The organism is Clostridiales bacterium (assembly GCA_015243575.1).
Lineage (GTDB): Bacteria > Bacillota > Clostridia > Peptostreptococcales > Anaerovoracaceae > Anoxybacterium > Anoxybacterium hadale.
In genome coordinates, this window is record CP042469.1 from 3,459,874 (window position 1) to 3,575,216 (window position 115,343).

Below are 115,343 nucleotides of genomic sequence, written 5' to 3' on the forward strand. Positions count from 1 at the left end.
AAAAGAAAGGGCTGTACCTGCAAGAATCCCTGGCCAGGCCATAGGAACCGCTATCTTCCAAAAGACCTTCCATTCTGTCACGCCCAGCGTCCTTGCAGCGTTGAGGATATTGGTATCAATCTGCTCGAAGGATGCCCTTGAAGTCTGGTACATCAACGGAAAGGCGACTACCGTTGCGGCAATCACAGCCGCATACCAGGAAAAGATGATATTGACGCCGAAAAGGCTTAGAAACTTTCCAATGGGGCCTCGCACCCCGATCAGCAGCAGAATTCCGAAGCCCGCCACCGTTGGAGGTAAAACAAGAGGCAGCGTAAGGATGCCGTCAAGCAAGCCCTGCCATCTGCCTCTGTAGTTTGTCATCCACCAAGCGGTAGTGATCCCGAGAATAAAGATGATACTCGTTGAAATCACGCTGATCTTTATCGAAATAAGTGCCGGTGAAAGATCAAAATTCATTGTTGATTCTCCCTGAGAATTACCACAGGATACAGGAATGAAATCCGTATCTAAACGGAATTACATTACACTGAACCCGTATTTTACAAAGATGGCCTTCGCGGTATCGGTTGTAAGGAAGTTCAGGAAATCCTGTGCAGCGACAGCATGCTTTGATGCTTTGATGACTGCTGCGGGATACATGATGGGATCATGGGAGCCTTCTGCTGCTGTTGCAACGATCTTGATCTTATCTCCGCCAACTTTGGCGTCTGTGGAATAGACCAGACCGGCATCTGCGTTGCCGCTTTCAACCCATGTAAGTACTTCTCTGACGTCTTTCGCATAAACGATCTTTTCCTTCAGGCTGTCGATGAGGTTGTAATATGTATAAACCTGGGTCGCATACTTGCCCGCTGGAACCGTGGTTGGTTCACCTAAAGCAAGCTTCTTGACGTCGGCTTTGGTTACGTCCGTAATGCTGGTGAGATTTGCCTTGGAATCAGCAGGAACGATCAGTACCAGCTTATTCTGCAGCATGTTTTTGATGGTGCTGTCCGCCAGAAGACCTTTTTCCTTTAATGCATTCATATTGCTCTGAGCTGCTGAAATAAACAAATCTACAGGAGCGCCCTGTTCAATCTGCTGCTGCAATGCACCGGAACCACCATAGCTGATGGTCAGCGTAGCATTTGGTTTTTCCGCATTGTACAGAGCTTTGGCTTCGTCAAGAGCCTCTTTCAAGCTCGCCGCTGCAGATATAGTAAGATCCACTTTTTTAATCACATTGGCGGTGATTGCACCGTTTTCGTTCTTTCCTTCGATATCATATCCAAGGGCGTTTGCAACGTATCTGATCGGAACATAGATTCTGCCGTCTTTGTTCACCGCAGTCGTGTCCATTGTAATCGTTCCGTACGCTGTGCTGATCTGAGAGGAGCCTACTGTGACCTTGATGCTTCCGTTGATGGTCGCGGTCTGTGTTGCCTGATCCCATGCGATCTGTGCACCCAGGCCTTCTGATACAGCTCTGATGGGTGCTTGTGTTCTATTGGCTGCATCGATGAACGGTGCTCCCAAATCGGCAGCAATGGTCAAAGGGGTGCCGTCAATGGTAAGTGTGGGTTTTGTCTCTGCCGAAGCTGTTATTGCGGACAGTCCGAAGATCATCGCCGCAACAGTGCTCAGCACCAGTGCTTTTTTGAACAGTTTCATAATTCCCTCCATGTTTTCGACTCGTGTTTTAGTTTGTTTTTGTTTGGTTTAATCGTTAATTATTTAATATAACTAAGTTCATTATAATTGTGTTTGTTTTATTAGGCAACTAAAATCACTACCTCCTAAGCGATACTTTTTGTCCTGTAGAATAAATCTTTCCGTTTTCTGCACCCCGAACCATCCTCATCGCCCGATCAGCATCCTTGACCACGTAGCCCGACAGATCATGAACGCCATATTCAAATAATACAGGAGCTAGGGTGGTAGAGGGACCCACCAGCGTTACCTTTACTGCATTGCACGATAATTCGAGAAGCCTTGGAAGGGTTTTTTCGAGAAAACAAGAACTGCCGATGTAAACATATTCACTGTCCGGCAGCAGGTATTCTGCTGCAGAGAAGGGATAGTCTCCTTCAACAGGAACCTCGCCTGCAATTACTCTCATATCACAGATTGGCTGAAATAGTGTCTCAATAAATGGGAAGTGCCCGATTACAGTTACTTTCCTTCCCCGAATCTCATTTTGCGACATGATAAACGGGTCATAAATCCGATCCTCCACATGCCGTGATTCCCCAAGGGGAACACCGGAGCTTCGGGCGATTTCCGGGCAGTTGTAGTAGGCGTTGATTGCAGCAAGCCCCACGGAGGCTTCATAAAAATTCCAGGACTTGATACACTGAGCCACCTCCCGAAGCGGCAACCCTTCCAGATTTTTTGTGTAAAGCGGCATTCTCATATCGTAATTCACCAGGCCGCCCAGGCCTACCCCGCCCTGGCTTTTCACGTAAGAAAAGGCACTCCCTCTCGCAATGGACTCTGCTGTCCACGACTCCGGTATTCCTTCAATCAACTTGTCATAGATCTCCCACATCCTTCTTCCTCCTTTTGATTCTCTGATCAATATAGAAATTGCCGGGCTCTCTCGTTCTATAGGCTCTCTCGTTCTATAGGCTCTCTCATTTCCCAGCCTTCCTCCGCTACTTCACCAAGAGCTCTCTTTTGAGTTCTCCTCCTCGTCTGAGGCACTCCCGCATTCCGTATAATACCCCATCCAGTTTTTCCACCTCTTCCAGGCAAAGTTTTTCCTCCAAGGAAGTGTCAATCATCCGGCTAACACCTCCATTTTTGATTACAATCCTCTTATCTGCCCGTAAAGCCAGAAGTGGATCATGGGTTGAAATCAAAACAATTTTCTCTTTGCGAGCCAAAATATCTATGGCTTTCCTCCTATCAATTCCAGCGTTTTCGATTTCATCAATGAGTACGATAGGCGATGCACTCATATATGCAGTATCTGCGATCATCAGGGCTCTTGACTGTCCGCCGCTGAGCTGGGTTACCTTTACATCCCAGCCGAATTTTTCCCCTGCCAGCTCGTTGGCCTGCTCATAACAGCGCTGAACGGTATGCTCCATGTTTTTCGACATGCGGCTTCTTGCGTGCATCTCTAGAAATTCCCGAACGGTGAGATCCATGACGAAATTCATATTCTGGGAAAGCTGGGCAACAAGCCTGCCCTCCATATCAAATCGCTCCTCATCTGACAGCGCTCTTCCGTCAATGAGGATCTTTCTTCCAGTGGGAGTATCCTCGTTTGCCAAACACTCGATGTCTGCCAGCAATCTGCTCTTCCCCGAACCGGTGGGTCCCACCACACTGATGATCTCACCAACGGACACCGACCACTCCGTTACCTCCGAAGCACCGGCTTTGTCGGTGCCGCCCAGAATCGTGACTTTCTTGACTCTGACACCTTCCTCTGCCCCCCGACCGAAGACTGTCAAAAACTCACAAAACTCCCGAAGGACATCATGTTTTTCCACACCGAATTCCTGGAACAGTTCAGAGTCAACATGGGACAGCGCATCCTCCAGTGTGAGCTCTGTATGGAGTTCTCCGATTCTGAGATTCTGAAAAAAGTCGTGGCAAACAGGATGCTGAGCGATAATTTGATTCAGCGGCGTCGTCAAGACCCAGGCCATATACGTTTCAAAACTCATACCTGATCTCCCTCAAACTCCATTTTTTTCATAGTTCCCATCTGGTACTCCTCCCCGATTCGTGTTTCTCCGGTACAATAGGAACAGACAGCTGCCGGTGTGGTAAACCGGAGCCTGCTGTCTCTAAGGCTGGTGATTTCCTCAGCGTTTTGTACTTGTTTTGCTAGGATGGTTGCCCCCTGTCCTGTTATACCATTGATAAAGATGATTTTTGCAGAGGGATTTACCTGCCTGATATTAAAGGCAAAGACTTCCCGCTCTGCCTGAGATACAATATCTCCCTTGGTGACCGTTACGATATCGGCCATCTTCATCATAGGCCCAATCTTGCGGGGGGTGTTAATGCCGGAAAGATTGTCGATAACACATATGGACAAAACCCCTCTGATATAGGGCGAGCAGCGATTGCAAAGCCCGGCACTTTCTGTAATCAACAGTTGAAACCCAGAGCGCAGACCCCAGTTCACCGAACCTTCAATGTTACTCACAAAGAAATGATCAGGACACAGCTTTCCCGAGAATCCTGTTTTTACAGGAATACCCTTTTCCTCATAGCGAAAATGATCAAAGGAGGTCAGGCAGTCGAATTTCACGACCCCCATTTTGCCGTTCTCAAAGTCCAGCGCCTCAGCAAGCTTCAAAATCACCGACGTCTTTCCTGCGGATGGCGGTCCTGCCACTGTGATCAGTCTCATACATGTTCTCCTTTCCTTCCAGTCATTCTCACCATTCTCCTTTATCTTTATTAAGCTTCCAATGATCTTCCTGCTTATTCTCCCAGAAGTTCTGCCGCTTTCGCTCCATCAACATCCACATGGTAGAACAACTTGTAGAACTCTTGCATTTCCAAGGAAATATCAACTCCGTACTGATCCGGATACAGGATGTCTCCCAGCCAGAGGATACCAAAAATCCGATTGACAGAAGGAGGGTTTGCCATTGCACTATAGGGAGAGGCAGGAATTTTATATACCCGTCCATTTTTTACTGCATCCAGTACAGACCAGGCTTTATCGCTAAGGATCATCTGATAGACTTCCTCCGACTCTGCTAGGATCACATCTGGATTCCAGCCGATGACCTGTTCCATGGAGACTTCGCTTCCCGCTCCGCTGGATACCACTTCCAGATCAGCCGCATTAATGCCTCCTGCGGTTTCAATAACCTCTGCATGAAAAGACCCTCTGGCGTTGGTGTTCAGCCCCGCGTCTCCCAGCGCTTCATAAACGCGCAGCCTGTCTTCTTCCGCCACTGAGGCGCTGACTTTGGCCGCCTTCTCAGATACTTCTTTACAATACTGAGCGAGCTGATCCGTCTCCCCAGTATCACCAATCAATTCTCCAATCTTTTCATAAGCCTCATCCATGGTATCCAGCGTCGCTTCTATGAAGACAACCGGCATGTTGAGCTGCTGCTGAAGCCCGTCCATATCCTGTGCAATCGTATCCTTCGCTTCTCCGATATCTACGATTACGTCAGGCGCGGCTGCAATTAGCGCCTCCATATTGAGGCTGGCATTCTTGCCATAAAACTGACCGAACTGGGTCATTCCCCAATATTTTTCATCAATCAGCGCCTTCGCTTGGTCGGAAAAAGCAACCGCGATACCTGCCAGCTTGTCGGGGCAGGCGGTATAAAGTACAATTTGCGCCAATGGACCGGAGGGAGCAATGGCATCAATTTCCGCTGGGAGCTCAACCTCTCGTCCCGCAGAATCCACAAAGATTCTCGTATCCGGAGCGGTTTCATCCGCTGACCGTTCTGAGGCACCGCAGGCTGCTGCTGAGAATGCCAGAGCAAGAATCAGGATAACAGCCAAAAATTTCTTCAGTTTCATGTTATTTTTCCTTTTCATATTAATCCTCCTCTTTATTCATAAGAGAGCCTGTTTTAGAAACCTGCTCTGCTATTTCTTGCTGTCCGCTTTTCCGGATCATACGAACTCGTTCTCCGCACTGAAAAAAGGCTTTATGACCTGCAATGGCTACCGAATCAATCAGCGCCTGGCTGCTTCCTACCATAAATCCACTGATTTCTTCCACACCATAGGAAAATAAGATTGGTGTCATAGGCGAACTTGGCCCCACCAAAATAACCTTCGCATTTTTTGAAAGCTCCAAAAGCCTTGGAAGCGTTTTATTCACAAGAGTTGCTCCTGTTATAAATACAAAGTCTTGCTGCGGCAAAAGATACTCGCAGGCGCTGTCAGGGTAATCATCTCCAGAGGGCCTCCGCTCCAAAACACTAACTTCTCTCGCTCCTGTCAGGTACTTTTCAAGCTGATGGAAATGACCGATCACCGCTACTCTCTTCCCCAGTACTGTTTGCCCATATGCATCAAAAGCATTTTCCGAGCTGGCAATCTTCCATGGTGTTTGTCCCGAAGCAGCGGTACTCTTCCACGTATCCTTATTATTGAAATAAGCATTGACTGCTGCTACGCCAATCGATGCCTCCATGAAATTCCACGATTTAGACAGGGCTGCCAGATACCTGAGGGGCTGTCCTCTTCTACTCCCCAGGCTTTCCAAATCCAGTCCCTGCTGTTCTCGAACCGTCATAGCCGCGCCGGAGTATTTCCCTGCGGTAACTGCAGTCCAGCTAAGACCTACCGTAATGTTGTCCACCGTGATATCACTTGGAATTTCTTCAATCAGTTCATCATAAAGCTTCCACATAACTTACCTCTCTTTGATCAGGAATACAAAATTTAAGATGTCTTTCTTTTATCTCATGCAAATTCACATGGATTCCGTAGATTTCCCTTAGCAGCTCCGCAGAAAGGATCTCATCCGCTGGCCCCATAGCCTCTATGATTCCATCCAGAATTACCATCACCTCATCGGCAAATAAAAAAACATGTTCTGGATTATGGGTGGACTGAATCATCAGATATCCCTGCTTTGCAAGGTCTTTCACCGCCTTCATGACCTTGATCTGATTTCCGTAGTCCAGGTTGGAGCAAGGTTCATCCATGATAATGACTCTGGTCCGCTGGGCCAGCGCTCTTGCAATGAGAACAAGCTGCTGCTCACCCCCGCTGATCCCTTGAAAATTTCGATCTCTCAGATGCTGGATATTTACCATATCAAGAGCTTCTTCTGCAATCTTTCGCTCCCGTTTCCCCGGATTTTCAAATCGTTTCAACCGGGCAGTTGTCCCCATGAGAACCATATCAAGAACGGAATAGGAAAACGCTGTGGAGTGGTTTTGGGGAATATAAGAAATCTTTTCAGCCAGCTGGATCGGAGAAAGAGTTCCTGCGTCCGCTCCGTCAATTATTATTTCTCCCCGCCAGCCCTTTAGAAGCCCCAGAATGCAGCGAAACAAGGTGCTCTTTCCCGCACCATTTCTGCCCAAAACACATAGGAGCGATCCCTCAGCTGCCTGAAAAGAGATTCCCTTTAACACATCGTTGCTTTTATAGGAAAAAGATAAATCGTTTACGTGTAATGCCATATCATTTCAGGCAGTCCGTTCCGTTTCTATTAAGCGGAAGTACCGTTGACTTTTCCGTATCAGCCAAGTGATCCGAAAAGTTGTCGCAAGCAAACCGCTTAACACAAGCAAGCTCAGCGCTGCCTGCCTCCCTCCTTCAAAATGAGATATAAAAAGAATGGCGCGCCGATAAACGCCGTAAGAATTCCGATGGGGATTTCTCTGGTTGCCAGCATTCTAGCAAAATTGTCTACTACCAGAAGAAAGCTGCTGCCAAGAAGAACAGAAGCCGGAAGCATTGTCCGGTAGTCGTCTCCCACGATCATCCTTGCAAAATGCGGAATCACCAAGCCAACCCAGCCAATCAGGCCGCTCACAGATACCGCAGCAGCGGTAATGAGCGTAGCACCCAATATCACTACTGTCCGCACCACTCTTGCATTGATTCCCATAGTTCGGGCTTCCTCATCTCCCATGGTAAGAACATTGAGTCTCCAGCGCAGCAGCAGGATCGGCAGAATGCCAATGATGATCGGAGGACATGCGAAAAAGACGTCCTGCGTTCTGGTGGAGGCCAGACTCCCCATAAGCCAGTAAGTAATTGCTGGCAAGGTGTCCGTTGGATCTGCCACCAGCTTCAGGTAAGATACCCCTGCATTAAATATAGAGCCAACCATAATTCCTGCCAGAATAAGCCCCAGTGTGACATTGAACTTCACCCTCCTGCTTATAGCCAGGACAATTGCAACGGCCAGAATTCCAAACAGGAATGCACTGACGGAAACCGCCTGATACCCAATGGAGAAAAATAATCCCAGCGCAGCCCCAAAAGCCGCCCCATTGGAAGCACCTAGAATATCCGGTGACACCATGGGATTCTGAAAAATACCTTGATAAGCAGCACCTGCACACGCCAGCCCTCCGCCAATAACCGCCGCCATAATGACGCGCGGCATTCTAACATTGAACAGTACCGTCTCGTCCTGTACGGTCCAATCCACCGGGATATCCATTACTCTCGATAAAAGAATTTTTAAAAGGGTTCCTGGGTCGATTGCATATTTTCCCATTAAAAAAGACCCGAAAAAGCATACCGCCAAAAGGGCGGCAAGCCCTGTCATTCGAATCTTGACATGTTTTGAATCCTTCACCATGAAACCTCCCAGCAGTCCACAGTTTCGTTTTGTTTATAAAAACACAACGGTATTCTGATAAAACCCGCTTAGTGCGGGCGCTTTATAAAATCAATTTTGCCTTGAATAATCAGAGATTTGATTTAGAAACATTCTGACGGAACGCTCTGCTTCTGCCTCGATCCTTCGGGAAAACGGAACCAGTTCTGTATCAAACCGTTCCGTCATATCCCTCTTCAGCTTTTGATGCCAGGTTAGGCAGCTTTTATCAATCACAGCCTGCTCGCACATATGGCGGTTTTTTTCCTCGAGCTTCAACACCCCGATGCAGGGAATACTCCCGCCAAGAACCTGATATAAGGTCTCTCGGAACGCTGATACTCCCAGTTCCATTCCTCCTATTTCATCCAGCAGGATCAGCTTTTTTCCATCGAAATTAGTGAGATAATTCAGGGCTGCCTTAGTAAAAACTTCTGGTGTTTTCACTGCCCTGCTTCCGTCAAAATATAAAAAGATATCGTTTAGTTCCCGGTCATACTCTCTGGTCAGATTCAGCGCCTCCGCAGCTGACGCAATTCGAAATCCAACCGTTGCACCTGTGCCGTCAAGAAGCCGCTGGCTGCTGAAGCCTCCAGTCTGATCCAGATATGGCTCAATCAACCTCCTGATCAACGTAGACTTTCCTTCCTGCACAGGCCCTTCCAGAAACAGATGTCTCACTTGGCACCTCCAAAATACTTTACGAAGAGTCCTTCGGCACATCGTTCCAAGTCTTCCCGCATCTCAATATAATTACGGACAAAGACTCTGCCTTCTTCCGTCAGAAAAGAAATACCACCCTCACTTCCTCCGGCACGGCGCTCAAGCAAGGGTCTACCAGTCTCTTTTTCTGCCAGGCTGATCATTTTAAGTCCCTTACTGTAAGAGATATTCATCTGCCTGCATGCTGTCTGCATAGAACCTGTTCGATCCACCAGCTCCAGAAACTGCAGAATGCCTGGCCCAAAGACCAGTTCGTTTCGCCCTAGTTTCAATTGAAGGTTGTAGCGCAACGGTTCCCTATTTCGGGATACACTATGCCGCAATCGCTCAATATCTTCCTCCGTCTCCAGCTCAAACAAAACGCCTTCGTCATTGACATCGATATATTCTATTTCTCGTCCTCCTGCTGTCACCGCACCCCAAAGCCCATTATTTCCTCTATAATTCAAGACATCCCCAAACAACCCATTTCCCAGAAGGATGGGATGTCCCGGTTTGCCGTTAAAAACAGGGCAGACTGCATCCTTTTTACCATTCAGCAGCAGCCGCAAGCTTGCTGAGTTAAAAAGAGGTACATCCACAGGCATAACAAAAATCCTGTCGCATTCTTGATTCAGATATTGGACGCCCATCTGAACTGCGTGGAACATGTCCCGATCCCTGTAATCGCCATTTCGCAAAAATACGACACTCATCTTTGCCAGGTGCTTTTCTATATTCTGCGCATTATGTCCTGTGATCACCACAATAGGATCCACGCCAGCATGCTGCAGCGTGATAATCATCTTTTTTATAATCGAGGTGTCCCCCATCCGAAGGGTAGGGTCAAAGTCAGGTATATTCAGGTGAATTCCTGAAGCTGCGATTACTGCGCCGGTTTTCATAATCCCTCCAAAGCGTTATGTATTTTTTTACAGTACGGTTTCATTCTACCATAGGTCTATCCCCGCTGTAAATCATCGGTTTGCGGTATAAACTAAATTATTTTCCTTTTCGCTGTACCAGCCGACTTTCCCCGGAGCAAGATTGATATTGATCTGCTTGATTTCCTGGTATTCTTCAAAACCATGAACGCCCAGCTCTCTGCCGATACCGGACATCTTATAGCCGCCCCATGGCGCCTCGTTAAAGGTCGGGTTGTAGCAATTAATCCAAGTGATCCCGGCGCGGATTTCCTTGATGACTCTCAGCGCACGAGCCCCGTCCGAGGTGAACACAGCACCAGCCAATCCGTAAGGCGTGTCATTTGCAAAGGCAACGGCCTCTTCTTCTGTCTCAAAGGTCTGTATGGTTACCACCGGGCCGAAGATCTCTTCCTTTACAATCCGCATTTCCGGGGTGCAATGATCAAAGATGGTCGGTCTGACGTAATAGCCTTTTGCGCATTCGCCCTCTGTATACCGTTCTCCGCCGCAGACACAAACAGCGCCTTCACTCTTTCCGATTTTAATATAATCCAAAACCGTGTTCATGTGTTCTTCTGATACCAACGGCCCCATATCTGGATTCTCAAGGGGATTTCCAATTGTAATCGCATTGGCCCTTTCCGCAAGCCGCTTCACAAATCGGTCTTTCATGGACTTTTCGATTATGATCCTCGATCCGGCGGAACACACTTCCCCCTGATTGAAGAAAATGCCGATCATGGCCCATTCCACTGCTCCTTCAAGATCTGCATCTGCAAAGATTACGTTTGGAGACTTGCCGCCCAGTTCCAGTCCAGTCCGTTTTAAATTTCCGATTGCTGCTTGAGCAATGGTCTGCCCAACCGAGGTACTGCCTGTAAAGGATACCATGTCAACATCCAGGCTTTCCGCGAGCTCCTGACCTGCGACGCCTCCGGAACCCAGTACCAGATTAACGGCTCCTTTTGGCAGCTGCAGCTCATCAAAAATTTCAAAGAGTAGTACGGAAGAAAGGGGCGTCACAGAGCTGGGCTTAAAGATAATGGAATTTCCTGCCGCCAGTGCCGGCGCCAGCTTCCACGCCGCCATCAAAAATGGATAATTCCAGGGAGTGATCTGGGCGCAGACGCCAATGGGTTCATGAATGGTGTAGCTGTGCATTTCTCCGAAGCCTTTGTTTACATTGTATACGCCTCCGGCAGGCTTGGTAATCAGTCCTGCATAATAACGGAAACAATGTACCGCATCATCGATATCACACTCTGCCTCTCTCAGCGGTTTTCCGTTATTGATACTGTCAAGCCGAGCAATCTCTTCTTTTCGCGCATCGATGGCATCGGCAATTTTCAGCATGGTATCCGCTCGTTCCTGCGGGCACATATCCCGCCATTCGCGCGTACCATAAAAGCTTCTTTTTGCTGCTGCTATGGCTGCTTTTGTATCCTCAACAGTACTGTCAACAATTGATGTAATCACTTCTCCGTTTGAGGGGTTGACCACCTTTCTTTCTCTGCCTGAGGAAGCGGTGATCCATTCTCCGTTTATATAATTTCCTTTTACTTTCATCTCTGATACCTCCTGACCGTGATATCCCTACCGTTAAATTTACGTAAGTTTAGCACGAGGGAAGGTCTTTATTCTGTTGTATATACAACATTCCACTTTACTACCTTGTCTTTTTTGCCACACCAGTTTGTTCATATAGGGTGTACCTGTTTTTCTTATAATCAATCAATCCTTTTTTTCTCATCTGATTCAGTTCCTTTGAAAGAACACTGCGATTTACGCAAAGGTACTGAGCAAACTGTTCCTGATTCATGCTGATATCAAAGGTGTCTCTTCCTTTTTTTTCCCGGATAATACTCAGATAAGTCAGAACCCGCTCTTGAAGGGTGCGTTTTGACAGCACGTCAATCTTATACATCAGTCGTACAAGCTCATTGCTCAGAATCTCACTGTTGTTTGTAAGAATTGTCTCTTTGACTGAATGGCTTAGCTTGTCCGATAAAATGAGCTTTTGATACGAAAGGAACAGTACCGAACACTCAGACTGGCTGATTAAACTCACCGGACTCGTTAAGAAAGTGGTGTTGACTGCATCCAAAGCAAGCACCTCGCCTTGTTTATAAATCCTCAAAATCTGCGTTTCGCCGTTGTAATGGTACTTGGTGCTGAGCACCGTTCCGCGGCAGAGGATTCCAATTTTTCTGACAGGGTCGCCCTGTCCAATGATGACCTGATTCCTATCATATTCTTTCAAGGAAGGCATGGAAAAATCCCGGACCAGACGGATATCATCTTCGCTAAGTCCCTTGAACAGTTGTGATCGTTTTAGCACCACGAGATGATCATCTTCTGCCATTTTCAATCGCCCTCTTATCCAGCATATTTCAGCACTATCTAAAAGTTCTTAACCGTACAGCGCCCAATTGTTATTACCTTGGCGTATTACCAGCATTTACATCTGTCTACATAAAAGGAAGAGCCTGGGCGCTCTTCCTTTTACTGCGGTTATTTTTTTCTGTTCTCAAGCTCTGACTGTGACTTCAATTACAGAAAGTAATTTACTGTCAACAGCATTATGTAAGAAATTCCTTTACGCTAAAGAGGCAAATCTTAGCTCGTGGAGACCCAGATTAATTCCAGGTGCTTCCATAGGTTTTTACTTGAATACAGTGTATCATGCCTCGCTCCACATAACTGTTGTATATACAACATAATTTCGAAATATTTTATCTTATCGCTTGAATCAAGGTATATCGCTTTCCCCGGTAATGAATCATTCCCTTCCTCCTCATCAAATTCAGTTCCTTTGAAAGGGCACTCCTGTTGACGCACAGATATTGAGCGAGCTGTTCTTGGTTCATATCGATCTCAAAGGTGTCCGAATTGTTTTTTTCCCGAATCAAGCTTAAGTACGTGAGAATTCGCTCCTGCAGGGTTCTCTTGGACAGCACATCGATTTTATACATAAGCCGAATCAGTTCATTCCCTAGGATTTCACTGCTATTGAACAGAATCCGTTCTTTCAGCGAGCAGTCAATCTCAGGCGTTTCAAAGATTCTCTTGTACGTCAGAAAAAGGACACTGCTGTCAGACTGGCTGACAATGGTTACCGGGCTTGTTGATAACGTGGTACTGACTGCATCCAGCGATAACACCTCGCCTTGCCTGTAGATTCTTAAAATCTGTTCATTCCCGTTAAAGTGGTATTTCGTGTTGAACGCAGTTCCTTTCTTCAAGATACCCACACGGCTCAGCACTTCACCCTGGTTTACGATGATTTGGTTTTTCAGGAACTTTCCTTCAGAGGGCACCACAAACCGGCAAACGTCCTCAAGTTCCTTCCGTTCAATTCCTTGAAACAGCCTTGATTTGCTGAGACAAGCAATGTTTTCCATCGTTGTCACACGCCACCTCTTTTCCGCAAGACTAAGCGAGGTTGCCGAGTGGGATTACTCCCAATCCAGCAGCTCGCAGACCTTAAGAAACGTCGCATTAAGCATCATGGGACATTTCTCCACCTTATTCATCGGATTGTCTAAAAGTAGTGTATCGCAGTCCTGGCTTTCGAAGGAGTCTTCAAACCACTCCCGCAGCACTTCCCCGTGCGCTCCTGCTGTTTCAGGATCAGCAAGATACAGCAAGCACAGCGCAGCAGAAAGGATACCGCAGATTTTCCCCTGCCAAAAACCATTGCAAAGAGCCGCCATTGCAGCAACTAGATCAGGATTCTCCTTCTCCAGCTTTCTTAGTCCAAGCTCCATCATAATCTGGCTGCAGCAGAGCCCCCGCAGTTTTAGCTCCAATATATCCGGATTCATCTTAACCTCCTGACGATTCTCACTTTTAATGCTGAATACTGACTGTTGATTTGCAACGCCTGTTAATTTGCAAAGCCCGTTGATTTGCAAAGTCCGTTGATGCCTTTAGAGAGGTTTTTCTGCTGTCAGCATAAAATATCCAGTTTTGTACTGATCCTTTGGATGAAGGGCCTCTTCGCACAAGCACCCCTCTAAGCTTCCATCTTCCATAATTTTTTCTGCCACATAACGCACCAGTTCTTCGTCGCAGTCCTCCCACTTAATATTGTGGTAGCCGATTTCCTTAAGCTGCTCGATCAGCGGCTCGATCAAAAAACGTCCTGAAGAACGGAAGGGAACCAATCGGTTCTTGTGCTCCTCCTCGCAATCGGTACTGCACTCGTGCTCGCCATGGGGTTTCTGGCTTTGCCTTGCGGCCTCTATTTTTAAAGCTTGAATAAAACCAGGTTCCGGATTTTTTATGTAAAGATCACTTATGAAAAGCCTGCCGCCCTTCTTGAGGACACAATATGCCTCATGCAGCGCCTCATCAGGAATATTAATGACAGAAAGTACGCATTCCATAGTCACTCCGTCGAAAGAGTAGGACGGAAATGCATCAAGGAATTCTCCGTCTCCGTATTGTATCTTCAGCTCTGGATTTCGGTCCTTAGCTTCTCTGATTCGTTCCAGAGAAAGATCGATTCCACTGCAGAGATATCCGTATTCTTGTTGGAGATACTCCATGGTTTCGCCGAGTCCGCAGCCAATATCCAGGACTGCTGCACCTTTCGGCAGCTTCCACTGCTCCATCGCTTTTTTCGTAATTCTGAATTCTCCCGGCTTAAATTGATTCATGTTGGTCCTCCCTATAAATAGAGTTGTATGCGCAGAAGGGGATCAGCCTGTCATCAGGGGACAGAACCTGTACTCTGCAGCGCTTCAGCCGCTCCGCATCAAGATTGCTGCCATCCATAAAAGCCATGCAGGACACGGAAAACATATTTCTCCTCAGCTCATTCAGAAACTGGTCAAAGTCCAAGAGTTCCTCATTGGTGCCGCCACACCCATGCGAATCGGAGCAACAGTCGCTGCTGCTTTCATCACAGCCACAGGATCCAGTGGATTCGCAGAAGGTTTCGGTAGATCCGCAGCAGCAGGTTTCAGTGGACTTACCGGAGCGGTCTTCGGATTCGGCAGGATTGTTACAGCAGCAGCTTTCTTCCTGCTTTTGTTCCTGATAAGGCTCATGAATGTGCCATTTATTCAGCACAAAATCCCGATCCTTCTTGATAATCTCCAAGGGGTCCTTGGCTTCACAGCAGCTTAGACCCTCCATTTTCGTACCGTAATTGATAAGACTTTTTACCGTACCGTCCTTTTGTTTCTGATAAGAGCTTTGGAAGCAGCAGAGCGGATGGCCCGTTGTAATGGGATAGCAGTCCCTTGCCGCAAAAGCTCCCTTAGTCTGTTGTTCCAGCTCGTTCATAACATCAAACATCGTGACCCGGTTTTCCTTCTCCCCCGGATGTCTGCCGAAAAAGCTGACGGGCTGGAAGTGAATGCCTTTCACAACATCCACATTCTCAAGCAGGAAGTCCATCATCGAACCGATATTCTTCAGATTCACATCCCTGACAACAGTTGGTACGAGGGTGACAGGGAGCCCTGCCTTTCTGCAATTTTCCACTGCTTTCTTTTTCAACTCCAAAAGAGGCTCACCGCGAAGCACTCTATAAATCTCATCGTCGGTTCCGTCGAACTGAAGAAATGCAACGGATGCACCGGCATCCTTTAAAATTTGCGCATATCCCTCTTCCTGAGCAATTCTTCGTCCATTGGTATTGATCTGGATGAATTCAAAGCCCTTGCTTTTTCCCATTCGGATGATATCCGGCAGATCATTCCTTACCGTAGGCTCTCCGCCTGAAAGCTGGATATTAAACGCTCGCTCTTCTCCTAAATCCAGCAGCAGATCATATTTCCGCCGGATTTCTTCGAGATCCGGCTCTCCCGGACCAAATCCTCCAGAGAGGTCCGTTTCCGCCTTCGCAAAACAATAGGGGCAATGCTGGTTGCACCGCTCTGTAATATCGATTAGCACACAGCAGGCCGTCTGCAAATGTTCATTGCAGGTCCCGCAATGGAGCGGGCAGCTGCCGGAAACGCCTTGCGTCATGGCTTTTTTCGGAGGAATATTGATGGACGGATTGGCTGTCCAACGCAGATAATCCTCTTCCCGCTGTGCGATTGCCGTTTCAAAGATCCCATGCGCTTCACAGGTTTTGGTGAGAATTACACTGCCTGCCTCAGATACATATCGGCCCTCCAGAGGCTTCCGGCAGACAGGGCAAATACTTTGGGTTGTTCCGAGTATCTTCATTTCTCTAACGCTCCTATCTCCGCTCTTATTTTTCTTCCAGCATCTTTTCCACTTCGTTCATTCTGCCCGACGCCAGCTTTTCAGGGATATACACCTGTCCGCACTTGGGACAGCGCGGCACCTTATGGCGAAAGGAACGATTCAGATAGCTGAATTCCACTTCAGATTCAGTCATATCCACTTTACACCGATCACAGATCAGCTTTGACTTTTCTTCCATTCCAGACTCCCTCCAATTTGATTTTCATTCTATGGGTGTACGCATTGACGACTTCATACGCGTCATCATTCTGACGATATTCCACCCAGTAGGTGACATGGCCCAGCTCACGGTAGCAGCTGTAGGTTCCCTGCTCCTCATCAAAGGTACGCCGCTTTGAGGTCTCACCAAATTGAATCACCTCCAGAAGATCCTCTTCCAGAATCTTCATCTGATCCATCTTTTCTTGAACCTCTGCTCCTATTATGAGGCGATATTTACTTTGCGGCTGTTGTTTTTCCATGGTCTCTCTCCATACTTCTGTCAGCAGCGTTTCTTTCAGTCTGACCCTGTTTTTCCTTCGTTCTGTCAGGCTCGGCAGCTTGCTGTCTATGGGATTGATGCCGTACATCAGGTCAAGGAGATGCAGTGCAGGCTTGCCCTCGCCCCTAAAGATATCCCGGCAGTTGATGCAGTACGTAAGGTACGGTTTGTCGCTGAGCGCGCCGCGGCTTTTGGTCACATAAGCGGCGTATTCTGCATTGGCCTCTGATACATGTCCTCCATATCCGCAGCAGCCGTGGAGGTCGCCCTTGGGGAGCTCTTCTATTTGCACTCCTGCCTGCAGAGCCAAGGTTCTCACCGCTTGTTCCATTGGGATGTTATTTCGTGCAGAGCAAGGATCAAAGATGGAATAAACTTCGCTGGCTCCCAGTCCGGCGGCACTGTCTCCCCGTTTGGTCTCGCCGCACCACTGTTCCAGAATTTCATACAAGCTGGTGGTTTCTATTTCAGGAAGATATTCTTTCAGGTGCTTTCGACAGGACGGACAGGCCAGGATCAGGATCGGTCTTCCAAGTTCCTCCCACTCCTTGCGGAGCTTGCCAATTTCCTCGTCATGAAGCGCTTCATTTCCTGCCCATTCCGCAGGGATTCCGCAGCAGCGAAGCATCAATCCGGTGTCCGGTCTCTTCTCCAGAAGCTGGCGATACGGTTCTGATACATAACGTGGATCTGCCGCACCCAGCTGACATCCCGGAAAAAAAGCGTACCGTGTGTCCGTTGGTGTCCCTTGGGAAGCGCCCTCTCTCTTCCAAAGCGGCTGAGGCGCCCTTCTTGTTAAAGCTGCCGCCTCACTGCTTGCAAACGCCATATCCCTGATCCAAAATTGATGGTATGCTCCCGGCAGAGTACCCTGCTTGTGCAAACTTCTTCGTGCCTCCAGCAGCATTCTCCCGATTTCAATCTCCTCAGGACAAACCTCTTCACAAAGACCGCATTGGGTACACGTATTCATTAAGCGTTTGGCAGGGGTCTTCTTCATCATGGATTCAGAGGTGGAAAAAGCCACGGTGGACATAATGTCATCCCGAATTCTCATAGGCCATTTGTTATGATATGCACAAACATCGCAATATTTCATGCAGGCATCGCATTGGCAGCGGATACACCTGCCCGCCTCCAAAGAAGCCTCCTCGTCGGTATAAATACAGCCGTCAGACGGACTCACAGCTTCTGTCCTGATCAGCTTATCCGGGTCTGACGCAGACCTGCATGCAGGAGGCGCAGAGGGGTATTCCAGTCGGCCGGTCTTAAGAAAGACCTCGATGGCCCAAGCCATATCCAGCCCATCCGCCATTGCCCGGATCGGATCTTTTCCGGTCAAGCTGCCTCCCGCGAATACCGCCATGGCGGTGGACTCTGCACCGTCCCGTTTTACGATGGTACAGTGCCCTTGCTCCTGATCCAGAACCCCGAAGCTACTGCCCCCTTTTCCTGTGGCGACATATACCGCTTCAAAATCCTGATCCAAAAGTTCTTCTATTGATGCGATCTCTGTATTGAAATGGAGATCGTATGTTTCAAATTGCAATTGCCGTTCAATGTCGGCAAGAAAGAGTTCCGATGTCAGCAGATCCCAAAGCATTCCGCCCCAGCGTCCAGTTTTTTCATAAACCGTGACTTCATATTTTTTCTGAGCGAGCCGCAAAGCGCATGCAAGTCCGCTGATTCCCGCCCCGACTATGGCAATTTTGCGCTTTTTCAGCGGCACATTATAATCCGTGGGGTCCTTTCGTGTGGCTTTTGCAACACAAGTCTTTTCCAGAAGGTTCAGCTGCACCGACTGATCCAGATCCTTTCTGGGACATGCCTCAGCGCAATACTCAGAACACAGCGCAGCTACCACATCAGGGAATCCCACCGCATTGCGGAAGGTTTTGTAAGCGGCATTGTAATTGTTCTTTTCCATTTTCGTCTGAAAGTCCAGCACATCTACATGAAAGGGGCACGCATGGGTGCAGAATGGTTTTTCATTCTGCCTGCAGCGATCATATTGTCTAAAATACTTCTCCACTGTAAACTCCTGTTCGCCAAAACAACGATTTGTTGCTCATATTTTATCACATATAGCACCGAAATACTACAAAATGACCACTAGAGACGGACCCCTCATCGATTGAGAGGAGTCCGCCAATAGTGGTCTTATCCGTTCATGATCCTGTTTTTATACTGGATTTGCCTTGATCTTTTCCAGCTCCTCATAGAAGTCAGAGCCAAGGAAATACTTTTTCGGCGGCTGCACTTTTCCTCCGGCTGCGATGATGTCAAGTCCTGCCTTAACCTTATCAGGAGAAGCAGGCAGCTCGTAAATTCTTACACCGCAGGCATTATTGATGGCATTGATTACTGCAACATGGTCAGACGACTGGAATGCCTCAGAAGCTCCGGAAGAGCCAAAGGGTCCTCTTTCATCAAATCCGTCCATGTGGAGCACGTCGATCTTATCAGGAATGTCCTTGATATATGGAACGCCGGCAGAATAGATGTTGTTGTGCTTCTTGACGTCCTCATAATTTTCCTTCAGGGCAAACCCGATCGCATGAGAGATTCCGCCGTACGCCTGGCCGTTTACAGCCTGAATGTTTCCGACTCTTCCTACCCAGTCCACGCAGGTCATTCCGATTACAGTGGTTTTGCCTGTTGCAACCTCTACCTCTACCTCTGACATAAACAGTGCATAGGTATAAGCGTAGGTGGGGCTTCCCACTCCGGTATTCGGATCAAGCAGTCTGAAATTATCCCATTCTGCCTCTGCAACCCAGTTTCCTTCATATTTGGTCGGGATGCCTTCCTGGATCATTTCGTCATAGGTACGGTAAGTACCGTCTTCCTTACGCATTGCGTTAGCAAGATTTTGAGCAGCAAGGATGCTGGCCTTTCCATTGGCGAAATGGGATCTGGAACCGGCAGATTCCCCTGTATTGGGGCAATATTTGGTGTCGGCCTGAATCAACTTGATGTCTGTAGGCAGAACGTCCGGGAAATAAGGCTTCAGAGCCTCCAGAGTACACATCAGGGAACCCTGATCTCCGCCCTGTCCCTGATCCTGCCAGGTATCATATTTGATGAACTTTCCGTCACTTGTTAGCTCAATGGCTGCATTGGCAAAGTCGTCTGATCCAAGTCCTACGTTGTACCCGCCCCATGCAAGGCCTACTCCGCGGCGTACTTCCGGTGTATCCGCAGCTTTTGCTTCTGCAACAGCCTTGTCATAGAGAGGCTTCATTTTATCCATCATTTCCTCCATAGGATACTGGAGGAACTCTGAGCTGTTAATATTGGTTTCGCCTTCTCTGGCAATATTCTTGTATCGGAATTCGAAGGGGTCCATTCCGATTTCTTCGGCCATCATATCGATGAGGGCTTCACCGCAGGTATATGCCTGTGGAGCACCGTAGCCTCGATAGGGAACGCCGAAGGCATGGTTGGTTACCGCAACTCTTCCCAGTCCAAGAACATGGGGCACATTGTATGGGAAGAACATGAACCGGGCAATCTTAATGACTTTATCGTCGCCAAGAGCCGGGTCATATCCGTGGTCCATACCAGCATCAAACTCACCTGCAATGATTTTTCCGTCAGCATCACACGCCAGACGTGCATTCATATAAGCAGGGGAACGCTTGCCGCTGAGTGCCATGAACTGGGAATAATCCATGGAAAGTGCGATGGGCTGCTGCGTCACCTTGCAGGCAATTGCAGCAAGTGAGTAAGAGGTCGCGTTCATTGCCCAGCCGAAGGAGCCACCGGTGGGGTTCTCAACGACACGAATCTGTTCCACAGGGAGACCAACCGCCTGCGCAATATCATCTCTGTCAAAGTAAGTGGTCATCGCTTTGCACTGTACTGTGAGGAGCCCGTCTTCGTCATAATATGCCTGAACGGTGTCGCCTTCAATGGACATGTGGGGCTCTCTTGATGAATAGAAGCTTCCTTCCACTACGTGCGGAGCTTCTTCGATCATATCAGGGATTCTGTCCGTATCGCCCTTGAACAGCGGCTGCCAGGTAAAGGTGTTGTCCATACTGTCATGAATCCTCATGGCATCAGGCATAACCGCATCCAGATAGTTCATATATTCAGGAAGCTGCTCGATTTCAACCTTAACCTTATCCGCCGCTTCCTTTGCATGATCTTTCGTATCTGCAACTACCATAGCAACAACCGTTCCCCAGTTAATGATCTTCTCATCTGCCAGAAGTTTATGTACCTGCTCCATCGCAGTGGTTCTCGGGGAGAACTGGAACATCATCAGGTGGTTGGCACCATCCACATCCTTGGAGGTAATCACCTTAACAACGCCGGGCATTTTTTCAGCCTCACTGTAATCGATGTTCAGAATTCTTGCATGGTTTGCAACTCTTGGCATAACAAGAACAGCATGCAGAGTTTCCGCCGGCATTTTTAGTTCGATATCGTCGCCGTAGTCACAAACACCGCAGGCTTTTGCCAAAGCGTTGGGTCTGGCCAGGGGTTTTCCGTAATAATTCCCCACGTCCTTTTTATAATCATAGGCGATATCAGCAATGGTCTTCTCTCCGCGCATAATAGCGGCAGCTTCCATAACTGCGTCTACGATCTGTTTATAGCCTGTACATCTGCAGACATTTCTGTGCTGCTGGAACCAGTCGCGGACATCTTCTCTGGTTGGACTTGGATTGCTGGTCAGCAGTCCATAAGCAGAGACGATGAACCCAGGCATACAAAAACCGCACTGTACAGCGCCCAGATGGACCATGGCAGCCTGAATCGGGTGAGGATTCATTGGATTTCCAAGGCCTTCAATGGTAATCACTGAGCTGTATTCTTTAACTGTTTTAATTTTCTTGGTACAGGAACGGATTACTTTTCCGTCGAGAATGGTGGAACAGGCGCCGCATACACCTGTGCCGCAGCCGACTTTTGTACCCGTCAGACCAAGACGGCGCAATACGCTTGCCAGTGTGTCCTTTTCGGGATCACAGATGAACATACGATCAGCACCATTAATGTTCAGGGTCATTTTTTTCAACTGTTTCATAAGAACCTCCTAAAATTTCCTCTTTGTTTTCAAGTTTAATCGTTAGCTTAAAACAAAAAGTACACCTCCGTTTCTCTTGCTCTCTTACCGCAAAATAGAGAACAATCGGCCGTTTGACTGCCGCCGCAGATACAAAGCCGGAGATTCGTGTTTAGTTGCCTCTAGAACAATTGTAGTCTACCAGCAAAACACCTTCTCTGTCAACTAAAAAGCACCGACAAATCCGCTCAATTCAACCGTTTTGTTCCTAGTTTTCCTGGACAATTGCAAATAACATCCTCGCTTTCACCACGAGCAAAACATCTACTGATCTACGTCCATTTTTTTCCCGTTCCACACAGCTTCCAGCTCGATCTTCATGTGATGAGCGTAAGCATTCAGAAGCTCAAAATCAAGATCGCTCTTTTCACGGTATTCCACCCAGTATGTCGTATAGCCTACCTCTTTATAGCCGCTGTAGCTCCCCTTGTCAGGATGGTGCACACGTCTGCCTGTTCGCTGACAAAATTCCACTGCCGACGCAATGTCTTCTTCTAAAATTCGCCCTCTGCTCAGCTTTTCAGACAGCTCAGCAGAAATCTCCAGCTTCACACCGCTTTTCCTTGAAGCCGAACCGTCTTCCCCCCAGTAGGCTTCCAAGATTCTTTCCTTCAAGAGAATTCTGTTTCCTCTTCTCTGGCTTACCGTAGGCAGTATTACAGGGGTTTCTCTTCCAAAAAACAGATCAAGGACGTGTACTGTTTCCTTTCCCGCATCAAGAAATACATCGCGGCAGTTGATACAGTACGTAATATAGGGGCGATCTGATTCAGAGATTCTCTTTTGGGTTACAAAAGAAGCATATTCGGGATTCGCAACAGCAGGTTGTCCGCCAAAGCTGCAGCAGCGGGGATTGTCATCATTTTCTGTGAGAGGTTCAAGTGCATACCCCAATCGTTCTGCCACCCGTCTGACCGAGGCTCTCATCTCAGGCTCATGCCTTGAGGCACAGGCATCAAAGATAGAATAGGTCATCATTTTCTCGGAAGAGCCAGCCTCAGAGAGAAGGCCTTCACAAGCGGCCCCTGAAGCGCCGACCTCAGAGAGGCGGAACTTGGAAGGTCGCTTCGCAGTTTCGATCAAAGGCCGCTTCGCAGGATCTATTAATTGCGCACCGCCCCAGCCATCCAGAATCTCATAAAGTGAGATTACAGGAATCTCCTCAAGATAGGTTTTAAACTTCTTCTCGCAGGTAGGACAGGCCATAATCAGTACTGGATATCCAAGCTCCTCCCATCGGTTTTTGATGGAATCGAGTTCACCCTGATGCTTCTCCTCGTCTCCCGACCACTCCGCGGGTGCGCCGCAGCATTGAAGCAGCAGCCCTGTACCGGGATTCCTGTCAAGGAGATAGGCATAAGTCTTTTCCACAAGTTCCGGATCACTGGCACCCAGCTGGCATCCGGGAAAAAAAGCATAACGAACAAGCTCTTCAGCAGATGTGGGTTCTTGGGTTCCCGATTCCAGCGTCTTTCCAACATTGTAAGGAGATCCCTTGCAAACTGCAGCCAGACTGCTGTTTGCAAAGTCCATATCCCGCAGCCAGAAATCATGAAATACCCAGGGCGCTTTCTTCTGCCTGTGCATGCTCTTTCTTCCCTCGAGAATCAGACCGCCAACGTCGACCTCCTCGGGGCACGTCTCCTTGCAGAGTCCGCACTGGTTGCATGTGCTCAGCAGCCGTTTCGCCGGAGTAGCCTTCACCTCCGCTGATCCTGGAAGTGTCGTCGCCAAAATCTCGTCTCTGATTCTCAAAGGCCACTTGTTGTAAAACGCGGTCAAATCACAGTAGGTGCGGCAAAAATCGCATTGACATTCCAGACAGCGGGCCGCCTCCTGCGTTGCCTCCTCCCTGCTGTAACCACCTTCACTCGCAGGCGTTACCAGCTCTTTCACCGTTAATTTTGATGGATTCAGGCACATGGCTGTCTTGCGCTCATTCAGAGGATAAAGCAGATTTCCTGTCTTCAGAAAACTATCGATCACTGTACCCATATGAAGTCCGTCTGCCAATGCGTAAATCGGATCCGCCCCTGCCAATCCTCCTCCCGCAAACCATCCAGCGCCGCCATGGAACGCGCAAAATCCATCCTGTTCTGTGAGAAGTCCAAAGTCCTCACCTCCAAGACCGGTTGCCACATAGACGGCATCAAAGCCGCGTTCTGCCAGCTCATGGATGCTTTGAACAGGCGTATTCAAATGGAGCGTATAGTCTTCATGTTGGAATTGTTCTTTTATGTCAGAAAGAAAAATCTCCGGATCTAAAAGCTCCCATAGCGTCCCGCCGATCCGGTCCTTTTCTTCAAAGATTTCAACTTCATATTTTTTCATGCAAAGGCGCAGTGCGCAGGCTAAGCCGCTTGGCCCAGCCCCGATGACTGCCACCTTTTTTTTCTTCATGGGCAGATTATAATCCGTCGGACTTCGGTCTCCGGTGTAGGTCACGCAGGCCTGCTCCAGGAGCCTTAGTTCTATGGACGCATCGGAATCTTTTCGAGGGCAGACCCCTTTGCATGGCTCAGGGCAAATGCTTGATACAATAGCAGGAAACCCAACGGCATTGCGGTATGTTTTGAACGCACCCTTGAAGCCTCCCCGTTTCATCTTCTCGATAAAATCCAGAATGTCCAGATGAAATGGACACTCAGCTGCACAAAAAGGAATCTCCTTCTGCAGACAGTTTTTGAAGTTTTTCAGTTGTTGTTCCATTGTTTCACCTTCATTTCGTCCAAGCATGCCCAGTTTCTGTCAAGTCTATGAAACACAGGCCGGCCTGCGCCTAGCAGACCGGCCCGCTGATATTTCGTGTTCGGTTTAAACCGGATTGTTCTTGATATATTCCATTTCCTCATAGAAATCCGAACCCAAGAAGTATTTTTTAGGCGGGTTGATCGTTTCACCGTTTGCCAGCTTTTCAAGCCCTGCTTTTACTTTCTCAGGTGATGCGGGAAGCTCGTAAATTCTTACGCCGCAGGCATTATAAATGGCGTTAATTACTGCCATATGACCCGCTGACTGGAAGGCTTCCGACGCACCGGAGGAACCGAAGGGGTTCTTTTCACGAGGCGTTACCAAATGGATGATATTGAAATCGTCCGGGATATCCTTGATTGTAGGAATTCCGGCTCCCAGAGGATTGTTATGCTTCTTTACGTCATCATAATTCTCGGACAGCGCAAAGCCGATGCAGTGGGACAATCCGCCATATGCCTGACCGTTGACGGAATCGATGTTTCCGATCACACCTACATCATCAACACAGGTATAGCTGATTACTGTAGTCTTTCCAGTTCTCGTGTCTACCTCCACCTCTGAGAGGAACATCGCATAGGTGAAGTCGGGGGTTGGGTTTCCTACACCAGTATTGGGGTCCAGATCGCAAAGATCGGGATCACTTGGATTCAGATACTGTACCTCGTACTTGGTAGGGATACCTTCAGCTACCATTTCCGCATGTGTTCTGTAGGTGCCGTCCGGCTTGGTCATAGCTGCGATGAGCTGGTCTGCCGCCATCTTTGAAGTCTTGCTGTTCATATAGTGCTGCCTGGAGGATGCTGTCGCACCGGAGTCCGGGCAATATTTGCTGTCATTCTGGATCAGAACGATGTCGTCAATTGAAACACCCAGCGGCTTCAGCGCTTCCAGTGTACACTGAAGTGAGCCTACGTCTCCGCCCTGGCCTTGATCCTGCCAGGTGTCATACTTTACAAACTTTCCGTCCTCACGAAGCTCAAGGGCAATGGTGCACTGGTCCGCACTGCCTTCTGTTACATTGTATCCGCCCCATGCGATTCCCACACCCCTTCTCTTTTCCGGGGTGTCCTCAGCCTTGCATCGTTCCACCGCCTTATCATAGATCGGTTTCATGATCTCCATAATCTTTTCCATCGGATAGTTTACGAAGGGATAGCTGTTAATATTCAAATCTCCCGGTCTTGCGATATTTCTCCACCGAATTTCAAATGGATCCAGGCCAAGCTTTTCCGCCATCATGTCCATCAGCGCTTCTGATGCAGTGTATGCCTGAGGAGAACCGTAGCCTCTATATGCCGTTCCGTAAGCGTGGTTGGTGCAGGCAACTCTCGTCAACCCCATAACGTTTGGTACGTTGTAAGGGAAGAACATGAATCTTGCAGGTCTCCAAGTCAGGTCATCTCCCAGCTCGTTGTACGCTCCGTGATCCAATCCGCAGTCCCATTCTGCCGCAAGAATCTTACCCTCTTCATCACAAGCCAGACGTGCATTGGTATAGGAAGGTGCTCGCTTACCGGAAAACGCCATAAATTCTCCGTAGGTCATAGAGAATGCTACCGGAAGATCGTCGCAAGCCATGCACGCGATTGCTGCCAAGGAATATGTCGCTCCCGCAATACCCCATCCAAAGGTTGCGCCCGTCGGATTCTGCACCACTCTAACCTGCTCTGCAGGCACACCTGTGGCTTCTGCGATATCCCCAATATTTGCGTAGATCGCCATAGCTTTGCAGTGAACAGTGAGCATTCCGTCATCACCCCAGTAAGCCTGCACCGTATCCCCTTCTATGGGCATATGAGGCTCTCTGGTTGAGTGAAAGCTTCCTTCTACAACGTGTGGTGCTTCATCAAAAAGGGCTGGTGTTTCATGTCCCGTTCCTTTTATGGTAGGCTGAGCAGACCATACATTTGGATGGTCATCATGGATGCGCATGGCATCAGGCATAGCAGCTTCCAGATAATTCAGGTATTCGGGGAGCTGTTCGAAATCTATGGTGACCTTTGCAGCTGCCTCTCTCGCATGCTCTTTTGTATCCGCTGCAACGAGGGCTACGATATCTCCGTAGTTAAAGATCTTGTCTTCGGCAAGGAGAATATGGGTCTGTTCTGTCGCGAGGCAACGGGGCGAGAACTGGAAGAAATTCAGCCGGTTGGAGCCTTTTACGTCCTTATGAGTAATGATCTTATAGACACCGGGCATCTTTTCAGCTTCCTCAGTGTTGATTTTCAGGATCTTCGCATGATGAGCAACCTTAGGCTGGACCATTACGACGTGAAGGGTGCTCTCAGGCATCTTAAGTTCGATATCATCACCATAGTCACAAACGCCGCAGACCTTGGCCAGCGCCGCAGGCCGTACCAGCGGAAGCCCATAGTACTCTTTGTTTTCCGGCAGCTTTACTTTAATATCTTCGATATCACATTCACCACGAAGAACCTTTGCGGCTTCCATTACTGCATTTACGATTTGCTTGTACCCGGTACATCTACAGATGTTTCTATGTTTCTGGAACCAATCTCTGACATCCTCTCTGGTAGGTGCCGGATTATCCTCAAGTAGCGCATAGGCTGACACGATAAAACCGGGGGAACAGAATCCGCACTGTACCGCACCATGATTCATGAAAGCGACCTGCAGTGGGTGAAGATGGGTTGGAGTTCCGATTCCTTCAATGGTCGTTACCGTGCTATATTCTTCCAAAGTTTTTATTTTCTTGGTACAAGAACGGATTACCTTGCCATTGAGGATCAATGAACATGATCCGCAAACTCCCGTACCGCAGCCAACTTTTGTTCCGGTGAGTCCCAGTCTCCGAATCACTGTAGCCAGCGTGTCTTTCTCCGGATCGCAGATGAACATTCTGTCTGCGCCGTTGATGTTCAGCGTCATCTTTTTTAGTTTTTTCATGAAAACCTCCTAGAAAATGCCTCTTTCATTTAACTTTATCATTCAGGACCTTGACAGCCCAGTTTAGAAACACAGGTTTATGAATTTTTATGGTGCAGGGAACCTCTCTTTGCGCGGCTCTTTTGTATCTCTGAACCGATATTTCCGAATAATAAAAAGCCTATCCCAATATGTCAGGATAGGCAGAAACTGCTCTATTTCTTCGCCTTCTCCTTTAAAAGCGGGCACTTGCCGCATGCAGCACGACCCTTGTCCATTGTCCGCAAAGCGCCCCCCTCTTGAGATCACCCGGAGAAACCTATTCCTTTATGAATTCCGAAAATCGGCGCTTCTTTTGCACCATTGCCTTTTCTAATTTTTCAGTAAGTTCTGATTAATTGTAGTTTATCAATGCACGAAAGCTCTGTCAACTGAAAAGCAGGCAGAAAACGTGATTAGTATGCTGTGTTTCGGTACAATTCTGCTATCCCCAAACATCTGGCTCTCGTTAAAAATATTATCCATAAAATCCCATAATTTCAATGGTTCCCTCCATTAAAAATTTTTTAAAATATAGATAGAATGGTGCATCAAAATATGCTAATATATGCTACAGAAAAATGTTGAGAAGAAGGTGAGCCTTGCGTAATGCCAGACAAAAATGAAATACGAAAAAAAATTTTGGAAAGAAGAGCGACTTTACCTGCCGAAATCCTAAAGAGAGCCGGAGGGAAGGCAGCTGAAAGGCTTCTGCTGATGGAGGAATATGAAAACGCGGATACGGTCATGCTCTACATGGATTTCCGCAATGAAGTGCCCACCAATGAGATCATAGAGCTTATACGGAGCTCAGATAAGAAGCTGCTGCTCCCTTATATAAGCGATGATTTCCGAATGATCGCTTATGCGATACCAAAAGAGGGTCCTCTTGAGAACTGTTTGATTATCTCGAAATATGGAATTGCAGAGCCAAATCCGGAACGCTGCAAAGAAGCGGATCCAAACTCCATCGACTTGATCATTGTACCCGGTACGGTCTTCGATCAGTTTGAAAATCGAATCGGCTGTGGGAAAGGCTGCTATGATCGCTATCTCGCACAGCTTCCCGCAAAAGCCTTTAAACTTGCACTTGCTTATGATTTTCAGGTGCTGCAATGCATTCCCGCAGACCCAACGGACGTCAGAATGGATAAGATCATGACCTTGAGTACCAATGAGGAACGCTGAGTTTCCGTTTTATGAGGCCATCTTCTGCCGCAGGATACCCCTGCGGTTTTTTGTTTATATTGCGGCTCTATGTCAAATATTGGCGTGAGATCTACTTCACAGCAGGCTTGGTTTCATCGGTTCGCCCGCGGTTTAGAGGAACGTTACTGCTTAGAACTTCATACTATGTATTACTTATTTCTTAAAGGAGCAGATTGCATTGACTGAATCAACTAACCCCGCAAGCGGATACATTACTTACGGTCAGATGAATATCATTAATGATTTCCGAATGCTATGGACAGAAATCGCCATCTGGCTTCGGTCCTTTATGGTGAGTACCATCACCGAATTCAGTGATTCGAAGGCCATCTCGAATCGCTTGTACCGCATAGCAGATGACTTCAAGGATAAGCTACAACCGTTTTTCGGTATGGAAATTGCGCAGAACATCCAGCAGCTCCTCCTATGGTACATCGTTAATATGCAAACCATGATTACAGCATTATACTATAAGGATCCAGTCACCGTAGACAATGCGGTTACTTCATTGTATAGAATCTCCGATGAGCTTGCTGATTATCTTGCCAGTGTGAATCCATACTGGTCTAAAAACCAGTGGCTAAGTCTTCTGAATGGGTTGAACGAAATGATCATTGCTGAAGAGGTTGCATTAATCGGAAGCGAGTATGAAAAAGAGATTGATATCAGAGATCGAATCTTTCGCCAAGCCAGACTCCTTGGAGATTACACAGCAGCCGGCGTCATGCATTATTTGGTTCCGGAGGAACATCCGATTCAAACGATTCAAGAATTATTGGTTGGAGGAGATCCGATATGAGTAACGTTCATTACAACCAAGAAGAATGCCTTACATATGGACAAATGAATCTAATCAACGATTTCCGGACGCTCTGGACTGACGTTACCTTCTACTTAAGAGGTTATGCACTAAGCTCTGCAACCGGTATGGATAAGCTGAAGGAAGCCACGAGGAATAGGATCTATCACATTGCACATCACTTTGAATCTAAGCTCGAGCCTTTTTTCGGTTCAGAAGTATCTGAACAGTTTGAAACGTTGATCTTGCAATTCCTGGTAGATATCATCCAAGCTATTGACGCGTATTTCGCCTCTGACGAAACCGCCCTGAACCAATCCCTGCCTGCAATTTATAGGGATATTGACAATATCTCCAGCTTTTTAGCCGGCATCAATCCCTATTGGAGCAAAGAGCAATGGGAAGGCCTTTTAACGAAACTTCTTGAAAACGGGCTATCAGGCCTTGAGGCAATCAAGGCAGAGAATTATGAACAGGACTTTGAAATCATAGAAAGTAACCTTAGGTACGCCACGATGATGGGAGATTATATGGCCAACGGATTGCTTGCTTATTTGCAGCCGGCCAGGTAGGGCAGCTGTAAAAACATAGCTTAAGAACCCCAAACGAAAAAAACGCCGGACTGCACCACTGACATTCCCGGCGTTTTCTAATCTTCACTTATTGACCTCTTAGCGCAATGCCATTTCCAAATTAGTCTTTCCCTGTCAGCTCCCGGAAGATATCCTCAACTGTTTCTATCTTCTCTGCTCTATAAGCATTGCTTCCAGAAAAGACAAGTCCGTGATCGATGTCTCCGTTTGCGGCGTTGATCAGAGCCTGCGTAATGCAGTAAGGAGCTTCCTCCGCTTTGCAGGGAACTAGGCAGCGGTTGCATTTTTCCGGAGGGATTCTACCAACCTCAACCCGCTCGGTGAAAGGTGTTCGTATGGCTCTTCCGGGCATTCCCACCGGGCTTTTGATGACAACCATATCCTCTTCCTTTGCATTCAGATAAGCCTGCTTGAAATTCGGATGGACATCACATTCCTCTGTCGTTACAAAACGAGTTCCCATCTGCACACCGTCCGCTCCATATGCCAATGCCTTCTGGAGATCTTCCTTTGTATAAATGCCGCCTGCTACAATGAGGGGGCAATCCTGCAGATCCTCAATTTCCTCTTTGATCTCCATGATGGTCTCATAGAAATGTTCCTGGGCATCTTCCAGCTGTTCTTCCTTGAATCCCAGGTGGCCTCCAGCCTTGGGCCCCTCAAAGAGGATCGCATCCGGCACCCGATTGTACTTTTTGGTCCAGCTCTTTATGATCAGAGCTGCCGCTCTTGCGGAGGATACGATGGGAACAATCTTTACCTTACTGTTCTTTACAAGGCCGGGAAGGGACGTTGGAAGTCCTGCACCGGAGATGATCATATCCACCCCCGCTTCAACGGAAGCTTTTACAAAGTCGTCATAATTCCTGCTGGCGCACATCAGATTGACAGCAATGAGCCCTTTGCCGATCACATCCTTAACCGCTTCTTTTGCTTCTCTTATATTTTTTTTCAGGGCCCTAATGTTGGCTTCCTTAGGATTTGTATAAAAATCCGGTTCTCTAAATCCAATCTGTGCTGCTGAAATCACGCCTACGCCTCCGCATCGCGCGACAGCCGAAGCCAGCCCGGAAAGAGATACTCCAATACCCATTCCACCCTGAAAAACAGGGACGGGTATGGTAACATCACCAAGCGCCAAGGGTTGAAGTTCCCGCGGCCCGTCGCCGCTTACGGACTTCAATCTCTGCCTCTTGAAGAAGTCATGAATATTATCTAGTGACTGTACCAAAATCGCCTGTTCCTCCTCATTTAATTCTGTGATGACCTGATTGATCATCGCTCTATGAAACTCCTCGTGCTCCTGAACGGCTTCAACACCGTCCTCCGTTAATTCAATTTTAACAATCCTTCGATCCTCAGGAACGCGAAAGCGGTTTACATACTTTTTATCCACCAGCTTATTAATGGCGGTGGTCAGCGTGCTCACATTGATCTTAAGAGTAGCCGCAACCTGGGTCATCGTTTTCGGCTTCCCTGTGCCGATGGCGGCAAGGGTATGAACTTCTGTGATGGACAGGTTATGCTTGGAGGAATTCTTGATCGCTTCTTCCTCCATCTTAAGCACGCTATTAAAAAGGTTCACCAATATACTGTTTAATTTCTTCGCGATATCCATGTCGCTTCTCCTATGATCCGATGGCAAACATGATCTCGCACTTACATGCGACTTTGTCTCCCAGATACGCCACAGCCTTTCCGAATCCTGCCTTGCTTCTCATGCGATCCAGCTCCACTTCAAGACGTAGGGTATCACCGGGAAACACCTTCTGGCGAAATTTCGCTTCCTTGATCCCGCCGAAATATGCAATCTTGCCGCGATGCTCTTCCATGGAAAGGATTGCAACAGCACCGGCCTGAGCCAGCGCTTCCACAATGAGCACACCGGGCATGACCTTTTCCTGAGGAAAGTGACCTTTAAAATAGTATTCTTCCTCTTTTACATATTTTATTGCAACTACCCGCTTTCCGATTTCCATCTCAACGATTTCATCGATGAGCAGGAACGGATCTCTATGGGGTATGATTTCCTGTATTTGGTCTCTGTTTAATATCACTTCTCAAACCTCTTTAATAGCAGAACGCCGTTGTGCCCGCCGAATCCGAAAGAATTGGACATGGTATAGGTTAGCTCCTGCTTTCTGGCAATATTCGGTACGTAGTCCAGATCAAGCTCCTCATCGGGGAACTGATAATTGATGGTGGGAGGAATGATTCCATCCCGCATGGCATTGACACATATGATTGCTTCTACCACCCCGGCTGCACCCAGCATGTGCCCGATCATGCTCTTTGTTGAGCTGACAGGAACTTTGTAAGCCGCTTCGCCGAATACCTTCTTAATGGCTCTTGTTTCAAAGAGGTCATTATAAGGGGTGCTGGTTCCGTGGGCATTGATATAGCTGACTTCAGACGGTTCAATTCCGGCTTCCGCAATGGCCTGTTCCATTGCCTTTGCAGCTCCTGAACCGTCAGGACTGGGCATGGTCACATGGTGTGCATCACAGGTAGTGCCGTAGCCTACTACTTCTGCGTAGATTTTTGCCCCTCTGGAAACTGCATGCTCATAATCCTCCAGAATTACGATTCCTGCACCCTCACCCATTACAAATCCGTCTCTTTCTTTGTCAAAGGGTGTGGAACAGCGATCCGCATCCTCTCTTGTGGACAGCGCTGTCATATTGGCAAATCCGGAGAAGCAGACCGGTGCAAATGGTGCCTCCGAAGCTCCTGCAATCACTGCGTCGGTGTATCCGTGCTTGATTGAGCGATATGCTTCACCGATGGCCTGAGTACCGGTAGCGCAAGCTGTTACGATTCCGATACAGCTACCTGTTGCGTTACATTCAATGGCGATATTTCCCGCCAGGATATTTCCGATGACGGAGGTTACCAAAAATGGAGATACTCTAGATACAGTACCTTTCTCTGCCGCCTTGAAAACTTCGCTTTCCAGCGTCATAATACCGCCGATGCCTGAACCAACAAGCACGCTTAGACGATCCGGGTCAATGTTCTCACCGCTGATCAGTCCGCTGTCTTCCATGGCCTCTTTGGCTGCGGTAACACCGTACTGTGAGTAAAGATCCGTTCTTCTTGCTTCCTTCTTATCATGAAAAACAAAATCTTTTACCTCTCCGCCATTTTTAGCCTTTTGAACTTCCGGATCAAAATGGGTAATTCTTGCAATTCCATTTTTTCCGCTGCTGATTCCTTCCCAGAAATCCTTTACATTATTTCCAAGGGGAGTTACAGCTCCCATTCCTGTAATTACTACTCTTCTATTCATACATTTCCTCCGTGTATTATATGGACATACCGCCGTCTACGCCAAGAATCTGGCCGGTGATGTATGCCGCCTGATCCGATGCCAGGAACGCAACTGCATTTGCCACATCGGAAGCAGATCCCACTCTGCCCAGACTAATCGCTCCGGTCATAGCTTTTTTCTGATCTTCTGTCAAAACATGAGTCATATCCGTTTCGATGAATCCCGGTGCCACCGCGTTTACTGTAATACCACGCTTACCCAGTTCCTTTGCTGCAGACAGGGTCACTCCGATGATTCCCGCCTTAGATGCGCTGTAATTCACCTGTCCCGCATTTCCACGTACCCCTACAATGGAGGAGAGGTTGATGATGCGTCCTCCCTTTTGTTTGATCATTACAGCGGAAGCCGCTTTTAAAAAGTAAAAGCTTCCGTTCAGGTTCGCACGGATTACTGTGTCGAAATCATCTGCAGACATTCTCATCATCAATTTGTCATTTGTGATTCCAGCATTGTTTACCAGAATATCAACTCTGCCGAAGATGCTTTGTGCATATTTTACAGCCTCATCAGCATGAGCCGGATCTGAAACGTCGCCTTTGATCAATTCTACTTTTGTGCCGTATTGTCTAAGCTCTTCGGCGGTGTTCTTCGCTGCCTCTTCATTGCTCCGATAGCAGAGCAGCACATTGGCACCCTGCCTGCAGAATTCCTCTGCAACCGCCTTTCCGATCCCTCTGACTCCTCCGGTTATAATTGCACTTTTTCCTTTCAGCATGATTCCACCTCTTTTATTCGCTGTCGCTAACCATCTTTTTATTCAGCCGCGATCATTTCTTTCAGTTTATTGATTGTATCAGACAGAGTCTCATAATCCTCGATGTTCATCGTAGTGGCACCCGGGCAAATTTTCTTTACAAGTCCACATAGAGTATTTCCCGGGCCGATTTCGATGAAGGTGTGAATCCCTTCCCCTTCCATGTTCTCTATGGTTTCCTGCCAGTAGACCGGGCTCGTCACCTGCTTTGCCATAATATCAGCAAGCCATTCGCTTTCGCTGCCTTGACAGCCCTCCATAATATCTCCTCCCGTAACATTGGAGTAGATTTTTGTGGTGGGATGTTTCAGCTTTGATACGGCCAAAAGTTCTCTCAGTTTCGGCTTTGCGGGCTCCATCATAGGACTATGAAAGGCAGACCCTACACTGAGAGGAACTGCTTTGATCTGTCCCATCTCTTTGCTCTTTATTTTGAACCGTTCCAGTGCGTCCTTATCTCCTGCCACAACAGTCTGAACAGGTGAGTTGAAATTAACGCCTTCCAGAACACCTTCCTCTCTTGAAGCTTCCACGCAATTCAGGATGCGTGCTCGCTCCCCGAACGCTGCGATCATACCGCCGAGGTTTTCCCCTTCAGCATTTCTCCCTGCATCGTTCATCCAGGCGCCTCTGTTTTTCACGATTTCAAGACCCGTTTCAAAGTCTGCAATTGATCCGCCTGCCGTAAGAGCTGCATACTCTCCCAGACTGAATCCTGCCATGCCCTGCATTTCCAATTGATCGAGGAGTTCTTCCTCCAGGTTGGACAATCCTTCCAAAAAAGCTTCATACGCGGCAATGGACACGGTATATACGCACGGTTGCGTGATATTTGTCTGTCTTAAAATTTCTTTTGCGCCTTCGAAACACCATTCTTTGATTTCATCTCCGGCAAGATCAAAAACCTTTTTTGCCTCTTTCGAATTCTCGTAAAGGCTTTTACCCATTCCTGAGTATTGTGCCCCTTGGCCTGCAAATAGTAGCCCTATTTTCATATACAGCTGCTGCCTCCTCAAACATTTCTTCGATCATTTCCTTCGCAGTCTGCTCCCTGCCGATAAGCCCGGCGATCTGTCCTGACATGACGGAGCCATTTACCATGTCACCATCTTTCACTGCCGCTCTCAGCGCGCCAGCTCCCAGCTTCTCAATTTCCGAAGGGTCTGCGCATCTCTTTTCCAGCGAAAGTATTTCTCTGGCGAGTCTATTTTTCAGCACGCGCACCGGATGCCCGGTGCTCTTGCCTGTTGCTACCGTATCGGAATCCTTTGCCTTTAATACCATATCCTTATAGCTCTGAGCCACCGTACATTCCTTTGCGACCAGGAATCTTGTTCCCAGCTGTACGCCCTTTGCTCCCAGCATAAAGGCTGCGGCGATTCCTCTTCCATCTCCGATTCCTCCTGCGGCAATGACAGGAATCTTTACTGCATCAACCACCTGAGGAAGCAATGCCATTGTGGTTGCTTCACCGATATGACCTCCGCTCTCCAGTCCTTCTGCAATGATTGCATCGGCCCCTACCCGCTCTACACGGATCGCCAGCGCGACGGATGCGACTACTGGAATTACCTTGATCCCGTGCTCTTTTAGCTTCGGAATATATTTGCCCGGGTTTCCTGCTCCAGTGGTGACCACCGGCACGCCCTCCTCACAGATGACATCCATAATAGCATCGGTATGGGGGTTCAGGAGCATAACATTGACACCAAACGGCTTGCCTGTCATTTCCTTTGTTTTGCGGATTTCACTTCTCACATAATCCGCATCCGCATTACCGCAGGCCACAATTCCGAGGCCTCCGGCATTGCTCACAGCAGATGCAAGGGGGGCATCCGCTATCCAGGCCATCCCGCCTTGAAGAATGGGATACTCTATTCCAAGCATTTCACATATATTTACCATTTCTTACTTACTCCTTTATCTGATTGCCTGTTCTCGTTTATCGACTCGATTAGTCTTTTTCATCTTGATTATTGCACTATTTACAGCTAAACCGCTTCAAACAGCACTGCTCCAGCCGTAAGTCCCCCACCGAAACCTACCAGCATAATCTTGTCTCCCGGCTCTACCTTGCCGCTTTTCATCAAATCAGTCAAAGCCATGGGAATGCTCGCTGCCGATACATTGCCCGTCGTCTGAATATTAACTTGAAACTTTTCCAGGGGCTGCTTCATTCGCTGTGCAGCCGACAGTATGATTCTCATGTTCGCCTGATGGGGAACGTAATATTTCACATCGTCTGCTTTGATTCCTGATTTCTGAAGAACCGCATCCATCACTTCACCGATTGCGCCCACAGCAAAGCGGAACACTTGTGTTCCGTTCATCTTTAAAAACATATCGTTATTCTCATCCTCTGCAAATGGGATATTCCTATAATCCATCCCGCAGGTCAGGGAATCTGTTACATCATCATAATTTTTAACAAAACTACTGATGATTCCTGTTTTTTCTTCGGAAAGCTCTAAAACCGCACAGCCAGCACCATCGCCGAACAAAATGCAGGTTCCTCTATCCTCCCAGTTGGTAATTCTGCTCAGCCTCTCTACACCGATGACCATTGCACGCTTAATTCCATGGGTTTTCATCAGCGCTTCAACGTTCCAAAGTCCGTAGATGAATCCGCTGCAAGCCGCATTGATATCATATGCGATGGCATTCTCAAGACCCAATGTTTTTTTCACAAGTGCTCCCATTGAGGGAACGAGCATATCCGGTGTAACGGTGGCAACGACCAGCAAGCCGATTGAGGCTTTGTCAATATCGCCCAGCGCCTCTTCTGCGGCAGCTACCGATAGATCCAATCCGCTTTCTTTTGTTGCAACGTATCTTGCTTCAATCCCTGTCCTGTCTATAATCCACTGATTGTCTGTTTCTACCAGCTCAGCCAGCTTGTTGTTATCCACTTTCAATTCCGGCAACGCCTTGCCGGTTCCTATGATTGTGACTCCCAATGTTTACCTCCTTTTTCTGATCTTTTCTTTCTTTATTCATATTCATAAATTTATTTTGATAGTCAAACTATTTGATAGTATTATAATTTTTTATGGTAATTGTGTCAAGTTTTTTCCAGCACACGATAAGGCAGCGTCTGCCAACGCGCCACAATGCAATGTCTTTCCAGCGTGCTATCATGCAGTTTCTTCCAACGCATCGTTTCGTTGCTTCCACCAAAAACCCCGTAGGTAAGTCGCTGAATCTGTGGTATGATAAATTCAAATAATTTACCGGCACATCCGGGAAAGGAGAAACAATGTCTGCAAATACCTCTATTCATGATTTTTTGGCTCAGCACAGCAAAAAGGAAGCCGTTTCTTTCCATATGCCGGGCCATAAGGGTTCTCTCCTATATAAAAGATTTGGGTTTGACGATTTTCTCGGCAATATCATGAACTATGACATCACTGAAATTCCGGGCGCAGATAATCTCTTTCAAACAGAAGGGGCAATCAAAAGCGTGCAAGATCGCTATGCTGCGCTTTATGGCTGCAAAAAATCTTATCTGTTGGTCAATGGTTCCAGCGGAGGTAACATCGCTGCCATCCTCGCATCAGTCGGACAGGGAAAGCAGCTGATCATGGCCCGGAACTGCCATAAATCCGTATTTAACGCTCTGACGCTTGGCGGTATCAAGCCTGTTTATGTTTATCCTGAAACAATTGGAGAATATGGAATTTCCGGAGCCATCGAGCCTGCAGCTGTAGAAAAACTGATTGCGGAAAATCCTGATGCAGAGGCCGTCTTTATCACCAGTCCTAATTATTATGGCATTTGCAGCGATATAAAATCCATTGCTCAGATCGCGCACCACAGTGGAAAGATTCTCATTGTCGACGAAGCCCATGGCGCACATCTGCAATTTTCCAAAGCACTTCCCGCCTCCGCACTGGAGTCAGGTGCGGACCTTGTCATTAACAGCACCCATAAAACGCTGGCGTCCCTGACACAAAGTGCAGTCTTGCATTGCAATTCTGAGATTGTGGATCATTATCTTCTTGAAGATAAGCTTCAATGTGTCCAGAGCACAAGTCCGTCCTATATTCTAATGGCGTCCTTGGATATCAACGCAAAAATTCTCGAGAGACATAGAAATGTACTCATGGAAGAATGGGTCCATAACCTTGATCTATTCTATCGTAGGATTTCAAAAATCCCCGGGTTGAAGACAATGGGCCAGATGGAAGGATTGGATTGGACGAAAATTAATTTTAGTCTGGGAGCGCTTGGAATTTCCGGTGCCCAACTGGATCATATCCTTATGGAAGAGTACAATATCTTCATCGAGCTTTTCACAGGCGACTGGGTCATGGCAATGTCGGGAATCGGAAACAAGTCCGAGGATTACGACCGTTTGGCATCTGCTTTGGAAGCAATTGCTGGTAAAGACCACTTGTATGAAAGTAATTCGTCGCCCAACGACAGTCATGCATCTTCCATTGACTATGATAGTGCGAATGAACGCAATGACAAGAAAAAAGGTTCCGGCGTACGGCTGACCCCTCCAAAGCAGGCACTGATGTTTGATATTCCTACCCAGAAAAAGAGAGTAAAGCTGGCTGACAGCGAAGGAATGATCTGCGCGAGCTCTATCATTCCCTATCCGCCTGGAATTCCTCTGATCTGCCCCGGCGAACGCATAGAAGCTGAAGCCATCGCATATATCCAGACAATGAGGGAGCTTGGCGAAAAGGTTATCGGCGTGAACGAGCTGGGAGAAGTCATCGTCGGAAGCAATCCCACTGAGTAAGTCGCATCTGATTTTTGATCCGTTCTAAATTGGAAGCCGTCGACGAAACTCGGCGGCTCCCTTCCCTTTATTTGATTGATCATTGATTTCACCTTCATATTGGCCGAATCATCAAACTATGTTCAATTTGCTCTCAAATTGGTACTATTTTGCTTTTTTGTCGATTCTGACAGGATCCTGTCAGATTTAGAAGTGTTTTCGATTGTATCTTACCTTGCCTTATTATATAATAGGGAAGTTAAAAACGTTTTAAGGGGTACGGAGTAACTTATGAAACGCAGTACTATCTACAGCACTTCTGTTCTAGTAATCCTAATTTTAATCGGCAGTATCATACCCTCTGCCGGAGCGGAAAAGACTCACGGTCAGTTGGCGTTTATCCCAGCAGCAGACCGTTCTTCATCGACAGAATTATTCAATTTACAGGCAAAATCTCGCACGATTCGGGTGGCTCAGATCGACCTTTCCAATTTTTTTGACTATGAGAGAAACACCACCCCATTGGGTTACGGTTATGAATATCTTCAAGAGATCTCAAATTATACCGGATGGTCCTACGAATTTGTTCCCGTTACCGTAGAAAGTGGTCTAAAGCTACTGGAAGAGGGAAGCATTGATCTACTGGCGCCAGTGGCCAAGACACCTGAATTAAGTCGGCTATATGACTTTTCCGAGAAAGAGATCGGTCTAAATTATTCCCTGCTCTGTGTTGCAGTCGAGAACAACAACGTTGCATTCAATGACTTCGAAGCACTCGGGAAGATGAAAATCGGACTCCTTGAAAACGCACCTGTCAATGCATCTCTTGAGAGTTATGCAAAAAAGAAACATTTCAGTACAGTCACAGTGTTCTTCAGTAACCAGGCGGCACAGCTAAAAGCTCTTCACGACGGTAAAATCGATGCAATCCTTACCAGCAGTTTGGAAAAGAGACCGACGGAACGGGTTATTGCCAGATTTTCTCCTGTTCCCTACTATTTTATAACTGCAAAGGGCAATGACAAGCTCCTTAACCCATTGAATGACGCCATCGCCGATATTAAAGAAAGTAATCCTTACCACGACTACGAACTGCAGAAGAAGTATTATGATTATGAAGAAAATTCTATCCCAATCTTCACAGAGGAAGAAAAAAGGTTTATAAAAAATTCAGGCCCGCTAAATGCTGTATTTAACGCATATCTGCCGCCGATTGAATATTTTGACAAGCAAAGCAACGGCTTTGCAGGTATCAATGCGGATATCATGGCTCTGATCAGCGAGAAATCCGGTCTAAAATTTACCTATTTGAAAGCGCACTCTTACACAGAAGCGCTGCGTAAAATCTCTGATTATCAAGCTGTCATGCTCACCGGAGCTGGTCAAAATGCCTATTGGGCTGACCAGCACGGTCTTTTGCTGACTGAGCCTTATCTGACAGCCTCTGTAGCTCTGGTTAAGAATAAAAATGTAATCAATTTGGAGACTGCGACAGCCGCTCTGGTCAGAGACTCTTTATCATCAGCAGAATATATCAAAAAGACAAACCCCGACATCAAAATCCTTTACTTCAATAGTCCGCTGGAATGTTTCGAGGCGGTCAATACCGGAAGAGCAAGCATTACGTATGCCAATAGCTACGTTGCCGAAAAACTTTTAGAAAGTCCAAGGCTGGACAACCTGGAGATTGTACGAACCGAAAATATAACAGAAGAGATTGCCATCGCAGTATCTGATTCTGCAGATCCAATTCTTCTCTCCATCCTTAATAAATCCTTGCGTAGTATATCGGACGCTCAATTAAACGGCATTATTTTTCAGCATACTGCAAATGCTAAGCCGGAGATCAGCCTGGAATATCTGTTTTATAAAAATCCGGGGTTCCTTTTGCTGTTCCTTTTTATCCTTTTCCTGGCAACGACAGCTGCGTTTACATTCGTCATCAAGACCAAGAATACACATACCCGCGAGATCAAAAAAGTAGCCTATACAGACAGTGTAACCGGAACATGGAACTATAACAGATTTAAAGTTGAGGCAAAATCGATTCTGGAAAACCAAAAGAGCAAAAAATATGCACTCTTTTATATCGATATCAATAAGTTCTCCTATTTCAATGATACCTTCGGATATCAGGCTGGAGATTTGATCCTAGCGGAAGTCTCTAAGGAGATGCAGCATCATTTAAGGGACATGGAATGCTCCGCAAGATTTTCTGCTGATAACTTCGTCTGCCTTATGGAATACGACAACGACCTTTCTCTGATCGATCGTGTCCGAAACTTCCAGAAGAAATGTGAAGAGCGGCTCAAAAAAATAAATAGTCGATATAAGATCTATTTCACAACTGCCATTTACCGGATTCCCCCTGGAGAAACCGATATTCCATCGATCGTCGGCAAAGCTGATATTGCCCACAAGACCCTTGGAAATGTGCGAAAAGAAAGCTTCGTTGTTTATAACGAAAAAATACAAAATGAATTTAACCGAAAAAAGGAACTGGAGAGCTCCATGTACTCCGCGCTGAGAAACCAGGAATTTGTGGTTTATCTTCAGCCAAAAATGAATCTGATCTCCAATTCCATCGTAGGGGCGGAGGCACTGGTTAGATGGCAGCGTCCCAAAGAAGGGCTGATACCGCCCTCGCAGTTTATCCCGCTCTTTGAAAGCAACGGTTTTATCCTCGATTTGGATTTCTACGTCTACGAGAATGTATGTATTTTACTCAGAAAGTGGCTGGATGAAGGAAAGCAGGCAATTCCAATTTCCGTCAACGTATCAAAAGCGCACCTATCGAATCAACAGTTTGTAGCGCATTTGAAAGCTTTGACGAACAAGTACCAGATTCCTTCAGATTTGTTAGAGCTCGAATTGACAGAGACCATCTTTTTTCACAACTCACAAGAGGCTTTCTCTATGATACGAGAATTAAAGAAGCTCGGTTTTCCAATCTCTATCGACGATTTCGGCTCTGGCTACTCCTCCCTGAACCTGTTAAAGGATCTGGTGGTAGATGTGCTCAAGCTTGACAAAGAATTCTTCCGAAAAGAAGGAATGACGAATAAGGATAAGATCATTGTCGAGGGAATTATTCAGATTGCCAACGACCTAAATCTTAAGATTATTTCCGAAGGGGTTGAGACGAAGGAGCAAGTGGACTTTCTGATCAGCTCCGGCTGCCATATGGCGCAGGGTTTTTACTTCGCAAGACCCATGGCAATCGATGCCTTCGAGTATCTTGCGGGCTTTAGAAGGTAAGGCTCCATAAATTCGATCACCAGCTTCCCTCGCGGGAAGCTTTTTTTCTGAGAGAAGAACAGTTTGCACCAATGCAAAATTCCTGTTTTCGATCAAACTTTGTTTAAAACTGATACAAGTGGTTATACCTTTTGTATAGATAGGAGGTATCATTTAGATGAAGGAAAGAATGCCCGCATTGTTTATCGGCCATGGCTCACCTATGAATGCAATAGAAGCTAACCGCTTTTCGAGAACGTGGTCGAGGCTTGGTAAAGAATTTAAAAAGCCAGAGGCAATTCTTGTTGTTTCAGCCCATTGGTATACCCACAGAATACGAATTTCAGACACAACTTATCCCAAGATGATTTACGATATGTATGGATTTCCAGAAGCGCTCTACAATGTTCCATATCCAGCGAAGGGCAGCCCTGAAACGGCACGGCTAGTGAAAGATCTGGTTCAAGACGGAATACAAATTGATAACAGCTGGGGGATTGATCACGGTGCATGGTCGGTTCTTTGCCATATGTATCCTGACGCTGACATCCCCGTATTGCAGCTGAGTGTTGACGCTTCCGCCGATGCAAACTCCCAGTACATGACAGGAAAGAAGCTGGCTCCCCTAAGAGATCTGGGTGTTATGATATTGGGCAGTGGAAATGTGGTGCACAATCTTGCAAAGCTTCGTTGGGATCAGGAAGACGGCTTCCCTTGGGCACTGGAGTTTGATCAATATATTAGAGACAAGATTAGGGCTGACGATCACGAAGCCGTAATTCACTATAAAAATGCAGGTGATTGTGCAAAAAATGCATTCACTACACCGGAACATTTCTATCCGCTTCTCCCTGTTCTGGGAGCGGCAAGTTCAGAGGATCAGCTTACAATATTTAACGAGGAGTGTCTTATGGGATCCCTGTCAATGACGAGCTATCTCTTTGATACCAGCATCCTATCAGTTTGAATTCGAACCGTCCAGCAGGATAAAAATGAACGAATCAGCCGAATTCGCCCTCATCATACGAACCTTTTTTGTACATTGAAATATATATGATAACAGGCATACGGAAGCAATGCCGATAGAGGTGTATAGTATGAATCGGGAAATTACATTAGGCTCCAATCATGCGGAATTTGAGAGCAATAGCCCTTCCGCCGAGAGAAACAATATGGGCGACAGAAACAATACCATCAGCGTAGACGATGCAGTGATCCAGTCGATTAGCAGAAGACAGGGCAGCGGTTACGTAACAATTCAATATCCGGTCTCAGGGCGCAACACCATGACCCATATCCAGGTTGTGACCCTGATTACAAGCAGAAACACAAGGATGCGTGACCAGTTCGGAAACCCCATTGGACTGCGTGATCTAAGAGAAGGTATGGTGGTCAGTGCGCGGTTTTCCTCCATGATGACCAGAAGTCAACCACCTCAATCGAGAGCATTCAGTATCATGGTGGTACAGGAAAACGAATCCTCAATCATTGAGGAAGGAAGGGTGCTTGAGGTGGAATCCAGCCGCGGCTTTAATTATCTTCTTACCGGGCAGGAGGATAACATCTACAGCCAGGTGCGTTACACCATTACAAACGCTACCCTCATCAGAGACCGTCGAGGCAACCCCATTCCCCTTAGATCCATACGTCCGGGTCAACTTGTCAGAATTGAGCGGGCCTCCTTCCAGACTATGAGCATCCCGCCTCAAACAACTGCATTAACCGTTCAGGTTATTTCCAGCTGATTGACTCTAGGTGTTTGGTTCAGATTGATCACTCCTGTCTGATTGGTTCGAGCTGATTGGTTCTTGAAATTAAGAAATCAAATTCACTCAAAAAATCCCGGGCTGTCCTTATTGGAGCCCGGGATTTTGTACTAGTGGTTCTTATCTTTGATATAGCGCATTAATATTGCTGCCACCTCAGCGCGGTTTGCCTGCGCCTGAGGATCGAGCAGACCGCCTTCTCTTCCGTTTAGAATTCCTTTCGCCACAGCCCACTGAAGAGCCGCATCGGCCCAACTGCTGATTTGGCCAGCGTCTTTGTAGCCATCCAGACTCCCCTGAACAGACGGAGAACCTGCGTAGCGATATAAAATAGAAGCAAGCTGTTCTCGTGTTATATTCCCCTCGGGGTTAGAACCATCGGATACATCATTCTCGCTTGCCCAACGCTGTGCCGAGGAGTACCATGTTTCACCGCCAGTTCCAGTTTGCCCGTCGTATCTCGACAAAGCGGTCCAAAGCATCCCACGTGTCATGGGTTCACTGGGTGAGAAACTGCTTGTTCCGGTACCGGAAAGAATTTCTCTGCCGCTGGCAAAGCCTACCGCCTCTTGGTACCATGCAGAGGAACTTACGTCTTCAAAGTGCTTGTTGTTATTGATGATTTTTATGGTTGCACCAGGCATAACCAAGGCAATCACGCCATTGGCGTCTGAAATCGAGTCCTTCAGAATTGTCTCGGTACCGTCCTGTCCCACTAAGATAACGACTGTACTCGAAGTGACTCGCTCAACAGGAATTTTCACCAGAATCGCTGTCTTTCCTTCTGTATTTAATGTTATGCGCGGCGCAACATCCCGGTCAGCGACAAGTGGCATTGTCGGCACAGGAAGCGTTAGCGCGCTGCCTGCTGCAGCTGAAACCGAGCTCTGATTCAGCGAGACAGCAGAAGTGACTTGACCCGAAGAGGTGATTTGCGTTTTCGAAGAAGTGCCGTTTTTGTTCTCCATGACAATGCTGGCAGATCCATCCGGTTGATCAATTCTAGTTGCCTTATCTCCATTTGTCTTGATGCTGACGGTTGTCACGACTCCTGTTTTGGTATTGATGGTTTTCGTCGTAACGGTTCCATCCTTGTCGGTTGAAGTTTCTGTCGTCGTTGTACTCTTGGTATTGCCGCTTGAGCCTCCAGTTGACGGGGTCGGAGTCGGATCTGGATCTTGTGGCACTTCTACCGTAATCATACGCCCGTTCAATAGGGACACACCCGAACCGGATTGATCCAGTACCAGGCCGCCGCCGAAAACACTCCATTTCCCCATGGTTATGGATTCCGGCAATTCGACATTCCAAAGTTCTAACAGCTGCAGAATTCTCTCTCGGATCGTGCTGTCTGTCAGATTACCATTCAACGTTGTGATGAGGTCCGCTTCCGACTGATAAGAGGTCAGACCCTCAACTGCACCGCAGCCCCCTCCGGTTCCTGTGACAATGACTCCCACGCCCACATTAGAGGAAAGCGGCACATCTCCATTTTGCTGGCTGGAACTTTCACTGTAATAGCCGGGCAGCATCAAACCGATTCCCGTATTCCGTCCAGCAACACCGCCAATATCTGTAGTAGCTTTCACCGAGTGGATATCCATATCTGTCACATTGTTGAAGCTTACGCCGCTATGAAATCCCGTCACACCACCAGATGCTGTTTTGTTTACCGTGCTGCTCACCTGGATGCTGCCCTTTGCAACGTTGCTGATTACGGCAGAACGGGCGAAGATGCCCAATAGGCCTCCCGCATAAATGCGGCTTCCCGACTGGGACGAAGCAGCAAGATGAACATCGGCCGAGCAGTTATTGACCACACTTTTTTCCAGTCGTGCAGAGACTGCTCCGATATACGCTGCTCCCGTATTTGACCGGGCGCTTAGATTACCATTTACGGTAATTCCGCTGATATAACAGGGTCCTTCATAGACTTCTCCCGCCGTTGCAGCAAGACCTGCAACAAATACATTCCGGCTGCCGCTGTTCTTTGCATGGATCTCCACATTTTTGAGAGTCAGGTTTTTCACTACTGCCTCGCTAAGGTAGGAGAACAATCCTGCAAAGGCAATATTTGCCGGTTCAGATTTGCTTCCTGTTTTTAGATTAGAAATTGTCTTGTAATTCCCGTCAAATGTTCCCTTAAAGACATGCGGCGCATTTCCGCCTATGCTCTGCCACTCTCCTGTCAAAGTGATATTCTTTGTTAGCTTTACATATTTTCCATGATAGGACTCATCTGTGTTCACGGAAGCGGCAAATGCGCGCAGCTGTGTCTCCGTCGAAATCTGATACGGATCCTGCTGAGTCCCGGTTCCTCCTGCAAATATAGATGCACTTACAGAACCATAACCAGTCGTATCCCACAAAATAGCTTTTTTGAAAACCGTACTCACTGCATCTTTCAATCTGATTGTCGCTGCGTCTGCCCCGGTCAGTGTGCTGATTCCGTTAGAAGACTTTATCTGTTGCAGAAGGTTGCTAAAATCAAAGATTTCCCCGCTATAAGATGACACTGAAATATCCTGTATCTTATCCTTCGCAATTTCAACTTTGACGATAAGTGTCTTGTCCTCACTTCGTCCAAAATAAGTACCGTCATAGTATTCCCCCTGGAACTCAGCCTCTGGAATGTCAGGCTGAACATAGGTAATAACAGCGGCTGCTCCGTTTGGTTTTACCTCGCCGTCATGCAGTATCCATTTTTTCAGCACCGCTTTAGGCCAAAGGGTTTCAACATCAACCGAAAGCTCATCGAAATTTGCATTGAGCTTTGCTGCAAAGGCTTCCGTACCAGTCTCAGCGGCTGTGATGCCTTCCATTCCATAAGCGATGCTGCCGGTGTACGCCTCTCCCTCATCGTTGATTCCCGGTCCTACCAGCCATCCTGCATATTCGACAGGGCTGATGGCTCTTCCTTCAATTTCCTGTATTGAGTCAGTCGTGTAGTAAGACTTATACAAGTTCCCAATCCCGGTTACCCACCCCGCTAATACGCCTACATAGGTAGAATAGGTATCCGTGCTGGTCTTAGCCGAGGAATAGCACTGTACCATGGTTCCTGCAAAGACACCAGCGATTCCGCCAACAGCAGCCATGCCTTCATACTCTCTGCCATCGATATTGCCACGTCGAGTCATTCCCGAGATATCACCTGTACTGTAGCAATTGGCTATCAGTGCTCGATTTGAGAGGCCCACAAGGCCTCCCGCCTCGGCAAGACCTCCCTGCGCGCCGCTGAATACGGTGGCATGACTCGTTGAATTGACCAAAGCACCTTTGCTCTGGTAGCCGATCAGACCGCCTCCGAAATGGTTCGCCTTCCACAGAGATCCCGCTGCTCCGTTACCAGAAGTGCCAGATACATTTCCGGACACGCTCAGACCATCAACGAGTGTGTTTTCTGCATATCCTGCTAAGGCGCCCACATAGAGGGAACCCTCCCCCGCTGTATATATTTCAGCTTCAATATTCAGATTTTTGACTGTCGCATTTTCCAATACTCCAAAAAGTCCAAAATACCGAGTATCGATCTCATCGTATTTCGGGCTGCTGCTGCTCCCAATCCTCAGTTGCGAAATGGTTCTCCCGTTTCCGTCAAAGACTCCGCAAAAGGCATACTCACCCTCACCGATTGGCATCCATTCCTCAGTCAAAGTGATATCATCGGTTAGGGCAACATATTTCCCCGAATAATCAATTTTACTTGTGAAAGAAACGGCAAATTTTCGCAGCTGGGATTCATTTGAAATTAAATAAGGGCTCTCTTCCGTGCCGCTTCCGCCAGCAAAGATGGATGTATCAATTTCGCTCTCAGACCAAAGCGTGCTGCTCAGAACGACACTACCTCCTTTGAATTGCCAGTCATAGAATTCATTCCCAATCTTGTCTGTCATATCAGCCATCGTTATTGCAGTAATCTTCTCCGCCGCAAGTACGGCTCCTACTTCCCTTGCATTGGAAGAAAGACCGCCTGACATCAGGTCTGCAAATTCCTGAGAAGACAGTGCAGTTTCACTCTTGCCGGCAGAGGACGAATGCAGAACTCCGCTGAGATTTCCGGCAGCATCTGCTAGATTTTCGTTCCAATATGTCCTTATTGCGATAGCTGCCGCCGCAACATTTCCCGCAAGTCCTCCAACTCTTACCTTATCACCGGTTGTTGTTACTTCTCCCGCTGTATAGTCATTATAGTAAATACCACTGAGTGTTCCGGCCAGTCCCCCGACATTGCTGTTTGTCGAGCTGCTGCTTCTGCCGTTGACACTGCCTAGTGAATAGGAGTTGATGACCATGGAGTTGATGCTCGCCATGCCGATCAGCCCTCCTGCATTCAGAATTCCACCTCCTGCATCAATGGAAACCGCAACATCCGCGCCGCAGTTTGAGATCAGCCCATATTGATTGCCAAATCCAATTAATCCCCCTGCCATAGTGGCAGCAGTATTTGTCATAACCAGACTTCCCTCCACAGTACAGTGATCTAAAACGGTACCCAGTCCACTGCTGGATTTATTCTCCGCATAGGCAACCAAAGCGCCCGCATAGGACGTTCCCGAACCTTGTATCACCATAGCAACGTCTTCGAGATGAAGGTTTCGAATTTCTGCAGTATTTTTCACATACCCGAAAAGGCCTGCGTAAGAGATTACTGCTGGATCTGCGCTCGCACCAATCTGCATCCCGCTGATGGTATGGCCCTGTCCGTTAAACACGCCAGCAAAGGGCATGGAAGAATTCGACCCGATGGGAGTCCATTCTTCGGTCAACTCCAGATCTGCATCTAAGGAGATGTAAGCCCCCTCAAAGGGCTCACCACCATTTACCTGATCAGCAAACCAGAACAACTGGGTATCACTCGAAATCAAATAGGGGTTGTTCGCGCTTCCGCTGCCGGAAGAAAATCCAGGCAGTGCTTTGTTAAGCGCTTTGTTGGCAGCCTCAAGGATTGCCTTTGAGCTTAACGTTGCTCCTGCAATGGCATCCACATTCTCTGTTCCATTGTTTTCTTTAATTGTCTCCAGCACCTCTATTGCAGCATTCCAATATGCCGGTGTCTCATTAGGCCCATCGGCCCCAATATCCGTAATTCTATCGTCTTCCATCTGTATCGTCACTTGAACCTGACCCCCGCGCCCCGCCGCAGTTCCAGTAAACGTCCCGTTCGTACGGGTAGCTGCAAAGACTGGGTTCAGTGTTGGCAAAACCATAACAACTGAAAGAATCATTGCCACAAGCCGTGCTCTTTTTCTTTTCATCATGAAAACTCATCACTCCTTTCCTTTTTGCACAAGTTTCTTTATTTCTTTTGCGGTCAGCTTACATGTCATCCAACGATGGCAACAGTACGAACCAACCGGCAAGCCACGTCAGTTAGCACATGCTAACCGTCATACAAATAATACGGTTAGCAATTGCTAACCATTCCGCAAAATTAAAGTTAGCCAATGCTAACCAATTCGTTTTATTCTAACATTTACCAATTTTTTTGTCAATTTTTTCTCAGATTTTTATAGAAGAACTTTTATTTCTACAAAAAAGGCGCAAGAACATTTCAGTCGAAAAATTCTCACGCCATTGTAATTAAGAGATGGCAGCCACAATCCTGTCTCCGGCTTCCTTTGTGCCCAAAGATACCTTTCCAGGGCTCATGATATCCGGAGTTCTTCCGCCTTGGGTCAGAACCGCTTTTACAGCCGCCTCAATATCGTCTGCTTCCTTGGATAAACCAAAGGTATATCTCAGCATCATGGCAGCAGATAAAATTGTCGCCATAGGATTCGCTTTGTTCTGCCCTGCAATATCCGGTGCCGAGCCATGGACCGGCTCATACATGCCAAAATTGCCTTTTGCAAGGCTGGCGGATGGAAGCATTCCTATGGAACCGGTGATCATGCTGGCCTCATCGGAAAGAATATCTCCAAAGATATTGCTGGTGACGATAACATCAAATTGTTTTGGATTTCTGACCATTTGCATCGCTGCATTATCGATGTACATATGGCTTAGTTCAACCTCAGGATAGTCCTTCGCCGTTTCCGTTACAACGCTTCTCCAGAGTCTTGAGCTTTCCAGCACATTAGCCTTATCTACACTGGTAAGTTTTTTATTGCGCTTCATCGCCATATCAAAGGCAACTACGGCAATTCTTCTCACCTCTTCTTCTGCATACTGTTCCACATCGTAAGCAGCTCTCCCCAGCTCGGTATCCTTATATCCTTTTTCTCCGAAATAGATTCCACCGGTCAGCTCTCTTACCACAACAATATCCAGCCCGCCTTCGATAATCTCTGGTTTGAGCGGACATGCTTCTGCAAGCTCTTCAAAAAGCAATGCAGGACGGAGGTTTGCGAAAAGACCCAGCTCTTTTCGAAGACCAAGCAAAGCGCGTTCCGGTCTCTGATCTCCGGGAAGAGTATCCCATTTCCAACCGCCTACTGCGCCAAGCAAAACTGCGTCGCTTTTCTTACATACATCGATGGTATTTTGGGGCAGACACTCTCCCATCGCATCAATTGCAGCACCGCCCGCAAGTACTGTTTCATATTCAAACTGGTGTCCGTATTTTACACCGACTGCATCCAAGACCTTGACCGCTTCCGCAACCACATCAGGTCCGATTCCATCTCCCGGAACCAAAGCAATTTTGTAATTCATCCATACACTCCTTCGTTTATTCCAGTATATGAAAGGCATCTCTCGCCAGGACTTCAGTGAAACATCCGTCCCGCATCCCTTTCAGACTTTCCTTTTACAGGTTTTCCTTGACGTAATTTACCAGCCCGTCTGACGCAATAATTTTGCTGATAAATTCAGGGAATGGTTCTGCTTGATAGGTCTCACCCTTCGTAATATTCCTGATTTCTCCGGTTTTGAAATCTACTTCCACTTCATCTCCCGCATCAATTTTCTTTGCTGCTTCTTCACATTCCAAAATTGGCATTCCGGTATTAAAGGAGTTGCGGTAAAAAATTCTAGCAAAAGTAGGCGCGATTACACAGCTTACTCCCGAAGCCTTAATTGCGATGGGTGCATGCTCTCTTGATGAGCCGCAGCCAAAGTTCTTTCCTGCAACAATAATGTCGCCTTCCTTTACCTTGTTTACAAAGTCAGCATCGATGTCCTCCATGCAGTGCTTTGCGAGCTCTGCAGGCTCGGAGGTGTTCAAGTGCCTTGCAGGGATGATAACGTCGGTGTCAACATTCTCCCCATATTTAAATACTTTTCCCATAGCCGTATCCTTTCTTCGTTTTCTTTAACCAGTATATCTTGACAATTTGCGTCCCACGTAATCTGGAAATGATTCTTTCGATGAACCGTCCGAGCACCTTGGTGCGAGCGGTTCCCCGCAATTTGGAAACCATTGCGGAAGCAAATCGTCCGAAAGCAAATGCAAACCTCTGTAAACTCAATGGTTGCATGCAGCCTTCCAATTTGCCTTATGCGTAATCTGGAAATGATTCTTTCGATGAACCGTCCGAGCACCTTGGTGCGAGCGGTTCCCCGCAATTTGGAAACCATTGCGGAAGCAAATCGTCCGAAAGCAAATGCAAACCTCTGTAAACTCAATGGTTGCATGCAGCTTGAGCGATTTGCGTAGTAATGGTTTACAAATTTTCTGGGTTGAATATCTTCCCCTTCACCGCTGTAGCAGCAGCCACCGCCGGGCTGGCGAGATAAATTTCCGAATCAACGTGACCCATTCTTCCTACAAAATTTCTGTTTGTGGTCGCAACGGCTCTTTCACCTGCTGCAAGGATGCCCATATGGCCTCCCAGACATGGCCCGCAGGTCGGTGTTGAGAAGACTGCTCCGGCTTTTACAAAGATCTCCGCATAGCCTTCTTTCACGCACTCAAGATAGATTGCCTGAGTTCCCGGGATAATGATGCAACGCATGTTCTTCGCAACTTTTTTCCCTTTCAGAATCTTGGCAGTAATCTTCATATCCTCGATTCTTCCGTTTGTGCAGGAGCCTATCACCACTTGATCAATCTTGACGTCTCCCACCTCATCGATGGTCTTTGTATTTTCCGGAAGGTGAGGGAACGCTACAGTTGGTCTGATCTTAGCAAGATCTATTACATAAGTTTCGTCATATTCTGCATCAGAATCCGGTTCATAGACCTTTATCTTTTTCTTGAAGGCTTTATTCTTGTTCTTGTGCTCCTTCATATACTCTTTCGTCTTGTCATCTACCATGAAAATTCCATTTTTCGCGCCTGCCTCAATGGCCATGTTTGCCATGGCAAGGCGATCGTCCATGGAGAGATTTTTCAGTCCAGAACCCATGAATTCCATAGATTTGTAAAGAGCTCCGTCCACACCGATCATACCGATGATATGGAGAATTACGTCCTTGCCGCTTACCCACTTGCTTGGCTTTCCGACAAGTTCAAATTTGATGGCAGAAGGAACTTTGAACCAGGCCTTTCCTCTTGCCATACCCGCAGCCATATCTGTAGAGCCGATTCCTGTGGCAAACGCCCCAAGCGCTCCGTAAGTGCAGGTATGTGAGTCTGCCCCAATGACAGCATCCCCCGCCACTACGATTCCCTTTTCCGGCAGCAAAGCATGCTCAATGCCCATTTCTCCTACTTCAAAGTAGTTCTCGATTTCCTGATCCATGGCAAACTCTCTCAGTGACTTGCACTGCTCCGCTGCCTTAATATCCTTGTTGGGGGTAAAGTGATCCGGTACCAATACGACTTTATTCTTATCAAATACCCGCTCCGCACCCATCTTATTGAATTCCTTGATGGCAACGGGTCCCGTAATGTCATTTGCAAGTACAATATCTAAATCTGCTTCTATAAACTGCCCTGCCTTGACCTCTTTCAAGCCTGCGTGGGCAGCTAAAATCTTCTGTGTCATTGTCATTCCCATGGTCTTAACCTCCTCAATCAAGATGCTTTTCGTAGATCATCTTGTTTACTGCGTTGATATATGCATGGATACTTGCCTCAATGATGTCGGTGGACAAACCTCTTCCGGCAAATATCATTCCTTCCTTATCGCTGATCTTAACCAGCGCATCTCCCAATGCGTCTTCACCCTCGGTCACGGACTGGATCTGATAATCCTCAAGGTTGAAGTCAATCCCCACGATCTTCTCAATGGCTTTAAAGGATGCGTCGATGGGGCCCTCTCCTCTGGATACCTTTTCAATAATCTTTCCATCCTTGATCATTTTTATAACGGCAGTAGATGTGATCGCATTTCCGCTGTTGATTACAAAGCTTTCCATGCTGTAAGTCTTGGGAACCTGAACTGCTTCCTTGGAAATCAACGCTTCGATGTCTCTATCATAAACAGATTTTTTCTTATCAGCAAGCTCTTTGAACTTCTGGAACATTCTATCGATTTCAGTTTCTGTCAGCTCATATCCCAAGTTCTTCACCTTGTCACGGAAGGCGTGCTTGCCGGAGTGTTTGCCAAGAACCAGATTGTTCTGCGTCAGACCGACGGATTCTGGCGTCATGATCTCATACGTTTCTCGGTTTTTCATGACACCATGCTGATGGATCCCCGACTCATGGGCAAATGCATTTTCTCCAACGATGGCTTTGTTAGGCTGCACCTTGACACCGGTGATTCTGGAAAGAAGGTTGGAAGAGCGCACAATCTCTGTAGTAACGACCCTTGTATCGGCCTGAAGGCTATCCTTCCTCGTGTGCAGCGCCATGATTATCTCTTCCATGGCTGCGTTTCCGGCTCGTTCACCAATACCGTTGATGGTGCATTCAATCTGCCCTGCACCTGCCTTGATGGCTGCCAAAGAATTGGCTACCGCAAGGCCGAGATCATTATGACAATGGGAAGACAGTGTGATATTTACCATGGAAGGAGCGAGCTCCTGGACCTTCATCAAAAATGCATAGTATTCATCCGGCGTTGTATAACCCACAGTATCCGGCAGGTTGATGGTTGTCGCTCCCGCCTTTATGACGCCTTCAATCACTCTCGCCAAAAACTCCGGTTCGCTTCTCGTGGCGTCTTCGGCAGACCACTCAATGTCGCTGCAATATCTCTTCGCATGCTTTACCATTGCCACAGATCGCTCATATACCTCCTCAGGAGTCATTAAAAGCTTATATTCCATGTGAATGGGCGAGGTGGCAATAAAGGTATGGATTCTGGGCGAAACTGCGCCGGAGAGCGCTTCCCAAGCTCTGTCGATATCCTGCTCCGTGGTTCTTGCCAGACTGGCAACGGTACAGTCTTTAATGGTTTCAGCAATGGTCTTCACAGAATGGAAATCTCCAGGAGAAGAAATTGCAAAGCCAGCTTCAATAACATCGACCTTCATCCGCTCAAGCTGTTTTGCCATCTCTATTTTCTCTTTCAGGTTCATACTGCAGCCCGGGGACTGCTCACCATCTCTTAATGTGGTGTCGAAAATTTTGATCATTTTGGTCATTGTGTTTTCCTCCTTATACAAACGAATCGATCGCTTCAGCCGGAGCTTTTTTACCAATAAAAAAGTCCCTGAAGCTTTTTGATAAGCTCCAGGGACGATATAATTCTACCGCGGTACCACCCTGATTACTGTATAAAACAGTCAACTCACCGGATTCTAACAAATCCTCGGCCTTGATAACGGGGCCATCCGGGACACCTTAATAACAGTTGCGTTGGGGCGCCAGCTCAGGAGCGAGATTGTCTTTTTCCGCATATCGGTTCACAGCTACCACCGACTCTCTGTAATGCTTTTTGAAAAAACAAGTACTCCGTCATTGCATTTAATTATTGTTGTTAGTATACTAATTAAAATTCTTATTGTCAATGTTTTTTTCTCTGTTTTTTGTCCCTTTTTTATTGCTTCTTGAATGGAAGTTGTGTGCGCAGCGTTTACTGCAAGGAGAGCTAAGAGCAGCTAAACATTGGAAGGATAAAGAAAGCCGATAGAAAGAAATCCCTTCTACCGGCCAGTTTTTAATATTATGCTTTTATTTGACGGCATTTCTTGCCTTCAGCAGAAAGCTTATTTCTTGCCTATGTACTCGTCCTCTATGGTAGCCGGTTCATCGGGTGAATGCACATCAAATTTTTCACCGGCTGGGGCTTTGATATCATGGATTGCTGTTTCATCATCTTTCAGCTCGCAGATTGTACCATCCAGATATTCGTCAATTTCCTTATCGTCTCCGCAAGGATTTTTTCTTTCCAGTTCTTTTTCACTCATAGTATGTTCCCCTTTCTTACGATATGATCACTTATGTAGTTATTTTATACCCTGCCATAGGCTGGGGCAATCATTTAATTCTTCAGAAGGAAAAAACTCTAACCCAAGATTCTTATAAACAGAAAATCTTAAGCGGTTATTTCTGTACCCAAGGTTTTTGTGCTTCCTCGAATTCCGCCCTGATTTCCTTCGAGACACTCGTCATTAAGCTCACGCAAATAATGACAATTGTTGAAGCAATAAATCCAGGAATAATTTCATACACTGCAAAGATACCGCCGTTGGACTTCATATAGTACCAGAACAAGTCTACGACTCCACCTGTAATCATCCCTGCAATCGCCCCCTGCAGAGTGATCCGCTTCCAGAACAGCGAAAAGAGTAAAAGTGGGCCGAAAGCGGCTCCAAATCCCCCCCAGGCACAGGAAACGAGCCCGAATACAGAGCTGTTGGGATTCAGCGCAATTACAATTGCGATGATTGATATAACCAGAACCGTTGCTCTGCTGACCCATACGATTTCCGTCCCATTCACATCCTTTTTAAACAGAAGCGCATACAAATCTCTAGAAGCAGAGGAGGCACTTACAAGAAGCTGCGAGCTGGCTGTACTCATAATGGCCGCCAGAATTGCTGTCAGCAGGATGCCGGCAACCACATCCGGGAACATTTTATCTATCATTGCCATGTATATGGTTTCTCCGTCCGCAAGATCAGGCAGATACGCTTTTCCGATGACGCCGATAGCTACGGCAGCTGCTAGTGTGATAACAACCCAAATCATCGCAATCATTCTGGACTTGCGAATCATGTCTGGCGACTGGATGGCCATAAATCTTGTCAGGATGTGGGGCTGTCCGAAATATCCGAGTCCCCAGCCAAGTCCTGATGCAAGAAGCATGGAGTTGATTGCTCCGTCTTTCATGGGGAAAAAGCCTAGAGATTCAGGCGTCAATTCAGCAAGTCTCGTAGAAACCTCTCCCATTCCACCCATCTCGGTCATCGCCATAAACGGCACAACAAGTAGGGCGAAAAACATGATCCCCCCCTGAATTGCGTCGGTCCAGCATACAGCGGAAAATCCGCCCAGAGCGGTATAAGAAACGATAATTGCCGCTCCAACGATCAGGCCAGTGGTATAATTCATGCCGAACACCGTCGAGAATAGCTTTGCACCGGCAGAAAACTGTGATGATGTATAAACCAAAAAGAAAATAACAATGAAAATTGCAGAAACTACGCGCAGGGTATGCTTTGAGTCTTTAAATCGATTTTCCAGAAAATCCGGTATGGTAATGGAATCACCTGAAACTTCAGTATACTGTCTCAGTCTCTTGGCAACGAATTTCCAATTTAAATATGTACCTAAAACAAGACCGATCGCGGTCCAAATTGCTTCCGAGGTCCCTGCATAGATAACATATGCGGTACCGGGAAGCCCGATCAAAAGCCACCCGCTCATATCCGAAGCTTGGGCCGACAGCGCAGTCAGCCAGCTTCCTAGATTCCTGCCTCCTAAAAAGTAGTCGCTCAGATTATCTGTTTTACTGTAAAACTTGAATCCGATTCCTACCATCAACCCTAAATAGATGATAAAAACAATTGCAATGGTAATCAATAAAATACACTCCTTTGTGCTTGAGTTTTGCCTGCAAAACGTGCAGGACTTGTTCCTTAGCAGGGCTCTTTATGAAAGCTTAGAAATTTTATTCATGATTGATTTGACTGCCTGCTCTGCTTTACTGTAATCAATATTTCCTTTGAGCCTTCTCATCGCATCATAATCAGCCACCGTTACGGCAAGCTTTTCCGCTTCTTCGTCTCCTGAATCGATGACGAACATACGAAGATTTTGGACAACTGATTTATTCTGCTGACTGACAGTTTCCAACACCCGGTCTTCCAAACCGGCAGAGCGGATCTTGCGATATGGACACTCATAAACATGCGGAAACTTGCTGATCCCGTTTCTGGTATTGAAAATGCTCGTGTAGAGATAGAGTTTTTCTTTCCCAAAAAACAAAACCATTGCGGAGAAATTGGAATAACGGAGGAAACCGTCACTGCCCAGTCGCCAGACGAGAGGTAGGTTTACATTATGAACATAATCCCTCGGCCCTCTCACGAGTATTGTTTCCATCTCATCAATTGGCTCATCATTCACAAGATGCGGCAGACTCTCCTTCAATACAGATTTTGCCGTTTCTGTAAGCCGCTCTAGATCGGTCTGCAAAATTTCATCAAAGACTTGATCCGAAACAGGCTCATCCTTTCTTTTGGATTCGCGTGCCATCCCCCGAATTCCCTTAATGCCGAGTAAAATTCCTACGGCAACCATGAGCCAGCAGATCATTTTCAAAACTTCGCTGTTATTGGAATAGAAAAAAAGTTTTGGAAAGATTAGACCTCCAAAGATAACAGCAAGCACCCCACCAACAAGGATACCGAAGCTTTCCTGCGTCCATATGGTTTCGGGGCCAAGGAAGTAATGCCTGACAGCGCCTCTCTTCAGGAGTTCCTTAACTTGATCCTGCTCCCTTCGAACCGCCTCACTGCGGTTCAGTTCAGTGATGTTGTCTACTCCCATACTTATTCCTTTACCATTACTTTCTTTACACTTTTCTCCAAATCCGGCCGTCCGATCCAGATCTGCGTTCCGCACTGATTACACTTGATCCGAAAATCCATCCCTGATCTCATGATGGTAAAATGATTCCCGCCGCAGGGATGGGGTTTTTTCAACTCTACCACATCACCCACATTTAGTTTTAGAGGCATAGCATCCCTCCTGTCAACATTGAGTCTGCGCTGTTTTCCCCGAAAAATCAAGAAACGGCTTGACCTTCGTCTGCTTTGTTTTACAAGCCGTGGGCATCGCGCCGGTGATTCCCCGAAGAAAACCGTCCGAGCCTACTATGACAAAACGGCGAGCGATTTTTTAGGGGAATTGCCAGGCAGGTGCCTATTATTTCGGAAAACAACGCAGACGACTTTATTTCGTGATTTTGTCGGTTCCCATATACCGTCTCAACGCCTCAGGAATTACCACAGATCCGTCTGCCTGCTGATAATTTTCAAGGATTGCAGCAAAGGTTCTGCCAACTGCAAGGCCAGATCCGTTCAGGGTGTGTACAAATTCCGGCTTGCTCTTTGTATCAGGGCGGAAACGAATATTTCCTCTCCTTGCCTGATAGCTTTCAAAGTTACTGCAGGAGGAAATTTCCACATATTTTCCATAGCTTGGCATCCAAACTTCGATGTCATAGGTCATTGCGGAAGAGAAACCCAGATCTCCGGATGAAAGCTGTACGACTCTGTAAGGAATTTCGAGACGTTTCAACACTTCTTCTGCTGCAAGAAGAAGGGCTTCCAGCTCCTGATAAGAATCCTCCGGCTTTACAAACTTAACAAGCTCAACTTTGTTGAACTGATGCTGACGAATCAAGCCTCTCGTATCTCTTCCGGCGGAACCCGCCTCTTTTCTGAAGCATGGGGTATATGCGGTATAGTATACAGGAAGCTCTTCAGCGTCCATAATTTCGTTCATTCTAAGATTTGTTACAGGTACTTCTGCTGTAGGTACCAGGAAAAAGTCTTTTGCCGGCACCCAGAACATATCATCCTCAAACTTGGGAAGCTGACCCGTTCCTGTCATGGCGTCACGGTTTACCATGAAAGGCGGAAGGATTTCCGTATATCCGTGCTCTCCGGTGTGGAGATCCAGCATGAAATTGATGATGGCTCGTTCCAGTCTGGCTCCCATGCCTTTGTAGACTGTAAATCTAGCTCCTGAAATTTTGGCAGCCCTTTCAAAGTCAAGAATGTCAAGATCCGTGCCAACATCCCAGTGTGCTTTGTGTTCAAAATCAAAGACTCGAGGCTCTCCCCATTTTCTGATTTCCACATTGTCCTCATCGCTTTTTCCTACAGGGACATTGGGTGATGGAGCATTGGGAATATTCAGCAGAGCAGATTTCAGTTCCTCTTCCACCTCGCTGACCTCTCCGTCCAGCTTTTTGATCTCTTCGGAAAGTTCCTTCATCTGCTTCATCAGCTCAGTGGTGTCCTTCCCTTCTTTTTTCAGCTTAGGAATTTCTTTCGAATCAAGATTCTGCTTGTTTTTCATCTGTTCAACAGTTGCCAGAATGCTCCTTCTTTTCTCGTCCAGTGCGATGACATTATCAATGCCAAAATCGCCTTGTCCCCGTGATTCCACCGCTTTCTTCACTGCTTCAAATTCTTCTCTGATGCGTTTAATATCTAACATCGCTCTCTCCTTACAATAAATTCTTTCTATATTCCGTATAGGTATTGATCAGTTCCAGTACCTTTTCCTGCATTTCAATCTGAAGGTCCGAAGCCTCATCATAGTTTTTGCCGTCCAATGCAAGTTTAATTCTGGTAAGAAGGGATTTTTTCACAATCTCATCCTGACCAAGATAAATTCTAAGCTCCTGAATTCGCTTCCAATTTTGCAGATCGTAATCGGTGCATTCCTGATCCTCATGAAGCTTTCTGCATTCTCTCACCAGCGCCATTGTATTTGGAATGATCCGATTGTGAAGCTCTGTGGACCAAGCTGCCAAGGTGGCTTCTTCATAAGATTCCAGTGCAAGCTTGTCGAATACTCCCTCCCGGTTGATTAGCACATTCACCTTTTCAGGGTATTTATGGAATGCCTGCAGGTTTTCCCAAACCGTTGCCGGTGCCTTTCCAAACAAATGCTCCCGTTCTTCTTCTGTATATTCTTCAAATACATCGTGCTCGCTTCGGTATGCCCGTTCCTGCTCCAGGTAAAAATCCGTTTCCCCAGCATGCTTTGAAAGGGATGCCTCAAGCTCTGCCGGTGTTTTCCCCGCTCTCAGTGCCGCAGTGATTCCATCCAGCATGGTCAGATATGAAGATGCCAAAACGAGATACGTATCGCTCTTTGGATTAGGAGCGCGAAGCTCAAATCTGGTGGCAAGCGGGTTTTTAATATCTCTTACAAGTCCCACCAGAACCGTTCTATTTCGGGAGGGAATCTTTGCCGTATGTCCGATAGAGGTTACGATGCATACCGGTGCTTCAAAGCCGGGCTTTAGACGATTCAAAGCATCATTTGACGATGCGACGAAGGGATTCATCACCTCGTAATTCTTCAAGATGCCCAGCAGTGCTCCAAACCCGATGGGATTCAGATAATCCGCCTCCATATCCTTTGGTGCAAAGAGGTTAATTATTTTACCGTTCTTTAGCCTTGCAGATACACCCATATGGGTATGCTCACCGCTTCCTGCGACACCCTCGATGGGCTTAGCCATAAAGGTTACATCCAGGCCATGGGCTCGGAAAATATCCCTGACCACATATTTCACCTGATTTTCATTATCGGCGCACTGCAGTGCTGAGCTGTAGCCCCAGTCAATTTCAAGCTGTTCCATTACGTGGTCGAATTCACCTGTGCTGCCCAGCTTAGCCTTCACTCCGCCTACCTCTTTGTGTCCCATTTCAACATTGAACCCGTAGCGGTCCAGAACCATCAGCGATTTCTCCAAAGCAGTACGTACAGGGCCTATCGTTCTTTTCCAATACTGCTCCTTTAGAATCTGGGAGGTGGAGAGTTGTTCTCGATCAGCCTTGTCGTCCGGGGTCTTTACCCAGAATTCCAATTCCGTCGCTGCAGTGAGGACAATTTCGTCGATCTCATCGGCTGAGGAAATATCAAGATATTCAAAGATATATGGATTTTCTTTTAGCAGCCCCATCATTTCTTTGCAAAATGCATCTACTGCGTTGCGAAGAATAACTCTGGAACCCACCTCAATATTATCATTGTGTATCAGGAAGGATGGAATCCGCAGAGTGCCCACCGGCAGTTTGGTGTCCTCAGTAATATGGCTGAAGTTATAATCAACATACCAGTTCACGCTCAGATCCGGAATGATATCCACCTTGGCATTGTTTAATTCTGCAATTTTAGGAAGCATAACGCTGGAGCCGTCTGTTTGCACGCCATGTTCCAGAAATTTCTCCATATCCTTAATAAAAAGCTCCACCGGTATCTTTTCGTCGGTATCATGGCCTCCGATATCCAGTCCGACCAAGGATACAAATTTGATTTCCCGATGCTGTTTTAAGAGCTCCGCTATCGCTTCCGGGCTATGTTGATCTGAGGGGATATTGAACAGCATTCTGTCTATCATCATGATTATTTCCGCTCCTCTCACGGTTTTTTATTCTTAACAAATCATTATACTGAAAAAAGCTAAGGCTTTTATGGTATCAGCCAGGTGCTTTTTTGCCCAAAGACTTCTAGAGGCTTTGTCGGCAAAACAGACAGCAGCTTGCTTATGCAAGCTGGAGGTCAAAGACTGTTGCGTTCTCTACTTATTCTGTCTCGTGAAAGTAGAAATTCTCGCAGGGCACTTAACACGTATAATAATCGCAAGTTCAAAGTGACTGCGATTATTATACCCTGAAATGGTTCGTTTTTCTAGTATTATTTAAAATTGAAGCGTTCAGGGGATAGGTTCAGGAGGACTTCTAGCGTCTGACACCGTTTTTGACAATTGCTGGAAAATATAGTATAATTCCTACTATTAAGTAACGTTTTATCTATGGATGCGCTGATCAAATGATGTGCGCGCAAATGATCAAGAAAAATGAATCAAATGTGCGTGTGGAATTAATTAATTGGTGCCCAAACGCGTAAGGATTATGGAAGGGGAATTCAATATGTACTCAGAGAACAAGCTATGGATCGGAACAGGAGCCGCGCCTGTTTTTCTCATACCAAAGATGGCCAATCGACACGGGCTGATTGCGGGGGCTACAGGAACGGGCAAAACGGTAACCTTGAAGGTAATGGCGGAAGCATTCAGTGATATGGGAGTTCCAGTATTTCTTTCGGATATCAAAGGAGACCTCTCCGGCCTTGCGGTGCAGGGTTCTCCCTCTGCTGCAATGGAATCCAGAGCGGTACAGCTTGGCGCATCAGAATTTACATATCGATCCTTTCCCGTGCAGCTATGGGACCTTTTCGGAGAAAACGGCCACCCGATCCGCACAACAGTTTCGGAGATGGGTTCTGTCCTTCTTTCCAGAATCCTGAACCTGAACGATACCCAGTCGGGAGTACTGAACGTCATTTTTCGTATTGCTGATGATAAAGGACTTCTATTGCTGGATCTGAAAGACCTTAAATCCATGCTCCAGTACGTGGGCGAAAACGGAAAAGAATTTACGCTTACTTACGGAAATATTTCCAAGCAGAGCATCGGTGCAATCCTGAGAAACCTGCTGATCTTAGAAGATCAAGGCGGGGATTACTTTTTCGGCGAGCCTGATCTGGATATCCTTGACTGGTTCCAAACTGACCGGGACGGACGTGGATTCATCAACATCCTGCACAGTGTGCGTCTGTATCAGTATCCTTCACTCTACGCAACCTTCTTGCTGTGGATGCTTTCGGAACTCTTTGAGATTCTTCCTGAAGCCGGTGATTTGGATAAGCCAAAGCTCGTCTTCTTCTTTGACGAAGCACATCTACTCTTTAAAGATGTGCCCAAAGTTCTTCTCGACAAAATCGAGCAAGTGGTTCGGTTGATTCGGTCCAAGGGTGTGGGAATTTATTTTGTTACGCAAAGCCCGTCTGATCTGCCACAAAACGTGCAAGGCCAACTGGGCAATCGGGTTCAGCACGCGCTAAGGGCTTATACTCCCGGGGAGAGAAAAAAAGCGGAGGCTGCCGCAGAATCGTTCCGGCCAAATCCCGCTTTTGATACGGTTACCGCTATTACCGAATTGGCGACGGGAGAAGCTCTGATTTCCTGCCTTGACGAGGAAGGCCGCCCGGGAATCGTAGAAAAAGTACTGGTTCTTCCCCCGCAGAGCAGCCTTAGTCCCATCAGCGACAGCGAAAGAAGTGCAATTCTAGCGCAGTCACCGCTTAAGGGAAAGTATGATGCACGTCTGGATCGGTTCTCTGCATTTGAAATGCTGAAAAACAGCGGTCAGCCAGGATCAGCAAATTCAACAAAGACAAACCAGGAAGGAAATCGAAAGAATCAGATGCCTGAAGAAAGCAGAAGAAAATATAGCGACGAGAAAGATACTCCTCTTGCCGGTTCTGGCAGAAAATCATCTGGCAGGGGATATCAACGTCAGACGCCTTTGGAAAAGACGGCAAACGCAGTTCTTACAACAATTGGCAGAGAGGTTAGCAGAAGCCTGATCAGAGGCATTTTAGGCTCACTTAAAAAATAATGGAAATAAAAAAGAGCGTCTTGGAGATCAAAACAAGCATATGATTTTCTCCGAGACGCTCATGTTATTTTTTTGGATTCTTTCCCTTGGGCGGAATTTCTTCTTCTTTTAACAGAGCCAGTATTTTTTGGCAGGCCAGCTTCTGCGCATAGCTGCTGATTGCAAGCTGAAGTGCTGCCATTGCCAGCTGCTGTTCTGTTCCTTCCCAATCAAGCTTATTGGCTGTATCCTTGAAGGCTCCGTCCAGCAACGACTGATATTCTTCATAAAAGTTTCTAGCATCAGAAATTGATGGCTGCAGTTTCATAAGTTCATCGGTTTCCCCAACACTTAGAACCTGCTTTAAGGAGCAGATCGCAGTCAAATAGACAAGATGGTCCTTTGTATACTTCTTACCGCTCGCACGAGGAAGAAGACCACTTTTAATGTAATTATTAATCATTGCACCGGTTAGCTGATCCTCTTCCGGCTGCAGAGAATGCTGTCTTTTCATATAGCTCAGCACCTGATCCCGATACAGCTCAATATCCGGCAGATTCTCCCAATCTGATGGCCGCTCAGAGAGCAGCCTGTCTATCAGTTCCTTCAATTCCTTCATTTATGATGCTCCGTTATTTTTCAATAAAATACAAAACCGAATCCGTCAGCAAACTGCCAACATGGCTTAATTCCGTCTAAGCTTTGCATTAGTATAATTTTACCACAGCAAGGCAAAGATGCCTATAGGGTACCTGGAACAATTCCAACATTTATTTGAAAAAAAATTCGACGAATTGATAATTAGTAATTGAAATTAAGAAAATTGCGTAATATAATAATGAATATTACATTACATAGTTTTTATTTCCATCAGGAGGTATTGAGATATGATCCATTCCATTTGTATTTTAGGGGATTCTGTAGCTAAAGGAGTTATCTTTGACGGTGTAAAGAATAAGTACCGGCTGCTGAAGGATAGCTTTGCTCAAATCATAGCAAGTCAGAATAACATTCCCATTTTAAACCTTTCAAAATTCGGCTGCACCATTTCTACGGGAGAAGAAATCCTGAAGAAACACGAAGGTGTTCTGAGCCGTTACGACTATACGATTTTAGAATTTGGGGGTAATGACTGCGACTATAACTGGGCTGAGGTATCAGAGCATCCACAGAAACAACATATATGCAACACACCCGTTCCTGATTTTTTGGATAAATACAAAGAGTTAATCACCAGAGTGAGACAAAGCGGAGGCAAACCTGTTTTAATGAATTTACCACCAATCGATCCAAAGCGGTATTTCCAATGGATCAGCAAAGGGCTGAATGGAAAGAACATTATGAATTTCCTGGGGGAAGTAGATCGAATTTATCGTTGGCAGGAAATGTACAGTACAGCGGTGGAAGATCTGGCGGTGAAAGAACAAGTCCCCTTAATCGATATTCGCTCTTGCTTTCTGACTAACGGGAATTACAGTGATTATCTCTGTGAAGACGGGATTCATCCCAATGAAAAAGGTCATCTTCTGATCTCCAAAGCCATCCGTGAAAATGTACTTGTATAAGCATTCTGCACAGCAAAGCGCTTCAAGGCCAAAAGATATCAATTCTGGCTCTGAGACGCTTTTTTTATTGAAGAGCCCTTACTAATTTAAAAATTCTTTTGCCGCGGAATATCCTGCATGTTACAATGGTATAATCAAAATACAAGCCCTTTGGGCTGCCTGAAACTCAATGAATTTATAGAAAAAGAGCTTACCTATGGATCAACAGAAATATCTCACGAACCAACGAAATAAAGAAAAGATTCTTCAAGGCAACAATCTAGAACAAGAAAGAAATAAGAATCTACAAGAAAACAAAGCAGGTCGGTTAAAAAAGATTGTTGTTCCGCTGCTGCAGTGGTATGACAACAATGCCAGAGACCTTCCATGGAGAGAGAATTCCGAACCCTACGCTGTCTGGATCTCTGAAATCATGCTTCAGCAAACTCGTGTTGAGGCAGTGAAGCCCTATTATGATCGGTGGCTGAAAGCATTCCCCACCCTTTCCGCTTTAGCTGCTGCACCCGAAGAAGAAGTCCTGAAGCTCTGGGAGGGGCTCGGATACTACTCCCGTGCTAGAAATATCCATAAAACCGCAAAGATTGTGGAAGAGAATTACGAAGGTATGCTGCCGTCTTCTTTTGAGGCGCTTCTCAAGCTGCCGGGAGTTGGAGAATATTCTGCCGGTTCCATTGGTTCTATCGCCTTCCAGCTTCCTGTTCCCTGTGTTGACGGGAATGTGCTGCGCGTGATTACACGGATTACCGCAGAAGATGCGGACATCTCGGAGCCCTCTACAAAAAAGCTGCTCACAGAATGGGTCCGCGCCATAGTTCCTGATGCCCGCCCCGGTGATTTCAATCAGTCCCTGATGGAGCTAGGAGCTAGCATCTGCCTTCCAAACGGCCTGCCCAAATGTGAAAGCTGCCCTGTATCAAGCCTCTGCGAGGCATTCCAACAGAACAAAACTACGGATTTTCCTGTAAAAAAACCGAAACCGCAGCGTAAAAAAGAAAAAAGAACGGTTCTCTTAATACTTCTCGGAGACAAAGCAGCAGTAAGAAAGCGCAAAGACAGCGGTTTACTTGCCAGCCTGTGGGAATATCCCAATTATCCCGGTGAGCTCAAGGAGCAGGAAGTCATAGAAAAATTGCAGGCAAAAGGCCTGTCTCCAGTCACGGCAATAAAACTAAAAAAGGCGAAGCATATTTTCACCCACATTGAATGGCAGTTGTCTGGTTATCTTGTAACCTTGGATGAGAGTCTTTTTTCTGAAAAGCAAGTAGATTGGGCGGAATTCTCCGGCGGAGAAGATGATTTTTTTTGGGCGAACTCCGATTTGCTGCATGAGCACCTGACGATTCCCTCCGCATTTAAGGTTTACCACCAGATCCTCTTAAATACGTTACAGTCCGCGCATTAGAATTCCAAAATGAAGAATCAATGATTACAAATTTATAAAATCAGAGGTGAAATGAATGAAGAAAAAAGTTCTTGTCATCGGTCATAAAAACCCGGACACAGATTCCATCTGTTCCGCCATTGCATATGCAGATCTGAAAAACAAAATTTCACAGGACATTCACATTCCCAAAAGAGCCGGTGATCTCAGCGATGAAACCAAATTTGTTTTGGAAAAATTTAATATCGCGATACCGGAGTATATTCAGGACATTGGAACACAGGTCAGTGATATTGATATCAGACGAACCGAGGGTGCACAAAGCTCCTTCTCACTGAAAAAAGCGTGGAACCTGATGAGGGATCTTAATGTATCAACCCTGCCGGTAACCAACCAGGATCGGCTGGAAGGAATCATTTCAGTAAACGATATTGCCACTGCAAATATGGACATCTACGATAACCAAATTCTGGCAACAGCAAAAACAAGCTATAAAAACATCATAGAAACTTTAGAAGGAACCATGGTGGTGGGTAATGAAAACGATATGGTTGAGCAGGGAAAAATCCTCATTGCTGCTTCCAATCCTGATACCATGGAAAATTTCATTGATGCAGGCGATATCGTTATCTTGAGCAACCGTTACGAATCACAGCTTTGTGCCATCGAAATGAGCGCCGGCTGCCTGATTATATGCACAGGAGTCCCGGTATCTCTCACCATCAAAAGGATGGCCGCTGAAAAGGGCTGCCGTATCATCAGCACCCCTTATGACACTTATATCGTAGCAAGGCTCATCAATCAGAGCACGCCGATTGATTATTTTATGAAAACGGAAAATCTCATCACCTTTGAAACCGATGATTTCACTGAGGATGTTAAGAAAGTCATGGCAAAAGTAAGGCATCGAGACTTTCCGGTACTGGACGTATATGGCGCATACCATGGAATGATATCTCGAAGATCTTTGCTGGATGTCCAGAAAAAAGGTGTCATACTTGTGGATCATAATGAGAAGTCTCAGGCTGTAGATGGATTAGAAACAGCGGAAATCCTGGAGATTATCGATCATCACCGCATCGGCAATTTAGAGACCATCACTCCTGTCTTCTTCCGCAACCAGCCGGTGGGTTGTACTGCAACCATCATTTATCAGATGTATATGGAAAATCGGGTTGAAATTGAACCTGGCATAGCAGGGCTGCTGTGTGCCGCTATCATAACGGACACACTGATGTTCCGCTCCCCCACATGTACTGCTGAGGATCGAAATGCCGCGGAGAACCTTTCCATCTTGGCTGGGATCAACATTGAGAAGTTTGCAGACGAGCTATTCCGCTCCGGCAGCAATCTCAAGGGAAAATCCCCCGAGGAACTCTTGTATCATGATTTCAAGACTTATTCTGTCAATAAGGTAAGCTTTGCGGTAGGCCAGATCAACTTCATGAACGCAGACGATCTTCAGGAGGCAAAAATAAGACTTTTGGAGTACTTAAATACTTCATTCAGAAGAAATGATATAGATATGATGTTTATCATGCTGACCAACATCATAGAGGAATCCTCAGAGCTTCTTTTCTTTGGAGACGGAGCCAAAGAAGCGGCAGAATCTGCCATGAAAACGACAGCTTTCACCGACGCCCTCCAGCTTAAGGGTGTTGTGTCCAGAAAGAAACAGATGATTCCCGCATTGATGGCTGTACTTCAGTAATCAATCATCAAATACCGCCGGCTCTTTTAGGTGTCATGCTCCAACACGATTCAAACAAACCTGACAGTTGGTGTTTACCTGAATGGAGCGGCGGTTATTCTATCGACTGGAGATGCCCCCGGTCGGATAGAATCTTTGTCGAGAATCAGATAATTTATAATCCCTTGAGAAAAGTAGTCCCCGATCACGTTTGTGTGATCCAGAAGCCTGCTATAGACCTCTATATTTTTCTTATATTCCTTTTGCGTATATGTTAAAGCCATTTCTATGAGCAAATTATTCGCGCCATGCAAAAGCATCCTCCAGGTGCTTTCCTCCCAATACGGGTTGATCTGCCCAAGAAAAGCGGCTCTCTTATCTATGCTGTCACGCAATCTTATGATGTGCGCATCAATGTCTTCTTGATCACCGTTTCGCATCGCTTCTAAAAATGTAACTAGATTGGCCACATAAACGGTCAACAGCGTCGAGTAATTCTCCGCTAATTTCTCCCCGAAAACCATTTTCATCACATTCACATAATCTGCTGGTATGGAATAAATCTGCTCTCTTATTTCCTGTTGATTCCCATAATTTCCATAGAGTCCTCCCAGATAGATCAACAGCCAGGTGGCGAGATTTCTCCATATGAGCCTTGCCCTGAAGATCAAGTTCATTTCACCAGGGGAAATACTTCTGAGCTGATGCCCGCATTCTCCAATCATGGTTCCTCTCCTCTCACGGTCCCTTTTCCTCACTTTAGTAGTATATTATTAATTGCAAAATTTGACACCCAAATAAAACAGAGCCTGCCCGCTCTCCCTTAATTACAAGGGAGATCCGGAGCAAGCTCTGATAAAAGTTCGCTTTCCGTTACTGCTCGTCGGTCGGGATCTGCTGATCCAGATCGTTTGTCTCCTGAGGCATCAGCTGATTGAGGTAATCCTTTAACTGGTTCAAATACTGTCCATAAGAGGACCAGTCACCGTTCTGCTGTGCTCTCGTGGCATTTTCAAAGGCTTCATTTGCAAGACGAATTAACTCATCCGAAGTATGGGCACCACCTGGCTGCTCTTGCGGCTCCTCTCCAGGAGCTGCAGGGGTTCCGGTTCCCGCTCCGAAGAGAGAATCCAGCGCCGCACCCAAGGTCGGCTCATACGCAATCCTGCCTCCGTAAGCTACGATAACTCTCTTAACCTCAGGCAGGCTGCCTGTGTTTGAAGCCTCCAGATAAACAGGTTCCACATATACCAGTGAGTTTTCTATTGGTATTATGAATAGATTTCCTCTGATATAGGTTGATCCTGACGAATTCCAAAGGGAAAACTCCTTTGAGATTTCAGGACTCTGGTCAATCTGGGATTCTATCTGCATCGGTCCGTCTACGAAGCTGTCCTTTGGCATCTGATAAAGAACCAGTTGTCCGTAATGGGGCCCGTCGTTTCTTGCCACCAATAGCCCTGTCATGTTGCGCTTGCCGGAAGGCGTATATGGTATGGAGTTAATAAACTCAACATCGCTTTCTCCGGGCAGCTTCATGACGTAGTAGTTTGGAGTCATCTGAACTTCTTCGGTTCCAAATATTTCATTGGAAATATCCCATAAGTCCTCTCCCTGATAGAATACCTTTACATCATTCATGTGATATCTCTTATAGACATTCGCCTGAATGTTAAACATGGCATTGGGATACCTTATATGCGCCTTGAGGGACTCCGGCATCTCTTCGAAGTTTTTGAACAGCTTCGGATAGATCTTGGCATAGGTGGCAGCAATAGGATCCTCATCGTTTACCAGATAGTAGCTTGTATCGCCGTTGTACGCATCAACCACGACCTTGACCGAGTTTCTGATGTAATTCATGTTGCTGCGCATCAGATCATAGGGTTCCGAATACGGATAGTAGCTGCTTGTTGTGTACGCATCGATGATCCAATATAGCTTTCCATCAACGGTCACAATATACGGATCCGCATCGTACTGCAGGAAAGGCATGATTTTCTGTGCTCTCTCCATAATATTTCGATTGATAATAATTCTGGATTCATTTGTGATATTGGTGGACACCAGCAGCTTCAGACTCTGTTCCTTGATTGCAAATAAGGCTCTGTTGAGAAAGCTCAGCTTAATCCCAGCATCCCCTTGATAAGTGGTGTAGACATTATCCTCTTCTTCACCTCTGCTTGGATAGTCAAATTCTTCTTCATTCGTTTTGACCAGAATATAGTTTCCGGTCAGTTCTCCAAAATAGATTTCAGGTCTTGTTATATCGATTTCTTCAACATCTGATACTGGCGGAATGCTGTCTATAAGCATATCCGGCTGTCCGCTTGCCGTTACTTTATCTACTCTGGAAAGTGTAATACCATATCCATGGGTATATTTTAGATGTTTATTAAGCCATTCCTGTCGAATCTTTGTTTCATCAATTTCTCTGGCAGAAAGGAAGGTCTGGGTATATTCTCCGTTAATCATGTATCGATCCACATCGACACCGTCGAACGAATAGTAAGGTCGAATACTCTGCGTCTGGTTGTAGAATTTTTTTGCAGGCTCATAATCGTTGATTCGAATGTTCTGAATCGTACCCATATTATTGGCGATATCCTGCTTTGTCAAGCTATTGGTCGCCGGGAAGTTTTTGATGGTTACGCCCTGCAAGTCATAAGCGTATTGGGTAAAGGTGATATTGTTCTGCAGATATTGACTCTCTTTATTGATTTCGTCGGGAGAAACCACAAGATTCTGCACCCCGATGGCCGCACCGGTTCCAATTGCTCCCAAAATAATCATAATGATAGGAACAGTAAACACCATCTTGTATTTTTTACGTTTGATGCCCAAGGCAAAGAAGATCGCTGCCAAAATAGATAATACGATCATCGCTCGGTATACCCAAAGAGTTACGTTGATATCTGTAAATCCGGCTCCGTAAAGTACACCCGTGTGTGAATACAACAAATCATACTGCCTTAGGAAGAAGTTGGCTCCAACCATCAGGAAGAAAATAACACCAAGCACCGTCAGCTGATTGGATGCGATGTGCAGCAGCTCTTTTAGATTTTCATTGTTGAGCTTGCTAGAGGAGTTTTTGCTGCTATTCCCAAAGGGACTCTGTCCTCCCCCTCCGAAACCCTGGCCTCCGTTAAAACTCTGCCCGAATTTGCCAAAGGCCTCACCGAACAGTCCATTAAAAGCATTCCCAAAATTATTGTTATTGCGATAGCTCTGGCCGTCCTCACCATATTCGCTGTAATTTGTCTGAGCATTGGCTTGCTGGTCGAATATTTTCGGTCTTCTCATGGATAGAAGAATAAAATAATAGATCAGAGTCAGTGCTGCAAAGGCAAGTACGATACCGATGGCAATCTGATTCAGTTGGGTGATGAACTCTAATCTGAAAATATAGAAGGATACGTCGAGACCAAAAATAGGATCTTTGACACCGAACGATGAGCTGTTAAAGTACTTTAGAATTTGAAACCACAGCCCAGTAACAGTGGTGATGGTCACGAGTACGCCAAAGGCGGCCCCAAGGCCAAGGGATATCCTGTTCAGTGTTTTTTCGCTTACAGCAGGAGCATCCACTGTATCAACCCTTTTATAATAGCCTCTTTTTAGTACCCTTAAATAGAAATAAGTCAGTACCATGATGATCAAGAAGGATGGTATTCCAATTTCAAGCTGTGTAATCAGCTGTTTGAAGAATACGCTAGTATAGCCAAGCTCCTTAAACCAAAGGTAATCGGTTGCGAAATTGACCAAACCTCCGAAGCCTGCAGCTACCACCATTAAAATCACGATGATAACGCCTAGTCCTAGTCTTGTCTTTTTCAAATTAATGTTCCCCCTTCTTTCTTTCTTTAGAATGACAGCGCCAGTCCCCTGATTTTAAAGGGGCCTGGCACATGCGGTTTCAGCCCGTAGTGAATATTTCCCTATAGCTGAACCACTCGTTTTTTGAATATTTTAATTTATTTACCCACTATCTATGCCCCTCAATCAACTTGGCAATGGCTGCCTTCGCTTCCTCAGGCAGGTAGTCCCTTCCGCCTTTATAATCGTATAAGGAGTTTAGATAGTTGATTCTGTTGCTCATTCCCCTGACGAGCAGATCCACGTAGTCCTTATCTTTGAAATCCGGAACAAAACCCTCTATCTCTATGGTCTTTATATCCGTCATGCTTCCGAAGGCCTTAAATTCAGCCGTTTCATCTACAATGCTTTCGATGATTCCTATGGTAACTTCCTTAGGAATTTTCTTTTCAAGAAAATGACCCGTATTGATTATGTAACACTGGACACCTCTTTCCTCAAACAAGGCTTTGAATTTTTCATAGTCCTCCGAAAGAGGATAGGTTCTGAATGGGTTGGCATAAGGTTCAAAGACCAGAGCATCCTTATCGACTCCATCTGCTATCTTTTCTGCTGTGGTACGCTTTGTAGCCAGCACCGCCCCCATTACCGAGGCGAGGATGGGATTTTCAAGCTTTACCACAGGAGGCAGAGAGGGATCTTTCATGAGCCAAACGATGGAATTGATGGATTCATCCATTTTATCCACACGATTGGCAGCCCAGAGCTTTGACTTAATTGCTCTGCCATTTCCATTTCGGATGTCTTCTGTCACAATCACGAGTTTGCCTTCTGCATCTATGGTTGCCCCACAGTTTTGCACCGTGATCAGAAACTTGTTGTCCGGCGAGGTCAGCGGATAATCCTGTGTCTTATCAAAGTAGGATGGCTCCAGTGCCACCGCCTGCCCATTTTCAGAGGAGATTACGTAGGCATCATCATGAAGCACGGTAACGTCATATTTTCCGTCGTGCTTCGCATGGGTCAGCGTCGATTTTCCTGAACCGGAAAGTCCGAAAACGCCCATGACATGTTTTTTGCCGTCTTTTCTGACCATCCGTTTCAGGCCTCCATGGCAGGATGCATATCCGCATCTGCTTGCGATGCCCCATGCGATGGTCAAAGTTCCCTTTTTGTGTTCTCCGAAGTACCGCAGTCCGAGCAGGGCTGCGCAATTATGCTCCGGATCGAAGTAGGCGATACCGTTTGGATATCTAGGGTCTTTCCAGTCTGGGTCTGACAGGATATAGATATCCGGCTCGGTTCCGAGGACTGCGGATTTTGCATACATCTCGTCATACGTCGAATTGAGGTATTGGAAGTTTAAGAGCCAGTTATAAAGCGTGTTCTCGTAGGTTTCCGGCACCAGCAGGTTGGCTCGTACCATGAAATCCCTGTCCAGCCCAATATAGGACTGGGTGTGCAGCATCCTTTTGTACCTGGTTCCATATACAGCCTCTCTTAGAATTGCCGCATAGTCTGCTTCATTTACCCCTTTTTCTCCGAGAATGATTCTTGCTCCCGCAAATCTCCCTACGGTTTCTCCGTCATTGAACAAAAGAACTTTTGCTCCTTCGGGCAAACCGATTGTTTCAGGTTCGAATACAGGCATATCTGTGATAATGGTTCCTGCGGAGTTTGCTGCCATTTCGTATGCCTTGGACAGATCGAAGATCTTTTCCACGTTGTTGCCATAAAACGCGGTCTCGATTGTTGTCCTTGAGGCTGAATACGCAACGTTTCCCGCGGCGATCCTGCTTCTTTCGAACCTTGAATTTGTTGCCATTTTAACATCTCCTTCATGCTCTTGTTTTGTTATTTGAATTTAAAATAGTTAACAATATTCAAGTTTCCATCCACCGGTTCAAGGTAATATATCCAGTTGTATTTTTTCGCTGTTGTTACTCCTTTTTCTGTTATTTCTATCTCTTCATGCACCCATACGTAGAATCCGTCCGACCCTTGACGAATTTCTCCGATCTCCAGTACGTTGAAGGCCTCTTTGATCTTTTTTACTTTCGAAAATCCTATCGCATTTTTATATGCCGCACTATCCTTTTTCATCAAGCTCAGCACGGCTTTATTTCCATCATTCACATAATCGATCCACTGGGAATCAAAAGCGATAATGGTGCCCACTATCGATTGATCATAATAAACGGTTTGCCCGTCTTTCTCCATCCAGATGTTGTTTTCAATGGGCTTCGATTTATTCAGGTCAGCAATTCCATAATCCTTGCCGCTGTCAAATACCAGCGCATCGTTATTAATGACCTTCTGGATATTGCTGTTTTTGTGAAGCTGTGTTGCCACCAAGGCGGCTTTGTCTGCCATTGGTACCGGGTCTGCCTTTGGCACCTCCGGAACAACAGGCTTTTCCACATCGGGTTGGTTTTCCTCCCCTTCTTTTACTTCACCGTTTTGTTCATTATCCTGATTGGAATCATTCCCTGAAATAAGTCCGTTTATTCCGTCAACCCAACCCGACACTATATTTATGATTTTTGTCTGGGTTTCGTCAATGATTCGAGTAGCTTCGCTTCCTGGAGCAAAGAAACGAATGGACAGGATTGCAATTTCAAAAACCAGAATAATTGCGATAATAATTAAAACAATCTGCCCCGCTCGGTGTTTCCTTCTGCTGCTGCGGTTCTCTTCATCCATAACTCCCCAGCCTGCACCGAATACTGTTTTTTCCTCCTGATGGGGCTGCGCTCCAGTCTCAGTTGAACCCCACAGCTCCGGTGTCTCCTGCTCAGACTCCGCTTGCTCCGATTTTAATGGCTTAGTTTCCACTTGTTGTGGTTCGGCCTGTTCTGGTTCCAATGGCTCAGTTTCAGCTTGTTCAGGTTTTAGTGGTTCTGTTCCCTCTTGTTGCAGTTCCGCCTGCCCTATTGCAGTCTGATCTGTTTCCGCAGTCTTTCCCGCCGCTGCCGTTTTTTCACTTTCAGCAGTTGGAATTTTCCCGAACAGCGCCTCCAATTTGGAAGCCCCTCCATCTTCATCAGAAGCGTTCTCATGGGTCATCTTTTGCAGTGCTTCCGCAAGTTCTTCCCCACTCTTTTCCGCCAAATCCTCGTCCGTAGTCTCTATCTGAAGCTGCCCCGGTTCTTCTTGAGGCTTCTCTCCGGATAGTCTTTGATTCAATTCGGCTGTGAGCGTCTCCTCTTCCGGTTTCGCATCGCCCAGCTTTTTTATGATGAATTCATTATCCTTGATCAAACCATCGCCGAAGTAATCAGCACGAGCTTTTGCCATTTCCGTATGGGGTACTGCGGCCTGCGGAATTTCTGTATTCAGAGCTTCTGGATGCGGTGCTGCGACCTGCGAGGCTTCTGTCTGCGCGCTTTCATAATTCTGATCCGAGATGCTTTCCACAGAGGAAACCTTGCTCTCTTCTGAGATTTTCGCTTTTTCATCGTTCTGCGCCCGGTTCTCTTCCTTCGCGTTCTCCGAATCGAGTGAATAAGGGTTCCGTTTCAGTTTTTCGTATTCCTTGTCGAGCAGCTTTTGGAATTCTTCATTTTTTTTGCTGAAGGTAAAGAATCGTTCAATATTTGTTTCCTTGACCCGATAAGATTCATCCCTAATCTCCCGGAACAATTCTTCTTCCAGAAAGGCAGCCGCAGCTTCCTTTTGCTCAGGCTTGCTGTAATCCTCTAGATTCCAGTTGAACACAGCCTCTTCTGTCTTTTTGGTTTTTGCAAAATCATGTACATTCCATTGAAACTCATTTGAGGAAATCACCCTTCGTGTATCCGTATTTTCTCGAAGTTCCTCATTTTGTCTTTGCTTCTCAAGCTCTTGATCAGAGATAAACCCTTTAAGTTCCTCTTTTCCTCCAGCCGGAGCGTCAGTTTTGTCCTCCACCAGATAAAAACGGTTATGGTGTGGCTCCTCTTCGTAGGGAGGATTGAAAACTACTTCTTCTGTTATTTCTGCTTTCCTTTCAATCGTTTCTGGGGATTCTGCAGGTTTCTCACTATCTATTCTTGTCCCGCATATTTTACAGAAGCGATCGGTACCGTTCAGCTGAGCGCCGCACATTCTACAATACATAACTCGATCCTCCGTTTATTCTCTGATTTGCATCTCTAATTCCGCTTCAGTATATACCTTGCCGCTTTTTCCAACGGCAGTCGATCCGTCATCCCATAAAGCGGTTTTCTGCTTCTGCCTAATCGGTTCGGCATCCGGTGCCAGCGCGGTCTCCGTTATGGGAACTTCCGCATCAGTAGTTTCCAGCAAAGCAACTGTGCTCTGCGTAACCTTTTCTTCCACATTTTTCAGTCGGTTCTCAATATTTTTCAGAGTATTGAGTTGAACTTCCGTTTTCCAATACCACAACCTCGCTTTTCTCAGCGCGAGCCAAAGAATTGCAACCAAAAGAAGAAACACTGCTGCTATTATGAGCACTGCTTCCCACAACGATATAGAGGGTAGGCCCGTCGGGCCAAACCACTCAGCAATTCGGTCTGAAAATATACTGTTGTTTTCCATATTGAGTACCTTTGTCAACTTTAATTTGCGTTATTTCTTTTTTCACCAAAGCCACATTGCGCCCTTTGGTGAAAAAGGCAAAGTTGCTTGTCAATAGATGGAACTATTATAATACAAAAAGTTAGGAATATCAATGAGAACAACGTAAAAAGAGCGGGTATACATAATACCCACCCTATTATTTAAAGAGAGATTTCATGAATAACCAAATCATCACTTCCGATCTGATGAATGGTTATATAATAACCTTGTCATCAATTCCGCTTTAGATGATCAGCTATTTTACAAAATTACCAACTCAGGTCCGAACTAATAGTCCGAATTGGTCATATTAATCCTCTTTTTGTTCCCACTATAATCTGTGACATCTCTCATATCACCCTGATTCTTGAATTCTCTTAAATCGCCTTGATTTTTAGTGGAATCAACTGATGAATTTCCTGTGCAGTTTCTGACCGATCCGTCTTTGTCCGTACCGCACGACGAATTGTTCATTTTACTTTTCATTGTTCATCCCTCCTTGTTTCTTATTTTGTTCAGATGCTTTCGAACTATTACCGGTAATTATAGGAATTTTTTTTCTTGCTTTTCCGTATAAATTATTGACCGGAGTTTCTGTTTTTGACAATTTGTAACATTAGTGCAATGTTATTTTAGTAGTACGAGATATAATTATTGCAGAAACATGTGTCTTATGGAAATGCGGATTTAGCAAATGGTGGTTTTCCGATCGAATACGTGCCTGGAATGAGTCAGCGTTTCCTTAGTAAGAAGGAGATGATTGTTTTGGGTAAAACGAAAGAAATGATTGAAGCCTATGGTCTAAGAAAGGCGATTGCTTATCTTGACTCCAGCCCAGACGAGAATATTCCAAAGGTGATCGATTGGATCGAGAAATTTGATATCAGCCACGAATACGCCACACCATGCAGGCTAGCCAAGGAAGCCCTTAGTGATCCATGCAGCAATTGGAACATACTGATGAAAAGCCTTTATACCGATATTGATGACGGTGTGAGAAAAACAATTTTCGAAAATTTTATCGTAAATTCTTTGATCCTGCGATACCGCAAAAAAAAGGAGCTGGAAAACAAGTACAATTGTAATATTCCATGGACCCTTTTGCTTGATCCCACCTCTGCCTGCAATCTTCACTGCACAGGCTGTTGGGCTGCAGAATATGGCGACAAGCTCTCCATGAGCTACGATCAGCTGGATGATATTATCAGACAGGCAAAAGAGCTGGGGATGCATATGTTCATCTTCACCGGCGGCGAGCCGCTCGTGCGGAAAAAGGACATTATCCGTCTTTGCGAGAAGCACAGTGATGCCGTGTTTTCTGCTTTTACTAACGGAACCCTCATCGATGAGGACTTTGCTGATGAAATGCTCCGAGTCAAAAACTTTATCCCTGCAATCAGCGTTGAAGGCTTTGAAGAAGAGACAGATCTTAGGCGGGGCAAGGGTACTTATCAAGCCGTCATTAAGGCCATGGATTTGCTGAAGTCCAAACGGCTTCCCTTTGGCTTTTCCACCTGCTATCACAGAAAAAACGCCGAGGTGATTGGAAGCGAAGCCTATATTGACGAAATGATTGCACGAGGCTGCAAGTTCGCTTGGCTCTTTACCTATATTCCCGTTGGAAAGGATGCTGCAGAAGACCTCATTGCAACTGCTGAGCAGCGTGAATTTCTCTATCATCAAATCCGGAAATTCAGAAAGAGCAAGCCGCTTTTCACCATGGATTTCTGGAATGACGGTGAATATGTCAAGGGCTGCATTGCCGGAGGCCGCTGCTATCTACACATCAATGCAGCGGGTGATATTGAGCCCTGCGCGTTTATTCATTATGCAAATTCCAACATTAAAAAACAGTCGCTGCTTGAAGCACTTCAATCCCCGCTCTTTATGCAATACCGAAAGAATCAACCGTTCAGCGACAATTATCTGCGCCCATGCCCACTCCTTGACAATCCGGAAAAACTCGCTTCCATGGTGCATACTTCAGGCGCTTACTCCACCGATCTACAGCACCCGGAAGACGTGGATGAACTCTGCGGACGCTGCAGAGAAGTAGCCGCCGCCTGGAAAACCAGAGCCGATGACCTTTGGTATGAAAACCACGCAGCCAATGATGAACCACTGGCCAGCAACCAATAAATTGACATTTTTACCGGCAGATGATAGGGCAGAATAGAGATGATAATCTCTATTCTGCCCTATTTTTTTTCATTATTTTTCTTTATTGCTTGCCAAAAAGTTTTTTAAAATTTTGGTTGACAAGCTATCCTTCTGCTGTTACACTATAAAAGTGCCAAAACACAAGAGACAATCTTGGTTTTTAAAATAGGCCCGCCGGCTCTTAGCCGGGCGGCAGCCAATGTGCATCATTAGCTCAGTTGGTAGAGCACCTGACTCTTAATCAGGGTGTCCGCGGTTCGAGCCCGCGATGGTGTACCAGTAACAAAAAAACATCTTATCGTAAGGTAGGATGTTTTTTTTGTTATTTCTTCAAGGATCTGGCGGGCGAGAACTGCGGACGCGGGGGGCGTGGGGGAAGAATTCTCCCACATAGAGCTTGCCTTTATCAAGTTGGCTGGGCAAGCGGAACACCGCTTCGGGGGTGACAGACAAGGAAAGCCATGCTCCAGACACCCTGATTAAGAGTCAGGGTGTCCTGTGATTTTCATTGGTGAAGCATGGCGGCTTGTCGCCAAGAGGGGGCAGCGCCCCCTTGGAAAGTGCGTCAGCACTTTGTCCGCGGTTCGAGCCCGCGATGGTGTACCAGTAACAAAAAACATCTTATCGTAAGATAGGATGTTTTTTGTTATTGATCTGGCGGGCGAGAACCAGAAACGGCGCGAACGTGGTGAGGCCTTTCGAATAGCGAGCAATACGACTATCCTAAATTTGTATTTTTTGTAAAAAGTAGTGATTTTTTTCGTAGTTATGCTACAGTAAATTAGGTGCTATCTGAGACACGGTAGGCGGTTAGCCCCCGCAAGGGGGGGGGTGATGCGTATGTCAACAGCTGAGACTATAGCCTTTATGGCTTTTATTCTGCAAGTTGTGTTCATTACATACACGATCACAAAAAAGAAATAAACCGCCTTGCCTGAGAAACATGCGGTTTATTTAAACAGCTAATTTTCGGGCCAACCGTTTACCGATAGCACCTCTTTGTATTTATATTAGCACTTAAAAATTATTATGTCAAATTTTATAAGCAACATCAACAATGCAGACCTTACCCCCGATACTGCCTCAGCCGATAGAAATTATACCGATCCTTCTCAAACAAAGCACCGGCAAGGATAACAATTACAGGCACAATCAAAGAAAGAATACTGCCCACAAACCAGCCGTTCTCCCTGAAAAGCCAGGTGCCAAAACCGGCAACAAGTCCCAAAACGATGGAAACCAGTGCAACCCGTCCATTCATCTTATCATAGTACATCCCGCCGATTAGCGCACCACACGGGGCCGCAAAGAAAATACCGCAAAAGGTATCGATCTGCAGCAGCGGGATTCCCTCCAGCGCAATTGCAATAGCGGCACACAAGAAGCCAAGACAAACAATAATAATGCGTCCAAACCGGATTTTCTCCCGTGTATTCGCATCTCGTTTGATCTTGCTCTTATAATAATCCACCGTAAAAAGTGCCTGCAATCCAACGAGACACTTGGCACTGGCGCCAGTTCCGATGATAAAGATCAGCATAGCAAATACCATCTCATATTTTGCATTACTAAAGTGGCTCATAAAATAGAGCGGCCAGTCAGAGGTTGAAGAAGCCACTTCCACTCCCATGCTGAGAGATAGAGAACCGTGACCGAATATTACTGCACTGATGAGTGGAATGGGCATCCAAAGAATAAAAATGCCAAAGATCAGACCCCAGACCATGTTTTTCGTACTGGAACCAGATAGCGACATGGAGTACCAGCCCTGATCCAAGAAAATTTGCCCAGTGGCGACCACTAACGCAATAATTCCGTATTTAAACCCCTGAATGGAATTGACTCGCAGCATCTCTCCTGGATCTGCCCGGTCCGGTGCATATGCCTTTTGCTTCAACACTTCGTAGATTTGATTCAAGTCCAGCTTATCCAGCACAACCCAGATGATCAAAAGAAATAGTATATTAATAAGAACAAACTGCAAAATGCTATTATAGACAGCCCCTCGAATCCCTGCCATGGAAATATACACCGTTACAATCATAATCGTGAGAAAGACAGTCACCTTGAACGGAATCTGAAAAACACCCTCAAATACCATTCCAACGCCTACGGCCTGTTCAATCAAAACAAACATTGCCACGACAGAAGCAAAAACAAAGTAGATATCCTTAAGTAAAGGATTGTACCGCTCCCCAATAAATTCAGTGACCGTCATCGCCTCCGGCATGAGCCTTCGCAGTCTCACTACAAATGGGATAAACAAAAGGAACGGTAGATTAGCCCATAGCGTATAATTAATCCCGCCAGAAATACCGTATTGCATCGCGGCTTCGGCTGAACCGATAATACTGGTTGTCCAAGTCCAGGAGACAAACAGCGCCGCTGATAGATAACCAAAGGGCAGAGCTCTACCCGCCAGGACAAAACCTTCCAGGGTATGATGAGAATACCTCTGATTCGCAGTATGGGCAATGGCAATAAAGAGGATACCAAAACCAAATAGAATCCCGTATCCGATTAGTGAAGCAGATGTCATTGATGCTTGGGACCTCCTCCCACCAGTCGTTTCTTTACGAAATACCTGATCATGGAACAGCAGACGAAGATGATTCCTGCAACTAGCCAGATCACTGTGAAATAGAATAACAATCGATAAAAATGCAGCGAAACCATAGGCGTCTCCTTTCTGTTTTTTACCATTATAACGCATCCGCACTAAATTTTCTTCGTTTCTTTTTCTCTGTCTTTACCAACGAGAATCATACGCTAGGTTTGCCCCAGGTATTTTTTAAGTGAAATCCATTTCTTCGAATAAAATCACCAGCCCCAAAGGTCAGTTATCGTTCTGACAATCGGGGCTGTTTTCTTTCTTATTCTATCTTGCTGATTCTATTTTATCGAAATTTTAGCACATTCCGACTCGTCGCAGCAAGGCTTTCTCTATTCATCGATGGCCATATCCGGAGGAGCCACTTTAAAGCCTTTCGTCAGATAAACCAAGTAGACCAAACCAATAGCAGCCCAGCTGCCTCCTAGAATCAAAGCAGCTTTGTCAAGATGCACCAGCAGATAAAGATCTGCAAGAGCACCCAGCAACGGAAGGAGGAAAAACAGGATGGCCTCTCCCGCAGAACGTCTCCGCTCCTTGATAAAGTAATGTGCGATTACCGATACATTTACAAAAGTGAACGCTGAAAAAGCACCAAAGTTGATAAAAGAGGTTGAAGTAGTGACGCTGAGTTTTAAAGCTAACAAAGCGATAACCCCTGTGATAACCACGCTGGTAACAGGCGTATTGAACCTGCTGTTCAGCACACCGAAGATTTTCTTAGGAAGGACGCCGTCCCGGCCCATTGCGTACATCAGACGAGCACCACTGGCCTGAGCTGAGATACCGGAAGCAAATTGCGCAATAATCATTCCTAGCAAAAAGATTGTTCCGAATACCGCAGGCGCCACTTCCTTTGCAATCTCAAATGCAGCATTGCCCGCATCCGCATACTCATAGCTGGGATGAGAAAGATGGGTAAAGTAGGTTACCGCGATAAAGATCACGCCTCCGATGATCGTTGTGAGCATGATTGCTCTTGGGATGGTCTTCAGCGGATCTACAGCCTCTTCAACAAAGGTGGAAACCGCATCAAACCCAAGGAAAGAATAACATGCAATTGCCGCTCCGGCTACAACAAAGTTAAAAGAGACATCGGGGTTGTAAAACGGACTCATCGACAGCAGAGTTCCTTCGCCAGCACCGTTCATTACTGCCTTGACGGTAAAAATAACGAAGGCCAGGATTACCATAAGCTGTATTACCACCATGGTGACATTAACGTTAGCTCCGATTTTCACACCGATGATATTGATGATGGTCGTGACAATGATAAAGAACAAAACCCACACCCAAGGCGGAATGCTTGGAATCGCAGCATTAAAGAAGGATGCCCCAATGAGCCAGATTGCCATGGGTATAAATATGTAATCAAGCAGGATCGCCCAGCCGATCATAAAACCAAAATTGGGGTTGATGGCTTTTCTGGTGTAGGTGTAAGCCGAACCTGCAACGGGAAATGCCTTTACCATGTGGCAATAACTTAAGGCAGTAAATAGCATGGCAACTACCGCGGTGAGATAGGCTCCGGCTTCCACACCATGGGTCGTTGTTGAGATGACCCCATAAATACCGTAGACAATCATCGGTGTCAAATAAGCCAATCCGAATAACGTCAAATGATACAGCTTCAGCGTGCGGCGAAAGCCCTGCCCGCTTTGAATTCTTTCTTCCATGAAGAGTTCCTCCTTAAAAAAATAATTCATAGAGAACCGTTGATTTTTCCAGGCGCGCACTTTTCAAATCATTGATTTCTCAGATAAATTTTTTATAGAGCTCCGGTCTGTAATCCGGCTCTGCTGCTGCCCCCGTGTCATCCATCAGACGCCTTTTTGCCAGTGACAGATCGATGGTTGCAAGATAGACGCCTTCCTGAACATTATTCTTATCTCCTGCGTAATAGGCCACATCCGTTTCAAAGAACGGTGTAATCTTAGGCCCTATCACAGCACTTCCACCCCCAAAATAGCTGGTATCGTCATAGCCGGTCAAATTTGCACTTGCAACAAAAATCGTATTGCAAAGGACACCGTACTCAAGCGTTGGCCCGTAATAATTCAAAAAGGCCTGCCGGCTCCCTTCTTTGGGGATTTCTTCAATGACTGCAGTGGGATTCAGGTAGAGCCTTGAACCCTTTGAGACATAGTATCTCATCAGTTCCGGGAATTGATAGGTATCGTAGCAGATTCCAATAGAAATGGGCCCCCATGGGGTATCAAACAGGAATGGTGTGTCACCTTTGACAAAATATTTGTTTTCCGAATCAAAGGGATGAATTTTTCGGTAAGAACCGATGACGCCCTTCGGACCTACCGCAATGGCGGAATTATAAATAAGCTTTGCGCTGTCTTCCAGCTTTTCTGCCATTCCAAACACGATATAGATTCCGTATTTTTCTGCCACCTCAACAATGCTTGTACAAGCTGGTCCCTCTATGGTTTCCGCCATAGCAAGCTTCTCACTCAACTCAATTTTTTCGCTTACAAAATAATCGTATCCGGTAAGGCACAATTCAGGAAACACGACCAGGTCTGCTCCGCGCTTTGCTGCTGCAATGGAAAATTCCACGATCCTTTTCAGGTTGTTTTTCTTGTTGCCGGCATCGGGTTTGAAGTTTACGACGGCAGCGTTCATAACGTCTCTTTGATAATTCATTTTTATCACCTTTTATAATAATTTATATAAATTTATTTCATTATGCATTAATAGATTTATCGAGTCAAGCAAATTTTTCGAAAATTGTGGAAATTCAAAAAAAGAAATAAGCCATACTGATTCAACCAGATGGCTTGCGATTCCTATATAGACTTGAGACGCACTGATTAGGGGATATTCTTAACCCCCTTGAAATTCGGTGACCAGTAGTAAGTTTGCTCCACTTCTTCCCCAAGCGGTTTCTGTGTCACCAGGCTGACCCCAAAGCTGCAGATAAGATTGATTCCGATCCCGACCCAGATAGGATGCATACCAAAGGGGCTTCCCAGCAGCATCCAGAGCAAAGAGGAAAACCCGCCAGCTGCCATTCCCGTAAGGACTCCTTCTGTGTTCATTCTCTTGGAAAACCAAGCAAACAAATACGGAATCAGCAAAATGGAAGTGCTCAGCACAAGTCCCGTGATCCAAAGGTTGATCACATTTAGAATGCTGATGGCAAAGGTGAACCCCATACCTCCAGCAATCAGAACAAAAAAACGGTTCCAGAATATCAGTTCCCTGTCACTTGCATCGGGATTCAAGAATCCTTTTACGATATCTCTAGAAAAGGTCAGCCCTGAGGCTAAAAGGAAGGAATCCGCCGACGAGGTCACCGCAGCCAGTAAGCATACGATGACAAACGCCCCCAGATACGGGGAGAACATCTGCGTGATCATTTGGAAAGTAGCTAGCTCTGATGAGACATCCCTTGGAATCGTTACCCTTTGAAAAATGCCAACATAGGCAGGAATCAGCAGCCAGAGCATGGCAGCACACAACGGTGTTAAATATCCCCAAAAGGCCACTTTATCACTCTTGCAGGAATTCAGCTTCTGCCAGTCCCCTTGATCACCGATGAGGAAAAACAATCCAATGGTTAAGACGTAGATGCCCATCTGACTCCACCAATTAGTGCTGTCCAGCAAATACAGATACTCCGTATGGTCAATGGACTCAAAATATTGGCTTGCCCGGGTCCATCCCCCGCTTAATTTCAGGCTCTGGACGAAAAGCAAAATCAGGCCCGCAGCTTGCATCACCCCTTGCAGAATATCGGTTCCCACGATCCCCCATAGTCCGCTGAGTGCCGTATAGCACGTTATGGTGATGAAAATCAACAAAATGGCAAGCTTTCGATCAATACCAAAAACATAGACTACTAAAAAAGAAATGGCACTGAACTGCATCCCGATGACCGTTACATTCCTGATTAAAATTGCAATCGCAGTGGGAATCCTGACCGCCTCATGATATTTGGGAAATCGTAGTGCCATCATGTCCCCGATGCTGTATTGACGCAATTTACGGATTCTTGTGATAAATAAAAAGGCAAAAGGAAACCCGATTAGGTACGGAATGCTCAGCACCCAATAATTACTTAGCCCGCTGAGATAAGAAAGTCCTACGAGACCGATGATGCTTCCCCCGCCGACCCACGTCCCTAAATATGTCATAATGATATAAGCAAAGGTCAGCGACCGGCCGCACAGATTGTATTCCTCATAGGAATGTACTGCTTTTCTTATAAAAAAGTAGCTGATGCTAAATAGTGCAGCTATATATATGATTGAGAAATTTATGGACCAAAAGTGCATACTTGCTCACCCTTCTATCGAAGTTAACTGCTGTTAGGAAATGATACTTTCTACTATGTAAAACTGATATTTTTACTGTATAAACGGAATGCTGTCGCCAGGGCGACAGCATTGTCTTCTTTAATATTGGTTTTCCTACGGAATTTAATTTCTCAAAGGTTATTTGTCCTGCTCAACAGCCTTAACCTTATTGCTATTGACCCATTCTATCACATCGTTTTGATCAAATCGAACATTTTTACCCAGCTTGATGAAGGGAAGTCCTTTTTTCTGTAGATTATAAATGGTCATTTTCGTTACCTGCAGCATCTCCGCAACCTGCTCGATTGTAAGAAATTTTACTTCAGATGACATATATATATCCTCCTATACGGCAATTTATATTAATTTATATTTTATTATATTGTCTTTTGTTGAGTATTTCAAGTACATTTATTTTATGAAAATAATCGTTACGCCAGATAACACACCGCTATTTTTTTCTAAATAATTCCAAAATTATTCTTTGGGAACTTTCCCCCCGGCACCATCGTCAAAGAATTAAACTGTTGGAGGTGACAAAAATGAAATTAAAAACAAAAGTGATTACTTTAACCACTGCGATGGTGGTATCTATGACAGGCCAGTGTTTTGCTGCGGCAATTCCCTTTACTGATATCAACAATATTACATCCAAGGACAAGATTGTTGAATTATACGACAAGGGGGTTTTAAAGGGGAACGGCAACGGAACGTTCAACCCAAGCGGAATCATCACTGCCGCACAAGGCGTGCAAATGATCGTTGATGCCTTTGACATCAGTCTTGCCAGCATCAGCTTCATCAAGGCTCCGCAGGCAACAGACTTTTTCAAGAATGCCAAGGATGATGCATGGTGCGCAGACGCTTTGATCAGAGCAGGCGCAAACAACATCGGCTTGCCCGCTGACCTAGATCCCAATGCACCGTGGACAAAAGAAGATTTTACTTATTATCTGATTACTGCAATGGAAGCTCATTATAACATGCCTATGATCAATATGATGTATATTGAGACAGCTGACGAAGCGGATCTCACGATTGAATATCAGGGCGCGATCCAAAGAAGCATGAAATACAACATTACAGCACTGGATCAGGCTCGGAAATTCCATCCGAAAAAGCAGCTTACCAGGGCAGAAGCTGCTGAAATGATTTTCAACGGACGCGCACTCGTTCAGGAAATGAAGCTGGAAGTAAAATAGAATATTGTTAAAACAAGATAAGGAAAAAGCCTGTAGCCCAGGCTTTTTTCTGCTTTTGGTTTTTATACATAAGCTTTCTCAAGAAGCATCTTATAAACTCTGCGTCTCTTTCTCTCTCACATCAAATAGAAATCCACAGATAATTGAGGTCAAAGGAGATACCAGGACCAAGCCCAGACAGCCAACAAAAGTATGAAGCAGTTCGGCAGATATTGCTTTGGAGGTTAAGATGTTTGTCAGCGGAGTTCCCTGGGCCATGAAAACCATCATTACGGAAATATAGCTGCCCATGTATGCAAGGAGTAAGGTTGTGGTCTGTGTTCCCACCACTGCTTTTCCGATAGTAAGGCCTGATTTGATCAGACTGGCTCTCGTAATTGCCGAATTGTTCTTTGCAATTTCATCCAGTGCCGCAGAAATATCAATGGCAAGATCCATGATTGCTCCCGAGCAGGCCAAATAGATCCCCGCCTGAAAAATTCCGGTCAGATTTAATGACATAAATCCCGCATATAACAAGGATTCGGACCACTGCATCACGGTACCGTCTATATGGAAGTAATCGGTAAAAATCACCGCCACTACTGCTGTGATCAAAGAACATACGCTAGCGCTGATCATTGCCGCATAGGCTTTTTTCGTAAATCCTGCAACCAGTAGAAGTGTTGTGATTGTGAGGAGGTTGCCGACAATGAGACCTATGAGCAATGGATCGTATCCTTTTAGCATGAGCGGGATCAATAATTTCCAGATGCTTAATATTGCAAAGATAAAGGACAAAAGAGTGCGAATCCCTGTAAGTCCTGAAAAAGCCACTAGCACCAAAGCGAAAATTCCAACCAATACGAGCTCTTTATGAATACGGTAGTAATCGATCATGTTGGCGTATATAATTTTGCCCTCCTGATTAAATTCCAGCAGAACCCAGGCCTTGTCCCCCTGCTTAAATACCTTGTCGAATTCGTATTTCCCCACAAAAAGGTTAACCCCTTCTATCTCCTCACCTTTATGCGGTCCAGTTTCAATTCTCAGCAGGCAGTTTTGTTCTCCCTGCGTTACCATTCCGGTCTTATACATGCTCGCGTTATTCACTGAAAGAACCTGCGCCTTTACCCCTTCCGAATTGACGTAGATTTGTTTTTCAAAACCCGTGGGCAGCGCGGCAAAAAACACAATAAAGACGAGAAACACCAGAATAAAAATGATTTCTTCTTGATTCTTATTTATCGTATCTTTCAAAATCATCACCCTCATGGAAGCTTAAATAAGTTTAATCAGGCTGGAGTATTCCCAGCCTGATGCGATATGGTTTGTACGAATTTTTAAGCTTACTTTGTTTTGATCCTTGTTAAATCAGCCAATTTGTAAAAGATATCAGTGTTATCATAAGAACCATTGAATTGGCTTGCTCCTACACCTGTTGCAAATACACCTACCGGTACGCCCGTATGCGCATAAGAGGTCCAGCCTACACCTGCTTTATTGTTTATGATGTGTGTGATGGAGACGGATAGTGGGTCATAGGTTCCGTAAAGAAGTGTATTTTCTTCATTTTTAGTCTTTACTGATTTCATGGATTCTGTAAATCCATCCTTTAGCTTTTTGTATTCACCTGCCGTCATTTCCATAGGATTATCTTTTATGGCATCGCTGGGGGCAAGTAATCCGAACTGCTCTGTAATCACCGGCATAACCTCTTCAAAAGTCAAGCCGTCAGCATCGTTTTTCTTCATTTTTCCAATGAGCTCATCAAAGGCAACATACGACATTTTCTGGTTTCCAAGGATATCAAATGCGGTATCATAACCGGTTGCTGCATATCCAATACTCATTCCGCCTGTTTCGTGGTCAGCAGTTACGATGATCAGAGTTTCATCAGGATGTTTTTTGCCGAATTCAATTGCCACCTGGATTGCATCTTCGAAAGCAAGCACATCTGAAATTACTGACTTTGCATCGTTTGCATGTGCTGCCCAGTCAATTTTCCCAGATTCGGTCATTAAGAAGAAACCATTTTTATTGTCGAGCACATCAATACCCTTTTTTACAAAATCCGCTAGCTGTAAGTCACCTTCTGCCGTATCGAGCGCATAGGGCATCGCACCGCTGTCCTGAAGTTTTGGACTTACCGCATAAACCTTACCCGAATCCTTATTCAGAGCTAATATTTCTTCATTGCTGTCTGCAATCTTATACCCCTTCTCCTCTAATATTTCGTATGCGCTTCTCTTATCCTTCTCTTTTCCCGTTGCTTCGTTAATGGATCCACCACCGAAATAATCGAACCCAGAATCTGCCATCTGCAGTGCAATATCGTAATAACTGTTTCTTGATTGTACGTGCGAATAATAGGAAGCCGGTGTTGCGTGGTTGATTGTTACATTGGAAACGACTCCGATTTTCATATTCTTCTGCTGCTTCAGAAGCTCTGTAATTGTGGGGGCTACAGTGGTCTTATCAACCTTCAGCCCAATGGTTCCGCTGTGAGTTTTCACACCGCTTGCCAGTGATGTGGCGGTAGAAGCAGAATCCGGGCAGAAAGAGGTAGAATCTTGAGTGGTAGCGACTCCAGCTGCGGGAAACTGAGTAAAATTCAGTTTTTCTGGGGCAACCTCCCCATAGTTGTTATTTCCCTCGTATACCTGCGCGGAATTGATTTGGGAAAATCCCATACCGTCTCCGATAAACATGAAGATGTACTTCGGAGCGCTATTAGAATGAATTGCAGAATTGAGTTTGGCAGAAACTTTTTGTGAATTGTCCTGCAGCGCACTAACAGAGGATACCCCTGCAAGGGACATTACCAGCAGCGCCAGACATAACAGATAGGTTAACTTTCTTTTCATCGTTCTTGTTTCCTCCTTTTAATCATTCACACTTTTTATTCATTTCACTTGAACAAAATACAACCTGGGCTCCGTTATCAATTCTGATATTCCTTACAGAGTCCCTTTATTATTCCTAATATCAAGTTATAGGTAAATATTAGCAGTCTAATGTAAAATTAAAATTAGAGTATGGTTAACAGAATGTAAAATTACTGCATCCCCTCTTTCTTCCAATTGCCTCTCATAGCGAAATCATTGCAATTCCATATGGAATCCCTTACAATAGCTTTATATCAGCAAACACCCAATGCAAATCTGTAATAAACGATAGGATTATATTGTTATGAAAAGAATCGGTTTCAAAGTCCTGTTGGCGATCATCCTATGCTCTATTACAACTTCGACTATTTTGTGCGTCGTAAGCATTAAACGTGCTTCCCATGTTATGAATACAGAAGTGGAGCAGATGCTCTCCTATGCTTCTGAAAAATATTCCAGCCAACTCAGCATTTATTTTAAAAATACAGAAAGCATCGTGGATTCGTTGGCAGCCAATGTTTCTGTCACCTTTGATCCATCAGAGCATTCGACAGACAAACGATATTTTGGGGAATATAAAGCTTATCTCGACGGAATTATAAGAGAAACCCTTCAATATTCCGATATCGCTTACGGACTTTACTTTACCTTCAGCCCCGACCTGACAAAACCGACCCAGGAGGAGGTTTGGTATGCCTTTGATGAGGAAGGCACACCTCAGCCTGTTCTTCCGGACCTGAGTATCAATGCACGAGATTTTTCAGAGCCTGTTGCGGATAATATGCTCTACTATTTCCAGCCAATTCTTGCTGGCAAAGCAATCTGGACAGACCCCTATGTAGATTCCGATGTAAACCTCGAAATGCTCTCCTATTCCCGTGCTGTCTATGTGGATGGAATCTTAATCGGAGTAGCAGGCGCTGATATTCTGACGGATGATACTATTGATATCGTCAGAACCATGAAGCTCTATCCGGGTGGCAGTTCTTTCCTGTTTGACGACGAAAAAGAGCTGATCATATCCAGCAGCGATAAAACGGAAGAACTATATATTGAGAACGAACAGCGCATACAGAAGCATTCAGGGAGCAAAGACTCAGGTGTATTTCATTATACCGATGCCACCGGCGAGTTCATTCTTGCCTACAGCGAGCTTTCCAACGGCTGGATGATAGGTATTACCCAGCCCACAAAAGAAGTATTCTCAACAACCAGGAATCTGGTCATTGTCTTATCTCTGATGGCCTTGATGTGTATTATACTTACGGTTATTTTCGCAGTTTATTTTTCCAGGAGGCTATCCAGGCCGCTTATGAATGTGTCCGACCAACTGAAACTACTGGAAAGCGGCGTCTATACCCAGGCGATCCCCACTGAATTCTTAAACAGAAAAGACGACATCGGTGAATTCCACAATGCGATTCTTGCAATCCAATCTGAAATGAAAAAGGAAGCAGACCAGAACCGGGAAAAAGACATTTTACTGATTTATCAATCCAAACAGGCAAAAATTGGGGAGATGGTCGGTAATATTTCGCACCAATGGAAGCAGCCGCTGAACGCTATAAATTTGATCCTGCTCAACCTATACGAGGATTACCAGTGTGATGAGCTGACCGACGAGGAATTTAAGCAAACCATCGATAAACTCATGAGAATTGTGAGAAATATGTCTGAGACCATCAAGGATTTTACCGATTTTTTAAAACCAAACCGTGAGGCTACAGAATTTGATTTGAAGGAATCCATTTCTCTAGCACTAAATCTTATGGAGGCCAGTTTAAAATATCACAGTATAATCATAGAGGTTAACATCGAAGAAGGCGTGAAAATACTCGGTTATCAAAACGAGTTTTCCCATGTACTGTTTAATATTCTAGGCAACGCCCGGGACGCCATCGTCGAATCGGGCACAGACCAAAAACTCATTCAAATAAAGGGCTGGCTGTGGGAAGGATCTGTCGTCCTGGAAATCATCAACCGAGGCAGCCCAATACCCAAAGAGAACTTAAAAAGCTTATTCGAACCCTACTTTACTACAAAAAGCGATAAGGACGGCACCGGGATCGGCCTTTATATATCAAAGGTTATTATTGAGCAAAGAATGAATGGTCAGATTGAATTGGAAAACATATACGGGGGAGTTTGCTGCCGAATACTGGTCAAGGCAATTGAGGAAAGGTGATAGAAATGAAGATCCTATATGTAGAGGACGAAACGGAAGCAAGAGAAGCTCTTAGCAAATATTTAAAACGGCATGCCGGGAAAATCTTTACTGCTGCAGACGGACTAGAGGGTTTAAAGTTATTCGAAGAGCAGCTGCCGGATCTGGTCATTGTCGATTTATACATGCCTAAAATGGACGGACTCGAGATGATTCGGGAAATCAAAAAAATTTCTCACGAGGTCTATGTCATTATCACCACTGCGGTTGACGATGTGGATATAATCTTAAGGAGCGTTGATATTGGAATCAACAAGTACCTTTTAAAGCCCATCGATCCGGTGGAATTGATGGGAGCTATCGACGAATATGCCGTTATCCTCGCACAAAAACAAAAGACAGAAATTCTTTTTACAGTAGAGGAAAAAAAGCAGCTGGAGGACAAAATCAAAAAGGAATTTACATCTTTTCTAAAGACTGCAACTGGAAAAGGTCCCAGCGGGGTTGCCGTATTTATCGACAACGATACCATCGAGATCACAGCGTATGATGCCCTTACCGTAATGGAGAAAAACCTTCTTGACAATTGTCAGAATAGTATTATAATTGAACAATATAGGAAACTGTTTTACTCTGCAAATGAGAATCCAATCTGTGATTTGATTCATGAGATAATAGGCTCAAGGGTTAAATTTCAACAGGTTGAAGTTTCCATGGAAAACAAAACCAATAAAATTGAACTTCAAATTGTCAGGTAGTTGGGAGATTACTAAGAACACTTTTAATAGTTGGCTTAATAAGGACCAATACAAAGGCTTTGCTTTTGTATTGGTCTTTTTTAATAAATTTATTGCAATTGCCGTTCGCCTTTGGAAGAATGGCAGAAACAAATTTTAAGGAGGTAGGTATGTTTAAACAACTTCAAGCTGAGGCCGCTGGATTTAACGCAAGAAGGTCTTTGATAGCAGTTCTAATTATCGTTGCTATTTCTATGCTGCTTACGAATTTTACGCCTGAGGATCCGACTGAATTCGGCGCTCTGGCAACATTACCCGCACTGTTTCTCGTTATTTACATTTTTATCACAAAGAGAATTCTTGAGGCTTTGACCTTAGCATCTGTCATGGGCTTTATGATGGTATCAAGGGATGATGTCCTCGGATCATTCAGCGGTTCGCTTTTAGAGGTAATGATGAGCGAAGATATTGCTTGGCTTATTATCGTATGCGGACTAATGGGAAGTATCATTTCTTTGATTGAAAAAGCTGGCGGCGCTTTTGCGTTTGGCGAATGGGTTGCAAAAAGAGCCAAAACACGAAAATCCTCTCTGATGTGGACCTGGTTCCTGGGAGTCATCGTCTTCATTGACGATTATTTGAATTCCTTAACGGTAGGCTCATGCATGGCGCCGGTAACCGATAAACATAAAGTCCCCAGGGAGTTCCTCGCATACGTGGTCGATTCTACAGCTGCACCCTTATGCGTTATTATCCCAATCAGTACCTGGGCTGTATTCTGCGGCAAGCTTCTTGAAGTAAACGGCTGGGCACCTGCTGGAGAAGGTTTGATCTATTTTATCAAAACCCTCCCATTTAACTTTTACGGCTGGATTGCCGCTCTCATCGTTCCTCTTATTATACTAGGTGTCATTCCGATCTTTGGCCCTATGAAAAAAGCAGAGCAAAGAGTTTTGGATGGCGGCCCTCTGGCTCCGGCAGGTTCGGAAAAAATAGATATCCGCTCTGGAGCAGGTGATGTCGAAATTCCAAAAAACCCAAAAGTAATCAACTTTCTGCTGCCAATCATCGTACTTGTTGCCGCCACAATCTACTTTGATGTAGATATGCAGATGGGTGTTTTGGTGACTGTGGGCTTTATGTTCGTCCTGTACCTGGCACAGAATCTGATGTCTGCAGAAGATTTCAGCGATGTAGCACTGCAGGGTATCAAGAATATGATCCTTCCTCTGATGCTGATGGTACTTGCGTTCTTATTTGCGGAAGTCAACGATCAGATTGGTTTTACATACTACGTGATATCCTCCGCAGCAGAATTTATGACGCCCGAGCTGATGCCCGTCACCATCTTCATCATTCTTGCAATAACTGAATTTATCACCGGTACAAATTGGGGGATGTACGTCATCGCCCTGCCAATCGTCATTCCGCTCGCCGTAGCACTTGACGTCAATACAGCCCTTGCCGTTTCGGCGGTTTTGTCTGCCGGTGTGTTCGGAAGCCACATATGCTTCTATTCAGATGCTACGATTCTCACCTCTGCTGCCACAGGCTGCAATAATTTCGACCACGCTTATACCCAGGCACCCTTCGGAATATTGGCAGCTTCCATTTCAGCAGTGTTGTTTTTGATCGCAGGTTTTGTATTCTAAGAAAGTGCTGTTTTTAATTTCTTCAACTTTGTCTAAAATAAAAGTGAAATCTTCTGTCTAAAACAGTATTTTTACTATAAAATACTGTATGATAGTAAGACACACTGGCTTATATCCCCTAATAACGGGGATATAAGCGGTTTCACGATAGAGTCACATGAGATGAAATATAAGAAGAGGTTAGAATATGAAAGAATTAAAACAGACAGAAACTGCGACTATGATAAAATTTAAGGATTATCCCTTTGAGAACGACATTAAACGGGCCCTCGGTGAATTAGGCTTCAAACATCCTTTGAAGGTACAGGAAAAAACGATTCCGCTGATTTTAGACGGAAAAGATCTCATCGTCAAATCCCAGACAGGCAGCGGCAAAACTGCAGCCTTTGCCATTCCAATCTGTGAAAAAATCAATGCAGCGCACGAGAGTCCGCAGGCCCTGGTTTTGACACCGACCAGAGAGCTTGCCGAGCAGGTAATGAAGGATTTTTCAGACATCAGCAAATACAAGGAATTGAAATGCCTAGCACTCTATGGAAAACAGCCCATGGCAGATCAGCGAAGGGAGTTAAAAAAGAACACCCCCCATGTGATCGTGGCCACACCGGGCAGAATGCTCGACCATATTGAGAACAAGAACGTCAGGCTGCAGGATATTAAATATCTCGTCATCGACGAGGCTGATGAGATGCTGCTCATGGGCTTCAAGGAGCAGCTTGATGCGATTATTCAGAAGCTCCCAAAAGAACGAGTCACCCTTTTGTTCTCCGCAACCATTTCCGATGAAGTGAACATTCTGAGTGCACAATATATGCATGATCCCGAGAACATTGAGATCGAGCCGGAAGTTGCGAGCATCAATAAAATTAAGCAGGTTTATTACGGGGTTGATGGTCTGAAAAAGGTCGATCTAATCAAAAAGGTGATTGAAAGAGAAATCCCCAGAAAGGCTGTGATCTTCTGTAATACACAGGAACAGGTGGACAACCTCTTTGAAATTCTCAGGAAATGGAGCTCCTCAATCTGCGCCGTACATGGGGGAATGGATCAGCATCTGCGGAAAGAAAAGATCACCCTCTTTAAACGTGGTGAGTGCCGCATCCTGATTGCTACGGATATGGCGGCAAGAGGTCTGCATGTTCAGGGCATTACCCATGTCTTTAACTACTCCGTACCCTTCGAGCACGAACAATATGTGCATCGTATCGGAAGAACAGGTCGTGTTGACCAGCGAGGAATCGCGATCACCATGGTCATTCCCAGCGAAATGGAACGGTTTCGCGAGCTGGAAGTATTTCTGGGATATAAGATTCCCTGCAAAGGCAATGTTACAAACAGAAAACCAAAAGTCGAAGCGGAACGCCCCACAGCGAAGGGACGGTTTAAATTGGAAAGCCGCAAAGGTCAGAAAGCGCTGGTGCAGTTCAGTGCAGGCAGAAGCAACAGCAATTTAAAAGCCAATGATTTTGTATCCGCCATTCGAAATAATGTGGAAGGCATTACCGCAGAGGACATCGGAAGAGTGGATATCAAAGATACAGTGACCAATGTGGAAATTTTCGACGGAAAAGAACGGTCCGTCATCAATGCCTTTAAGACCAAGAAAGTAAAAGGAAAGCTGCTTCGTGTGAAGAAAGGCTAAATTCTAAGTTGCGCCACCTGTAGAAATACGGGTGGTATTTTATTATCCCTCCCTTTCCTTCACTGTTGCACATTCTGCATATCACCAATGCATATTATGAATTTCACGCGGCGGAGAATTTCCCTTATTATTAAACTGTAAGGTTTCTTATGGAAATCAATTTAGATGAATGCAAATCAGAATGCAGCGCCGCCGAACAGAAACTGGCGGACGCCATTCTCAAGGAGGAAAACAAATGGCAAATAGAGTAACAAATGCTGGCTATGTAAAGTGGCCTACCTTTGAGGAAATCAAAGAAATGTTCAAAGAGCACTTTATCATGGACAGACGGGAAGACGGTGTTGTAACCGTTCGCATGCACTGCAAAGGCGGTCCGCTGATCTGGTCCATGGAATTACATGATGCAATCGGAAAAATGTGGAGACTACTTGGAACTGACCGCAGCACAGAAATGATCATCTTCACAGGAACCGGAAACATCTGGGTAACCGATTTCGAAGCAGCCAGCTGGGCACCGGAAGGTGACAATGCAGGCGAAACAAGATACAACCACATGTTTGTTGATGGTCGTCGTATGATCATCACCATGATTCAGGACACAGAAGTACCCACACTGGGCGTACTGAGCGGTTCCGGCGGACATATTGAGCTCGCTTGCATGTGCGATTTCTGTATCGCTGCGGATGACATCGTTGTGCTTGATCCCCATATGCTTCCTGGAACAAACAACGTGCCCGGAGACGGCATCCAGAGCTGCTTCATGGAGCTGATGCCAACAAGACAGGCAGTTTGGTATCTCATGACCGGTGACAAGATGACTGCTCAGCAGGCACTCCAGTATGGCTTGGTATCAGAAATCGTACCGAGAGAAAAGCTGATGGATCGCGCGTATGAAATCGCTGATCTTCTCATGTCACAGAACCGTATTGCAAGAAGACTTGCCACTCAGGTAGTAAGACGTCCTTGGAAAAAGAGAATCGTAGACGATCTTGACTGTGCATTTGGAACAGAAATGTTCGGTATGTTCTGTGCGGAAGAGCTGCATTCTGAGCTTCTTTCCATGATTGAATACCTCGGACTGAAAGATAAAATCGAACCACCACTGGTAGGAAAAATCAGATAATAATCTGAACGGACAAAATGAAACGGGTTCTGTTTTGGCACGCCAGACAGAACCCGTTATAAATTACAGAAAGACGCTCAAACATATTTCTTATCTTGATGAAATAAGGAGATGAAAAGTGATGCAAAGGTTGGAACATAAAGTCGCAATCATAACTGGAGGAAATTCGGGAATTGGTCTCGCAGCTGCTTCCCTTTTCTGCAGAGAAGGTGCGAAGGTTGTCATTTCAGGCAGACGGGATGCAGAAAATCAGAAGGCTGTAGATGCGATCACGGCTGCCGGTGGTGAAATCATGGCAGTCTGTGCAGATCTGTCGAAGCAAGAGGAGTGCAAAAAACTCGTAGATGCGACCATCGCTAAGTATGGAAGAATTGATATCCTCGTAAACAATGCCGGGATTGCAGATAAACATATGCCCATTACAAAATGTACCGAAGAATGGTATGATACGGTCTGCAAAATAGATCAGTATACGGTCTACTACATGAGCAAATATGCACTTGAGCATATGGAGAAGGCGGGAAAAGGCGCGATCGTCAACGTTTCCTCCATTGGCAGCCAAGGCGTAGCCGGCATTTCCTACAGTGCAGCAAAAGCGGCAGTAAATGCAATGACAAAAAACATTGCGATTCAATTTGCACAGACTGACATTCGCTGCAATGCAGTTGCCCCGGGTCCAACGCCTACAGCATTGAATGCCCCCGATGCCACGGTGGATTTTGATATGGAATTCGCAAGCGCAACTGCAAGGCACCTTGATTTGACGGTTCCCGAAGCGCAGGCTGAGGATCAGGCAGAGGCTATTTTGTTTTTTGCAAGTGATGCAGCTAAAGCCATAACAGGACAGATTCTATACGTGGATCACGGTACATCCTTGTATTAGACTTACGAATCTCAGCAGCAGTCTTGTATCGGTATCCGGATGAACTGTGGCGCGCAGCCTCCGTACAATCGGTACGATGCCGCTGAGCGGTTTAAAGAAAGCAAACAACGAATCAAACTGAATTTGACCAATTAGAAAATGCCGCCAGACAGAACTATCGTTCAACCTGGCGGCATTCTGCAATGATATTAATGTTAGGGTTACCGTTGAATGTATTGGCCGATGATCGCTTCACTTCTTGCGATAAAATCTCCAACATAGTCCGTGTTCATTGCCCCCTGGCTCATCAGTGCCAGGTCGAAAAGCTGGTTAAGAATCAGGTAGGCCTGAGCCTCATCCTCAGTATGGGCAACATGCTGAAGGATATCATTGTTGAGATTCACAAGCAGCGTGCTTTTCGACTGGGCTTCCTTTGCAGAGACATCCCCTGCCCCCAGCATACCGTAGATCTCCAGCATGTCCGCCATACGGCGTGATTTCTCATCGTGAAGGATCAGCGTTGTAATCCCTCTCTGCTCCAGCTTGGAAACCTTTAGTTCCAGCCTGCCAAGACGCTCACCCACTGCATTTTGTATTTTCTTCGTCAGCAGTGCCGCATCAGCCTCATCCTCTGGTGTGAGGCTTCCTTGCAGCAGTGCTTCCATATCGGAATCAATTCGTATGAATTTCGTACCGGGATGAACCAACTCCTGTCTGCGCAGAAATGGCTGATCGATCACATGATCAAATAGGAGCGCATTGAGCCCGCATTGCTTAAAAATACGAATATAATGAGCTTGCTCTATTGCATCTGATGCGTAATAAACTGTTATCTGCTCCTTTGCTCCCCCGGCATCAATATCATGGGTTTCCCGTAAATCTGCGTTCGGTGCGATGCGATCACCCTGGAGATATTCTCCAATGGTCAGATGCCCGCCGTATAGATCTTCGAATACAACCTTCCTGGTCATGACCGATGCAAAGATTTTATCCTGAAGAATTCCGTATTTTACAAACGCGTTTAAATGCGGCCAGTAGGCTTCATACTCCTGCCGTTTGGATTCAAACAGATGGTTCAAACCGATGGTTACCTCCTGAGAGAGGCATTCGTAGATCAGGCTGATCACATCATTAATCTGTTCTTCTCCCCTGATATTTGCACGGGATACCACCATGGGCAGATCGGTACATTCGATGATTCCGCTCTGAAGATTGACAAATCTGGGCACAAGCTCTTTGATATTTTCTCCGATATATACCCCTTGATTGTATATTCGGAAGCAGCCATCCAATTCCTCCGTCTGATTTTTTGTGTTCCGGAAAAATATAATTCCCTTAACACCGATATCCGCACTTTCAAACTGAATCCAGAAAAGAGGATCAGATATATCATCGTAGAATTCTTTGTAGAATTGCTTCATGTCCTCTGACTGAATTTCGTGTTCCGGCTTCTTCCAGATTGGGTCAGGGTCATTCACTAAAATATGGTCAAAATCTGGCCCGTCCAAATAAATTTTCGTTTTTAGAAAAGCAAAATATTTTTTTATGATCTCATAAACCGCATCTGCTTTAAGCGTTCCCTCTTGATTAACATAAGGATGACTTTCATTTAGATACAGGATTACATCCGTACCGTGTTCAGCCCTTGTCCCTTCTGTCGTCTGATAGGACATGTCCGAGCGGCAGTCCCAGCGCACTGAGGAAGCACCATTCTGCCAGGATCTTGTTTCAATTGCAACATGATCTGCAATCATAAACGCAGAATAAAAACCCACGCCAAAATGGCCGATGATCTTATTCTTTTGGTCCTCATTGTAATGCTGTATAAAATCTGCTGCACCGGAAAAAGCGATTTGGTTGATATATCGGTCAATCTCATCTCTCGTCATTCCAATTCCATTATCCGATATGATGATCCTGTTTTTCTCAGCATCAAGTGTTACGCTTATTTCACCTGCGTATTTTTCTGCAAGATACTTCCCTTCTGAGTAAGCATCTCTTGCATCCCTGACGGCACCTCTGCCATCAACTTCGTCCTGCTGCAGCGAAGAAAACTTTTCAACGGCATCTGCCGCATTCGAAATCAGTTCTCGAAAAACAATGTCCTGCTCTGTGTAAAGCCATTTTTTCAAAATGGTAAATATATTTTTACTCTCTATTGATAGAAATCCGCTCTGTTCGCTCACGTTCGATTCCGCCTTTCAAAATCCTAATTATCCAAGTTCTCGTTTTCAACTGATACTGTTTCAAAATAAAACCCAACTGGTATTAGGCCCGTTGAAAACTCTCCCATTCCCCCATTCTTCTCGGGACTGTCCGAAATGTTGGTTATAAACTTTTCGGACAGTCCAAGAAGAGGTTCATTCAGCACCTCTTCATTATAGCAAAGAACCCCTACAAACAGTTATGCAGAATCCGGCGAACTCATATGCATAGATTGAATTTCACCCCCGTGCTTTCATCACGTATTATTGTAGTATCATCGTTTTGGATCGAAATAGTTTACGAATCAACATGCTGACAAACTGAAACTTAATCCCAAATTAATGATGAAGGATAACTTAATGGAGGTTAAAATGACACAGAGAATTACAAATGCAGGCTATGTAAAATGGCCTACTTTCGAAGAAATTAAGGAAATGTTCAAAGAACATTTTATCATGGACAGAAGAGAAGACGGCGTTGTTACGGTTCGGATGCACTGTCAGGGCGGTCCACTGATCTGGTCCATGGAACTCCACGATGCCATCGGTAAGATGTGGAGACTTTTGGGAACAGACCGTGATACAGAAATGATCATCTTCACAGGAACCGGAAACATCTGGGTGTCAGATTTTGAAGCAGCAAGCTGGGCTCCAGAAGGAGACAATGCAGGCGAAACAAGATACACCCATATGTTTGTTGACGGCAGACGCATGATCATCACTATGATACAGGACACAGAAGTGCCTACCCTTGGCGTACTGAGCGGCTCCGGCGGCCACATTGAGCTTGCCTGTATGTGCGACTTCTGTATCGCTGCAGATGACATCACTGTTCTCGATCCTCATATGCTCCCAGGAATAAACAATGTTCCCGGTGATGGCATTCAGAGCTGCTTTATGGAATTGATGCCCACGAGACAGGCCGTTTGGTATCTGATGACCGGCGATAAGCTGACAGCCGAGCAGCTAGTTCAGTTTGGACTGGTATCAGAAATCGTTCCAAGAGAAAAGCTCATGGATCGTGCTTATGAAATCGCTGATCTTCTCATGGCGCAAAACCGTATTGCAAGACGCCTTGCTACGCAGGTTGTTCGCCGCCCCTGGAAAAAGAGAATCATCGATGATCTTGACTGTGCTTTTGGAACAGAGATGTTTGGTATGTTCTGTGCAGACGAGCTTCATTCAAATCTGCTGTCCATGATTGATTATCTGGGAATGACGGACAAGATCGATCCTCCTTTTGTAGGAAAAATCAGATAGTTAGACTCACATCGTTTCAAAGCAAAATGCTTATGACTGCGGCTTTAGGTCCTGGTGCAGGTAAAACCGCAGTCAGCGGCATTCTCAGCTAAGCAAGAAACGCAGGGCAAGAAAGGAATCAGAATTAAATGAAGAAAATATTTACCATAAACTGTGGTTCGACTTCAACGAAAGTCGCATATTTTCATGATGACATTCTAATGAGTAAAGTATCTTTGGACATTTCTTCAGAGCAGCTGAAGCAGATGCCTAAGACATTGCAGCAGCTTGAGCTGAGGACTGGCCAAGTCAGAGCGTTCCTAACGGAAAATCATTTAGACCCCAAGGAGTTTGACATCATTGTTGCCAGAGCAGGTACCATTCCTGCGGTCCCCACAGATGGTGCCTATGAAGTGAATGCGCTCATGCTTGCATCAGTAACCTATGCACCGGAAGCGCAGCATGCATCTACCCTCTCCTGCCTCATTGCAAATGAGCTTGTAAAGGACCTTGCGGTCCCAGTTATCATCTACGATCCAACCTGTGTAGATTCTGCAGACCCCATTGCAAAGATTACGGGTATTCCTGAGATTACCAACATGCCGGTAGCCCATCTGCTGAATACAAAGATGGCAGGAATCACTTACGCCGAATCCATTAACAAAAACTACAAGGATTTGAACCTGATCATCGTTCAGCTTGGCGGTGGAATTACCCTTGGGTTTCATGATCATGGCAGAATTGCTGACTGGATTTATGATGACGAGGGTCCCATGTCACCCCAGCGGGCCGGAAGAATTCCCACCAGATATTTGGCCAACCTCTGTTACAACAGCAAGCTGACGCTGCAGGAAATGCGCATGTATCTCTGCGGTCAAAGCGGTCTTTCCGCTTATTTCGGTACACAAGACGTGAGAGATGTGGAGAAGCTGATTGAATCCGGTGACGAGAAGGCTGAGCTGGTACTTCATGCGCTTGCCTATGGTGTGGCAAAAGGGATTGGTGAGCTTTCCGTAATTCGGGGAGGCGAGGTGGATCAGATCATCTTAACCGGTGGAATCGCCTACTCTGAGCGTATTACAAAATGGATCAACGAACTTGTTCACTTTATTGCACCCGTTACGGTTATCCCCGGAGAAAAAGAGATGGAAGCACTTGCTGCCGGTGGTCTTCGGGTTCTGAATGGAGAAGAGGAAATCCATCCCTATACGGTATATCCAAAGGGCTATTCTTCCATTGAGGAGATTATCAATAATCCAAGCTTTCTTGCTTAGGGAAAGGAGTACCTTCATGTATGAAAGTTTTCAAGCACTAAAAGAAACATGCCTTGATTCCTCAGCAATGAAGAAGCGTATCGTAGTAGCCGGTGCTGCAGATGAGCACGCTCTGGAAGCGGTCTTTCTTGCTCAGGAAAAAGGCTATGTTACTCCAATACTGATAGGGAACCATGATGAGGTATCCCGGCTTGTGGCTCAGCTGGGATTTGAAGACGCACCCTATGAAATTGAGCATTGCTCCTCCGAGACCAATCCATCTTCTGTTGCAGTGGGGCTGATCCGCGAAGGCCGAGGTGACTTTATCCTAAAGGGAAAAATGGAGACAAAAGATCTTCTAAAACCCATTCTCAACAAGGAATCGGGTCTGAACGCAGGCGGCTTTATCACGCATTTTGGCATTATGGAGTTGAAGGGCTACCACAAGCTCCTCGCCATGAGCGACAGCGCGGTAATTCCCTATCCCTCTCTTGAAGATAAAATTCAAATCACGAAGCTCTGTTCAAAAGCTCTAATGAAGCTTGGATACGAGAATCCGGTAATTGGCGCCCTTTGCGCTGTAGAAACGATCAATCCCAAGATGCCGGAAACCCTGGATGCACAGCAGCTTCAGCAGCTCTCTGAGGATGGCGCCTTTGGAGCAGGCATCGTCGTAGGGCCGATATCCTTTGATCTTGCCACACGGAAGGAAGCCGCTGTCATCAAAGGGTATCCCTCCCCTTATGCAGGAGAAGTGGATATGCTTTTAGTACCCAATATGGTCACCGGCAATGTTATGAGCAAGATCTGGAACGGAGATCCTGAGAATATCCTTGCAGGCTGCCTGATCGGTGCGGATGTCCCCATTGCCCTTACCTCCAGAAGCGCTTCGATGAACGAGAAACTCTATTCAATTTTACTATGTACTTTGTTGAGCGGAAGTAAAGCGTGAGTGCCCCTTCATAGGAGCCCCTTCATAGGATAGGGCATCTCGAAACATAAGGAAGCTTTAATGTTTTCCGATACAGGCATCGTCGATTCTGGAAACCAGGAAGATTCCAATAATGTCCAGTGCTGCGATGATGCCATATGCACCGCTGTATCCTCCCAGCCTGACCATGCCAACGGCAATAATTACAAATGCAAAGGAGCGGACAACACCGGTGATAGGATTGAGGACGGCCATGGAGCGAATAAAATCATACCGACCAAACACAGTAGCAGCCATGGATGGAAAGAGATTGCCGATGCCGCCAATTCCAACTCCCGTAAAGAAGATGGACGCATAAAGGATCATGTCGCTTGGATTTGGTATGGCGCAAAGAACAAGCGCGATCAGATACCAGACTCCGTAAAGAACAGAAGTTATTTTAGTACCGATTTTCTGATCCATCCAGCCCGTGCCATAGCTTCCAAACAATCCAAGTACTGCTGCGACAGACATCATTGCCGTTGCTTTTTCAATGGGCCAGCCTGAAGCCATGAGACGAGGGATGAGTTGGCTGACCAGCGCTACTGTAACAAGAATATAGATTCCATAGCCCAAACCGATGAGCCAGGTTTGCTTATTGGCAATTAATTTTACTGGGGTCCATGGTGACTTATAATCCTGTATTTCCCTGAAATTAGCTTCGATCTCCTCTTTCGTGAACTGACCGTTATCCGGGGCACAGCCCAGTTCTTCCGGAGTATCACGAATAATAAACCAGCCAAGGATACCCACTACCATAAGTATAATTCCCCAGATTACAAACGACCCGCCAAGAGACAATTTGTGCATAATGAGCAGGAATAAAGGAATAAACGTGGCGGAAGCCATATTCTGGCCCATGGTTGCCCAGCCCAAAGCGAGGCCCTTTTTTATTGGAAACCATTTTGCCATCAGTGAGTTTGCTACCGTGAAGGTGAAGCCCATGCCCATGAAATTTACCAGCGAAGTAATGATAAAAAATCCAGTAATTGTATGGACGAACGAATAGAGCATAAAACTGATGCCTCCGATGACCGAAGTAACCAATAATGTCAGTCTCAGACTTTTCTTATCCGCAAATACAGCCCAGAAAATAGAACCGATAATACCAAACCATGCAGCGGGCGTTGTAATTGCAAGAACCTGAGGAACCTCTAGGTGATTCGACATTGCGAAATTGATAACAATTATGTTCAGCCCATCTGTACAGAAACCGGAATAGAAGTAGAACATTAACCCGGCGAATACAATCATTAACCATCCTTTTGTGCCAAAATTACTTTTTGTAGTGTTCGTTGCCATAGCCGTTTGATTACTCATTATTATTTCCCTCCAAAATGTCCGCTAAGCGCAGCTTTTTATGTGATCAGCGAGGACGATTCATCTCCGCTAATGATAAAAAAATAACATGCCTACGCTAAAAAATAAAATATAACCTTGGACATAATGGTATATCAATGACGGCATTATAACCTTTTGCGAAGGAGAAATGAATCAAATGGATTTAAATCAATTGAAATATTTTCGTGAAGTTGCGAAAACCGGCAATATGTCTAAAGCAGCGCAGGATTTATATATTACGCAGCCAAACCTCAGCAGAAGCATTGCGAGACTGGAAAAGGAAATCGGCGCATGCCTTTTTGACCATCGAAAGGGAAAAATCGTGCTTAATGAATATGGCAGAGCCTTTTTATCCAGCGTGGAGCTAATCTTTTCAGAGTTAAACTTTGGCGTTCAGACCGTGCGCAGGTTATACGAGACAAGTCAGAACAACCTCTCTCTGGCCTGTACCATTGATGGATTTTTATGTGACGTACTCAAAGATTTTTTTCTTTCAAATCCAACCATTGGAATTAAACAACTAAATTTAACACCGGACGAGGTGATGGGGCGTTTGCTGGATCATACGCTGTCTTTGGCTGTAACTTCTTATGAAATTCAGCACGAGCAAATTGCCACACAGTTGCTTGGCCAAGAGGAATATGTGCTGTTGATGCATCAATCCCATCCGTTGGCAAGAAATACGGAGCTCTCAATTTCCCAATTAGCAAACCAGAAATTTATATGTGATGCATCACGGCTGGATCTGCAAAACCTGATCAAGATCTGTGCAAAAGCGGACTTCTACCCCAATGTGGCATATGAGGTACAAAATTCCGGGCTGACCTATCAGCTGCTGGAAGAAAATGCAGGAATCGCTTTTACACCGTTTCCCCAGTATGTTGTGATGAGGAAGCTTTGTTCGAACAGCGCGGTCCGGTATGTAAAAATCAAAGATGATATCCCCAAGGCGATTATCGCCGTAGTCCACCATAAGAATTATGTGTTCAACAGTGCCGGGATTGAGTTTGTAGAATTTCTCAGATATTGGCTGCAAAGGGAAAATAATGTGTTGAATGAATTTAGAGATATGCCTCAAACGATATAACACTACGATAAAAAAGGTATTTTGCATTTTCTGACGCATCGTTTATATTTTAACATGTACCCCATCATAATAAGCCTATCGCTATCACGTTTTAAAAGGAGTTTAATTTTTATGCCATTAGATATTAAGGGGAAAGTAGTAATCATCACAGGCGGTGCTACCGGTCTGGGCCGTGCGGCTTCGCTGGAATTTGGAAATCTTGGTGCTAAAGTAGCAGTCGTTGGCGGTCACAACATCGTCGGCGGGCAGGAAACGGTCCGCTTTGTTCGTGAGGCAGGCGGTGAAGCAGAGTTTTTTCAGTGTGATATTACCAAGGAAGAACAGGTCGCTGTCATGATTGCTTCTGTGGTTGATAAATATGGAAAAATAGATTGTGCATTCAATAATGCCGGCGTTGGGCCGGATGGTACGCGAATCCCCTTCGGACCGCTTACCAAGCTCTCCGAAGACACTTGGGACAAGGTAATGTCCGTGAATCTGAAGGGAACCTTTTTCTGTCTGAAGCATGAAATACTACAAATGCAGAAGCAAGGAAAAGGTGCAATTGTAAATACAGCCTCGATTGGCGGGCTGAAAATGGCGCCTGCCTTTGGTGCGTATGGACCATCAAAAGCAGGAGTTATTGCGCTCACGCAGCTGGCCGCAATTGAAAATGCCAAGAACGGAATTCGTGTCAATGTTGTTTGCCCAGGCCCTACAACCGGCACAGATTTGATGGCAAACACTCTGGCAAACAATCCCCAGGAAGAGGATTTTTTAAAGGAGCATATCATCCCTATGGGAAAGCTCGGTACAGCTGAAGATGTCGCAAGATCGGTAGTCTGGCTTTGCTCTGACATGTCTTCCCATACAACAGGGCAGTCCTTTTCAGTTGACGGCGGCATGCATATTTCTTAATAGGAGGAACGGTATCCATGATTGAAAATAGATATCCTCATGTATTTCAGCCACTGACAATCCGTGGCATTACCTTAAAGAACCGTCTTCAGTATGCCCCTACGGTTGTACTCAAGTGTGCGCCTAACGGAGATATGACCCAGGAAATGCTTGATTTCATGAAATGGCAGGCAAAGATCGGGGTCGCATATATTACGGTGGGAGATACTCCCGTAACCCATGACACAACTTCTGCGTGGCTCTGCGAAATGAATGTCAACTCAGATGACTGCATTCATGGCATGAATCAGCTTGTGGAAGCCGCCAGAAGCAATGGGGCAGAGCTTTCTGTTGAGCTTGCGCATGCTGGACGAGGCTCTCGGGTTTCTCCAGACGAACCGCCAGCATTTGCGGTATCTGCAGACCGTCCTTTATGCCCTGAAATGTCCAATCTGAAAGAAATGGATCGCTTAGATATGGATTATATGAAGAACCGATACGTTGACTGTGCTGTACGCTGCAAAAAAGCGGGATTCCGTATAATCATGCTGCACTGTGCCCATAACAATCTGCTTGCGCAATGGCTGTCACCTGATTCCAATGTTCGCTCAGATGAATACGGCGGAAATCCGGAAAATCGTCGTCGCTTTCCGCTGGAAGTACTAAAAGCAGTACGGGACGCCGTAGGACAGGACATGATCATTGAAATCCGGGTTTCCGCTCAGGAGGATACCCCCGGAGGTCTGGAATTCCACGAATCACTTGACTTTATGGAAGCAGCGCAGGAGTATGTGGATATCATCCACATCTCCAGAGGAAACGTGTTCACGCTGGGCGGTACGTTCTGTATTCCTACCTATTTCAAAGGCCGCCAGCTCAACGTCACCTTTGCTGCTGAAGCGAAAAAGCGGCTTCACGTGCCCGTTTGCGTTGTGGGCAACATTACCTCATTGAAGGAAGCGGAAGAGATTATCGCCTCCGGCAAAGCGGATCTGATCGCAATGGCCAAGAGCTATATGGCCGATCCTGCTCTGATCTCCAAGTCCATAACAGGAAAGGAAACCGAGGTTCGCCCATGTACTCGCTGTGACTTATGCGGCAATGCCAATACATACGGAACTTCCATGTCATGTGCAGTCAATCCTCGCATGGGAATCACCGGCGCAATCGAGCCTGTACCTGAGGCAGATCGAAAGAAAGTTATGGTCATAGGCGGCGGCCCTGCAGGCATGATGGCCGCGCAGACTCTTACGGCACGGGGACATGAAGTAAGCCTCTGGGAAAAATGTGCTCATCTAGGCGGCCTGCTCTTTGATGCCGTCATGGTACCCTTCAAAGGCTATATGCGGGATTATCTGGAATGGGATATCAAAGCAACCTTGAATTGCGGTGCAAAGATCAACTTAGGCAGAGAAGTTACCCTTGATATAGTTGAAAAGGAAAATCCGGATGCAGTTATTGTTGCTACCGGTTCAAGATACATTACGCCTCCAATTCCAGGGATTGATCATTCAAAGGTCAAGTCTGTTCGTGACGTGGATTCTGATCATGGATCTGCGGGCGATACTGTGGTCGTCTGCGGCGGAGGTCTCTCCGGCCTGGAATGCGCCTTGGCCCTTGCACAGAACGGGAAAACGGTAACCGTCGTGGATATGATTCCTGCAGAAGAATTTTGCAAGGATATGCCTATTTTCAATCGGGCTGACTTATTTGACCAGCTTGAGCATGCCGGAGTTGCACTGATCGGCGGCAAAAAAATTACAGGTTTTTGCAATAACGGAGTGGCTCTCGCTGATGATAAGGGAGAAGTCCAGATCATTCCGGGAGACACCTTTGTCAATGCTTTAGGCGTCGCTCCCGTAAACGATCTGGGCAAGGCTTTACTTGGGAAATATCCGTCGGGTATCTATCTTGTGGGCGACTGCGTGTGCCGGGGACGCAACTATTACCATGCAAATCACGAGGCCTATCATGCTGCAATGATGATTTAACCTTGTTTGCACAAATTGAAGTAATTTCATTTTAAATGGGGATGACACGAACGGTACAAAAACCGCATCAGTGCCATCCCCTTCTTCAAGTTAAAATGTGCAGAGTCCTAATAGCTTTCCAGCAGCTGATTGATCCGAGTAAGGAAATCAGTACTGTCTATTCTGAGACTTTTCGCTACCATCGCAACCGTGCTGTCATTTAATAGCTCCAAACCAAACGGTCCTTTCAGATATACAAGCTCTTCTTCCAATCGGAAGAAGTCCTCTTGAAATCTGGGATATTGCCGAAACAGCTCGGCAACATTTTGATCTGCCTCCACCTTCCTGGAGGAGATTCCTTCCCCCTTCACCGCAGGTGCGCTTTCGAGAGTACCACTTGCACCATCTGTTTCATCCAGTAAACTATAGGTGATCCTGAAAGTACGCCCACCCTCTTTGATATCAAAGTGGAGGGGATGTTCGCTCTCCTGAAGCAGCATTTTTTTCACATGAGGCGGTATTTTGGGCAAATCGGCACGATCAAGATTATTTGCCTGCTCCATATCATTATCGTCTGAAATTCCAGCTCCATTCCAAGCGGTCTTTTCAGGGATAAACTCCGTAGGTGGTTTGAGATACGAATATCCTTCCTCATCGTCTTTTTTCCGAAGTGTTACAAATTCTTCACTGGACAGAAGGCTCAGTGCCCTGACGGAAAGAACTCTCTCACTAAGATCGAGATATTTGGTAAACGTCTTGCTTAAATTTCTTTGATAATAAAGAAAATCAATTAGATCTCCCTCCTCAAGGCGCTCCAAATTCTCAGCAAGGGCTTTCAACGCTTGACTTCCCAGAATGCTAGCCCGTTCCACTTGAGGGCCCATTCCCTTGAAGGTCAGTAGCGGGAAGAAATTTTTCTCCTGCCTCGTGAAGTGAATGGTAAATTCGAGCAGAAGCGCATAGAGGCGCTGCCATTCCTCCTCCGCAGTTTCCTCTTCCTCCCGCTCGTCAATTTGCAGTAAAACCGATCTGGCATATGCTGTTTCCTCAGCATAGTTTCTCAGAGGATGGCCTCCCGGTAGTCTGTGAAATGGTGGTGTAAGATAATTGCCCAAAAGGAGAAATAATTTTTGTGAGACAACACCATTCCCCGCATTCTTGAATCGTTTCTCCAGTTCTCTCTTAACCGCCTCGAACTGTGCAGGCCGAATGGAAGCCATTTCAATGCTAATCCGCTCTTTTGCCTCCTCCATTGTGATTTGGTCTGACAGGTACTGATCCGCGGCCTCAAAGAGAATTCCCACCTTTACTTCAATGCGTTCCCGATAATCCATTTTTGCCTCCGTTAATCTGTTTTATCTTATCTGAACCGTTGTCTGTTTATAAGTTGATACCCGCATAGTAGCCTTCTCGCGTAGCTTCCTCTACGGTTCGTGCCCTGATGCAGTCACCAGCCTGGGCATATTCCTCTGTAATCCCCATGAAGCTGTCTGCAAGTGCACTGAGCGGCCGCATACCAACCGACAAGACAACCGAATCCGTATCAATCGTCGTTGGCGTGCCGTTCTTCTCATACGTTATGCTTTTGGGCCCCACTTCGATACAGCGTCCGGAAACGATGATCTGGATACGGTCCGCATCTTTTTCAAACTCCGCCATCAGCTCATCCCGATGAGTTGCTGACGCATCGGGAGCAAGGTTCCCCTGCATTTCAAGAATCGTTACTGCTTTGCCCATCCGTGCCAGATGGAGCGCTGTTTCACATCCCACCTGTCCGCCTCCGATGACGACGGTACGTTCTCCCAGCTCCGCTTCTTTTCCATAGGCCTCAGTGGCAGGAATTGCGCACTCAATCCCAGGTATACTCGGAATCAATGGTTCTGCCCCCACTGCAGCAATTACAGCCTCATATCCGGAAAGTTCCCCTGCAGTCAACTCTCTATTCAGCCTTACCTCCACAGCAGACTTCTCAATCTGTTGAATCAGATAGTCCTTGTATTTGCGAAGTGGGTATTTAAAGGACACAAAATCAGAAAACTGCAGCTTGCCGCCGAGAGCACCGCTCTTTTCAAACAAGGTGACGCTGTGTCCTCGCTCCACCGCCGTCAGTGCCGCCTTCATTCCTGCAGGTCCTCCGCCGATGACCGCTACTTTTTTCTGTTTTTTTACAGGTTGAATCATCCGCTCAATGTGTTGCTCCAGACCAACGGTGGGGTTTACGGCACACCGCATCTGATGTCCGAAGACGGCACTATCATGACAATGCATACACTTAATACAGGGAACAACTTCATCGATTCTACCCTCTTTGCATTTTGAAATCATATCAATATCCGCAATCAGCGCTCTTGCAATGGTTACAAAATCAGCTTTCCCCGAAGCGATGATCTCCTCTGCCTCCTGAAGGTTCCCAATGGCACCGATTGTGCTGATCGGAATATGGAACTGACCAGACTTCTTGAATTCCTCCGCAAGAAATACATTGGGCGTAGGAGGCAAAAACCCACAAGGATGGGTCACCGTCATCAGCTTCGGATTATGCATTCCCGCCGATACCTGAAGAAGGTCAACATGCGGCTGGAGCAGTTGTCCGATTCGAATTCCCTCTTGGAGATCGATGCCTCCATTGATAAATTCCGAACCAGAAATTCTAACCTCTATGATCATATTGGGGCCTGCTTTTGCGCGAACCGCTTCCAGAATCTCAATTAAATATCGACATCGATTTTCTGTCGATCCTCCGTATTGATCCTTACGTTTATTGGTATAGGGGGATAAAAACTGCGCCACCGGTATGCTGTGTCCAAAATGAAGCAGTATGGCATCATATCCCAAATCCCTCAATACTGCAGCGTCGTTGGCATACCACTCTTTGAACCGTTCCATTTCCTTGATCGGAATTTCCCTGCCCGGTTCGAAGTTCATCAGAGAAGCACCATGGGACACGGTATATCCATCATGGAAAATACCCATGAGCTCCATGGAGGCTTTGGCTCCGTAAAAATGAATTCTGTCAGCAAGCTCCGCCAGAGCATTGGTATGGTTTTGCTGATACAAATCCCAGCTTGCGTGCATACCATCATCCGCAGCAGGACCAGTCCCGACTCCGGCAACGGTGACGATTCCCGCCCCTGCCCTGGCTCTATTTTCAAAAAAACGCATGGCTGCTTCTGTAGGATAAAGCTCTCCGTTTGAGGCAGAGTGAATGGTGCTGGGCCCGGTAACAATCCGATTTTTTATAAAATGTCCGCGAATGCGTGTGGGAGATAATACATGGGGATAGCTATTCATTTTAATCTTCTCCTATTTCATGAAGTGGAAACGAACAGGAAATGAGCTTCCTGTTCGTTTCAAGATGGTATTTGGAAAAATTATGATTTAAGCAGCTTTATTTGTCTTTGCGCCATACTCTCTGTCTGCTGCATTTGCATCAGGAATATTACGCATGGTCAGTATGGTAATAAAGGCAATTACTAAAAGTCCCATGAGTGCATAGTATGCGTTGGTGAGCTGTCCCATTTGGTTAAACGCACCCATGAATGCTACTGCAAAAGCCATGGGGATTGCTTGGATTGTCATAATCCACTTATTGGCAGCCATGTACTGTTTCCGTCCGTACACATAGCTGGTCACACAAGGATGCATGGTAGGCATACCTCCTGTCATGCAGGCAACGCCAAACGCCCAAATAATCATAAGTGGAACGCTTCCGCCGACAGGCATGATTGCAAGAGGTACTACCGCAAAGAAATACAGTACAACCAGAACAAGCGAGGCTTTGATGGAGCCGAGCTTGTCGTCGATCCAGCCAAGCACATAACTCATAGGAATGCCGCAGGCGGCTCCAATGGAAAGCCAAACCAATGCCTTTGACACAAATAAATTTGGAACATCTTCCGGCGTACTTAACGTAATGTAGCGAACAGCCATGTAAGCCATCATTGCAACAATTACAAACTGCAAAATACCATAGGAAACAATCAGCTTCCAGGCCCTGCTGTCACGAAGGATCATGCTCAAGGTAACATCTTGCGTCTCTTCGATTTCAGATACCGGTGCTCCGTCTGCACCATCAGGGAAGAGGCCAGCATCCTCCGGTCTGTCCTTTATAAAAAATGCCACCAGGACTCCGAGCAGGATAATGACGCCTGCAATTGTCATATAAGCAGTTTTTAAGCCTAAACTATTTGCAACTGAGGTTAATAGTCCAATTCCAGCGATGGAGAAAAGCGGGCTTCCTGCGGTTACAATACCGAGAACACGCCCTCTATATTTTATAAACCAGTTGGCGGAAAGCATGAAGCCTCCCATCTGGAGCGGTACGACCATGATACGCACAATGAACAGACTGACAAAATATAAGCCGTAATTGTCTCCTGCAGCAGCGATACCAAGGCAGCCCAATGCCAGAAGAGCCAAGCAAGGGAGCAGGATCTTTTTCACCCCGAATTTTACAAACAGCGCTCCAATGATAAGGTATAGTATAATACAAACTAAGGAAGCGTAGGTTACGGGATTTGTAATTTTAAGGTCATCCCATCCGTAATTTTGGGAAAGATACGGAGTCAGAATGTTGAGGTGGTCAACCTGAAGCCCTGAATAGAAAAACATAAAGCAGACTCCAAGCAGCATGAGTACGATCGAATAACGAGCAAATTTTGCGTTTTTAAACATAGCATTTCCTCTCAATTAAATAAGCATTAGTTCATTATTATCACACGGGCTGGAAGTTATCAAGCCCGAACTGACCGTATTGTCTCAACTAAACTCGTCGGAATCCATGAAGTCCACTGCGTTATATCCCGCCATTCTTCCGCTATTTACAGCAAATCCCATGGTGTTTCCGGGCATCAGGAAGCAGTAGCTGTCCCCAAAAATATTGCAGGCATCGGTTCCGCAGGAGTACAATCCAGGAATTTTAATCCCTTTTTCATCTAGGACTTCCAGCTTGTCGTTGGTCTTGATTCCGCCAAGGCTTCCGTATCCTGCCGGAAAATGTCTTGCAGCATAATATTTCTCACCTTTGATTGGCTTTAGATACTTATGCTTTTTAAAGAAGAATTTATCCTCTGAAGTGCAGGCTGCATTATACTCTTCAATGGTCTTTTTCAAGTTTTCCACATTGATTCCGGTCTTCTCCGCAAGCTCTTCAATGGAGTCCGCCACAAACAGATTGACCTGTGATTTCTGATCCTCATTGTGCAGCATGCTAAGTCCAGAGCCCTCAGACGCACCGCCGCCCAGATAGGTTTCCAGCTCCTTATCCCACTTATCTACCGTTTTGATATTGTGGTGAACTGTGATATAATCCAGACCGCTTTTTTTATATTCATCCAGAATGCTCTCGTCAAGAATCGTAAACGCCATGCGCTCTCTTTGCAGTGCTACCGCATTTCCGGTATAGACCGTATTGTTCATAATCTCTTCATTAATAAAGCGCAGTCCATCCAGGTTAACCATCAGGTTGGGTTGTCTCATTGTTTCACTCAAGGTCTTGAAGACATCTGTGACGCCGGGTGTGGTATAGGTAAGCTCCATGACCGGCTGGGTCTTTGCTCCGCCCGCTTCCCAAAGCATATTCAGTCCTTCACCTTGTACGCCTGGAATCCGGAAGGAATGCAAATCTTTACCCCATTCATATCCAAGGTTTTCCTGAATCATCTTTGGATTGTCACCGAATCCGCCGGTGGCTACAATAACCGCATTGCACTCTGCAATCACTTTTTCTCCATTAGCATCAATGAGCTCAACCCCTGTCACATGACCATCCTCCACAAGAATTTTTGTGGCTTTTGTCTGATAACAAATATTGACGCCCAATTCTTCCGCACGTTCCGTTAATGCACGATACAAATTGGATGCGCCTCGCTCTGCAGGTGCGTTGCTTCCTGCAACTTTGACTACATGCCATGTCTGAGTGGACTTTTCGAAGTATTTATACACACCCAAAAATTCTACTCCCATGCTCTCCGCCCATTCTACGGTGTCTGCAGTCTGCTCTATGTACTTTCTTACCAGTCTTGCATCAACTCTCCAGTGGGTGTAATTCATGAAAAGGTTGAATGCGTCTTCCTTTGTGAAATCTACCATCTGTGCTTTCTGGTATTTTGACTCCACTGCAAAGAACCCCATTCCCATATTTGCTGCTCCGCCTGTGGTACTTCCCTTTTCAAGCAGGATGACACTGGCATCCTTTTCTGCTGCTGCAACTGCTGCGGTGATGCCCGATGCACCACCACCGATAACAATAACATCTGCTTCCATTTTTGTACTCATGGTTTTCTCCTCTCACTTTTGGACAATACTGATTTGTGAATACCTTACGTTCTTCTTGCCTGCGCAGTCTGCACTGCGCTTACGCACCTTTCCGTAAGTTATTCCCCCCTGCGCCTACGTCGCATTGAGGTTCCTTCCTCGCCGCCTCCGGAGGTTCCCCCGACGCTTCCCACAGGAATGGGTTCTGCCGGAACCTTTGGTTTTATTGCTCCAGCCTTTTTCACTGCCCCTTTGGGGCAGGCCTCAACACAAAGCATGCATTTGCTGCACTGCTCGCCCTTGACCACATGAATCAAATTTTCGCCTCCAAGAATTGCATTGTCCTGACATGCTTCTGCACATTTTCCGCACCCGATACAAAGCTCTGGTGCAATATAAACGGTGTAGGATGCCCTGCAGATCAGATTGGCGCAACGCTTCCTTCGGATATGCTGATCCCAATCTTCTTGATAATTCCTTAACAATCCAAGGCACAGAGATGCGGCTTTCACCGACATCTCGCAGCCTCCATTGCTGCTAATCTGTTCCAATAGCTCTGTCAGAAGCTCGTAATCATCATTTTCTGCTTTTCCCTCTGAGATATCGTACATAATTT

The 115,343-nt window shown here is 46.0% G+C and carries 86 protein-coding genes and 1 tRNA gene (2 of these 87 only partly in view); 26 read left to right on the top strand and 61 right to left on the bottom strand.

Translation table 11 applies throughout. From position 1 onward, the window contains the following. From modB to FRZ06_15450, 22 genes are all read right to left on the bottom strand, one after another. Positions 1–459 carry the 5' portion of a molybdate ABC transporter permease subunit gene (gene modB / locus FRZ06_15345; GenBank protein ID QOX64618.1) on the bottom strand. Its footprint begins 225 nt before the window's first position, so only the first 459 of its 684 coding nucleotides appear in the window; it begins with the start codon at positions 457–459; its stop codon lies off the left edge, out of view. A gap of 60 nt (positions 460–519) precedes the next feature. Continuing rightward, positions 520–1,665 carry a molybdate ABC transporter substrate-binding protein gene (modA, locus tag FRZ06_15350; GenBank protein ID QOX64619.1) on the bottom strand — a complete coding sequence of 382 codons (1,146 nt, stop codon included), beginning with the start codon at positions 1,663–1,665 and terminating at the stop codon, positions 520–522. 106 nt (positions 1,666–1,771) lie between these two features. Beyond that, positions 1,772–2,530: a hypothetical protein gene (locus FRZ06_15355; protein QOX64620.1), complete on the bottom strand. Its 759-nt coding sequence runs from the start codon at positions 2,528–2,530 to the stop codon at positions 1,772–1,774. Between the two features lie 106 nt (positions 2,531–2,636). After that, on the bottom strand, positions 2,637–3,659 hold the full coding sequence (locus FRZ06_15360) for an ABC transporter ATP-binding protein (protein ID QOX64621.1): 1,023 nt from the start codon (positions 3,657–3,659) through the stop codon (positions 2,637–2,639). Then, positions 3,656–4,354 (bottom strand): hypothetical protein, encoded by a 699-nt coding sequence (locus tag FRZ06_15365; GenBank protein QOX64622.1) that lies wholly within the window; start codon positions 4,352–4,354, stop codon positions 3,656–3,658. Before FRZ06_15365 ends, FRZ06_15360 begins: the two co-directional genes overlap by 4 nt. A 74-nt stretch (positions 4,355–4,428) precedes the next feature. Next, a complete protein-coding gene (locus FRZ06_15370; protein ID QOX65965.1) occupies positions 4,429–5,496 on the bottom strand; it encodes an ABC transporter substrate-binding protein in 1,068 nt (355 codons plus the stop codon). A 19-nt stretch (positions 5,497–5,515) separates the two neighbouring features. Next, positions 5,516–6,337 (bottom strand): hypothetical protein, encoded by an 822-nt coding sequence (locus tag FRZ06_15375; GenBank protein QOX64623.1) that lies wholly within the window; start codon positions 6,335–6,337, stop codon positions 5,516–5,518. Continuing rightward, a complete protein-coding gene (locus FRZ06_15380; GenBank protein QOX64624.1) occupies positions 6,321–7,118 on the bottom strand; it encodes an ABC transporter ATP-binding protein in 798 nt (265 codons plus the stop codon). Before FRZ06_15380 ends, FRZ06_15375 begins: the two co-directional genes overlap by 17 nt. A 113-nt stretch (positions 7,119–7,231) precedes the next feature. After that, positions 7,232–8,218, bottom strand: coding sequence for an iron ABC transporter permease (locus tag FRZ06_15385; protein QOX65966.1), 987 nt, complete (start codon positions 8,216–8,218; stop codon positions 7,232–7,234). A gap of 123 nt (positions 8,219–8,341) precedes the next feature. Further along, on the bottom strand, positions 8,342–8,992 hold the full coding sequence (locus FRZ06_15390) for a hypothetical protein (protein QOX64625.1): 651 nt from the start codon (positions 8,990–8,992) through the stop codon (positions 8,342–8,344). Beyond that, positions 8,947–9,876 (bottom strand): LysR family transcriptional regulator, encoded by a 930-nt coding sequence (locus tag FRZ06_15395; GenBank protein ID QOX64626.1) that lies wholly within the window; start codon positions 9,874–9,876, stop codon positions 8,947–8,949. Before FRZ06_15395 ends, FRZ06_15390 begins: the two co-directional genes overlap by 46 nt. Before the next feature lie 72 nt (positions 9,877–9,948). Continuing rightward, positions 9,949–11,463: an aldehyde dehydrogenase family protein gene (locus FRZ06_15400; GenBank protein QOX64627.1), complete on the bottom strand. Its 1,515-nt coding sequence runs from the start codon at positions 11,461–11,463 to the stop codon at positions 9,949–9,951. A 100-nt stretch (positions 11,464–11,563) separates the two neighbouring features. Next, complete coding sequence (locus FRZ06_15405; protein QOX64628.1) at positions 11,564–12,259, bottom strand: Crp/Fnr family transcriptional regulator; 696 nt, start codon at positions 12,257–12,259, stop codon at positions 11,564–11,566. 370 nt (positions 12,260–12,629) lie between these two features. Further along, complete coding sequence (locus tag FRZ06_15410) at positions 12,630–13,307, bottom strand: Crp/Fnr family transcriptional regulator (GenBank protein ID QOX64629.1); 678 nt, start codon at positions 13,305–13,307, stop codon at positions 12,630–12,632. A 45-nt stretch (positions 13,308–13,352) separates the two neighbouring features. Then, positions 13,353–13,721, bottom strand: coding sequence for a C_GCAxxG_C_C family protein (locus tag FRZ06_15415; protein ID QOX64630.1), 369 nt, complete (start codon positions 13,719–13,721; stop codon positions 13,353–13,355). A gap of 105 nt (positions 13,722–13,826) precedes the next feature. Continuing rightward, entirely contained in the window at positions 13,827–14,558 is a 732-nt protein-coding gene (locus FRZ06_15420) for a class I SAM-dependent methyltransferase (GenBank protein ID QOX64631.1), read from the bottom strand. Further along, complete coding sequence (locus tag FRZ06_15425) at positions 14,545–16,083, bottom strand: radical SAM protein (protein ID QOX64632.1); 1,539 nt, start codon at positions 16,081–16,083, stop codon at positions 14,545–14,547. The genes FRZ06_15420 and FRZ06_15425 overlap by 14 nt, the downstream gene beginning before the upstream one ends. A 25-nt stretch (positions 16,084–16,108) precedes the next feature. Continuing rightward, on the bottom strand, positions 16,109–16,303 hold the full coding sequence (locus tag FRZ06_15430) for a hypothetical protein (GenBank protein QOX64633.1): 195 nt from the start codon (positions 16,301–16,303) through the stop codon (positions 16,109–16,111). Then, positions 16,275–18,638, bottom strand: coding sequence for an FAD-dependent oxidoreductase (locus tag FRZ06_15435; GenBank protein QOX64634.1), 2,364 nt, complete (start codon positions 18,636–18,638; stop codon positions 16,275–16,277). Before FRZ06_15435 ends, FRZ06_15430 begins: the two co-directional genes overlap by 29 nt. Before the next feature lie 150 nt (positions 18,639–18,788). Then, a complete protein-coding gene (locus FRZ06_15440) occupies positions 18,789–21,644 on the bottom strand; it encodes a molybdopterin-dependent oxidoreductase (GenBank protein ID QOX64635.1) in 2,856 nt (951 codons plus the stop codon). A gap of 303 nt (positions 21,645–21,947) precedes the next feature. Continuing rightward, positions 21,948–24,419 carry a hypothetical protein gene (locus FRZ06_15445; protein QOX64636.1) on the bottom strand — a complete coding sequence of 824 codons (2,472 nt, stop codon included), beginning with the start codon at positions 24,417–24,419 and terminating at the stop codon, positions 21,948–21,950. 78 nt (positions 24,420–24,497) lie between these two features. Then, positions 24,498–27,344 (bottom strand): molybdopterin-dependent oxidoreductase, encoded by a 2,847-nt coding sequence (locus FRZ06_15450; protein ID QOX64637.1) that lies wholly within the window; start codon positions 27,342–27,344, stop codon positions 24,498–24,500. 627 nt (positions 27,345–27,971) lie between these two features. Between FRZ06_15450 and FRZ06_15455 the strand changes: the two genes are divergently transcribed. The 3 genes from FRZ06_15455 to FRZ06_15465 all read left to right on the top strand — a co-directional run bounded on the left by FRZ06_15455 (position 27,972) and on the right by FRZ06_15465 (position 29,942). Then, on the top strand, positions 27,972–28,550 hold the full coding sequence (locus FRZ06_15455; protein ID QOX64638.1) for a 5-formyltetrahydrofolate cyclo-ligase: 579 nt from the start codon (positions 27,972–27,974) through the stop codon (positions 28,548–28,550). A gap of 199 nt (positions 28,551–28,749) precedes the next feature. Beyond that, positions 28,750–29,370 carry a hypothetical protein gene (locus tag FRZ06_15460; GenBank protein ID QOX64639.1) on the top strand — a complete coding sequence of 207 codons (621 nt, stop codon included), beginning with the start codon at positions 28,750–28,752 and terminating at the stop codon, positions 29,368–29,370. After that, positions 29,367–29,942, top strand: a complete 576-nt coding sequence (locus FRZ06_15465) for a hypothetical protein (GenBank protein ID QOX64640.1) — start codon at positions 29,367–29,369, stop codon at positions 29,940–29,942. The genes FRZ06_15460 and FRZ06_15465 overlap by 4 nt, the downstream gene beginning before the upstream one ends. Positions 29,943–30,063: 121 nt before the next feature. Here the strand turns inward: FRZ06_15465 and FRZ06_15470 are convergent, their stop codons facing one another. The 7 genes from FRZ06_15470 to FRZ06_15500 all read right to left on the bottom strand — a co-directional run bounded on the left by FRZ06_15470 (position 30,064) and on the right by FRZ06_15500 (position 37,005). After that, positions 30,064–31,581, bottom strand: coding sequence for a MarR family transcriptional regulator (locus FRZ06_15470; protein ID QOX64641.1), 1,518 nt, complete (start codon positions 31,579–31,581; stop codon positions 30,064–30,066). 10 nt (positions 31,582–31,591) lie between these two features. Next, entirely contained in the window at positions 31,592–32,020 is a 429-nt protein-coding gene (locus FRZ06_15475) for a beta-hydroxyacyl-ACP dehydratase (protein ID QOX64642.1), read from the bottom strand. Beyond that, complete coding sequence (fabF, locus tag FRZ06_15480; GenBank protein ID QOX64643.1) at positions 32,017–33,252, bottom strand: beta-ketoacyl-ACP synthase II; 1,236 nt, start codon at positions 33,250–33,252, stop codon at positions 32,017–32,019. The genes FRZ06_15475 and fabF overlap by 4 nt, the downstream gene beginning before the upstream one ends. Positions 33,253–33,268: 16 nt before the next feature. Continuing rightward, a complete protein-coding gene (gene fabG / locus FRZ06_15485; GenBank protein QOX64644.1) occupies positions 33,269–34,009 on the bottom strand; it encodes a 3-oxoacyl-[acyl-carrier-protein] reductase in 741 nt (246 codons plus the stop codon). A gap of 38 nt (positions 34,010–34,047) precedes the next feature. Further along, on the bottom strand, positions 34,048–35,043 hold the full coding sequence (locus FRZ06_15490) for an ACP S-malonyltransferase (GenBank protein ID QOX64645.1): 996 nt from the start codon (positions 35,041–35,043) through the stop codon (positions 34,048–34,050). Beyond that, complete coding sequence (fabK, locus tag FRZ06_15495; protein QOX64646.1) at positions 34,988–35,953, bottom strand: enoyl-[acyl-carrier-protein] reductase FabK; 966 nt, start codon at positions 35,951–35,953, stop codon at positions 34,988–34,990. The genes FRZ06_15490 and fabK overlap by 56 nt, the downstream gene beginning before the upstream one ends. 86 nt (positions 35,954–36,039) lie before the next feature. Next, on the bottom strand, positions 36,040–37,005 hold the full coding sequence (locus FRZ06_15500) for a ketoacyl-ACP synthase III (GenBank protein QOX64647.1): 966 nt from the start codon (positions 37,003–37,005) through the stop codon (positions 36,040–36,042). A gap of 299 nt (positions 37,006–37,304) precedes the next feature. Between FRZ06_15500 and FRZ06_15505 the strand changes: the two genes are divergently transcribed. The 4 genes from FRZ06_15505 (at position 37,305) to FRZ06_15520 (ending at position 43,759) form a co-directional block, all read left to right on the top strand. Then, complete coding sequence (locus tag FRZ06_15505; protein ID QOX64648.1) at positions 37,305–38,798, top strand: aminotransferase class I/II-fold pyridoxal phosphate-dependent enzyme; 1,494 nt, start codon at positions 37,305–37,307, stop codon at positions 38,796–38,798. A gap of 270 nt (positions 38,799–39,068) precedes the next feature. Further along, entirely contained in the window at positions 39,069–42,035 is a 2,967-nt protein-coding gene (locus FRZ06_15510) for an EAL domain-containing protein (GenBank protein ID QOX64649.1), read from the top strand. Between the two features lie 157 nt (positions 42,036–42,192). Continuing rightward, positions 42,193–42,981, top strand: coding sequence for a 4,5-DOPA dioxygenase extradiol (gene ygiD / locus FRZ06_15515; protein QOX64650.1), 789 nt, complete (start codon positions 42,193–42,195; stop codon positions 42,979–42,981). A 130-nt stretch (positions 42,982–43,111) separates the two neighbouring features. Beyond that, on the top strand, positions 43,112–43,759 hold the full coding sequence (locus FRZ06_15520; GenBank protein QOX64651.1) for a hypothetical protein: 648 nt from the start codon (positions 43,112–43,114) through the stop codon (positions 43,757–43,759). A 131-nt stretch (positions 43,760–43,890) separates the two neighbouring features. Here FRZ06_15520 and FRZ06_15525 read toward each other — a convergent pair whose 3' ends face one another. From FRZ06_15525 to FRZ06_15575, 11 genes are all read right to left on the bottom strand, one after another. Continuing rightward, positions 43,891–49,041: an FMN-binding protein gene (locus FRZ06_15525; GenBank protein ID QOX64652.1), complete on the bottom strand. Its 5,151-nt coding sequence runs from the start codon at positions 49,039–49,041 to the stop codon at positions 43,891–43,893. Positions 49,042–49,363: 322 nt separating this feature from the next. Then, complete coding sequence (gene leuB, locus FRZ06_15530; GenBank protein ID QOX64653.1) at positions 49,364–50,437, bottom strand: 3-isopropylmalate dehydrogenase; 1,074 nt, start codon at positions 50,435–50,437, stop codon at positions 49,364–49,366. A gap of 94 nt (positions 50,438–50,531) precedes the next feature. Continuing rightward, positions 50,532–51,011 carry a 3-isopropylmalate dehydratase small subunit gene (leuD, locus tag FRZ06_15535; protein ID QOX64654.1) on the bottom strand — a complete coding sequence of 160 codons (480 nt, stop codon included), beginning with the start codon at positions 51,009–51,011 and terminating at the stop codon, positions 50,532–50,534. A 376-nt stretch (positions 51,012–51,387) separates the two neighbouring features. Then, the gene (leuC, locus tag FRZ06_15540; protein ID QOX64655.1) at positions 51,388–52,665 is read right to left on the bottom strand and encodes a 3-isopropylmalate dehydratase large subunit; all 1,278 of its coding nucleotides are present in this window, start codon (positions 52,663–52,665) and stop codon (positions 51,388–51,390) included. Positions 52,666–52,678: 13 nt separating this feature from the next. Continuing rightward, on the bottom strand, positions 52,679–54,199 hold the full coding sequence (locus tag FRZ06_15545) for a 2-isopropylmalate synthase (protein QOX64656.1): 1,521 nt from the start codon (positions 54,197–54,199) through the stop codon (positions 52,679–52,681). 564 nt (positions 54,200–54,763) lie between these two features. Beyond that, positions 54,764–54,964: a hypothetical protein gene (locus tag FRZ06_15550; protein QOX64657.1), complete on the bottom strand. Its 201-nt coding sequence runs from the start codon at positions 54,962–54,964 to the stop codon at positions 54,764–54,766. A 136-nt stretch (positions 54,965–55,100) separates the two neighbouring features. Next, complete coding sequence (putP, locus tag FRZ06_15555) at positions 55,101–56,588, bottom strand: sodium/proline symporter PutP (GenBank protein QOX64658.1); 1,488 nt, start codon at positions 56,586–56,588, stop codon at positions 55,101–55,103. A 63-nt stretch (positions 56,589–56,651) separates the two neighbouring features. Continuing rightward, positions 56,652–57,551, bottom strand: coding sequence for a hypothetical protein (locus tag FRZ06_15560; GenBank protein QOX64659.1), 900 nt, complete (start codon positions 57,549–57,551; stop codon positions 56,652–56,654). A gap of 2 nt (positions 57,552–57,553) precedes the next feature. Then, on the bottom strand, positions 57,554–57,742 hold the full coding sequence (locus FRZ06_15565) for a DUF951 domain-containing protein (protein QOX64660.1): 189 nt from the start codon (positions 57,740–57,742) through the stop codon (positions 57,554–57,556). 214 nt (positions 57,743–57,956) lie between these two features. Next, a complete protein-coding gene (serS, locus tag FRZ06_15570; protein ID QOX64661.1) occupies positions 57,957–59,231 on the bottom strand; it encodes a serine--tRNA ligase in 1,275 nt (424 codons plus the stop codon). Between the two features lie 10 nt (positions 59,232–59,241). Continuing rightward, the gene (locus tag FRZ06_15575) at positions 59,242–61,149 is read right to left on the bottom strand and encodes a glutamine synthetase (protein ID QOX65967.1); all 1,908 of its coding nucleotides are present in this window, start codon (positions 61,147–61,149) and stop codon (positions 59,242–59,244) included. A 532-nt stretch (positions 61,150–61,681) separates the two neighbouring features. Here FRZ06_15575 and FRZ06_15580 point away from each other — a divergent pair. Then, positions 61,682–63,211: a DUF853 family protein gene (locus tag FRZ06_15580; GenBank protein QOX64662.1), complete on the top strand. Its 1,530-nt coding sequence runs from the start codon at positions 61,682–61,684 to the stop codon at positions 63,209–63,211. Positions 63,212–63,275: 64 nt separating this feature from the next. On the opposite strand, the gene FRZ06_15585 is transcribed toward FRZ06_15580, so the two are convergent. Continuing rightward, the gene (locus FRZ06_15585; protein ID QOX64663.1) at positions 63,276–63,809 is read right to left on the bottom strand and encodes a DUF1836 domain-containing protein; all 534 of its coding nucleotides are present in this window, start codon (positions 63,807–63,809) and stop codon (positions 63,276–63,278) included. Positions 63,810–64,077: 268 nt separating this feature from the next. Here FRZ06_15585 and FRZ06_15590 point away from each other — a divergent pair, with 268 nt between their 5' ends. The 3 genes from FRZ06_15590 (at position 64,078) to FRZ06_15600 (ending at position 67,847) form a co-directional block, all read left to right on the top strand. Then, positions 64,078–64,755, top strand: coding sequence for an SGNH/GDSL hydrolase family protein (locus FRZ06_15590; GenBank protein QOX64664.1), 678 nt, complete (start codon positions 64,078–64,080; stop codon positions 64,753–64,755). A 196-nt stretch (positions 64,756–64,951) separates the two neighbouring features. Further along, positions 64,952–66,157, top strand: coding sequence for an A/G-specific adenine glycosylase (mutY, locus tag FRZ06_15595; protein QOX64665.1), 1,206 nt, complete (start codon positions 64,952–64,954; stop codon positions 66,155–66,157). 55 nt (positions 66,158–66,212) lie between these two features. Further along, positions 66,213–67,847 (top strand): putative manganese-dependent inorganic diphosphatase, encoded by a 1,635-nt coding sequence (locus tag FRZ06_15600; protein ID QOX64666.1) that lies wholly within the window; start codon positions 66,213–66,215, stop codon positions 67,845–67,847. Positions 67,848–67,921: 74 nt separating this feature from the next. Here the strand turns inward: FRZ06_15600 and FRZ06_15605 are convergent, their stop codons facing one another. The 6 genes from FRZ06_15605 to FRZ06_15630 form a co-directional block, all read right to left on the bottom strand. Next, on the bottom strand, positions 67,922–68,551 hold the full coding sequence (locus FRZ06_15605) for a hypothetical protein (GenBank protein ID QOX64667.1): 630 nt from the start codon (positions 68,549–68,551) through the stop codon (positions 67,922–67,924). A gap of 148 nt (positions 68,552–68,699) precedes the next feature. Next, the gene (locus tag FRZ06_15610; protein ID QOX65968.1) at positions 68,700–71,618 is read right to left on the bottom strand and encodes a UPF0182 family protein; all 2,919 of its coding nucleotides are present in this window, start codon (positions 71,616–71,618) and stop codon (positions 68,700–68,702) included. 193 nt (positions 71,619–71,811) lie between these two features. Next, positions 71,812–73,467 carry a phosphoenolpyruvate carboxykinase (ATP) gene (locus FRZ06_15615; GenBank protein QOX64668.1) on the bottom strand — a complete coding sequence of 552 codons (1,656 nt, stop codon included), beginning with the start codon at positions 73,465–73,467 and terminating at the stop codon, positions 71,812–71,814. Positions 73,468–73,496: 29 nt separating this feature from the next. Then, a complete protein-coding gene (locus tag FRZ06_15620; GenBank protein ID QOX64669.1) occupies positions 73,497–75,740 on the bottom strand; it encodes a hypothetical protein in 2,244 nt (747 codons plus the stop codon). Between the two features lie 15 nt (positions 75,741–75,755). After that, positions 75,756–76,181: a hypothetical protein gene (locus FRZ06_15625; protein QOX64670.1), complete on the bottom strand. Its 426-nt coding sequence runs from the start codon at positions 76,179–76,181 to the stop codon at positions 75,756–75,758. A 309-nt stretch (positions 76,182–76,490) separates the two neighbouring features. Beyond that, positions 76,491–76,688, bottom strand: a complete 198-nt coding sequence (locus tag FRZ06_15630; protein QOX64671.1) for a hypothetical protein — start codon at positions 76,686–76,688, stop codon at positions 76,491–76,493. A gap of 270 nt (positions 76,689–76,958) precedes the next feature. Between FRZ06_15630 and FRZ06_15635 the strand changes: the two genes are divergently transcribed. Further along, positions 76,959–78,341 carry a radical SAM protein gene (locus FRZ06_15635; protein ID QOX65969.1) on the top strand — a complete coding sequence of 461 codons (1,383 nt, stop codon included), beginning with the start codon at positions 76,959–76,961 and terminating at the stop codon, positions 78,339–78,341. A 224-nt stretch (positions 78,342–78,565) separates the two neighbouring features. Continuing rightward, positions 78,566–78,641, top strand: a tRNA-Lys gene (locus tag FRZ06_15640). A gap of 787 nt (positions 78,642–79,428) precedes the next feature. Here FRZ06_15640 and FRZ06_15645 read toward each other — a convergent pair. From FRZ06_15645 to FRZ06_15665, 5 genes are all read right to left on the bottom strand, one after another. Next, a complete protein-coding gene (locus tag FRZ06_15645; protein QOX64672.1) occupies positions 79,429–81,075 on the bottom strand; it encodes a hypothetical protein in 1,647 nt (548 codons plus the stop codon). A 230-nt stretch (positions 81,076–81,305) separates the two neighbouring features. Then, entirely contained in the window at positions 81,306–82,649 is a 1,344-nt protein-coding gene (locus tag FRZ06_15650; protein ID QOX64673.1) for an APC family permease, read from the bottom strand. 79 nt (positions 82,650–82,728) lie between these two features. Continuing rightward, the gene (locus FRZ06_15655) at positions 82,729–83,628 is read right to left on the bottom strand and encodes a carbon-nitrogen hydrolase family protein (protein QOX64674.1); all 900 of its coding nucleotides are present in this window, start codon (positions 83,626–83,628) and stop codon (positions 82,729–82,731) included. Between the two features lie 167 nt (positions 83,629–83,795). Then, positions 83,796–85,262: a sodium:solute symporter family protein gene (locus FRZ06_15660; protein ID QOX64675.1), complete on the bottom strand. Its 1,467-nt coding sequence runs from the start codon at positions 85,260–85,262 to the stop codon at positions 83,796–83,798. 159 nt (positions 85,263–85,421) lie between these two features. Further along, positions 85,422–85,616: a helix-turn-helix domain-containing protein gene (locus FRZ06_15665; protein QOX64676.1), complete on the bottom strand. Its 195-nt coding sequence runs from the start codon at positions 85,614–85,616 to the stop codon at positions 85,422–85,424. Between the two features lie 209 nt (positions 85,617–85,825). Here FRZ06_15665 and FRZ06_15670 point away from each other — a divergent pair, with 209 nt between their 5' ends. Continuing rightward, the gene (locus tag FRZ06_15670) at positions 85,826–86,485 is read left to right on the top strand and encodes an S-layer homology domain-containing protein (GenBank protein ID QOX64677.1); all 660 of its coding nucleotides are present in this window, start codon (positions 85,826–85,828) and stop codon (positions 86,483–86,485) included. A gap of 90 nt (positions 86,486–86,575) precedes the next feature. On the opposite strand, the gene FRZ06_15675 is transcribed toward FRZ06_15670, so the two are convergent. Together FRZ06_15675 and FRZ06_15680 are read right to left on the bottom strand one after the other, a co-directional pair. After that, positions 86,576–87,730: a YibE/F family protein gene (locus FRZ06_15675; GenBank protein QOX64678.1), complete on the bottom strand. Its 1,155-nt coding sequence runs from the start codon at positions 87,728–87,730 to the stop codon at positions 86,576–86,578. 83 nt (positions 87,731–87,813) lie between these two features. Beyond that, positions 87,814–89,331 (bottom strand): alkaline phosphatase, encoded by a 1,518-nt coding sequence (locus FRZ06_15680; GenBank protein ID QOX64679.1) that lies wholly within the window; start codon positions 89,329–89,331, stop codon positions 87,814–87,816. 325 nt (positions 89,332–89,656) lie between these two features. Between FRZ06_15680 and FRZ06_15685 the strand changes: the two genes are divergently transcribed. From FRZ06_15685 to FRZ06_15710, 6 genes are all read left to right on the top strand, one after another. Continuing rightward, positions 89,657–91,537: a sensor histidine kinase gene (locus FRZ06_15685; protein ID QOX64680.1), complete on the top strand. Its 1,881-nt coding sequence runs from the start codon at positions 89,657–89,659 to the stop codon at positions 91,535–91,537. A 5-nt stretch (positions 91,538–91,542) separates the two neighbouring features. Then, positions 91,543–92,274 carry a response regulator gene (locus tag FRZ06_15690; GenBank protein ID QOX64681.1) on the top strand — a complete coding sequence of 244 codons (732 nt, stop codon included), beginning with the start codon at positions 91,543–91,545 and terminating at the stop codon, positions 92,272–92,274. Between the two features lie 119 nt (positions 92,275–92,393). Beyond that, positions 92,394–93,905: a sodium:proton antiporter gene (locus FRZ06_15695; protein QOX64682.1), complete on the top strand. Its 1,512-nt coding sequence runs from the start codon at positions 92,394–92,396 to the stop codon at positions 93,903–93,905. Positions 93,906–94,092: 187 nt separating this feature from the next. Continuing rightward, entirely contained in the window at positions 94,093–95,547 is a 1,455-nt protein-coding gene (locus FRZ06_15700; protein QOX64683.1) for a DEAD/DEAH box helicase, read from the top strand. 169 nt (positions 95,548–95,716) lie between these two features. Further along, positions 95,717–96,670, top strand: a complete 954-nt coding sequence (locus tag FRZ06_15705; protein ID QOX64684.1) for an enoyl-CoA hydratase/isomerase family protein — start codon at positions 95,717–95,719, stop codon at positions 96,668–96,670. Positions 96,671–96,791: 121 nt separating this feature from the next. After that, a complete protein-coding gene (locus FRZ06_15710) occupies positions 96,792–97,553 on the top strand; it encodes an SDR family oxidoreductase (GenBank protein ID QOX64685.1) in 762 nt (253 codons plus the stop codon). 200 nt (positions 97,554–97,753) lie between these two features. Here the strand turns inward: FRZ06_15710 and htpG are convergent, their stop codons facing one another. Beyond that, the gene (gene htpG, locus FRZ06_15715; GenBank protein QOX64686.1) at positions 97,754–99,718 is read right to left on the bottom strand and encodes a molecular chaperone HtpG; all 1,965 of its coding nucleotides are present in this window, start codon (positions 99,716–99,718) and stop codon (positions 97,754–97,756) included. Between the two features lie 360 nt (positions 99,719–100,078). Here htpG and FRZ06_15720 point away from each other — a divergent pair, with 360 nt between their 5' ends. The 3 genes from FRZ06_15720 to FRZ06_15730 all read left to right on the top strand — a co-directional run bounded on the left by FRZ06_15720 (position 100,079) and on the right by FRZ06_15730 (position 103,180). Beyond that, a complete protein-coding gene (locus FRZ06_15720) occupies positions 100,079–100,996 on the top strand; it encodes an enoyl-CoA hydratase/isomerase family protein (GenBank protein QOX64687.1) in 918 nt (305 codons plus the stop codon). Positions 100,997–101,124: 128 nt separating this feature from the next. Then, positions 101,125–102,249, top strand: a complete 1,125-nt coding sequence (gene buk, locus FRZ06_15725) for a butyrate kinase (protein QOX64688.1) — start codon at positions 101,125–101,127, stop codon at positions 102,247–102,249. Then, entirely contained in the window at positions 102,158–103,180 is a 1,023-nt protein-coding gene (locus FRZ06_15730; GenBank protein QOX64689.1) for a phosphate butyryltransferase, read from the top strand. The genes buk and FRZ06_15730 overlap by 92 nt, the downstream gene beginning before the upstream one ends. A gap of 57 nt (positions 103,181–103,237) precedes the next feature. On the opposite strand, the gene FRZ06_15735 is transcribed toward FRZ06_15730, so the two are convergent. Continuing rightward, positions 103,238–104,518, bottom strand: a complete 1,281-nt coding sequence (locus tag FRZ06_15735; GenBank protein ID QOX64690.1) for an OFA family MFS transporter — start codon at positions 104,516–104,518, stop codon at positions 103,238–103,240. A 169-nt stretch (positions 104,519–104,687) separates the two neighbouring features. Here FRZ06_15735 and FRZ06_15740 point away from each other — a divergent pair, with 169 nt between their 5' ends. From FRZ06_15740 to FRZ06_15750, 3 genes are all read left to right on the top strand, one after another. Further along, positions 104,688–105,626: a LysR family transcriptional regulator gene (locus FRZ06_15740; GenBank protein ID QOX64691.1), complete on the top strand. Its 939-nt coding sequence runs from the start codon at positions 104,688–104,690 to the stop codon at positions 105,624–105,626. A 111-nt stretch (positions 105,627–105,737) separates the two neighbouring features. Continuing rightward, entirely contained in the window at positions 105,738–106,523 is a 786-nt protein-coding gene (locus FRZ06_15745) for an SDR family oxidoreductase (protein QOX64692.1), read from the top strand. Between the two features lie 17 nt (positions 106,524–106,540). Beyond that, positions 106,541–108,493 (top strand): FAD-dependent oxidoreductase, encoded by a 1,953-nt coding sequence (locus tag FRZ06_15750; GenBank protein QOX64693.1) that lies wholly within the window; start codon positions 106,541–106,543, stop codon positions 108,491–108,493. 107 nt (positions 108,494–108,600) lie between these two features. Here the strand turns inward: FRZ06_15750 and FRZ06_15755 are convergent, their stop codons facing one another. From FRZ06_15755 to FRZ06_15775, 5 genes are all read right to left on the bottom strand, one after another. Further along, complete coding sequence (locus FRZ06_15755; GenBank protein ID QOX64694.1) at positions 108,601–109,806, bottom strand: hypothetical protein; 1,206 nt, start codon at positions 109,804–109,806, stop codon at positions 108,601–108,603. Between the two features lie 46 nt (positions 109,807–109,852). Next, positions 109,853–111,763 carry an FAD-dependent oxidoreductase gene (locus FRZ06_15760; GenBank protein QOX64695.1) on the bottom strand — a complete coding sequence of 637 codons (1,911 nt, stop codon included), beginning with the start codon at positions 111,761–111,763 and terminating at the stop codon, positions 109,853–109,855. Between the two features lie 87 nt (positions 111,764–111,850). Next, positions 111,851–113,146, bottom strand: coding sequence for an MFS transporter (locus tag FRZ06_15765; protein QOX64696.1), 1,296 nt, complete (start codon positions 113,144–113,146; stop codon positions 111,851–111,853). An 84-nt stretch (positions 113,147–113,230) separates the two neighbouring features. Continuing rightward, positions 113,231–114,748 (bottom strand): FAD-dependent oxidoreductase, encoded by a 1,518-nt coding sequence (locus FRZ06_15770; GenBank protein QOX64697.1) that lies wholly within the window; start codon positions 114,746–114,748, stop codon positions 113,231–113,233. Between the two features lie 98 nt (positions 114,749–114,846). Continuing rightward, positions 114,847–115,343, bottom strand: the 3' portion of a protein-coding gene (locus FRZ06_15775; protein QOX64698.1) for a 4Fe-4S dicluster domain-containing protein. It continues 118 nt past the right edge of the window; 497 of the gene's 615 nt are visible here — the last part of the coding sequence; the start codon falls outside the window, past its right edge; it ends in the stop codon at positions 114,847–114,849.

Bases quoted from the DNA above. Each gene is read 5' to 3' on its own strand.
- FRZ06_15550 (QOX64657.1), bottom strand. From the start codon at position 54,964: ATGAGTGAAAAAGAACTGGAAAGAAAAAATCCTTGCGGAGACGATAAG.
- FRZ06_15585 (QOX64663.1), bottom strand. From the start codon at position 63,809: ATGAAGGAATTGAAGGAACTGATAGACAGGCTGCTCTCTGAGCGGCCA.
- FRZ06_15605 (QOX64667.1), bottom strand. From the start codon at position 68,551: ATGATTGGAGAATGCGGGCATCAGCTCAGAAGTATTTCCCCTGGTGAA.
- FRZ06_15370 (QOX65965.1), bottom strand. From the start codon at position 5,496: ATGAAACTGAAGAAATTTTTGGCTGTTATCCTGATTCTTGCTCTGGCA.
- FRZ06_15765 (QOX64696.1), bottom strand. From the start codon at position 113,146: ATGTTTAAAAACGCAAAATTTGCTCGTTATTCGATCGTACTCATGCTG.
- FRZ06_15440 (QOX64635.1), bottom strand. From the start codon at position 21,644: ATGAAACAGTTGAAAAAAATGACCCTGAACATTAATGGTGCTGATCGT.
- FRZ06_15675 (QOX64678.1), bottom strand. From the start codon at position 87,730: ATGATTTTGAAAGATACGATAAATAAGAATCAAGAAGAAATCATTTTT.
- FRZ06_15590 (QOX64664.1), top strand. From the start codon at position 64,078: ATGATCCATTCCATTTGTATTTTAGGGGATTCTGTAGCTAAAGGAGTT.
- fabK (QOX64646.1), bottom strand. From the start codon at position 35,953: ATGGTAAATATATGTGAAATGCTTGGAATAGAGTATCCCATTCTTCAA.
- FRZ06_15510 (QOX64649.1), top strand. From the start codon at position 39,069: ATGAAACGCAGTACTATCTACAGCACTTCTGTTCTAGTAATCCTAATT.
- FRZ06_15665 (QOX64676.1), bottom strand. From the start codon at position 85,616: ATGTCATCTGAAGTAAAATTTCTTACAATCGAGCAGGTTGCGGAGATG.
- FRZ06_15755 (QOX64694.1), bottom strand. From the start codon at position 109,806: ATGGATTATCGGGAACGCATTGAAGTAAAGGTGGGAATTCTCTTTGAG.
- FRZ06_15630 (QOX64671.1), bottom strand. From the start codon at position 76,688: ATGAAAAGTAAAATGAACAATTCGTCGTGCGGTACGGACAAAGACGGA.
- FRZ06_15650 (QOX64673.1), bottom strand. From the start codon at position 82,649: ATGGAAGAAAGAATTCAAAGCGGGCAGGGCTTTCGCCGCACGCTGAAG.
- FRZ06_15450 (QOX64637.1), bottom strand. From the start codon at position 27,344: ATGAAAAAACTAAAAAAGATGACGCTGAACATCAACGGCGCAGACAGA.
- buk (QOX64688.1), top strand. From the start codon at position 101,125: ATGAAGAAAATATTTACCATAAACTGTGGTTCGACTTCAACGAAAGTC.
- ygiD (QOX64650.1), top strand. From the start codon at position 42,193: ATGAAGGAAAGAATGCCCGCATTGTTTATCGGCCATGGCTCACCTATG.
- FRZ06_15545 (QOX64656.1), bottom strand. From the start codon at position 54,199: ATGACCAAAATGATCAAAATTTTCGACACCACATTAAGAGATGGTGAG.
- FRZ06_15580 (QOX64662.1), top strand. From the start codon at position 61,682: ATGTACTCAGAGAACAAGCTATGGATCGGAACAGGAGCCGCGCCTGTT.
- FRZ06_15700 (QOX64683.1), top strand. From the start codon at position 94,093: ATGAAAGAATTAAAACAGACAGAAACTGCGACTATGATAAAATTTAAG.
- FRZ06_15355 (QOX64620.1), bottom strand. From the start codon at position 2,530: ATGTGGGAGATCTATGACAAGTTGATTGAAGGAATACCGGAGTCGTGG.
- FRZ06_15745 (QOX64692.1), top strand. From the start codon at position 105,738: ATGCCATTAGATATTAAGGGGAAAGTAGTAATCATCACAGGCGGTGCT.
- leuD (QOX64654.1), bottom strand. From the start codon at position 51,011: ATGGGAAAAGTATTTAAATATGGGGAGAATGTTGACACCGACGTTATC.
- FRZ06_15390 (QOX64625.1), bottom strand. From the start codon at position 8,992: ATGTGCCGAAGGACTCTTCGTAAAGTATTTTGGAGGTGCCAAGTGAGA.
- FRZ06_15710 (QOX64685.1), top strand. From the start codon at position 96,792: ATGCAAAGGTTGGAACATAAAGTCGCAATCATAACTGGAGGAAATTCG.
- FRZ06_15695 (QOX64682.1), top strand. From the start codon at position 92,394: ATGGCAGAAACAAATTTTAAGGAGGTAGGTATGTTTAAACAACTTCAA.
- FRZ06_15395 (QOX64626.1), bottom strand. From the start codon at position 9,876: ATGAAAACCGGCGCAGTAATCGCAGCTTCAGGAATTCACCTGAATATA.
- FRZ06_15375 (QOX64623.1), bottom strand. From the start codon at position 6,337: ATGTGGAAGCTTTATGATGAACTGATTGAAGAAATTCCAAGTGATATC.
- FRZ06_15600 (QOX64666.1), top strand. From the start codon at position 66,213: ATGAAGAAAAAAGTTCTTGTCATCGGTCATAAAAACCCGGACACAGAT.
- FRZ06_15625 (QOX64670.1), bottom strand. From the start codon at position 76,181: ATGGAAAACAACAGTATATTTTCAGACCGAATTGCTGAGTGGTTTGGC.
- FRZ06_15360 (QOX64621.1), bottom strand. From the start codon at position 3,659: ATGAGTTTTGAAACGTATATGGCCTGGGTCTTGACGACGCCGCTGAAT.
- FRZ06_15575 (QOX65967.1), bottom strand. From the start codon at position 61,149: ATGATAGACAGAATGCTGTTCAATATCCCCTCAGATCAACATAGCCCG.
- FRZ06_15445 (QOX64636.1), bottom strand. From the start codon at position 24,419: ATGCTTGGACGAAATGAAGGTGAAACAATGGAACAACAACTGAAAAAC.
- FRZ06_15520 (QOX64651.1), top strand. From the start codon at position 43,112: ATGAATCGGGAAATTACATTAGGCTCCAATCATGCGGAATTTGAGAGC.
- FRZ06_15505 (QOX64648.1), top strand. From the start codon at position 37,305: ATGTCTGCAAATACCTCTATTCATGATTTTTTGGCTCAGCACAGCAAA.
- FRZ06_15465 (QOX64640.1), top strand. From the start codon at position 29,367: ATGAGTAACGTTCATTACAACCAAGAAGAATGCCTTACATATGGACAA.
- FRZ06_15750 (QOX64693.1), top strand. From the start codon at position 106,541: ATGATTGAAAATAGATATCCTCATGTATTTCAGCCACTGACAATCCGT.
- FRZ06_15635 (QOX65969.1), top strand. From the start codon at position 76,959: ATGATTGTTTTGGGTAAAACGAAAGAAATGATTGAAGCCTATGGTCTA.
- modA (QOX64619.1), bottom strand. From the start codon at position 1,665: ATGGAGGGAATTATGAAACTGTTCAAAAAAGCACTGGTGCTGAGCACT.
- FRZ06_15660 (QOX64675.1), bottom strand. From the start codon at position 85,262: ATGCACTTTTGGTCCATAAATTTCTCAATCATATATATAGCTGCACTA.
- FRZ06_15685 (QOX64680.1), top strand. From the start codon at position 89,657: ATGAAAAGAATCGGTTTCAAAGTCCTGTTGGCGATCATCCTATGCTCT.
- fabF (QOX64643.1), bottom strand. From the start codon at position 33,252: ATGAATAGAAGAGTAGTAATTACAGGAATGGGAGCTGTAACTCCCCTT.
- FRZ06_15430 (QOX64633.1), bottom strand. From the start codon at position 16,303: ATGGAAGAAAAGTCAAAGCTGATCTGTGATCGGTGTAAAGTGGATATG.
- leuC (QOX64655.1), bottom strand. From the start codon at position 52,665: ATGGGAATGACAATGACACAGAAGATTTTAGCTGCCCACGCAGGCTTG.
- FRZ06_15455 (QOX64638.1), top strand. From the start codon at position 27,972: ATGCCAGACAAAAATGAAATACGAAAAAAAATTTTGGAAAGAAGAGCG.
- FRZ06_15415 (QOX64630.1), bottom strand. From the start codon at position 13,721: ATGAATCCGGATATATTGGAGCTAAAACTGCGGGGGCTCTGCTGCAGC.
- mutY (QOX64665.1), top strand. From the start codon at position 64,952: ATGGATCAACAGAAATATCTCACGAACCAACGAAATAAAGAAAAGATT.
- FRZ06_15770 (QOX64697.1), bottom strand. From the start codon at position 114,748: ATGAGTACAAAAATGGAAGCAGATGTTATTGTTATCGGTGGTGGTGCA.
- FRZ06_15655 (QOX64674.1), bottom strand. From the start codon at position 83,628: ATGAATTATCAAAGAGACGTTATGAACGCTGCCGTCGTAAACTTCAAA.
- FRZ06_15720 (QOX64687.1), top strand. From the start codon at position 100,079: ATGATGAAGGATAACTTAATGGAGGTTAAAATGACACAGAGAATTACA.
- FRZ06_15760 (QOX64695.1), bottom strand. From the start codon at position 111,763: ATGAATAGCTATCCCCATGTATTATCTCCCACACGCATTCGCGGACAT.
- FRZ06_15690 (QOX64681.1), top strand. From the start codon at position 91,543: ATGAAGATCCTATATGTAGAGGACGAAACGGAAGCAAGAGAAGCTCTT.
- FRZ06_15670 (QOX64677.1), top strand. From the start codon at position 85,826: ATGAAATTAAAAACAAAAGTGATTACTTTAACCACTGCGATGGTGGTA.
- FRZ06_15380 (QOX64624.1), bottom strand. From the start codon at position 7,118: ATGGCATTACACGTAAACGATTTATCTTTTTCCTATAAAAGCAACGAT.
- FRZ06_15740 (QOX64691.1), top strand. From the start codon at position 104,688: ATGAATCAAATGGATTTAAATCAATTGAAATATTTTCGTGAAGTTGCG.
- FRZ06_15730 (QOX64689.1), top strand. From the start codon at position 102,158: ATGGAGAAGAGGAAATCCATCCCTATACGGTATATCCAAAGGGCTATT.
- FRZ06_15565 (QOX64660.1), bottom strand. From the start codon at position 57,742: ATGCCTCTAAAACTAAATGTGGGTGATGTGGTAGAGTTGAAAAAACCC.
- leuB (QOX64653.1), bottom strand. From the start codon at position 50,437: ATGAATTACAAAATTGCTTTGGTTCCGGGAGATGGAATCGGACCTGAT.
- FRZ06_15385 (QOX65966.1), bottom strand. From the start codon at position 8,218: ATGACAGGGCTTGCCGCCCTTTTGGCGGTATGCTTTTTCGGGTCTTTT.
- FRZ06_15365 (QOX64622.1), bottom strand. From the start codon at position 4,354: ATGAGACTGATCACAGTGGCAGGACCGCCATCCGCAGGAAAGACGTCG.
- FRZ06_15610 (QOX65968.1), bottom strand. From the start codon at position 71,618: ATGGTGGTAGCTGCAGGCTTCGGAGGTTTGGTCAATTTCGCAACCGAT.
- FRZ06_15400 (QOX64627.1), bottom strand. From the start codon at position 11,463: ATGAAAGTAAAAGGAAATTATATAAACGGAGAATGGATCACCGCTTCC.
- FRZ06_15405 (QOX64628.1), bottom strand. From the start codon at position 12,259: ATGGCAGAAGATGATCATCTCGTGGTGCTAAAACGATCACAACTGTTC.
- serS (QOX64661.1), bottom strand. From the start codon at position 59,231: ATGTTAGATATTAAACGCATCAGAGAAGAATTTGAAGCAGTGAAGAAA.
- fabG (QOX64644.1), bottom strand. From the start codon at position 34,009: ATGCTGAAAGGAAAAAGTGCAATTATAACCGGAGGAGTCAGAGGGATC.
- FRZ06_15680 (QOX64679.1), bottom strand. From the start codon at position 89,331: ATGAAAAGAAAGTTAACCTATCTGTTATGTCTGGCGCTGCTGGTAATG.
- FRZ06_15620 (QOX64669.1), bottom strand. From the start codon at position 75,740: ATGTATTGTAGAATGTGCGGCGCTCAGCTGAACGGTACCGATCGCTTC.
- FRZ06_15490 (QOX64645.1), bottom strand. From the start codon at position 35,043: ATGAAAATAGGGCTACTATTTGCAGGCCAAGGGGCACAATACTCAGGA.
- FRZ06_15425 (QOX64632.1), bottom strand. From the start codon at position 16,083: ATGAAGATACTCGGAACAACCCAAAGTATTTGCCCTGTCTGCCGGAAG.
- FRZ06_15645 (QOX64672.1), bottom strand. From the start codon at position 81,075: ATGCGTTATAATGGTAAAAAACAGAAAGGAGACGCCTATGGTTTCGCT.
- FRZ06_15525 (QOX64652.1), bottom strand. From the start codon at position 49,041: ATGATGAAAAGAAAAAGAGCACGGCTTGTGGCAATGATTCTTTCAGTT.
- FRZ06_15560 (QOX64659.1), bottom strand. From the start codon at position 57,551: ATGGGAGTAGACAACATCACTGAACTGAACCGCAGTGAGGCGGTTCGA.
- FRZ06_15420 (QOX64631.1), bottom strand. From the start codon at position 14,558: ATGAATCAATTTAAGCCGGGAGAATTCAGAATTACGAAAAAAGCGATG.
- FRZ06_15735 (QOX64690.1), bottom strand. From the start codon at position 104,518: ATGAGTAATCAAACGGCTATGGCAACGAACACTACAAAAAGTAATTTT.
- FRZ06_15470 (QOX64641.1), bottom strand. From the start codon at position 31,581: ATGGATATCGCGAAGAAATTAAACAGTATATTGGTGAACCTTTTTAAT.
- FRZ06_15705 (QOX64684.1), top strand. From the start codon at position 95,717: ATGCAAATCAGAATGCAGCGCCGCCGAACAGAAACTGGCGGACGCCAT.
- FRZ06_15615 (QOX64668.1), bottom strand. From the start codon at position 73,467: ATGGCAACAAATTCAAGGTTCGAAAGAAGCAGGATCGCCGCGGGAAAC.